General features: G+C 66.0%; 81 protein-coding genes and 1 pseudogene (2 of these 82 only partly in view). 32 read left to right on the forward strand and 50 right to left on the reverse strand.

Translation table 11 applies throughout. From position 1 onward, the window contains the following. The 3 genes in view from M2361_RS06725 to M2361_RS06735 are tightly spaced (each overlapping or abutting the next) and all read left to right on the forward strand, a layout consistent with a single transcriptional unit that may run on beyond the window. Positions 1-1,291: the 3' portion of an MFS transporter gene (locus M2361_RS06725; RefSeq protein ID WP_259247275.1), read on the forward strand. 23 nt of this gene lie to the left of the window's left edge; only the last 1,291 of its 1,314 coding nucleotides appear in the window; the start codon falls outside the window, past its left edge; it ends in the stop codon at positions 1,289-1,291. Next, a complete protein-coding gene (locus M2361_RS06730; protein ID WP_259247277.1) occupies positions 1,288-2,466 on the forward strand; it encodes a thiolase family protein in 1,179 nt (392 codons plus the stop codon). The genes M2361_RS06725 and M2361_RS06730 overlap by 4 nt, the downstream gene beginning before the upstream one ends. After that, the gene (locus tag M2361_RS06735) at positions 2,463-2,909 is read left to right on the forward strand and encodes a Zn-ribbon domain-containing OB-fold protein (protein WP_259247278.1); all 447 of its coding nucleotides are present in this window, start codon (positions 2,463-2,465) and stop codon (positions 2,907-2,909) included. The genes M2361_RS06730 and M2361_RS06735 overlap by 4 nt, the downstream gene beginning before the upstream one ends. Before the next feature lie 68 nt (positions 2,910-2,977). Here the strand turns inward: M2361_RS06735 and M2361_RS06740 are convergent, their stop codons facing one another. Further along, a complete protein-coding gene (locus M2361_RS06740; protein WP_259247279.1) occupies positions 2,978-3,799 on the reverse strand; it encodes a TlpA disulfide reductase family protein in 822 nt (273 codons plus the stop codon). Continuing rightward, positions 3,796-3,948 (reverse strand): hypothetical protein, encoded by a 153-nt coding sequence (locus M2361_RS06745; RefSeq protein WP_230696079.1) that lies wholly within the window; start codon positions 3,946-3,948, stop codon positions 3,796-3,798. Before M2361_RS06745 ends, M2361_RS06740 begins: the two co-directional genes overlap by 4 nt. 101 nt (positions 3,949-4,049) lie before the next feature. On the opposite strand from M2361_RS06745, the gene M2361_RS06750 reads away from it, so the two are divergent. The 4 genes from M2361_RS06750 to M2361_RS06765 all read left to right on the forward strand — a co-directional run bounded on the left by M2361_RS06750 (position 4,050) and on the right by M2361_RS06765 (position 7,994). Then, on the forward strand, positions 4,050-4,844 hold the full coding sequence (locus M2361_RS06750; RefSeq protein WP_230696078.1) for an amino acid ABC transporter substrate-binding protein: 795 nt from the start codon (positions 4,050-4,052) through the stop codon (positions 4,842-4,844). A 21-nt stretch (positions 4,845-4,865) separates the two neighbouring features. Further along, on the forward strand, positions 4,866-5,519 hold the full coding sequence (locus M2361_RS06755) for an amino acid ABC transporter permease (RefSeq protein ID WP_006219374.1): 654 nt from the start codon (positions 4,866-4,868) through the stop codon (positions 5,517-5,519). A gap of 40 nt (positions 5,520-5,559) precedes the next feature. Then, the gene (locus tag M2361_RS06760; protein ID WP_259249252.1) at positions 5,560-6,312 is read left to right on the forward strand and encodes an amino acid ABC transporter ATP-binding protein; all 753 of its coding nucleotides are present in this window, start codon (positions 5,560-5,562) and stop codon (positions 6,310-6,312) included. Between the two features lie 122 nt (positions 6,313-6,434). Beyond that, entirely contained in the window at positions 6,435-7,994 is a 1,560-nt protein-coding gene (locus M2361_RS06765; RefSeq protein ID WP_259247296.1) for a glycosyltransferase family 39 protein, read from the forward strand. A 150-nt stretch (positions 7,995-8,144) separates the two neighbouring features. Here the strand turns inward: M2361_RS06765 and M2361_RS06770 are convergent, their stop codons facing one another. Then, on the reverse strand, positions 8,145-10,373 hold the full coding sequence (locus M2361_RS06770; protein WP_259247299.1) for an NADP-dependent isocitrate dehydrogenase: 2,229 nt from the start codon (positions 10,371-10,373) through the stop codon (positions 8,145-8,147). Positions 10,374-10,917: 544 nt separating this feature from the next. Here M2361_RS06770 and ilvA point away from each other — a divergent pair. Further along, the gene (ilvA, locus tag M2361_RS06775) at positions 10,918-12,483 is read left to right on the forward strand and encodes a threonine ammonia-lyase, biosynthetic (protein ID WP_259247301.1); all 1,566 of its coding nucleotides are present in this window, start codon (positions 10,918-10,920) and stop codon (positions 12,481-12,483) included. 86 nt (positions 12,484-12,569) lie between these two features. Here the strand turns inward: ilvA and M2361_RS06780 are convergent, their stop codons facing one another. After that, on the reverse strand, positions 12,570-13,484 hold the full coding sequence (locus tag M2361_RS06780; RefSeq protein WP_259247303.1) for a hypothetical protein: 915 nt from the start codon (positions 13,482-13,484) through the stop codon (positions 12,570-12,572). A gap of 209 nt (positions 13,485-13,693) precedes the next feature. On the opposite strand from M2361_RS06780, the gene M2361_RS06785 reads away from it, so the two are divergent. Together M2361_RS06785 and M2361_RS06790 are read left to right on the forward strand one after the other, a co-directional pair. Then, positions 13,694-14,869 carry a DUF1624 domain-containing protein gene (locus M2361_RS06785; RefSeq protein ID WP_259247306.1) on the forward strand — a complete coding sequence of 392 codons (1,176 nt, stop codon included), beginning with the start codon at positions 13,694-13,696 and terminating at the stop codon, positions 14,867-14,869. 8 nt (positions 14,870-14,877) lie between these two features. Further along, positions 14,878-15,966: a porin gene (locus M2361_RS06790; RefSeq protein WP_259247308.1), complete on the forward strand. Its 1,089-nt coding sequence runs from the start codon at positions 14,878-14,880 to the stop codon at positions 15,964-15,966. 7 nt (positions 15,967-15,973) lie between these two features. On the opposite strand, the gene M2361_RS06795 is transcribed toward M2361_RS06790, so the two are convergent. From M2361_RS06795 to kdgD, 8 genes are all read right to left on the reverse strand, one after another. Next, entirely contained in the window at positions 15,974-16,231 is a 258-nt protein-coding gene (locus tag M2361_RS06795; RefSeq protein ID WP_259247310.1) for a PAAR domain-containing protein, read from the reverse strand. Positions 16,232-16,443: 212 nt separating this feature from the next. Beyond that, the gene (locus M2361_RS06800; protein WP_050444906.1) at positions 16,444-17,184 is read right to left on the reverse strand and encodes an amino acid ABC transporter ATP-binding protein; all 741 of its coding nucleotides are present in this window, start codon (positions 17,182-17,184) and stop codon (positions 16,444-16,446) included. Positions 17,185-17,225: 41 nt separating this feature from the next. Further along, positions 17,226-18,329 carry an amino acid ABC transporter permease gene (locus M2361_RS06805; RefSeq protein ID WP_259247315.1) on the reverse strand — a complete coding sequence of 368 codons (1,104 nt, stop codon included), beginning with the start codon at positions 18,327-18,329 and terminating at the stop codon, positions 17,226-17,228. Position 18,330: 1 nt separating this feature from the next. Further along, positions 18,331-19,521 (reverse strand): amino acid ABC transporter permease, encoded by a 1,191-nt coding sequence (locus tag M2361_RS06810; RefSeq protein ID WP_259247316.1) that lies wholly within the window; start codon positions 19,519-19,521, stop codon positions 18,331-18,333. 3 nt (positions 19,522-19,524) lie between these two features. Continuing rightward, positions 19,525-20,733, reverse strand: a complete 1,209-nt coding sequence (locus M2361_RS06815; RefSeq protein ID WP_100855629.1) for an aminotransferase class I/II-fold pyridoxal phosphate-dependent enzyme — start codon at positions 20,731-20,733, stop codon at positions 19,525-19,527. Positions 20,734-20,839: 106 nt separating this feature from the next. After that, entirely contained in the window at positions 20,840-21,856 is a 1,017-nt protein-coding gene (locus M2361_RS06820; protein ID WP_259247321.1) for an amino acid ABC transporter substrate-binding protein, read from the reverse strand. Between the two features lie 442 nt (positions 21,857-22,298). Beyond that, positions 22,299-23,027 carry a FadR/GntR family transcriptional regulator gene (locus tag M2361_RS06825; RefSeq protein ID WP_259247323.1) on the reverse strand — a complete coding sequence of 243 codons (729 nt, stop codon included), beginning with the start codon at positions 23,025-23,027 and terminating at the stop codon, positions 22,299-22,301. A 312-nt stretch (positions 23,028-23,339) separates the two neighbouring features. Further along, a complete protein-coding gene (kdgD, locus tag M2361_RS06830) occupies positions 23,340-24,254 on the reverse strand; it encodes a 5-dehydro-4-deoxyglucarate dehydratase (RefSeq protein WP_100855632.1) in 915 nt (304 codons plus the stop codon). A gap of 288 nt (positions 24,255-24,542) precedes the next feature. Between kdgD and M2361_RS06835 the strand changes: the two genes are divergently transcribed. The 5 genes from M2361_RS06835 to M2361_RS06855 all read left to right on the forward strand — a co-directional run bounded on the left by M2361_RS06835 (position 24,543) and on the right by M2361_RS06855 (position 31,824). Then, a complete protein-coding gene (locus tag M2361_RS06835; protein WP_259247325.1) occupies positions 24,543-25,529 on the forward strand; it encodes a tripartite tricarboxylate transporter substrate binding protein in 987 nt (328 codons plus the stop codon). 189 nt (positions 25,530-25,718) lie between these two features. Beyond that, positions 25,719-29,174 carry a response regulator gene (locus M2361_RS06840; RefSeq protein WP_259249253.1) on the forward strand — a complete coding sequence of 1,152 codons (3,456 nt, stop codon included), beginning with the start codon at positions 25,719-25,721 and terminating at the stop codon, positions 29,172-29,174. A 36-nt stretch (positions 29,175-29,210) separates the two neighbouring features. Continuing rightward, positions 29,211-30,050, forward strand: a complete 840-nt coding sequence (locus M2361_RS06845; protein ID WP_100855635.1) for a protein-glutamate O-methyltransferase CheR — start codon at positions 29,211-29,213, stop codon at positions 30,048-30,050. Continuing rightward, positions 30,047-30,676, forward strand: coding sequence for a chemotaxis protein CheB (locus tag M2361_RS06850; RefSeq protein ID WP_259247327.1), 630 nt, complete (start codon positions 30,047-30,049; stop codon positions 30,674-30,676). Before M2361_RS06845 ends, M2361_RS06850 begins: the two co-directional genes overlap by 4 nt. 20 nt (positions 30,677-30,696) lie before the next feature. Beyond that, positions 30,697-31,824, forward strand: coding sequence for a hybrid sensor histidine kinase/response regulator (locus M2361_RS06855; RefSeq protein ID WP_259247329.1), 1,128 nt, complete (start codon positions 30,697-30,699; stop codon positions 31,822-31,824). Between the two features lie 6 nt (positions 31,825-31,830). Here M2361_RS06855 and M2361_RS06860 read toward each other — a convergent pair whose 3' ends face one another. The 4 genes from M2361_RS06860 to M2361_RS06875 form a co-directional block, all read right to left on the reverse strand. After that, positions 31,831-34,233 (reverse strand): TonB-dependent receptor, encoded by a 2,403-nt coding sequence (locus tag M2361_RS06860; RefSeq protein WP_259247331.1) that lies wholly within the window; start codon positions 34,231-34,233, stop codon positions 31,831-31,833. A 146-nt stretch (positions 34,234-34,379) separates the two neighbouring features. Beyond that, positions 34,380-35,372, reverse strand: a complete 993-nt coding sequence (locus tag M2361_RS06865) for a FecR family protein (protein ID WP_259247333.1) — start codon at positions 35,370-35,372, stop codon at positions 34,380-34,382. Then, positions 35,369-35,947: a sigma-70 family RNA polymerase sigma factor gene (locus tag M2361_RS06870; RefSeq protein ID WP_259249254.1), complete on the reverse strand. Its 579-nt coding sequence runs from the start codon at positions 35,945-35,947 to the stop codon at positions 35,369-35,371. Before M2361_RS06870 ends, M2361_RS06865 begins: the two co-directional genes overlap by 4 nt. A 166-nt stretch (positions 35,948-36,113) precedes the next feature. Next, positions 36,114-37,697: an aldehyde dehydrogenase (NADP(+)) gene (locus tag M2361_RS06875; RefSeq protein WP_259247342.1), complete on the reverse strand. Its 1,584-nt coding sequence runs from the start codon at positions 37,695-37,697 to the stop codon at positions 36,114-36,116. Between the two features lie 260 nt (positions 37,698-37,957). Here M2361_RS06875 and garD point away from each other — a divergent pair, with 260 nt between their 5' ends. The 6 genes from garD to M2361_RS06905 all read left to right on the forward strand — a co-directional run bounded on the left by garD (position 37,958) and on the right by M2361_RS06905 (position 44,717). Then, positions 37,958-39,532: a galactarate dehydratase gene (gene garD / locus M2361_RS06880; protein ID WP_259247348.1), complete on the forward strand. Its 1,575-nt coding sequence runs from the start codon at positions 37,958-37,960 to the stop codon at positions 39,530-39,532. 117 nt (positions 39,533-39,649) lie between these two features. Continuing rightward, positions 39,650-40,699 (forward strand): SMP-30/gluconolactonase/LRE family protein, encoded by a 1,050-nt coding sequence (locus M2361_RS06885; protein ID WP_259247349.1) that lies wholly within the window; start codon positions 39,650-39,652, stop codon positions 40,697-40,699. A 77-nt stretch (positions 40,700-40,776) separates the two neighbouring features. After that, positions 40,777-41,781, forward strand: coding sequence for a tripartite tricarboxylate transporter substrate binding protein (locus M2361_RS06890; RefSeq protein WP_259247350.1), 1,005 nt, complete (start codon positions 40,777-40,779; stop codon positions 41,779-41,781). Positions 41,782-41,860: 79 nt separating this feature from the next. After that, positions 41,861-42,277 (forward strand): hypothetical protein, encoded by a 417-nt coding sequence (locus M2361_RS06895; RefSeq protein WP_259247352.1) that lies wholly within the window; start codon positions 41,861-41,863, stop codon positions 42,275-42,277. Positions 42,278-42,493: 216 nt separating this feature from the next. Further along, entirely contained in the window at positions 42,494-43,402 is a 909-nt protein-coding gene (locus M2361_RS06900) for a helix-turn-helix domain-containing protein (protein ID WP_259247354.1), read from the forward strand. Between the two features lie 184 nt (positions 43,403-43,586). After that, a complete protein-coding gene (locus tag M2361_RS06905) occupies positions 43,587-44,717 on the forward strand; it encodes a cyclic nucleotide-binding domain-containing protein (RefSeq protein WP_259247355.1) in 1,131 nt (376 codons plus the stop codon). 44 nt (positions 44,718-44,761) lie between these two features. On the opposite strand, the gene M2361_RS06910 is transcribed toward M2361_RS06905, so the two are convergent. The 5 genes from M2361_RS06910 to M2361_RS06930 are packed head-to-tail and all read right to left on the reverse strand — an operon-like array spanning position 44,762 to position 49,658. Beyond that, on the reverse strand, positions 44,762-46,393 hold the full coding sequence (locus M2361_RS06910) for an MFS transporter (protein ID WP_259247357.1): 1,632 nt from the start codon (positions 46,391-46,393) through the stop codon (positions 44,762-44,764). Further along, positions 46,380-46,820 carry a DoxX family protein gene (locus M2361_RS06915; RefSeq protein WP_259247359.1) on the reverse strand — a complete coding sequence of 147 codons (441 nt, stop codon included), beginning with the start codon at positions 46,818-46,820 and terminating at the stop codon, positions 46,380-46,382. The genes M2361_RS06910 and M2361_RS06915 overlap by 14 nt, the downstream gene beginning before the upstream one ends. Continuing rightward, positions 46,817-48,706: an amidohydrolase gene (locus tag M2361_RS06920; protein WP_259247361.1), complete on the reverse strand. Its 1,890-nt coding sequence runs from the start codon at positions 48,704-48,706 to the stop codon at positions 46,817-46,819. The genes M2361_RS06915 and M2361_RS06920 overlap by 4 nt, the downstream gene beginning before the upstream one ends. Then, entirely contained in the window at positions 48,699-48,992 is a 294-nt protein-coding gene (locus M2361_RS06925) for a XapX domain-containing protein (protein ID WP_100855648.1), read from the reverse strand. Before M2361_RS06925 ends, M2361_RS06920 begins: the two co-directional genes overlap by 8 nt. Positions 48,993-49,004: 12 nt before the next feature. Continuing rightward, positions 49,005-49,658, reverse strand: a complete 654-nt coding sequence (locus M2361_RS06930) for a hydrolase (RefSeq protein ID WP_100855649.1) — start codon at positions 49,656-49,658, stop codon at positions 49,005-49,007. Between the two features lie 351 nt (positions 49,659-50,009). Between M2361_RS06930 and M2361_RS06935 the strand changes: the two genes are divergently transcribed. From M2361_RS06935 to M2361_RS06960, 6 genes are all read left to right on the forward strand, one after another. Next, positions 50,010-50,807, forward strand: a complete 798-nt coding sequence (locus M2361_RS06935; protein WP_259247368.1) for a transglutaminase family protein — start codon at positions 50,010-50,012, stop codon at positions 50,805-50,807. Positions 50,808-50,900: 93 nt separating this feature from the next. Next, complete coding sequence (locus tag M2361_RS06940; RefSeq protein WP_259247369.1) at positions 50,901-54,251, forward strand: DUF2126 domain-containing protein; 3,351 nt, start codon at positions 50,901-50,903, stop codon at positions 54,249-54,251. A gap of 60 nt (positions 54,252-54,311) precedes the next feature. Then, a complete protein-coding gene (locus tag M2361_RS06945) occupies positions 54,312-57,134 on the forward strand; it encodes a circularly permuted type 2 ATP-grasp protein (protein WP_259247370.1) in 2,823 nt (940 codons plus the stop codon). Positions 57,135-57,152: 18 nt separating this feature from the next. After that, entirely contained in the window at positions 57,153-58,109 is a 957-nt protein-coding gene (locus M2361_RS06950) for a transglutaminase family protein (protein ID WP_259247371.1), read from the forward strand. Further along, positions 58,106-59,242, forward strand: a complete 1,137-nt coding sequence (locus M2361_RS06955; RefSeq protein ID WP_259247372.1) for a putative zinc-binding metallopeptidase — start codon at positions 58,106-58,108, stop codon at positions 59,240-59,242. The genes M2361_RS06950 and M2361_RS06955 overlap by 4 nt, the downstream gene beginning before the upstream one ends. Positions 59,243-59,277: 35 nt before the next feature. Next, positions 59,278-60,444: a Fic family protein gene (locus M2361_RS06960; RefSeq protein ID WP_259247373.1), complete on the forward strand. Its 1,167-nt coding sequence runs from the start codon at positions 59,278-59,280 to the stop codon at positions 60,442-60,444. Positions 60,445-60,487: 43 nt separating this feature from the next. On the opposite strand, the gene M2361_RS06965 is transcribed toward M2361_RS06960, so the two are convergent. From M2361_RS06965 to M2361_RS07035, 15 genes are all read right to left on the reverse strand, one after another. Beyond that, positions 60,488-61,987, reverse strand: coding sequence for an aldehyde dehydrogenase (locus M2361_RS06965; RefSeq protein ID WP_259247374.1), 1,500 nt, complete (start codon positions 61,985-61,987; stop codon positions 60,488-60,490). Next, the gene (locus M2361_RS06970; RefSeq protein WP_259247375.1) at positions 61,984-63,234 is read right to left on the reverse strand and encodes a Zn-dependent hydrolase; all 1,251 of its coding nucleotides are present in this window, start codon (positions 63,232-63,234) and stop codon (positions 61,984-61,986) included. Before M2361_RS06970 ends, M2361_RS06965 begins: the two co-directional genes overlap by 4 nt. Positions 63,235-63,248: 14 nt before the next feature. Continuing rightward, entirely contained in the window at positions 63,249-64,994 is a 1,746-nt protein-coding gene (locus M2361_RS06975; protein WP_259247376.1) for a thiamine pyrophosphate-binding protein, read from the reverse strand. Next, positions 64,991-65,920 carry a CoA ester lyase gene (locus M2361_RS06980; RefSeq protein WP_259247377.1) on the reverse strand — a complete coding sequence of 310 codons (930 nt, stop codon included), beginning with the start codon at positions 65,918-65,920 and terminating at the stop codon, positions 64,991-64,993. Before M2361_RS06980 ends, M2361_RS06975 begins: the two co-directional genes overlap by 4 nt. Beyond that, positions 65,917-67,200: a TRAP transporter large permease gene (locus tag M2361_RS06985; protein WP_100855661.1), complete on the reverse strand. Its 1,284-nt coding sequence runs from the start codon at positions 67,198-67,200 to the stop codon at positions 65,917-65,919. Before M2361_RS06985 ends, M2361_RS06980 begins: the two co-directional genes overlap by 4 nt. A gap of 4 nt (positions 67,201-67,204) precedes the next feature. After that, a complete protein-coding gene (locus M2361_RS06990) occupies positions 67,205-67,684 on the reverse strand; it encodes a TRAP transporter small permease (protein WP_259247378.1) in 480 nt (159 codons plus the stop codon). Then, positions 67,684-68,625: a DctP family TRAP transporter solute-binding subunit gene (locus M2361_RS06995; protein WP_404976350.1), complete on the reverse strand. Its 942-nt coding sequence runs from the start codon at positions 68,623-68,625 to the stop codon at positions 67,684-67,686. Before M2361_RS06995 ends, M2361_RS06990 begins: the two co-directional genes overlap by 1 nt. Before the next feature lie 122 nt (positions 68,626-68,747). Beyond that, the gene (locus M2361_RS07000) at positions 68,748-69,878 is read right to left on the reverse strand and encodes a YncE family protein (RefSeq protein ID WP_259247379.1); all 1,131 of its coding nucleotides are present in this window, start codon (positions 69,876-69,878) and stop codon (positions 68,748-68,750) included. Continuing rightward, entirely contained in the window at positions 69,875-70,744 is an 870-nt protein-coding gene (locus M2361_RS07005; RefSeq protein WP_259247380.1) for an ATP-binding cassette domain-containing protein, read from the reverse strand. The genes M2361_RS07000 and M2361_RS07005 overlap by 4 nt, the downstream gene beginning before the upstream one ends. Continuing rightward, complete coding sequence (locus tag M2361_RS07010; RefSeq protein WP_259247381.1) at positions 70,741-71,751, reverse strand: ABC transporter ATP-binding protein; 1,011 nt, start codon at positions 71,749-71,751, stop codon at positions 70,741-70,743. The genes M2361_RS07005 and M2361_RS07010 overlap by 4 nt, the downstream gene beginning before the upstream one ends. Before the next feature lie 4 nt (positions 71,752-71,755). Next, on the reverse strand, positions 71,756-72,625 hold the full coding sequence (locus M2361_RS07015; protein WP_050444868.1) for an ABC transporter permease: 870 nt from the start codon (positions 72,623-72,625) through the stop codon (positions 71,756-71,758). Then, the gene (locus tag M2361_RS07020) at positions 72,622-73,539 is read right to left on the reverse strand and encodes an ABC transporter permease (RefSeq protein ID WP_100855667.1); all 918 of its coding nucleotides are present in this window, start codon (positions 73,537-73,539) and stop codon (positions 72,622-72,624) included. Before M2361_RS07020 ends, M2361_RS07015 begins: the two co-directional genes overlap by 4 nt. Before the next feature lie 146 nt (positions 73,540-73,685). After that, positions 73,686-75,191, reverse strand: a complete 1,506-nt coding sequence (locus tag M2361_RS07025; RefSeq protein ID WP_259247382.1) for an ABC transporter substrate-binding protein — start codon at positions 75,189-75,191, stop codon at positions 73,686-73,688. Between the two features lie 211 nt (positions 75,192-75,402). Then, positions 75,403-76,137, reverse strand: coding sequence for a FadR/GntR family transcriptional regulator (locus M2361_RS07030; RefSeq protein ID WP_127184528.1), 735 nt, complete (start codon positions 76,135-76,137; stop codon positions 75,403-75,405). Positions 76,138-76,397: 260 nt separating this feature from the next. Then, positions 76,398-85,259 carry a GH36-type glycosyl hydrolase domain-containing protein gene (locus M2361_RS07035; protein WP_259247383.1) on the reverse strand — a complete coding sequence of 2,954 codons (8,862 nt, stop codon included), beginning with the start codon at positions 85,257-85,259 and terminating at the stop codon, positions 76,398-76,400. A 205-nt stretch (positions 85,260-85,464) separates the two neighbouring features. Between M2361_RS07035 and pgi the strand changes: the two genes are divergently transcribed. From pgi to M2361_RS07050, 3 genes are all read left to right on the forward strand, one after another. Continuing rightward, complete coding sequence (gene pgi / locus M2361_RS07040; RefSeq protein WP_259247384.1) at positions 85,465-87,183, forward strand: glucose-6-phosphate isomerase; 1,719 nt, start codon at positions 85,465-85,467, stop codon at positions 87,181-87,183. A 141-nt stretch (positions 87,184-87,324) separates the two neighbouring features. Continuing rightward, positions 87,325-88,053 (forward strand): Crp/Fnr family transcriptional regulator, encoded by a 729-nt coding sequence (locus M2361_RS07045; protein WP_259247385.1) that lies wholly within the window; start codon positions 87,325-87,327, stop codon positions 88,051-88,053. Positions 88,054-88,073: 20 nt separating this feature from the next. Next, the gene (locus M2361_RS07050; protein ID WP_259247386.1) at positions 88,074-88,787 is read left to right on the forward strand and encodes a Crp/Fnr family transcriptional regulator; all 714 of its coding nucleotides are present in this window, start codon (positions 88,074-88,076) and stop codon (positions 88,785-88,787) included. 92 nt (positions 88,788-88,879) lie between these two features. Here M2361_RS07050 and M2361_RS07055 read toward each other — a convergent pair whose 3' ends face one another. From M2361_RS07055 to M2361_RS07075, 5 genes and pseudogenes are all read right to left on the reverse strand, one after another. Then, complete coding sequence (locus tag M2361_RS07055; protein ID WP_259247387.1) at positions 88,880-90,118, reverse strand: T6SS immunity protein Tli4 family protein; 1,239 nt, start codon at positions 90,116-90,118, stop codon at positions 88,880-88,882. Continuing rightward, positions 90,115-91,932 carry a lipase/acyltransferase domain-containing protein gene (locus M2361_RS07060; RefSeq protein ID WP_259247388.1) on the reverse strand — a complete coding sequence of 606 codons (1,818 nt, stop codon included), beginning with the start codon at positions 91,930-91,932 and terminating at the stop codon, positions 90,115-90,117. The genes M2361_RS07055 and M2361_RS07060 overlap by 4 nt, the downstream gene beginning before the upstream one ends. Next, the gene (locus M2361_RS29050; protein WP_404976351.1) at positions 91,929-92,759 is read right to left on the reverse strand and encodes a DUF2345 domain-containing protein; all 831 of its coding nucleotides are present in this window, start codon (positions 92,757-92,759) and stop codon (positions 91,929-91,931) included. Before M2361_RS29050 ends, M2361_RS07060 begins: the two co-directional genes overlap by 4 nt. Continuing rightward, positions 92,748-94,470: pseudogene (locus tag M2361_RS29055) on the reverse strand (type VI secretion system Vgr family protein); the annotation flags it as partial. The gene M2361_RS29050 and the pseudogene M2361_RS29055, both read right to left, overlap by 12 nt. Positions 94,471-94,594: 124 nt before the next feature. Next, positions 94,595-95,563: an alpha/beta hydrolase gene (locus M2361_RS07075; protein ID WP_259247391.1), complete on the reverse strand. Its 969-nt coding sequence runs from the start codon at positions 95,561-95,563 to the stop codon at positions 94,595-94,597. Between the two features lie 216 nt (positions 95,564-95,779). Between M2361_RS07075 and M2361_RS07080 the strand changes: the two genes are divergently transcribed. Continuing rightward, on the forward strand, positions 95,780-96,361 hold the full coding sequence (locus tag M2361_RS07080) for a DUF4202 domain-containing protein (protein WP_259247392.1): 582 nt from the start codon (positions 95,780-95,782) through the stop codon (positions 96,359-96,361). 151 nt (positions 96,362-96,512) lie between these two features. Here the strand turns inward: M2361_RS07080 and M2361_RS07085 are convergent, their stop codons facing one another. Genes M2361_RS07085 through M2361_RS07095 form a run of 3 tightly spaced genes read right to left on the reverse strand, consistent with a single transcriptional unit; the run spans position 96,513 to position 100,170 of the window. Next, the gene (locus M2361_RS07085; RefSeq protein WP_259247393.1) at positions 96,513-97,436 is read right to left on the reverse strand and encodes a ProQ/FinO family protein; all 924 of its coding nucleotides are present in this window, start codon (positions 97,434-97,436) and stop codon (positions 96,513-96,515) included. A gap of 49 nt (positions 97,437-97,485) precedes the next feature. Then, positions 97,486-98,988 (reverse strand): hypothetical protein, encoded by a 1,503-nt coding sequence (locus tag M2361_RS07090; protein ID WP_259247394.1) that lies wholly within the window; start codon positions 98,986-98,988, stop codon positions 97,486-97,488. Positions 98,989-99,027: 39 nt separating this feature from the next. Next, on the reverse strand, positions 99,028-100,170 hold the full coding sequence (locus M2361_RS07095; protein ID WP_259247395.1) for a metallophosphoesterase: 1,143 nt from the start codon (positions 100,168-100,170) through the stop codon (positions 99,028-99,030). A gap of 272 nt (positions 100,171-100,442) precedes the next feature. Here M2361_RS07095 and fhuE point away from each other — a divergent pair, with 272 nt between their 5' ends. Further along, the gene (fhuE, locus tag M2361_RS07100) at positions 100,443-102,650 is read left to right on the forward strand and encodes a ferric-rhodotorulic acid/ferric-coprogen receptor FhuE (RefSeq protein WP_259247396.1); all 2,208 of its coding nucleotides are present in this window, start codon (positions 100,443-100,445) and stop codon (positions 102,648-102,650) included. A 12-nt stretch (positions 102,651-102,662) separates the two neighbouring features. Here fhuE and treY read toward each other — a convergent pair whose 3' ends face one another. The 6 genes in view from treY to treS are tightly spaced (at most 4 nt apart) and all read right to left on the reverse strand, a layout consistent with a single transcriptional unit that may run on beyond the window. After that, positions 102,663-105,416 (reverse strand): malto-oligosyltrehalose synthase, encoded by a 2,754-nt coding sequence (gene treY, locus M2361_RS07105; RefSeq protein ID WP_259247397.1) that lies wholly within the window; start codon positions 105,414-105,416, stop codon positions 102,663-102,665. Further along, on the reverse strand, positions 105,413-107,575 hold the full coding sequence (gene malQ, locus M2361_RS07110; protein WP_259247398.1) for a 4-alpha-glucanotransferase: 2,163 nt from the start codon (positions 107,573-107,575) through the stop codon (positions 105,413-105,415). The genes treY and malQ overlap by 4 nt, the downstream gene beginning before the upstream one ends. After that, positions 107,572-109,371 (reverse strand): malto-oligosyltrehalose trehalohydrolase, encoded by a 1,800-nt coding sequence (gene treZ, locus M2361_RS07115; RefSeq protein ID WP_259247399.1) that lies wholly within the window; start codon positions 109,369-109,371, stop codon positions 107,572-107,574. The genes malQ and treZ overlap by 4 nt, the downstream gene beginning before the upstream one ends. Further along, positions 109,368-111,479 carry a glycogen debranching protein GlgX gene (gene glgX / locus M2361_RS07120; RefSeq protein ID WP_259247400.1) on the reverse strand — a complete coding sequence of 704 codons (2,112 nt, stop codon included), beginning with the start codon at positions 111,477-111,479 and terminating at the stop codon, positions 109,368-109,370. The genes treZ and glgX overlap by 4 nt, the downstream gene beginning before the upstream one ends. Before the next feature lie 4 nt (positions 111,480-111,483). Further along, positions 111,484-113,691 (reverse strand): 1,4-alpha-glucan branching protein GlgB, encoded by a 2,208-nt coding sequence (gene glgB / locus M2361_RS07125; RefSeq protein WP_259247401.1) that lies wholly within the window; start codon positions 113,689-113,691, stop codon positions 111,484-111,486. After that, on the reverse strand, positions 113,688-115,343 hold the final stretch of the coding sequence (gene treS, locus M2361_RS07130) for a maltose alpha-D-glucosyltransferase (protein WP_259247402.1). 1,755 nt of this gene lie beyond the right edge of the window; the window shows 1,656 of its 3,411 coding nt (coding positions 1,756-3,411); its start codon lies off the right edge, out of view — the gene reads right to left on this strand; its stop codon occupies positions 113,688-113,690. Before treS ends, glgB begins: the two co-directional genes overlap by 4 nt.

Consider the following 115,343-nt stretch of genomic DNA (forward strand, 5'->3'; position numbering starts at 1 on the left):
GGCGTTGTCCGCCGAAGACGAAGCAAAGAGAAAGCGCACCCGGCGCGTGGTGACGGCCTCGGTCGCGGGCAATGCCATGGAGTGGTACGACTTTTTCATCTATGGCACGGCGGCCGCGCTGGTATTTGGCGACCTGTTTTTTCCCAAGGGCACGGACCCGCTGCTGGGCACCATGGGCGCGTTCGCGGGGTTTGCGGTGGGCTTTCTGGCGCGGCCGCTGGGCGGCGTGATCTTCGGCCACATCGGCGACCGCTACGGCCGCAAGCTGGCGCTGGAGTGGACACTGGGCCTGATGGGCGCGGCCACCTTTCTGATCGGCCTGCTGCCCACGTACGAGCAGATCGGCTTCTGGGCGCCGGTGGCGATGGTGGTGCTGCGCATCTTGCAGGGCGCGGCGGCGGGCGGTGAATGGGGCGGCGGCGTGCTGCTGATCAGCGAGGCGGTCGGCGGCAAGCGGCGCGGCTACTTTTCTTCGTTCAGCCAACTGGGCGTGGCGGGCGGCTTCGTGCTGTCGTCCGGCGTATTCATGCTGGCGCAGCAATTGCCGCAGGACGCCTTCATGAGCTGGGGCTGGCGCCTGCCGTTCTTGTTCAGCGTGCTGATCTTTGGCGTGGGGCTGTACATCCGCAAGCACATCCCGGAAAGCGAAGAATTCGTGCAGGCCAAGAAGACGGCCAAACGCGGCATGCCGGCGGTGGAAGTGTTTCGCCGCTACCCGCGCCAGGTGTTGACCGCGATGGGCTTGCGCGTGGCCGAGAACGGCGGTTCGTACATCTTCCTGGCCTTTGCGCTGGCCTACGGCAAGTTCCTGGGCATCCCCAACGACGTGATGCTGGGCGGCGTCCTGCTGTCCATGTTCATCGAGCTGGGCACGCTGGTGTGGTTTGGCCATTTGTCTGACCGCATCGGGCGGCGCGCGGTGTACCTGATTGGTTCGGTGGGCCTGATGCTGGTGGCGTTCCCGTTCTTCTGGATGGTGCAGACCAAAGAACCGCTCTGGATTTTCCTGGCCTTCTTCCTGGGCAACACGGTGTGCCACGCCGCCATGATCGGCACCCAGCCCGCGTACTTTGCCGAACTGTTTCCGGCTGAAGTCCGCTACACCGGCCTGGCGCTGGGCCACGAGCTGGCGTCCGTATTCGCGGGCGGCCTGTCGCCCTTGATCGCCATGGCGCTGCTGCGCAAGTATGAATCGGCCACGCCGGTGGCCTGGTTCCTGGTGGGCATGGCGGCCATTACGGTGGTGACCTTGTTGCTGACCCGCAACCCGCCCAGGCAGGACACGGAATGAGCCAGGCCCAGTCTGTCGGCCTCCGACCCGAACCCGGCCCCGGACCCGGCATCGTCGCGGTGGGCGAAACCCCCGCGCTGCGCCATCCCGAGCCCACCTGCACGACGGCGGGCTTGATGGCGCAGGCCGTCGGGCAGGCGCTGCGGCAGGCCGGCATTGCGCCCGCGCAGGTGGATGGGCTGGGCGTGGCGTCGTTCACGCTGCGTCCCGACCGCGCCATTGACCTGGCCTGGCGGTTGGGCTTGCGGCTGAACTGGTGCATGCAGGACGCGCTGGGCGGCGCCAGCGCCATCAACCTGTTGCGCCAGGCCTGGCTGGCGCTGCAAGCGGGGCAGGCGCAGACCATAGTGTTGGTGTCGGGCGACCATTTCACGGGCGCCGACTTTGCCGGGCTGGTGCGCGGCTACAACCGCAGCGCGCAGGAATATCTAAGTCCGCTGGGCAGTGCAGGGCCCAATCCGCTGTTTGCCATGTTGACCCAGCATCAGATGGCGCAGACGGGGTTGCGGCGTGAAGACTACGGCGCCTTGTGCGTGGCGCAGCGTGGCTGGGCGGTCGATAACCCCAACGCGGCCTATCGCGAGCCGCTGAGCTTGGCGCAATACCTGGAAGCGCCGATGGTGGCGCCGCCGCTGGGCCGGCTGGACTGCGTGCCTGTGGTCAGCGGGGCCAGCGCGCTGGTGCTGCAAGCGCGGCCGACGGGCGTGCATGTGCGGCTGCTGGCCAGCGGCGCACGCTACAACCACGACCAGCAGGAAGGTGACGGCTTGCAGACCGGCATTGCTGAATTCGCGGACGGCATGTGGCGCCAGGCGGCCGTGGGGCCGGAAGACATGGATTTGGTCAGCGTGTACGACGACTATCCGGCGATGGCGCTGGCGCAGTTGTGCGATCTTGGCTTTGCCGGCACGGACGACCTGCCGGACTTCATCGCCCGCCGCATCGCCACGCGCGAGCTGCCCGTGAATACGGCGGGCGGCCAATTGTCGGCGGGCCAGGCGGGTGCGGCGGGGGGCATGCATGGGCTGGTCGAGGTGGCGCGGCAATTGTTGGGCCAGGCGGGCGCGCGCCAATTGCCAGGCCTGCGCCACGGCGTCGTCACCGGCTACGGCATGGTGCAACTGCGCTACGGCATGTGCGCCAACGCGGCCGTGCTGCGTCGGGAGGAATCATGAGTCTGCATGTGGATGAGCACGGGGGGGATCAATGCCGCGTGGATGAATGCCGCGCCTGCGGCCATCGCGTCTATCCCGCCCGCCTGTGGTGCCCGGCTTGCGGACACGATGAGGCGCGGCCGGTTGCCGTGGACGAAGGCGAACTGCTGGCCTGGACGGTGATGCCGGACAAGGGCAGGGCGGCGCAGCCGGATTCCGGATCTGACTCCCCTGATCCCCCTGGCTCGCTTGATTCCGCTAATCCCCCCGGCCCCTCTGACCCCGGGCCGGTCATCATCGCGACGGTACGCGCACTGCCCGATGGGCCGTTGCTGGTGGTGCGGCTGCCAGCGCCGCCCGCGCATATCGGCCAGCGCTTGCGTCTGTTCGAGCGCCAGGTGTCGGGGCGCGCGCTGCCGTGGGCGGAGCCGCTGCCGGACCAGACCCGTCAAGCCGAGCCATGAAGCCTGCGCGTTGACGCCGAACCCTAAAGCCTGACCTTCGACGCCGAACCCGGCACCGCCCGGCCGCTTCACTGCGCCGCGCGGATCGATTCCAGCCGTTGCGCCAACGACGCGGTGGACAATTCGCCCACGCGCAGGTCCACCAAGCGGCCCTGGGCGTCCAGGAACAAGGTGGCGGGCAGGCCGCGATTGCTGAATTTGCGCGATGCCTCGCCCGCCGGGTCGATCAGTACGTTCCGCAAGCCGGGCGCGTGCTCGTCCAGGAATTTCGTCACGTCGCGCGGCGCTTCCGCCTGGTTCAGGAAGACGAAGTTGACGTCCGGATTGGCGGCCTGCGCGGCGGCAAACGCCGGCATTTCGCGGCGGCACGGCGGGCACCAGCTTGCCCACAGGTTGATGACGGTGGGCTTGCCCTGAAAGGCGGATAGCGCGGCGGGCGCGCCGTCCACGTTCTGTACCGCCAAGGCAGCCAGTTCAGGCTGCGGCTGCGGCGTGGACGCCAGCCAGCGTCCGCCGCCCAGCCACGCGGCGCTGGCCAGTGCCAAGGCGCCCAGCAAGGCCACGCGCGGCGCACGGTGCCGAATCACGACGGCAATCGCATAGACCCAGGCAGCGGCCAGCCCGGCCAGCCCGATCCAGCCGCCGTCGCGCAGGTCCAGCATCTTGATCGGGTCGGGCAGGTAGTGGTCGCGGTATTGCCAGACAAAGGCGACGCGCGCGGCCAGCAAGCCGATGACCAGCGCCCGCCACAACACCGTGCTCAGGCGGGCCGCGTCTTCGCGCTGGCGATTCAACAGGCGCGCCGCCAACACGCCGACCAGGGCGGCGGCGATCAAAATCGCCAATTCAGTGGGAAATACCAGCGGGCCGATACGAATGGCGGGGCTCATTTCCCACCCTCGGCCATGGCGGTGCGTGCTTGCGCCCGCTTGGTGTGGGCTTTCACGCCGTCCTTGATGTTGAATTCCATGTTTGCTTCCCGGATGAAGCAGGCAAGCCTAGCATGGCGCGCAGCCAGGGCCAGGGCGCTTTCCAGCACGGTCTTGCAGTAACGCTAAAATGGCGGCTCGCGGCTGGCTATCCAGCCCTTTTTGCATTGTTTTCCTGCATTCCATTCTTCTGCCTCGCGCACCCATCACCATGAAAAAACTGACTGCTGTTTTCCTCGTGTCCGCGACCACGTTGCTGACCGCCTGCGGCCCCAGCGACGACGCCAAGCCGACCGCCGGCGCCCAGGCGCCGGCCGCCGCCAGGAAGGTGGTGGTGGGCCTGGATGACAACTTCCCGCCCATGGGCTTTCGCGACGCCAGCAACCAGATCGTCGGTTTCGACATCGACATGGCCAAGGAAGCCAGCAAGCGCCTGGGCATGGAAGTGGAATTCAAGCCTATCGACTGGAGCGCCAAGGAAGCCGAACTCAACGGCAAGCGCGTCGACGTCCTCTGGAACGGCCTGACCATCACCGAAGAGCGCAAGAAGAACATCAGCTTCACCGCGCCCTACATGGCCAACCACCAGATCATCATCGTGGGCACCGCCTCGCCCGTGAAGGTCAAGAACGACCTGGCCGGCAAGACCGTCGGCGCCCAGGACGGCAGCAGCGCCACCGACGCCATCGCCCGTGACCCCGTGGCCGCCCAGATCAAGGAAGTGAAGAAGTTCGGCGACAACGTCACCGCGCTGATGGACCTGGCCGCCGGCCGCCTGGACGCGATCGTGGTGGACGAAGTGGTGGGCCGCTACCTGATCAGCAAGCGCGCGGGCGAATACCGCGTGCTGGAAGAGAACTTCGGCACCGAAGACTACGGCGTGGGCGTGCGCAAGGACGACACCGAATTGCTGGGCCAATTGGACAAGACGCTGGATTCCATGAAGCAGGACGGTACCGCCGGGCGCATCGCCACCCAGTGGTTCGGCGCCAACATCATCAAGTAAGCGGCGCGCGAACTTTCTTCAATGGACTACGTACTCTCTCTGTTGGGGCCGATGGCGGAAGGCGCGAAAGTGACCTTGACGCTATTCTTCATCACGCTGGCCCTGGCAGTGCCCCTGGGCCTGGTGCTGGCGCTGGCGCGCATTTCCAAGTGGCCGCTGCTCAGCAACCTGGTCAATGGCTATATCTGGCTGATGCGCGGCACGCCGCTCATGCTGCAGATGTTGTTCATCTACTTCGCGCTGCCGTTCGTGCCGGTGGTGGGCGTGCGGCTGCCGGACTTTCCGGCGGCCGTGGTGGCCTTCGCGCTGAACTACGCGGCGTATTTCGCCGAGATCTTCCGCGCGGGCATCCAGTCGGTGGACCGTGGCCAGTACGAAGGCAGCAAGGTGCTGGGCATGACCTATCTGCAAACGCTGCGCCGCATCGTCCTGCCGCAGATGGTGCAACGGGTGCTGCCGCCGATGAGCAACGAAACCATCACGCTGGTCAAGGACACCTCGCTGATCTACGTGCTGGCGCTGAACGACATCCTGCGCACCGCGCGCGGCATCGTGCAGCGTGATTTCACCACCACGCCGTTCCTGGTGGCCGCGGCCTTTTATCTGCTCATGACGCTTGTCCTGACGTGGTTCTTCCAGCACATGGAAAAGCGCTATGCCAAATATGACCAATAATCCGCCGGCAGCCGCCGCCGCGCCGACGGGCCGGCCCGTCATGATCCAGGCCAGCGCCATCAGCAAGTCGTTTGGCGCGAACCGCGTGCTGGACAAGGTGTCGCTGACGCTCGAACAGGGCGAAGTGGTGGCGGTGATTGGCCCGTCCGGCTCGGGCAAGAGCACGTTCCTGCGTTGCCTGAACCACCTTGAGACCATCGATGAAGGCAGTATCGAAGTCGAAGGTGACATGATGGCGCGCGCCGGTGACGACGGCCGCAGCCACTACGCCAGCGATGGCGACGTGCGCCGCATTTGCCGCAAGATGGGCATGGTGTTTCAGTCGTTCAACCTGTTCCCGCACATGACGGTGCTGCAGAACATCATTGAAGCGCCGATCACCGTCAAGGGCATGTCCAAGGCGCAGATCATTCCCAAGGCGGAAGAGCTGCTGCGCAAGGTTGGCCTGCTGAACAAGCGCGACAACTATCCCACGCGCCTGTCGGGCGGCCAGAAGCAGCGCGTGGCGATTGCCCGCGCGTTGGCGATGGAGCCCGACATCATGCTGTTCGACGAGCCCACCTCCGCGCTGGACCCCGAACTGACGGGCGAAGTGCTGCGCACCATGAAGCAGTTGGCCGACGAACGCATGACCATGCTGGTGGTCACGCACGAAATGGGCTTCGCGCGCGAAGTGGCGCATCGCGTCATCTTCATGGACGAAGGCCGCATCGTCGAGGAAGCGCCGTCGGCAGACTTCTTCCGTGCGCCGCAGCAGGCGCGCACCCGGGAATTCCTGGCGCACATGCTTTAAGGCCGCTGCGGAAATAGGGCAAAAGAGGGCCAGGCCGGCGCGCAATTTCATGAGAAATTGACGCGCCGGTTTCCATAATGGCGGGGACAACGTTGTTTTAATTCCTCTCTGCCTGACATTCCATGCTCCTTCGGTTTCCTTTTTTTGCGCGCCGGGCCTTCCCCGGCTGGCTGGTATTGCTGTGCCTGGCCGTGTGGCTGGCGGCCCTGGCCTGGGCGCGCTGGCTGACCCTGCCCGACGAAGGGCGCTACGCCGGGGTGGCTTGGGAAATGCTGCGCAGCCATTCGCCCATGGTGCCGCTGCTGGACGGCATGCCGTACTTTCACAAGCCGCCGCTGTATTACTGGCTGGCGCAGATCAGCTACGCGCTCTTTGGCGTGCACGAATTCAGCGCGCGCCTGCCTTCACTGCTGGGCGCGTGGAGCGCGGGGGCGGGGCTGTATGCGTTCGTGGCGCGCTATCGCGATGCGGCGCAGGCGCGTTGGGCGGTTGTGGTGCTGGGCCTGACGCCTTTGTTCTTTGGCGCCGCGCAATTCGCCAACATGGACATGCTGGTGGCCAGCATGATCACGCTGTGCATCCTGGCCGCCGCTGACACCGCGCTGCGCCGCGAGCAGGGCAGGCCGCATCGCGCCATGTCGATCGCAACCGGTGCATTGGCCGCGCTGGCCGTGTTGGCAAAGGGGTTGATCGGTTTGGCCTTGCCCGGTGCCATTGTGCTGGCCTGGCTGCTGCTGCGGCGCGATTGGCGTGGCATGCGGGCTTTGCTTTGGTTGCCGGCCTTGCTGGCGTTCGCTGTGGTCGCCGTGCCCTGGTTTGCGTTGATGCAGATGAAGTTTCCCGGCTTCTACCATTACTTCTTTGTCTATCAGCACTTTGAACGTTTCGCGCAAAGCGGCTTCAACAACGCGCAGCCGTTCTGGTTCTATGTGCCGATCGTGGTGGGGTTGGCCCTGCCGTGGTCAATCTGGGGCGCAGCGATTTTTACTCGCGCGTTCTGGCGCGACGCCGATCCGCAGGGGCTGCGCCGGTTGATGGCGATCTGGATCGCGGTGGTGATGGTGTTCTTTTCCATCCCGCAATCGAAGCTGATCGGTTATGTGCTGCCGGTGTTTCCGCCGCTGGCGTTCCTGATCAGTGAGCGTATCGCGCCCGCCTGGGCCGCGGGCAAGCGGCGGGGCGCAAGCATTGCCATCGTGCTGGCGGCCGTCATCTGCCTGGGCGCAATCATCGCAGCGTCATTCAACCCGCGCGGCAGCGCCGGCCCGACCATGACGGACCTGCGTGGCGACATGCGGCCGCAAGACACGCAGGTCGCGCTGCATGCCTTGCCCTTCGATCTGGGTTTCTACACGCAGGCGTCCGCGCCCGCGTGGATCGTCGACAACTGGAACGACCCCGAGGTTCCCACGCGCGACAACTGGCGCAAGGAACTGTACGACGCGGCCAAGTTCGACCCCGCCGCCGGTAAACGGGTATTGATCCAGAACGAAGACTTGACCGCGCGGCTTTGCGCGTCGGCCGACGGTACGCGCTTCTGGATCTGGGGCCGCGACGATGACGCCGGGCGCTACCCCGCGATCACTGGCGTGGCGCCGCGCCTGCCGGGCGCCACCCGCGCGGTATGGCGGCTGGATGTTGATACCGCTTTCCGTCAACGGATGTGCGGCGGTGTGCGTTAAGCGGCAGTGCTCGATTATGGGCACGGATAGGCGGCACCGATTGCCGACACCGACTGTCGACACCGCCTATCAGCAATAAAAAAAGCCGGCAGCCCTTCAAAGGCTGCCGGCTTTTTTGTGCCGGCGGCTGGCGCCGCCAAGCATTGACGCTTAGCCGATCGAGGCCAGCACCTGGTTCAGCGTGGCGCTGGGGCGCATGGCCTGGCTGGCCAGTGCTTCGTTCGGCTGGTAGTAGCCGCCGATATCCACCGGCTTGCCTTGCGCGGCCTTCAGCTCTTCAACGATCTTGGCTTCGTTTTCAGCAAACGCGCCCGCCGCGCCAGCGAACTGCGCGGCCAGGGCGCGGTCGTCGGTTTGCGCGGCCACGGCCTGGGCCCAGTACATGGCCAGGTAGAAGTGGCTGCCACGGTTGTCCAGGCCACCGACCTTGCGGTCCGGCGACTTGTTTTCGTCCAGGAACTTGGCGGTTGCCTGATCCAGCGTCTTGGCCAGGATCTGGGCGGTCGGGTTCTTGTACGTGCGGCCCAGGTGGTCCAGGGATTCGGCCAGCGCCATGAATTCGCCCAGCGAATCCCAGCGCAGGAAGCCTTCTTCCAGGAACTGCTGCACGTGCTTGGGGGCCGAGCCGCCCGCGCCCGTTTCGAACAGGCCGCCACCGGCAACCAGAGGAACGATCGACAGCATCTTGGCGCTGGTGCCCAGTTCCATGATGGGGAACAGGTCGGTCAGGTAGTCGCGCAGCACGTTGCCGGTGACCGAGATGGTGTCCAGGCCTTCGCGGATGCGCTTGACCGAGAACTTGGTCGCTTCAACCGGATCCATGATGCGCAGGTCCAGGCCGCTGGTGTCGTGGTCGTTCAGGTACTGCTTGACCTTGGCGATGATCTGGGCGTCGTGGGCGCGCTTTTCGTCCAGCCAGAAGACGGCGGGCGTCTTGCTGGCGCGGGCGCGATTGACGGCCAGCTTGACCCAATCCTGGATGGCGGCGTCCTTGGTCTGGCACATGCGCCAGAGGTCGCCCGCTTCCACGGCTTGTTCCAGCAGGACCTTGCCCGACGCGTCGGTAACGCGCACGGTGCCCGATGCCGGGACGACGAAGGTCTTGTTGTGCGAACCGTATTCTTCGGCGGCTTGCGCCATCAGGCCGACGTTGGGCACGCTGCCCATCGTGACCGGATTGAAGGCGCCGTTCTTCTTGCAGTCGTCGATGACGGCCTGGTAGACGCCGGCGTAGCTGCGGTCAGGAATGACGGCCTTGGTGTCTTGCAGTTGGCCTTCGGCGTTCCACATCTTGCCCGAGTCGCGGATCATGGCGGGCATGGACGCATCGACGATGACGTCGCTGGGCACGTGCAGGTTGGTGATGCCCTTGTCGGAATTCACCATCGCCAGTTGCGGCAGGGTCTTGTAGGCGGCGTCGATGTCGGCCGTGATGGCGGCTTGCTGGTCGGCCGGCAACGATTGGATCTTGGCGTACAGGTCGCCAATGCCGTTGTTGGGGTCGAAACCGGCTTGCTTGAGCACGGCGGCGTGCTTGGCCAGCACGTCCTTGTAGAACACGGACACGACGTGGCCGAAGATGACCGGGTCGGACACCTTCATCATCGTGGCCTTCAGGTGCACCGAGAACAGCACGCCGGTGGTCTTGGCGTCGTCGATCTGGGCTTGCAGGAAGGACTTCAGCTTGGCGGTCGACAGCACGGCGGCGTCGATGATCTCGCCGGCCTTGACCGGGGTCTTTTCCTTCAGGACCGTCTTCGTGCCGTCAGCGGCGGTCAGTTCGATCTTGACGTCGCCGGCCTCGGCGATCAGCGCCGACTTCTCGGTGCCGTAGAAATCGCCATCGGACATGTGGGCCACGTGCGACTTCGAATCAGCCGACCAGGCGCCCATCTTGTGCGGGTGCTTGCGGGCGTAGTTCTTCACCGACAGCGGCGCGCGGCGGTCGGAGTTGCCTTCGCGCAGGACCGGGTTCACGGCGCTGCCCTTGACCTTGTCGTAGCGGGACTTGACGTCGCGCTCGGTGTCGTTGGCGGGGGCGTCCGGGTAGTCGGGCAGCTTGTAGCCTTGCTCTTGCAGTTCCTTGATGGCCGCCTTCAGTTGGGGCATCGAGGCGCTGATGTTCGGCAGCTTGATGATGTTGGCTTCGGGCTTGACCGCCAGCGCGCCCAGTTCAGCCAGGGCGTCGGACAGCTTCTGGCCGTCTTCCAGGTAATCGGGGAAGAGGGCGATGATGCGGCCGGCCAGGGAGATGTCGCGCGTCTCGACCGTGATGCCCGCGGGCTTGGCGAATGCCTGAACGATGGGCAGCAACGAACGGGTTGCAAGCGCCGGCGCTTCATCGGTGAGGGTATAGATAATCTTCGGAGTAAGAGACATGATCCTTGAATCTGTTCGGCGCATAGCGCTTTCGGCGCAAACCCGAACATGCTAAGCGGCGTACGCCGGTAGATGTTGTCGAGAGTGGGTTCGTATGGGCAGATGCGGGGCAGGCTCCGGATCTACTCAACTTGGCAGCGCCCGTCCTTTATTTGATGCCCGGTCGCCCGGTCATCCTGGAAGGTACGGCTGCCACGAAGGCGGTATTGTAATACCGCGACACGCTTGACGCGCAGGGAAATCACCGATAAAGCCTGCGTTATGGGCTCGATATCGCAGCAATACGGCTTCGATATGGCTTTGGGATGGGGTTTTGGCCAGCAATTCCGCAGAACTGCGGACACGCTATTTGACAAATTTCCGCGACGCGCGCAAGCTCTGCGCCATGAATTTCGTCGCCGTCCGCATTGCGCTGATTATTACCATCATTCCGAAAATGGTGGGTTAGCGCGCGACCGCAACAGTCACAGCCACCCGCCCCACGAGGCGGGTTTTTTGTGGCCGCCTCTGCCGGGCAAGTCTTCCCAAAGCAGAGAAACCCCCCATGCAAACCGCTACGACAGACACCGCATTCCAGCACGGCAACGCCTCGCCCATGGCGTACCTGCGTCAGATCCTTAGCGCCCGGATCTACGACATTGCCCGTGAAACCGAACTGGATTTGGCGCGCGGCTTGTCGGCGCGGTTGAACAACACCGTCTACCTGAAGCGCGAAGACAACCAGCCCGTGTTCTCCTTCAAGGTGCGCGGCGCCTACAACAAGATGCGCAATACGCCCCAGGCCGCGTTGGACCGGGGCGTGATCACCGCGTCGGCCGGCAACCACGCCCAAGGCGTGGCCATTTCCGCCGCCCGCCTGGGCGTGCGCGCCATCATCGTGGTGCCGCAGACCGCGCCGCAAGTGAAGGTGGACGCGGTGCGCGCCCACGGCGGCCCGACCGTCACCGTGGTGCAGGCGGGCGATTCCTACAGCGATGCCTATGCGCATGCGCAGACGCTGGCGCAGCAGCAGGACCTGACCTTCGTGCCCGCGTTTGACGACCCCTACGTCATCGCGGGCCAGGGCACCGTGGGCATGGAGATCCTGCGCCAGCATGCCGGGCCGCTGCACGCGGTGTTCGTGCCGATCGGCGGCGGCAGCCTGGCGGCCGGCGTGTCGGCCTATGTGAAAGCGGTGGACCCGTCGGTGAAGGTGATTGGCGTGCAGACCGTGGATTCCTGCGCGATGGCGCAGTCCATCAAGGCGGGCCAACGAGTCAGCCTGGCCGAAGTGGGCCTGTTTTCAGACGGCACGGCGGTCAAGCTGGTGGGCGAGGAAACCTTCCGCCTGTGCCGCGAGTATCTGGACGAGATCATCCTGGTGGACACCGACGCTGTGTGCGCGGCCATCAAGGACGTGTTCCTGGATACGCGCAGCGTGCTGGAACCGGCGGGCGCGCTGGCGGTGGCGGGTCTTAAGCAGTACGTCGAACGCGAAAACGCGCAAGGCTTGTCGATGGTGGCCATCACGTCGGGCGCCAACATGAATTTCGACCGCCTGCGTTTCGTGGCCGACCGCGCCGAAGTGGGCGAGGCGCGCGAAGCGGTGTTCGCCGTGACCGTACCCGAGGAACGCGGCAGCTTTCGCCGCTTCTGCCGCGTGATCGGTCAGCGCAGCGTGACGGAATTCAACTACCGCATTGCCGACGCGCACACCGCGCACATCTTCGTCAGCATGCAGATTGCGCGGCGCGGCGATGCCGGCGACATCATGGCGGCGCTGCAAGAGCAGGGCTTTTCGGTCAGCGACCTGACGCACAACGAGGTGTCCAAGCAGCACATCCGCTACATGGTGGGCGGGCGTTCACCGTTGGCGGGCGGCGAACGGCTGTTCCGCTTCGAATTCCCGGAACGCCCCGGCGCGCTGATGAAGTTCTTGTCCGAGATGGCGCCCAACTGGAACATCAGCCTGTTCCACTACCGCAACCAGGGCGCGGACTTCAGTTCGGCGCTGGTGGGCATCCAGGCGCCGCTGGCGGATAGCGCGGCCCTGGACGCCTTCCTGCTGCAACTGGGCTACGCGCATTTTGAGGAAACCGACAACGAGGCGTATCGCCAGTTTCTGATTTAAACGGGCCGGCGGAATCTGGCAGAACCCGGCAGATCAGGGCAGACACCGGCAGCCCCGGACATGCCCCGGCAGACCCCGCAGCGGGCTCAGCCCAGCTTGCAATTCGGCTTGGTCGGCAAGGCCACGCCGGGTTTGAGCTGCAAGGTGGCGCGGCCCGGAGTCTGCGTCAGTTGCAGTGTGGCGCCGCGCCAGGCGGGCACGTCGTCAAAGAGCACATCGCGCTTGGCCGACGACGGATACAGCGGATCAGGCCGGTTGAATTCAATGGCGGGTAAAGCCAGACACGTGTCCTTTACATCCAGCCGCGCCAGTTCCCGGCCGTCGCTCAAGCGCACCGCGCGAAACGCCAGCGGCGCGTCCACGAACTTGACCACTTCCGGCACGATCCGCATGTCGCCCTGCGCATCCTTGACGCGGGTGGCGGGTTGAACCACCACCACGTCGCGGCCGGGCGGAATGGCCAGGTAGGCCACGTCGCCATCCACGTCCAGCAGCTTGCCCGCGCCCAGGTTCTGCGCCTTGAGCGGCGCGTGGCGGATCATGACCGTTTCGGACCAGGTGGTTTCCACGCGGGTCCAACCGGGTAGCCGCGCGTCTTCAAAGCGGGTGGCTGCCGGGCGGTTGCGGTCACGCTGGTCGGATAGGGCCACGCGCTTTACACGCAGCGCGCCGCCCACCACCTGCAAGTGCGCCAGCACGGTGTCGGCGCTGCCGCTGGTGAAGTAGGCCAGCACGGCGTCGGTCTCCAGCACCTTGGCATTGGCCGCGCAGAAGAAGGCGTTGGCGTCCGGGTGCTTGCCGTCGGGGTACAGCAGCTTGCCGACGTCGCGGCCGCAAAGCTTGTTGCCCTGAAAGGTGATGGTGGTGGTGCGCGTGTTCTGGCGCTGGCCGGTGTTCCAGTCGCCGCGGCTTGACGTCGCGACGTCCACCACCAAACCATGGCTGTCGTAGAGCACGGCGGCGTTCGCCGGGGCGCTAGCGGGGCCGGAAAGCAGGCTCACACATAACGCCAGAATGCGGCTTCGGGTCATCGGCGGGTTCCGGGGGATAGATGCAGGGGTGAATATATACCGCGTGCAATGGCCTGGGGACGGCCTGACGCTCGCGCGACTGAAGAAAATTCAGTTGGGTGAAAGAATGTTATTACATTACAATTGCCGCCCAAATTCCATGTTTTCCAGGCCGCATCATTCGATGCGCCGTCCGTTTCATGCCTTCCATGCCTATCGCCGTACCCCCCCAGACCCACACCATGCGCCTGCGTTCCATCGACGCCTTGCGCGGCCTGGTCATCGTCATCATGTTGCTTGATCATGTGCGCGAAACCTTCTTTCTGCATCATCAGGTCAGTGACCCGATGGACGCGGCGGCCACCGATCCGTTCTTGTTTTTCTCGCGCCTGCTGGCGCACCTGTGCGCGCCGGTGTTCGTCTTGCTGACGGGCGTATCCGCCTGGCTATACGGCGCCAAGGCCGGCAACCGGGGCGCCACGGCCGCGTTCCTGGCCAAGCGTGGCCTGTTCCTGGTGCTGCTGGAAGTCTTGGTGGTGAACTTCGCCTGGACGTTCCAGTTCCCGCCGTCGGTCGTCTACCTGCAAGTGATCTGGGTGATCGGCCTGAGCATGCTGGCCCTGGCCGCGCTGCTGTGGTTGCCGCGCGCGGCCTTGGTGGCGGTGGGCGTGGTGCTGGTGGCGGGCCACAACGCGCTGGACGGCGTGCACTTCGCGGCGGGGGAGTTCATGCATGTGCCGTGGGCCGTGCTGCATGACCGGGGTTGGATCAATGTGGGCGAGGCCTTGCGCCTGCGCACCTCGTATCCCTTGCTGCCCTGGATCGGCGTGATCGCGCTGGGCTACGCGGTGGGCCCGTGGTTCCAGGCCAAGGTGCCGGCGGCGGCAAGGCAGCGTTGGCTGTTCACGGCCGGTATCGCGGCCTTGATCGGCTTCGTGGTGCTGCGGGCGGTCAATGGCTATGGCCAAGCCCAGCAATGGGCCGTGCAGGCCGACCTGCTGCATACCATGATGAGCTTCGTGAACATCACCAAGTACCCGCCGTCCTTGATGTTCCTGCTGCTGACGCTGGGCTTGGGCCTGTGCCTGCTCGTGCTGATTGAGCGCGCGCAGTCGGCGGCATGGGTGGGCGTGCTGTGCGTGTTTGGCGCTGCGCCAATGTTCTTCTACCTGCTGCATCTGTACGTGCTGAAAGCCTTGTATCTGGCGGGCGAGGGTGTCTGGGGCTTGAACCAGGGCAAGTTCTTTGGCGTGGACAGCATGGCCGGCGTGTGGCTGATTTCGGTGCTGCTGGCGGTGGCGCTGTATTGGCCGGTGCGTTGGTTTGGTCGCTTGAAGGCGGCGCGCCGCGATATCGCCTGGCTCAAGTACCTGTGAACGCGGCGATGCGTATACGTGATGTGGCCGTCGGCGCCGCGACCTTGTTGGCGCCTTGCGTGGCTGACGCACAGCAAAGTCCCGTCACCCTATATGGCGTGGTCGACCTGAGCCTGGCGGGCTTTTCGACGCAGGACCGCGGCACGGCCTTGAACATGCAGTCGGGCGTGCAGTCGGGCTCGCGCTGGGGCTTGCGCGGCAGCGAGCCCCTGGGCAATGGCATGCGCGCCAACTTTCAACTGGAAAGCGGCGTCGTGGCCAACAACGGCAAGTCGGCCCAAGGCGGCCGCCTGTTCGGGCGCGCAGCCTGGGTGGGCGTGTCGGGGGATTGGGGCGATCTTCGACTGGGCCGCCAGACCTCGGTGTCGTCGGCAACGTTGGCGGACTATGACGCCTTTCTGGCGTCGTACCTGATCATGGGCGCGCAGACGGCGCTGCTGCCCTACAACGCCAACCGCGCCGACAACACCGTGGCACTGTGGAGCCCGTCGGCGGGCGGTTGGCGCGCGGGCGCGGACATCAGCCTGGACTACGACGGCGGCGGCGGCTTCAAGACCTCGTCGACCAACAAGCTCTACAGCGCGGCGCTGGTTTATGAACAGCCCAGCTACGCCGTCACCGCCACGGTCGAAGGCGCGCGCTGGGCCGACGGCACGGTGCAGTCCGCCGCCATGGCGCAGGCCGGCGGCACGCGCCAACCGGTTGCGTACACGATGGCGGGCCGCGCCACCCTGGGCGCCTTCACGCTGTACGCGGCCGGATCCATCATGCGCAATGGTTCGACGATTCCCGCTGTGCAATCGCCTGGGCAGCGCGTGTACTTTCCCGACAGCACCGTGCATGGCGTGATGGCGGGCGCCACCTGGCGCACGGGCGCCAGCACCGTCATGGCATCCTGGCAAGGCAGCTTGCCGGGCGGTGGCGCACTGGCCCGCGATGGCGCCACGCACACGCAGCAGATCTACTCGGTGGGGTATGTGCATGACCTGTCCAAGCGCACCAACCTGTACGCGGTGCTTGGCTACATGAGCGGCGCGTGGTCGGACCCGTCGTGGCATGAAACGCAGTACACGGTGGGCATGCGGCATCGGTTTTAAGGCCAGGCTAGGCCGACAACCAGTTACCATCGCCCTCGATCAGCGTGCCGCCATGGCTGGTGGTATCTCCCTGCCGCGCCACCGCCTGTCCTTCAATATTGGCTACCGCCGAACCACTGACGATGACCGCCCCGCAACTGATGCGATCGCCAACCCGGGCAATGGGACGGCCATTGATGGCTGCGGTGGACGCGCCGCTGACGATGGTGCCGGGGCCATGGATGGGGCAGTCATGCGCGTGGCCGACGAGGGCGATGGGAATCATGGGGTCTCCTTGGGGTGGGGGCAGATTGGTCTTCACGGCTAGCGGTGTGAAGGGGGACTGCCAGGAAGGCGTAAAGCCCACCATGTTCCGCGCCTTGCCTGCCTGTTTCTATAGGACGGTTACGAAATCGCTCAGAAAAAATGCCGTCCTTCAGGACGGCATTTCACGTTTATCCAGCACCGACGCCATTCACGCCGATGAAGCCGCGCGGCTTAATGCAGGATCTGGCTCAGGAACAGCTTGGTCCGTTCGTTTTGCGGGTTGTCGAAGAATGCGTCGGGGTCGTTCTGTTCGATGATCTCTCCGCGGTCCATGAAGATCACGCGATTGGCGACTTTGCGCGCGAAGCCCATTTCGTGGGTCACGCAGATCATCGTCATGCCGCTTTCCTGGGCCAGCGTCACCATCACGTCCAGCACTTCCTTGACCATTTCCGGGTCCAGCGCGGACGTGGGCTCGTCAAACAGCATGACCTTCGGGTTCATGCACAAAGACCGCGCAATCGCCACGCGCTGCTGCTGGCCGCCCGACAACTGGCCGGGAAATTTCCTGGCCTGATCGGGAATGCGTACGCGTTCCAGGTACTTCATCGCCGTGGCTTCGGCTTGCGCGCGAGGCTGTTTCAGTACCCACATGGGTCCCAGCGTCAGGTTTTCCAGCACGGTCAGGTGCGGGAACAGGTTGAAGTGCTGGAACACCATGCCGACTTCGCGGCGGATGGTCTCGATGTGCTTGAGGTCGTTGGTGAGCTCGGTGCCGTCGACGATGATCTGCCCTTGCTGGTGTTCTTCCAGCCGATTGATGCAGCGGATCATCGTGGACTTGCCCGAGCCGGACGGGCCGCACACCACGATGCGCTCGCCGGGCGCCACGTCCAGGTTGATGTTGCGCAGCACGTGGAACTGGCCGTACCACTTGTTCACGCCGTGCAATCGAATAATGGAATCCGACATGCTGGGTCTCCGTAAGGTTTACCGGGTGGGTCGCGGCGCAATCAGCGCGCGTGCCCGGTGGCCAGGCGCTTTTCTAGCGCCTGGCTGTATTTGGACATCGAATAGCAAAAGACGAAGTAGATCAGCGAGATGAAGAGATAGGCCTCCACCCCGAAGCCCCGCCATGCCGCGTCGGACAAGGCTGCCTTGGCGGCCAGTGTCAAATCGAAAATGCCGATGATGACGACCAGCGACGTATCCTTGAACAGGCTGATGAAAATGCCGACCAAGGGCGGTATCACGATCTTCAGCGCTTGCGGCAGGATGATCTTGCGCATCTGTTGCCAGTAATTCAGGCCCAGCGAATCCGCGCCTTCATACTGGCCTTTCGGAATCGCCTGCAAGCCGCCGCGCACCGTTTCCGCGATATAGGCCGCCGCGAACATGATGATGGCGATCTGCGCACGCAGCAGCTTGTCGATGGTGAATCCTTCGGGCAGGAACAAGGGCAGCATCACCGACGACATGAACAACAGGCTGATCAGCGGCACGCCACGGATCAGCTCGATGTACACGACGCACAGTGCCTTGATGGCGGGCATTTTCGAACGCCGGCCCAGCGCCAGCATCACGCCGATGGGGAAGGCGAAGGCAATGCCGAACGTGGCCAATATCAGAGTCAGCGGCAGGCCGCCCCAGCGCGAGTTCTCGACGTACGTCAGCCCGAACACGCCGCCCCACATCAGCAGCGCAACCGCCGTCAGGCCCACGACCCAGATGACGGCCAGCTTGCCGTTCCAGAAGCGTCGCATGCCGCTGCACGCGATGACGCCGACCAGGAGCAGCGTCGCGATCAGTGGCCGCCATTGTTCATCGAAAGGATAGGTGCCGAACAGGATCAGCCGGTGCTTTTCAACGATGAACGCCCAGCACGCGCCGCCGATTGAAGCACGGCATTCCATGGCATTGGTCGCGGTGAAGTTGGCCTTCAGGAAAGCCCATTCCACCAGCGCCGGCAACGACATCAACAGAAACCACGCCAGCAGCACCGTGATCAGAATATTCAGCGGCGACGAGAACAGGCGGGACCGTACCCATGCCCACGCGCCCACCTGGGTGCTGGGCGGGGGCAGGGCTTCGGTGAAGGAGTGCGTAGTGCTGCTCATCTCAACGCTCCACCAGCGCGATGCGCTTGTTGTACCAATTCATGAATATTGAAATCGACAGGCTGACCGTCAGGTATGCGCCCATGATGATGAGGATGCCCTCGATGGCCTGGCCCGTCTGATTCAGCGTGGTGTTCACCACCGAGACGATGTCCGGATAGCCGATGGCGACCGCCAGCGAACTGTTCTTCAGCAGGTTCAGGTACTGGCTGGTCATGGGCGGGATGATGACGCGCAAGGCTTGCGGCAGCACAACCAGGCGCAGCACTTTCGCGCGCGGCAGGCCCAGCGAACCGGCGGCTTCCCACTGGCCGTTGTTGACCGCCTGGATGCCCGAGCGCACCACTTCGGCGATGAACGCCGAGGTGTAGACGGTCAGGCCCAGGAACAGTGCGACAAACTCCGGCGACAGCGTCAGCCCGCCGACAAAGTTGAAGCCTTTCAAGGCCGGCATGTCCAGCGTCAGCGATGCGCCGCCGGCCAGCCAGCCCACGAACGGCAAGCCGATCAACAGGCCGATAGCCGCGCGGCCCAGCGGAAACACGCGGCCCGTGGCTTCCTGGCGCTTCGTGCCCCAGTGGCCAAGGAACAGGATGGCGACGATGGCCAGCGCCAGTCCGCCCAGCACCCAGTCCAGCGACGCGCCTTCCAGCCCGGGCACTTTCAGGCCTCGGTTGGAAATGAACACGCCCGGCATGGGGTTGTGCGCCTGGCGCGGGCCGGGCATGTTTTCGGTGATCAGCGCATACCAGAAGAACAGTTGCAACAAGAGCGGCACGTTGCGCATCACCTCGACGTAGACCGAGGTGATTTTCTTCACGAGCCAGTTCTTCGACAAGCGGCCCACGCCGATGAAGACGCCCAGGATGGTCGCCGCGACCAAGGCCAGCAGGCCCACGCGCAGCGTGTTCAGCACGCCCACGAAAATGGCGCGGCCATAGGTGTCGGCGGGGCCGTAGGCGATCACGGATTCGCCAATGGCAAAGCCCGCCTCGCGGTTCAGAAAGCCGAAGCCCGTGGCGATGTTGCGCATCGACAGGTTGTGCAGCGTGTTGTGCACCAGGAACCAGACACCCGCCCCGACCAGCGTCAGGGCCAGCACCTGGTAGACCAGCGCGCGCGTGGCCGGGTCGTTCCAGGACACCCGGTGCGCAGGCCGCGGTACCGGGGATTGCGCGGTGTTCTTGGCCACGACTTAGCCCGCCATCAAGACTTTGACGGCCGCTTCCAGGCGGTCCATGCCTTGTTCGATGACCTCGGTGGACGTCGCGAACGAGAAACGCACGTAGGGCGACAAGCCGTACGAACCGCCGTCAATCACCGCCACGCCGGCTTCGCGCAGGAAGAACAGGCTGACGTCCAGGTCGGTTTTCAGTTCCCCGGCCGGGCCGGTGCGGCCGATCAGGCCCTGCACATTGGCATACACATAGAAGGCGCCGTCGGGCATCGCGCATGAAATGCCGGGAATGGCGTTCAGGCGGCGCACGATCAGGTCGCGGCGGGCTTGGAAGATGTCGACCATCTGGGTGACGCTGGATTGGTCGCCTTCCAGGGCGGCTTGCGCGGCCACTTGCGAGATCGCGCTGGGGCAGGACGTGCTTTGCGACATGACGGTGCTCATCGCCTTGATCAGGTCGGCCGGCCCCGCGCCATAGCCGACGCGCCAGCCCGTCATGGCGTACGACTTGGACATGCCGTTGACGATCAGCGTGCGTTCGATCAAGCGCGGCTCCACCTGCACGGGCGAGGCATGTGCCTGGCCGTTGTAGCAAAAGGGCGCATAGATTTCATCGCTAAGAATCCAGACCTGCGGATGACGGAGCAACACGTCGGTCAGGGCGTGCAGTTCCGCGGCGCTGTACACGGCGCCGCTGGGATTGCTGGGGGAATTCAGGATCAACCAGCGCGTGCGCGGGGTGATGGCGGCTTCCAGCGTGGCGGCGTCCAGCTTGAAACCTTGCGATTCCGGGCCGGTCACGACCACGGGCTTGCCTTCGTTCAACAGCACCATGTCCGGGTACGAGACCCAGTAAGGCGCGCAGACGATGACTTCATCGCCGGGTTCCAGGCTGGCCGTCAGCGCGGCGCCGATGATCTGCTTGGCGCCCGCGCCCACGGTGATCTGGTCCATGCCGTAGGTCACGCCCAAGCTCAGTTCCAGGCTGTTGGCGATGGCGCGGCGCAGGCCGACGGTGCCGTTCGGGCTGGTGTAGCGGATGTCGCCGCTGGCGATGGCGTCCTGGCCGGCGCGCGCGATGTGGGCGGGCGTGGGCATGTCGGGCTCGCCGAGCGTGAAGTCGGCGATCTCGCGGCCCTGGCGGCGCAATTCGTCGACGACGATCTTGGCGGCCATGCTGGGCGAGGGTTTGATCTGTTTCAGGCGGGCGTTGACGATACTGTTCATGGTTGCAACGTAAAAGAGGCAAACGGGGCCGTGCGGTGGCCGGGCTTGCGGGTAAAGAGAAAAGCGGCTTCGCGTGGAAGGCGAAGCCGCGCACGGGTGCGGGCGCTTAGCGCACCGGCCAGCCGTACATCAGGCCGCCCTGGGTCCACTGCTTGTTCAGGCCGCGTTCCAGCTTCAGCGGGCTGTCCTTGCCCATGGCGCGGTCATAGCTTTCGCCGTAGTTGCCCACCTGCTTGATGATGTTGTAGGCCCACTTGTCGTCCAGCCCCAGGTTCTTGCCCATGCCCGGCGTCACGCCCAGGATGCGTTGCACGTTGGGGTTCGTGCTCTTCAACATGTCATCCACGTTCTTGGACGTGATGCCGTATTCCTCGGCCTCAAGCATGGCGTTCAGCGACCAGCGCACCACGTTGAACCATTGCTCGTCGCCTTGGCGGACCATCGGGCCCAAGGGTTCCTTGGACAGGTTCTCCGTCAGGATTTCCCAGTCTTCCGGCTTGGCCAGGCGGGTGCGCATGTTGGCGGCGGTGTTGGACTTGTCGTTGGTGTAGGCGTCGCAACGCCCCGCTTCCAGCAGGCGGAAGTTTTCGTCGTAGTTCTCGACCAGCACCGGCTTGAACGTCAGGCCGCGGCTGCGGAAGTAGTCGGCCAGGTTCAGTTCGGTGGTGGTGCCGGGCTGCACGCAGATCGTCGCGCCGTCCAGTTCCTTGACGCTTTTCACGTTCATGGATTTCTTGACTATCAGGCCTTGCGCGTCATAGAAGTTCACGCCCACGCCGATCAGGCCCAACGTGGTGTCGCGGGTCAGCGTCTGCGTGGTGTTGCGCGACAGCATGTCGATTTCGCCGGACTGCAAGGCGGTGAACTTGGCTTGCGCGGTCAACACATTGCCCTTGACCTTCGAGGCGTCGCCGAACATGGCGGCGGCCACGGCGCGGCACATATCCACGTCCAGGCCCGTCCATTCGCCCTTGCTGTCCAACACCGAGAAGCCGGGGATGCCGGCAAAGCCGCACTGCAAGAAACCCTTTTTCTTGACGGCATCGAACGTCACGCCGGCTTGCGCGCCAGAGGCGGCGCACAGCAAAGTCGCCGCAACGGCGGTGGTCAGAAACTTACGCATGGAGAATGCTCCTGGGGAGGGGGTCGAAAACGCTTGGGATAAGCGGGGGAAAGCGGAAACCGTCCGTACAGGCGCAGCCGATCGCCGGCCGGGGCCGGGCGGTGGCGCGCGAGAGCGGAGAGGAAAGGGAAGCGGGCCCGGAACGGGCGCGGAGTGACCGGACTACGCGGTCAGGGGGTAGGCCGATGGATACGCGTCGTGTAGCGCTGGAACGTCGTGCGTAGGGAAAGGATCGGACTCATCGGCGGTACTTGTACAACGTGGGTCATAACGAGGGTCATGCTTGGCGGGGCGGGCAGGGCCGGCAAACCGGCGTCGTTCCCGAGCGCTAAGTCATAGGACGTATGATGGCAGTGGTCATACAAGCTAGCAAGTAAGGGGATTCCCGTAATTGCCGTGCCGGCGGTGACATTACCGGCACGGTTTCACCTGGCAAAACGGCTTATTGCGCGGGGCCTTGCGACAGCAGTTTGCGGTAGCGCGCGATGCTGTCGCCCAGATGGCGAGCCATGGCGGCGCGCGCGGCACCGGGGTCGCGGCGCATGATGGCGGTCAGGATGGCTTCGTGCTCGCGCACGTTGCGGGTTTCGTAGGTTTCCAATTCTTCGGGCGTCTTGCCGCCGTGCTTGATGTTCAAGTCCAGCATGACGTCGCGCACGGCGGCGCGCAGCAGCGCCGGAAAGTGCGGGTTGTTGGACGCTTTGGCAATGGACAGGTGGAATTCGTAGTCGGCCTTGACGGCGGCTTCCATGTCGCGCGTGGCGCGGTTGAAGGCGTCGAACGCTTCGACGATGCCGCTTAGGTCGGACGCGCTGCGGCGCTCGGCCGCCAGCCCACAGGCTTCGACTTCAAGCCCCGCGCGCAGCTCCATGATGTGCAGCGCCCAGCGCGGATCGGTGGCCGGCTCGATCACGAAGTCGATGGGCTTTTCGCGGTCTTCGGTAACGAACACGCCGATGCCGGGCTTGCTGACTAGCCGGCCGCTCAGGCGCATCGACGCGACCGCTTCGCGGATGACCGTGCGGCTGACGTTGAATTCGTCGCACAGCGCGTGTTCCGACGGCAGCTTGTCGCCGGCGCGATAGGTGCGGGCATCCAGGCGCTTGTTCAGTTCCTGGATGACCACGTCTGTCAGGCGCGAACGCTGGCGGGGCCGGGCGGGAGTTTCCATCGTCTCTCTTATAGGGGGTAGGGCAGTTGTTGCGGGCCATGAGCCCGCGTCCGGAGCCGCAAGTGTACGCTTTCGGACACTGCGGCCGGGCGTTCAACGGGGCGATAAAGCGCGGTTCCGGCGGTGATGCCGCGCTGGCGCGCCCGTCTAGACAGCATCCAAAAACAGCATCCTGTATGACAACATACAGGCGAGGCAAACGGCAATGCGGGTTTGCGCCCAATGAGTAAGCAAAAAACGGCAAGCAAAAAAAACGCCCTCGAATCCGAGGGCGTTCTTGTCAGCCAGTGGCTGGCTTTTTTACCTGGGTGTTTACTGGGGCCCGAGCTTCTTGATCAGCGCGTTGAGCATTTCCAGCTCTTCGCCGGTCAGGTCGGTCAGCGGCGCGCGCACGGGGCCGGCGTCATGTCCGACGAGCTTGGCGCCAGCCTTGACGATGCTGACGGCGTAGCCGGCCTTGCGGTTGCGGATTTCCAGGTAGGGCAGGAAGAAATCATCCAGCAAGCGGTTGGTGGTGTCGGAGTCACCGGCGGCGATGGCGCGGTAGAACTCCATGGCGGTCTTGGGCACGAAGTTGAAGACGGCCGAGGAATACACCGGCACGCCCAGCGCGCGGTAGGCGGCGGCATAGACTTCGGCGGTGGGCAGGCCACCCAGGTACGAGAAGCGGTCGCCCATTTTGCGGCGGATGCGGACCATGGCTTCGATGTCGCCAATGCCGTCCTTGAAGCCGACCAGGTTGGGGCAGCGTTCGGCCAATTGGGCCAGGCTGTCGGCCGACAGGCGCGACTGCGCACGGTTGTAGACGATGACACCGATCTTGACCGACTTGCAGACCTGTTCAACGTAGGCGGCGATGCCGTCCTGCGACGCTTCGGTCAAGTAGTGGGGCAGCAGCAGGATGCCCTTGGCGCCCTGGCGCTCGGCTTCTTGTGCGTAGGCGATGGCGGTGCGGGTGGGGCCGCCCGCGCCGGCCAGGATGGGCACTTTGCCGGCGCAGGTTTGCACGGCGGTGCGGACGACGTCTGAATATTCCTGGGGCGCCAAGGAAAAGAACTCGCCCGTACCGCCGGCGGCGAACAGCGCGGTGGCGCCATACGGGGCCAGCCATTCCAGGCGTGCGGCGTAGGTCTTGGGGTTGAAGTCGCCGTTCTGGTCAAAGTCAGTCACGGGGAAGGAGAGCAAGCCTTCCGATACGATTTCCTTGAGTTCCTGGGGAGTCGTCATGCCGTCATCCAATAAAAAGTAAGTAAGAAAAAGCGAGCTGGGCGACGGTCAGGCCGTCTGCCGGGAAGAGATGTCGGTCATCGTACAACATGAATTTGCGTCAGGCAATAGGTCTTGTGCGCTTGCGCATTGTCGGTGGTGAATCGCAACATCAAACGCATGGAAAATCCGGAATTTCCCTAGATTGAAAAGCGAATATTCCTCGCAGTATTCTCCGTTTCCGATAAGTTGTACGACAACGTACAAGAAAAGATGACCTGTCCCTCAGGTCCCATCAGGAGACAAACTTTGAAGGCATTTCCCTTGTTCCGCCGTACCTTGGCCGCGCTGGCCCTGACTACCACCTTGGGCGCCGCCGCCCACGCCGCGGACGACTGGCCGGCCGCCAAGCCGATCACCCTGGTGGTGCCGTTCGCGGCGGGTGGCACGTCCGACATCCTGGGCCGGATGATCGCGCAGGAACTGGGCGCCAGCCTGAGCCAGACCGTGCTGGTGGAAAACAAGGGTGGGGCGGGCGGCGTGCTGGGCGCCGACGCGGTGGCGCGCGCCAAGCCGGACGGCTACACGCTGCTGCTGGGCACCATTGCCACGCACGCGATCAACCCGGCGCTGTTGCCCGGCATCAACTACAACGCCGCCCGCGACTTTGCGCCGGTGATCTTGCTGGGCAGCATCTCGAACGTGCTGCTGGTGGGCGCGAACCAGCCCTACAAGACGGTGCAAGACGTGGTGGCGGCGGCCAAGGCCAACCCCGACACCATCGCTTTTGGGTCGGCGGGCCAGGGCACGTCCCAGCATCTGTCGGGCGAAGTGTTCAAGCAATTGACCGGCGCGCATCTCACGCACGTGCCGTACCGGGGCAGCGCACCGGCCATCCAGGACCTGATCGGCGGCCAGATCCCAAGCTCTTTTGAAACCGCGCTGGTGGCCTTGCCTTATGTGAAGAGCGGGAAGGTGCGCGCGCTGGCCGTCACGTCGGCCAAGCGCACCGAGGTCATGCCCGACGTGCCGACGATGCAGGAAGCGGGCGTGGCCGGTTTTGACGTCAGCAGTTGGCAGGCCATCTACGCGCCGGCCAATACGCCGCCGGCGGTGGTGGACCGCCTGAACAAGGCGATCGCAGCCATCATCGCCAAACCCGAAGTGAACACGAAGATGAAGGGCCTGGGCCTGGCGTATACGCCGAACACGCCCGCCGAGTTCACCGCGTTCCAAACCGGCGAACAGGCGAAGTGGGCGAAGATCATCGCCGACGGCAAGTTGCGGCCCCAGTAAAGGGATGGGCCAAACCCGGGGACCCAAACCCTGGGGGCCACACCGGAAGACCAAGCGGCGGGCGACGTCTTGGGTCGGTCGGGCGGCGAGGCGGGGCGGCGGGAAAAATTCCGGTAGGATTTCACCTTTAGCGAATTCCCACCCGGAATTCCCGCCGTGAATTCCCACCCCCAGCCCCCACCCGCCACCATGCCGAAATCGTCGTCGCAGCCCGCCAACCGCTCTGCCTTTCCCCGGACTCTGTTGGTCGGATTCTTGACGGCGGCGCTTGCCACGCTGGTGATTGCTTTCGTCAACGTGCGCTCGGCCGACGGCCGGTCCGACGCGGTCATGGCGATGGACCGCAACACCGAGACCTTGCGCCAGCTCAGCCTGTTCAATTCAGCGCTCAAGGATGCCGAGATCGGCCAGCGTGGTTTTCTGCTGACGGGCGACGTCTCATATCTGGAACCGTACCTGCGTTCGCTGCCCTTGATTCAGCAGCGGCTGGCGGTGATCCGAACCGCCACTGACCACGACTCGGCGCAACGCCGCATCGTCAACGACATCGAAGGCATCACCCGGCAGAAGCTGGTTGAGCTACAGAGCACCATCGACATGCGCAAGGCGGGCGACGCGGAAGGCGCGCTGGCCGTGGTCCGCACCGACACCGGCAAAGAGGCGATGGACCGCCTGCGCGAATTGGTGGGTGATCTGTATACGCGGCAGATGGAAGAACTGGCGGCCGGCAAGAACGCCTGGTCCGACGCCACGATCACGTCGGCCTATTACTCGTGGGGCGGTTCGCTGCTGTTGCTGGCGCTGATCGGCATTTCGGCCGGCATGACCGTGCGCGAATATCAAGCCAAGGCGCGCCAGTCCTGGGTCTCGACCGGTTTGTCGGGCCTCAGCACGCGTTTGCAGGGCGACCAGCGCCTGGACGACATCGGCAAGCACACGCTGGATTACCTGGCCGAATACCTGAACGCCGACGTGGGCGCGGGTTATGTGGTGGAGCGCGGCACGGGGGAATTGGAGTTGTTCGGCGGCTTTGCCTTGCCGCCGGAACGGCTGGCGCGCAAGTTCCTGCCCGCTGAAGGGCTGACGGGCCAGGCAGTCACGTCGCGCCGCCTGCTGCATGTGCGCAACGTCCCGGCCGGGCACCTGGAAGTGGCGTCCGCCGTGGGGCGTTCCAATCCGGCTGAACTGATGTTGGCGCCCGCCATTCACAACAACCGCGTCTATGCCGTGATTGAACTGGGCTTCAACCACCCGGTGGGCGACATGGAGCGCAGCCTGCTGGAAGGGGCGTCGGAAATGCTGGCGTCGGCGATCCGCGCGGGCCAGGACCGTACGCGCCTGGAGGCGCTGCTGGAAGAAACCCAGCGCCAGGCCGAAGAACTACAGACGCAGCAGGAAGAACTGCGCGTCAGCAATGAAGAGCTTGAGCAGCAAAGCCGCATCCTGCAGGAATCGCAGGCGCGCATGGAGCTGCAACAGACCGAGCTTGAGCAGACCAATACCAACCTGGAAGCGCAGGCCGAACAGTTGCTGCGGGTGCAGGACGCGTTGACCGACAAGGCGCGCCAACTGACGCAGGCCAGCCAATTCAAGAGCGAGTTCCTGGCCAACATGAGCCACGAACTGCGCACGCCCCTGAATTCCACGCTGATCCTGGCCAAGCTGCTGTCGGACAACAAGCCGGGCAACCTCAGCACCGAGCAGGTCAAGTACGCGCAGACCATTTACGCGGCCGGCAGCGACCTGCTGACGCTGATCAACGACATCCTGGATCTGGCCAAGATCGAAGCCGGGCAGGCCACCATGGACGTCGAACAGGTGCCTATTGCGCCGACCTTGCAGCGCCTGCTGGAACCGTTGCGGCCGATGGCGCTTGAAAAAGGGCTGGCGCTGGAACTGGACATCGAGCAAGCGGTGCCCGCCACCATGCATACCGACCCCAAGCGCCTGGGCCAGGTGCTGAAGAACCTGTTGTCCAACGCGCTGAAGTTCACCGAGCGCGGCACGGTCACGATGCGGGTGTCGCGGGTGTCCGGTCCGGGACACGAGCGGCTGGCGTTCGCGGTGCACGACACCGGCATCGGCGTTCCGGCCGAGCAGCAGGATTTGATTTTCGAGGCCTTCCGGCAGGCCGACGGCAGCACGCATCGCAAGTACGGCGGCACGGGGCTGGGGCTGTCGATTTCGCGGGATCTGGCCGAACTGCTGGGCGGCAAGCTGACGGTGACCAGCACGCCGGGGCAGGGCAGCGTCTTTACCTTGGAAGTGCCGGTGCGCCTGGAAAGCCAGCAGCCCGCCGCCGGTGCGCGCGGCGCGCCGGCGTCGTTTCGGCAGCCGGCCTTTTGGGAGGCGCCCGCGCAACGCGCGCCCGGGGCCCCAGCGCGGGCCGTGGCCGCCAGGGGGCCCGCTACCGAAGCGCCCGCTGCCGAAGCGCCCGCCAGCGACGGCCCGGAGCCGGATCGCAGCATTCTGGTCATTGAAGACGACGAGCGCTTTGCCGGCATTCTTTCCGACCTGGCGCGCGAAATGGGCTTTGGCTGCCTGCTGGCGCACACCGCGACAGACGGTCTGGACCTGGCGGTGCGCAAGCGGCCCAATGCCATCGTGCTGGATGTGAACCTGCCCGACTTTTCCGGCCTGGGCGTGCTGGACCAACTGAAGCGCAACCCGCAGACCCGGCATATTCCCGTGCACGTGGTGTCGGTGGCCGACTATGCGCAGGAAGCCATGGGCCGAGGCGCGGTGGGCTACGCGCTCAAGCCGGTCAAGCGCGAAGAACTGGTGGAAGCCTTGCGGCGCCTGGAAGCCAAGTTCACGCAGCATGTGCGTCGCGTGCTGGTGGTGGAAGACGACGACCGCCAACGCGAAAGCGTGCGCCAACTGCTGGCGCGCAATGACGTGGAAATCGTGCCCGCCGCCACGGCGGAGGCCGCACTGGAATTGCTGCGCGAGAACACCTTTGATTGCGTAGTGATGGACTTAAACCTGCCTGACATGAGTGGCTACGAGTTACTTGAGCAGATGGCCGAGCAGGACAGCGTGTCGTTCCCGCCGGTTATCGTCTACACGGGCCGGGCCTTGTCGCGCGACGAAGAGCAGCACCTGCGCCGCTTCTCGAAGTCCATCATCATCAAGGACGCGCGTTCGCCCGAGCGCTTGCTGGACGAGGTGACCTTGTTCCTGCATCAGGTGGAAGCCGAACTGCCGCCCGAGCATCGTCAGATGCTGGAACTGGCGCGCAGCCGCGATTCGGCGCTGGAAGGCCGCACGGTGCTGGTGGTGGAGGACGACGTGCGCAACGTGTTCGCGCTGTCCAGCATCCTGGAGCCCACCGGCCTGCGGGTGGAAATTGCGCGCAATGGCCGCGAGGCGCTGGATGCGCTGGAGCGCGCCGGGGCCGACGGCGTGCCCGCGATCGACCTGGTGCTGATGGACATCATGATGCCCGAGATGGACGGCTACACGGCGATGCGCCACATCCGCAACCGGCCGGAGTGGCGCCGCCTGCCCATCATTGCGCTGACCGCCAAGGCCATGAAGGACGACCAGGAAAAATGCCTGGCCGCCGGGGCCAATGACTACATCGCCAAGCCGCTGGACGTTGAACGGCTGCTGTCCCTGGTGCGCGTCTGGATGCGCAGCTAACGCTGCCGTCCGCGCCGATTTCCGCTGAACACCCCCATGCCCGCCTCCGCCAAAGCCCGTGTTGATGATATCGAGCAGCGCCTGCTGCTTGATGCGATCTATCACCATTACCACTACGACTTTCGGCAGTACGCGCAGGCCTCGCTCAAGCGGCGCCTGCAAAGCGCGCTGACGCAGTTCGGCTGCAAGACCCTGTCGCAACTGCAAGACCGCGTGCTGCACGAGCCGTCGGTATTCACCGCGCTGCTGCAATTCCTGACCGTGCAGGTCAGCGACATGTTTCGCGACCCGGCGTATTTCCTGGCCTTGCGCACGGAAGTTATTCCCATCTTGCGCACCTATCCGTCCATCAAGGTGTGGGTGGCGGGGTGCAGCGCGGGCGAAGAGGTCTATTCGCTTGCCATCCTGCTGGCCGAAGAAGGCTTGCTGGACCGCGCGCTGATCTACGCCACCGACATCAACCCGCACGCATTGCGAGCCGCCGAGCAGGGCGTGTTCGACATGGACCGGGTGGCGGCCTTCAGCAGTAACCACGCGCGGTCCGGCGGCCGCACGTCCTTGTCGGACCACTACACGGCGCGGTACGGGCGGGTGGTGTTCGACAAGCGCTTGCGCGAACACATGGTGTTTTCGGATCACAGCCTGGCCACCGACAGCGTGTTTGCCGAAGTGCACCTGATTTCGTGCCGCAACGTGCTGATCTATTTTGAGCGCGACCTGCAAAGCCGTGCGCTGGGGCTGTTTCACGACGCGCTGGTGCATCGGGGCTTTCTGGGCCTGGGCTCGCGCGAGTCGCTGCGGTTTTCGGCGCAGGCCGACAACTTCGACGACTTTGTGCTGGAAGAGCGCATTTACCGCAAGAAGGCGGGGCTATGAGCGCGAAGGCCCCCGCATCGCCCGCCGCGCCACGCACCACGCCGCCTTCAGGCCCGTGGGACGCCATCGTCATCGGCGGGTCGTCGGGCGCCATCGACGCCTTGAACGCGCTGGTGCCCGCCTTGCCCGCGCGGCTCTGCGCGGCGGTGATCGTGGTGCTGCATCTGCCGCGCGACCGCCGCAGCCTGCTGGTGGATATTTTTCGTGAACGCTGCGCCTTGCCGGTGCTGGAGGCGGAAGATCAGCTCTGGATACAGCCCGGTCATCTGTACTTCGCGCCGCCGGACTACCACTTGCTGGTGGACCAGGGGCCGAGATTGGCCTTGTCGGTGGGCGCGCCCGTGTATTTTTCGCGGCCATCGATTGACGTTTTGTTTGAATCCGCCGCCGACAGCTATGGCGACCGGTTGATGGGCATCTTGCTATCCGGCGCGAACGAGGATGGCGCGCAAGGCCTGGTGGCGATTCATGCCGCCGGGGGCCGCACCGTGGTGCAGGCGCCGTCGTCGGCCGCCATGCCCACCATGCCGAATGCGGCATTGGCGCGCCTTGCCGTGGACGATGCCCTGACGCCCGATGAGATCGCCGCCATGCTGTCCCAACTGCCAACGCAGCCCGTGCTGTAACCCAACACTGCCTTGACACCATGTTCCTGACATCCGCCAAACCACAAGAAGAACGAATCAAATGCCTGCTGGTCGACGACGTGCCCGAAAACCTGGTGGCGCTGGAAGCGCTGCTGGATAGCAGCCGGGTCCAGGTGCTGAAGGCGCAGTCCGGCCCGGAAGCGCTTGAGCTGTTACTGGAAAATGGCGACGTCGCCCTGGCCCTGCTGGATGTGCAAATGCCCGACATGAACGGCTTCGAACTGGCCGAACTGATCCGGGGCAGCGAGCGTACCCGCCATATTCCGCTGATCTTCATCACGGCCGGCTCGCGAGAGCAGAACTGGCAATTCCGTGGCTATGAGAGCGGCGCCGTGGACTTTCTATACAAGCCCATCGACCCGCACATGCTGCGCATGAAGGCCAACGTGTTCTTCGAACTGCACGAGCGCAAGCGCGCGCTGGCGCAGCAATTGGAAGAACGCACCGAAGCCCTGCGCATCAACGAGATGTTCATGGCGGTGCTAAGCCACGACCTGCGCACGCCCTTGCAGTCCATCGTCATGGGCGCGTCCCTGTTGCAGCGGCAAAACGACCCGACGCGCGTGGCGGGCCTGGCCCAGCGCATGCTGCAAAGCAGCGAGCGCATGGCGCGGTTGATCGAAGACCTGCTGGACGTGACGCGCATCCGCCAGACGGGCGGCCTGACGCTTGCGTCGGCCCAGCAAAGCATGGATACGCTGGTGCGCCGCACGGTGGATGAAGCGCAGACGGGCTTTCCCGACCGCCAGATCGAATGCGATTGCGTGGGCGACATGGCGGGCGTGTGGGACGGCGAACGCCTGTGCCAGGTGTTTGCCAACCTGATCGGCAATGCTTTGCATCACGGAGAGCGTGATGTGCCCGTACACGTGGAGGCCGATGGCGCGGCGGCGGACCGGGTGACCGTGACCGTCAGCAATGGCGGCACGATCGCCCCGGCCTTGCTGCCGCACCTGTTCAACCCGTTTCGCAGCGGCGAGCGCCGGGCCGACAGCCACAACGGGCTGGGCCTGGGGCTTTTCATTGCGCAGCAGATCGTGCTGAGCCACGGCGGGTGCATCAACGTGGAATCCCGCGACGGCATCACGCGCTTTCGCGTCGAGCTGCCGCGCGGGGTTGCGGCGTAGGGGTTATCAGAACTCCGCCGACACCGACAGCAGCACCGTCCGGGGCGCGCCGACGGTCAAACCTTCGCGCGCGGCGGACTGCCAGTAGTTCTTGTTGAACACGTTTTCCACCGTGGCGCGCACTACCATCGGCGTGCCGTTGGCGTTGAACGCATAGCGCGCGCCCAGGTCGAAGCGCGTCCACCCCGGGATCGTCTGCGTGTTGCCCACGTCCACATACTGCTGGGTGGTGCGCAGCATGCGCGCGGTCAGGGTCAGGCCTTGCAGGAAGGGCGTGTCCCATTCCGCCGCCGCGTTGAATTGAAAGCGCGGCACGGCGGGCGCGTGGTTGCCGTCGTTGGCGCCGCCTTCCGTGCGTGTCAGGCGCGCGTCGGTGTAGGCCACGCCGCCCAGCAGGCGCACACCGGGCGCGGCGTCGCCTTGCACCAACCATTCCAGGCCGCGATTGCGCTGCTGGCCGTTGGACACGTAGCGCAGCGAGGCCGGATCCAGATAGCTGCTGGGCTTTTCGATCTGGAACGCGCTGAGCGTGGTGGAGAAGTCGCCAAAATCGTACTTGCCGCCCACTTCGATCTGCTTGGCGATTTCCGGGGCGAACATCTCGCCCGCGTTGACGGCGCCCTCGGGCGCAGTGGCCCCCTGGCTCAGCCCTTCGATGTAGTTGCCGTACAGCGACAGGCGCTGCGTGGGGCGCACCGTCAAGGCGAACGCGGGCGTGACGGCGGACTTCTTGTATTCGGACGAAGTACGGCCCGTGGCGGCATCGAAGTTGGTCGATTCGATGCGCTGATGGCGGAAGCCCGCAATGATCTGGACGCGGTCATCGGCAAACGACAGCTTGTCCGCCAGCGCCACGCTGTACAGGCGCGACTCGCTGGTGCGGGGCAGGTCGCCCGGCCGCGCGATGTTTGGCTTGGGCAGGTCGGCCGGGTCGTACAGGTTTGAAAAGATGGTGCTGGAACGGATGCGCGCCGACGAATAGTCGATGTCCAGCGCGCTGGCGCTGATCGAGGGCTCGTGCTTGACCGGGCCCGTGTTGAAGCGGCCACGCAGGCCGACTTCGCCCGTCTTGCTCAGCAGCGATTCGTTCAGGCGGGCTGGCACGGCGCCGATGTCGCCATTGGTGTCCAGCATCAGCCAACTGGTTTGCAGGCTTTCAAAGTCGTGCTTGCGCGCGCCGATTGCGCCATACACCGTCCAATCCGGCGTCAGGTCGTATTCGGCGCGCAGCGCGCCCGACCATTCCTTGGTTTTCCAGTAGGTCCACGACGGGAAGAAATTGCGGCGTGCGTCCGGCGCGGAACCGATGTCCACACCCGGGGCCGGCGCGAACAACAAGCCGCTGCGTGCGTCGGTGTTGCGATTTTGATAATTGATGTCGCCCTCCACCCGGAAGCGTTCGCCTTGGTAGTCCAGGCCGAGCGCTACCGCGCCCAGGGTTTCCTTGGCGCCGTCCTGGGGCAGGTCGCCGCCGCTGCCGGCCACGTTCAGGCGCACGCCCCATTCCTGGCTGTCGCCGTAGCGGCGCGCCAGGTCGGCGTGGGCGCCGAATTGCGAGTCGCCGATGTAGCTCAGGGTGTAGCGGTTAAGCGGTTCGGCCCCGGCGCGCTTGGGCACCAGGTTGATGGCCCCGCCCACCGAGCCGTAAGGCGCCATGCCATTGAGCAGCGCGTTGGGGCCGCGCAGCACTTCCACGCGCTCGACACCGATCAGCGAACTGGCGTTGCGCGGCGACACGCCGTACAGGCCGTTGAACGACACGTCGTAGTTGAACAGCGAGAAGCCGCGGATGTTGAATTCGTCGCGCCCCGCGCCGCGTGAATAGGTGTTGCGCACCGACGGGTCGTTGACCAGTACGTCGCCGATGTTCTGCGCCTGCTGGTCTTCGATCAGCTTGGCGGTGTATTGCGTGGCGCTGAAGGGCGTGTCCATGTCGCTCATATTGCCCAGCAGCCCGACCCGGCCGCCGGTGGCCACCTGGCCGCCCGCGTAGGCGGGGGGCAGGCCGCTACCCAACGCGCTGGCTGTCACGGTGACGGGTGCCAGCGTGGCGGTGCCCGCGTCGGGGATGGCGGACAGGCGGAACTGGTTGGGCGCCTCGCGCGTGGCGCGCAGGCCGGTGCCGGCCAGGGCCTGGCTCAGGGCGTCGGCGCGGGAATAGCGTCCGCGCACGCCGCTGCTTTGGCGACCCGCCAGCAGTTGCGGCGGGGCGGCCAGCAAGATGCCGGTTTCATTGGCCAGGCGGGTCAGCACCTGGCCCACGGGGGCAGCGGGAATGTCGAACGTCAGCAGTTCGCTGGCCTGGCCGGCGCCCGCGGCCGCAGGCTGGGCATGCAGGGCCGGCGCCCAGATCGCCGACAGGGCGAGGGCCAGCGCCAGCGTGGGGGCGGGGGAAAAACGAGGGGACATGACGGAACCTGTGCGCGCTTGCGAAAAAGGAAAAGGAAGTTGGCAATGTCCTGCGTTGCAGGAGCTCTCACTTTCCTAAATCGAACCTGGATTCAAAACCCGGAACCGCCGCGCGGGTTTTTTTTGGATTTTTTTGAATTTCTTGTCTACGCACGCGGTTCAAGACTGATCCACCAGGGCAGGGTGCGCTGCAGGCGGATGGGCAGCACCGAGGCCAGCATGTTCAGCGCGCGGTCCACGTCGTTCAGCGGATAGCTGCCAAACACCGGCAAATCCCGCAGTTGCGGCGCCAGGCCCAGGTGCCCGGCATGGTAGCGGCGTAGCGCGGAGACGACTTCCGACAGGGGCGTGCCATCGGCCAGCAGCAAGCCTTGGCGCCAGCTTTCCCGCGCGGGGTCGGCCGGCATCAGGGGCTGCAAGGTGTCGCGGGTGAAGCGCGCCTGCCGGCCCGCCGAGACGACTTCGCTGGCGCCCGAGCGCAAGGCGGTCACGCGGACCGCGCCGTCATAGACGGCGACCAGCGTGTCCGCGTCGGCCTCGCTGACCGAAAAACGCGTGCCCAGGGCTTGCAGCTCGCCTTGTCCGGTGTCCACAAAAAAGGGGCGCAGCGGATCCTGGCCGGTATCCACCAGGATTTCGCCCGCCACCAGTTGCAGCCGGCGCTGGGTGCCGCTGTAGGCCACATTGAAAGCGCTGAGCGCGTTGATCCAGACGCGGGTGCCGTCGGCCAGCGTGACTTGCCGCGTTTCGCCCACGCCGGCGCGGTAGTCCGTGCCCCAGAGCGTGGCCAGCGTGGACAGCGGCGTCTGGCGCCATGCGGTCCAGCCCAAGCACGACAGGCCGAAGGCCGCGCCCAGCCCCAGCAAGACCTGGCGCCGACGGCGCGGCGCGGCGCTGATCGATTGGTGAAACGCCGACACGGCGGCATTGCGGTCGGGGCTGGTCTGCAAGGGGGTGAAGCGGCGGTCGATGCGTTCCACGTAGCTCCAGGCCTGCCGCTGCTCGGCGCCCCGGTCCAGCCATTGCCGCCATTGCTGGCGCTCGGCCGAAGATGCCTGGCCGCTACGCAGCAAGGCGTACCACTCGGCGGCTTCTTCCATGACGTCGTGCGCGGGTTCGGACGCGGCCAGGGTGCTCATCGCGTGGCGGGGGAGGGGGTGGTCGTGTCGTCGGCCAGGCGGTCGCGCAGGCCGTCGGTCGTGTCGTCGCTTAAGCCAGCGGCCAGCCTGGCTTCCAGCTTCATGCAGCACAGCATGGCGCGCGCCACGTACTTGCGCACCATGCGGGCGGATACGTTCAGCGTGTCGGCCACTTCCTGATCGGTCATTTCGCAGGCGACCGCCATGACGAAAGCGTGCGCGACCTTGGGCGGCAGTTCACGCAGCATGGTGTCGATTTCGCCCAGCGCTTCAAGCACGATGGCCTGGTCCTCGGCGGACGACACGGTGGGTTCGGGCTGCTTGGCCAGCGTGTCCAGCCAGGCTTGCTCCAGGCTGCGGCGGCGCCATAGGTCCACGCACATGCCGTTGGCCATCTTGCGCAAATAGCTGCGCGCCTGCTGCGGAGTGTCGAAGTGGCAGGGGCGGGTGAGCAGCCGCACGAAAGCATCGTGCGCCAGGTCGGCCGCGTCGGCCGCGTTGCCCAGGCGCCAGTTCACCCAGGTCAGCAACCAATGGTGATGGTTGCCGTACAGGTGTTCAAAGTCCTGGGACAAAGGGGGTGCAGCGCTCAAGATCCCGCCCGCTCGCGATAAGTGTCCGCATCCATGCACTGGCATTAATGCTAATGCGAACACTTATCAATTATTTAACGAGCGCAGATTATGGCTTGGCGCGCGCGGGCTTGGCAACCCGGGATAAGACCAGTGTGGCGCGGTGGCGTCAGGCCGGCGTCATCACCCCATCGACCATGCGCATGAGCGACAGCGGGTTGGCGCGCTTGACGCCGTCGGGCAGCAGCGCGTCGGGCAGGTCCTGATAGCAGACCGGGCGCAGGAAGCGGCGAATCGCGGTGGCGCCCACCGACGTGGACGCCGGGTTCGACGTGGCCGGGAAGGGGCCGCCGTGCACCATGGCATGGCTGACTTCCACACCGGTCGGGTAGCCGTTGGCCAGGATGCGGCCGGCCTTGCGCTCCAGCACGGGCAGCAGCGCTTGGGCTTGCGCCACGTCGGCCTCGTCCACGAACAGGGTGGCCGTCAACTGGCCTTCCAGGTGCTCGGCCACGGCCGTCATCTGGGCCACGTCGCGGCAGGCCACCACCAGCGAGGCGGGGCCGAACACTTCGGCTTCCAGTTCATGCGACGCCAGGAAGCGGTCGGCCTGCGTGCCGAACACGACCGCGCCCGCGGCGTTGGCTTCCGGCTTGGATGCTTCGCCCCGGCCCAGCGTGGCCACGCTGGCGTGCTTGGCTAGCGCGTCGGCGCCGTCCTGGTAGGCGGCAAAGATGCCGGGGGTCAGCATGGTGGCCGCGCCCTTGGCCTTGACGGCTTCGGCGGCGGCTTGACGGAAGCGGTCCAGCGCCGGGCCTTCCACGCCGATGACCAGGCCGGGGTTGGTGCAGAACTGGCCCACGCCCATGGCCAGCGAATCCACAAACCCACGGGCGATGGCTTCAGCGCGCGCGTCCAGGGCGGCCGGCATCAGGAACACCGGGTTGATGCTGGACATTTCGGCGTAGACGGGAATCGGCACCGGGCGGGCATTGGCGGCGGCAACCAGCGCCAGGCCACCCCGGCGCGAGCCCGTGAAGCCGACGGCGGCAATGGCCGGATCCGACACCAGGGCGGTGCCGATTTCGCTGCCCGCGCCAAACAGCAACGAGAACGTGCCTTCGGGCAAACCGTGCTTGGCGACGGCGGCCTGGATCACCCGGCCCACCATTTCAGAGGCGCCCGGGTGCGCGTTGTGCGCCTTGACGATGACGGGGCAACCGGCGGCCAGCGCCGACGCGGTGTCGCCGCCCGCCACCGAGAAGGCCAGCGGGAAGTTGCTGGCGCCGAACACCGCGACGGGGCCCAACGGCACGTTGGCCAGGCGCAGGTCGGCGCGCGGCAGCGGTTGGCGTTCCGGTTGCGCTGGGTCGATGGTGGCGTCCAGGAAGTAGCCGTCGCGCACCACGCGGGCGAACAGGCGCAACTGGCCCACGGTGCGGCCACGTTCGCCTTGCAGGCGCGCGACGGGCAGGCCGGTTTCCAGGTGCGTGCGTTCAATCAGCGCGTCACCCAGCGCCAGGATGCCCTCGGCGATGCTTTCCAGGAACTGCGCGCGGGTTTCCAGCGGCGCGGCGCGATAGGGGTCAAAGGCGGCGCGGGCCAGCTCGGCGGCGCGCGCGACGTCGTCGGCCGAGCCTGCGGGGAAGGCGGGCTCCAGGCGTTCGCCGGTGGCGGGGTTGATGGCGTGTTGCGCCGCGCCCGAGCCCAGGACGGCGCTTTTGCCGATCAGCATTTGGCCGGTCAGGGTCATGATGAATTCTCCGAAAAAAAGACAGCCCCTTGTCTGGGGCGTAGGTGCACGGTAGATGCCGCGTTGAATGTAAGTCATCGTACAACACGAAACACCTCGATTTCAAGGTGATTGCTCTATGGATGTACTTGTAGACAAGGGGAAACCCCAAATTTATTCATCCCCTATTTCGCGGATATTCTCATGGTTGTACGATAACGTATCGGATGCGCGGATTCGCGTGCATCGCTGCGTATCTCCCCAAGGCAAAAGGATTTTTCATGCAGGTTGCGGCAGACCAAACGCCGGTGCTTATCAAGATTCACCCGCAAGACAATGTGGCGATCGTGGCCAATGAAGGGGGGCTGCCCGCCGGCACGGTGTTGCCCGATGGCCTGCAATTGGTGGACGCCGTGCCGCAAGGGCACAAGGTGGCCTTGCAAGACCTGGCCGAAGGCGACCCGGTGGTGCGCTACAACGTGGTGGTCGGCTTTGCCGCCAAAACGCTGCCGCGCGGAAGCTGGATCAACGAGCGCGTCACCACCATGCCCACCGCACGCACCTTGGAAGACCTGCCCGTGGGCACGCGCATCACGCCGCTGCCGCCGCTGGAAGGCTACACGTTCGAGGGTTACCGCAACGCCGACGGCACTGTGGGCACGCGCAATATCCTGGCCATCAGCACCACGGTGCAATGCGTGCAGGGCGTGGTCGAACACGCCGTGGCGCGCATCCGCCAGGAACTGTTGCCGCGCTATCCCAACGTGGACGACGTGGTCGGCATCGAACACACCTACGGCTGCGGCGTGGCCATTGATGCCCCCGGCGCGGCGATTCCCATCCGCACCTTGCACAACATCGCCCGCAACCCGAACTTTGGCGGCACGTCCATGGTGGTCAGCCTGGGTTGCGAAAAGCTGCAACCGGAACGGCTGCTGGCGCCGGGCGCCATACCAATCCGCGCGGGCGAGGGCATGGGCGCAGACGGCGAAGGGGTGGACACCATCGTGCTGCAAGACGAAGAAAACGTGGGCTTTCAGTCGATGATCGACCTGATCATGCGCACGGCCGAACGCCATCTGCAAAAGCTGAATGCGCGCCGCCGCGAAACCTGCCCGGTGTCCGACCTGACGGTAGGGGTGCAATGCGGCGGCAGCGACGCCTTTTCCGGCGTGACGGCCAACCCCGCCGTGGGCTTCGCCACCGACCTGCTGGTGCGTGCCGGCGGCACCGTGATGTTCTCCGAGAATACCGAAGTGCGCGACGGCATCGATCAGTTGACGGCGCGCGCCGCCACGCCGGAAGTGGCCGACGCGTTGATCCGCGAGATGGCCTGGTACGACGATTACCTGCAACGCGGCATGGCCGACCGCAGCGCCAACACCAGCCCGGGCAACAAGAAGGGCGGCTTGTCGAACATTGTGGAAAAGGCGATGGGGTCGATCGTGAAGTCGGGCTCGTCGCCCATTCATGGCGTGCTGTCGCCCGGTAACCGCCTCACGCAAAAGGGCTTGATCTTTGCCGCCACGCCCGCCAGTGATTTCATCTGCGGCACGTTGCAACTGGCGGCCGGCATGAACCTGCATATCTTCACCACCGGCCGGGGCACGCCCTACGGTCTGGCGCAGGTGCCGGTCATCAAGGTGGCCACGCGCGACAGCCTGGCGCGCCGCTGGCATGACCTGATGGACGTGAACGCAGGCCGCATCGCCACCGGCCAGGCATCTATTGAAGACGTGGGTTGGGAGCTGTTTCGCCTGATGCTGGACGTGGCCAGCGGCCGCCAGCAGACCTGTGCGGAAAAGCTCAAGCTGCACAACGCCCTGGCGCTGTTCAACCCCGGGCCCGTGACCTGAGCGCCCGAGGACGCCGCCCACGAAGGGCCGGAGGGCGTCGCCTACCAAGGGCCGCCGCTAGCCGCACATCCGCTTGACCGCATTGCCATCGCATTACACCGACAAGAGGAGACACCGATGGAGCTTGCCCCCTTGGCCCAGCCCGGCCGCCGCCGACTGCTGGGCGCCGCATTGGCGCTAGGACCGGCCACGCTTGCACAGGCGCAGTCGTTCAGCTTTACGCCGCAGCAGCGCTACCCGGATTCGTCCGTGCGCATCCTGGATCCGGAGTTTTCCAAGTACCGCATCTACAGCAGCACCGTCGAACAACTGGCCACGGGTTTCCGTTGGCTGGAAGGGCCGGTATGGGTGGGTGACGGCCGCTATCTGCTGGTGTCCGACATTCCCAACGACCGCATCCTGCGCTGGGACGAAACCACCGGTGAAATCAGCGAGTTTCGCAAGCCCGCCAACTTCAGCAACGGCCTGGCCCGCGACCGGCAGGGCCGGCTGCTGACCTGCGAGCATCTGACGCGGCGCGTCACGCGCACCGAATATGACGGCTCCATCACGGTGCTGGCCGACCGCTACGACGGCAAGCGCTTCAATTCGCCCAACGACATCATCTGCCAGCGCAACGGCGCCATCTGGTTCACCGATCCGCCATTCGGCATCGGCGGGCATTGGGAAGGCGACAAGGCCAAGCCGGAACTGCCGCACGGCGTCTACCGCATCGACCCGTCGGACGGCCGCGTGACGCAGGCGCTGGGTGACTTGGCCGGGGCCAACGGCCTGTGCTTTTCGCCGGACGAAAAGATTCTTTATGTGGTCGAGTCGCGCCATCAGCCCAACCGCGTGGTGTGGGCCTATGACGTGGGCGCGGACGGCGCGCTATCGGGCAAGCGCCTGCATATCGACGCGCAAGGCCCCGGCGCCATCGACGGCATCAAGTGCGATGAAGACGGCAACCTGTGGTGCGGCTGGGGCAGCAACGGCTCGGCCGGCGCCAAGCCCGAAGAGCTGGACGGTGTGATGGTGTTCAACCCGGCGGGCAAGCCCATCGGCCATATCCGTCTGCCCGAACGCTGCGCCAACCTGTGCTTTGGCGGGGCCAAGCGCAACCGCCTGTTCATGGCCAGCAGCCATTCGCTATACGCGCTGTACGTGGAAACGCGCGGCGCCGTGTGACGTTTGCAAGCGGCAAGGCGTGGCAGGGCGCCGCGCCGGTTTTATCTCAAAACAACATCAACCCGTGTGGAGACAGCATGAACGTAAGCAAGAGACATTTCCTGGGCGGCGCCGCGGCGCTATGCCTGTCGCCCTTGGTGCCCGCCTGGGCGCAGCAAGCAGGGGCGGCCGCAAGCGGCGGCGCGGTGAACTGGCCGACGCGGCCCGTGCGCATCGTTGTGCCGTATCCGCCCGGGGGCTCGTCGGACATCATCGCGCGCATCCTGGCCCCGCGCCTGTCCGACGTGCTCAAGCAGACCGTGGTGGTCGAGAACAAGCCCGGCGCCAACGGCAACCTGGGCGCGGGGCTGGTCGTGCAGCAGGCGGCCGAGGGCCATACCGTGCTGCTGTGCGACGTGGGCGCCCTGGCGATCAGTCCGTCCGTTTACACCAAGCTGTCGTTCGATCCGTCCAAGGACTTGCGCGCCGTCGGCATGCTGGCCTATTCGCCGCACGTGCTGGCGGTGCACCCGGACGTGCCGGCCAAGACCTTGCAGGATCTGGTGGCGCTGTCGAAAAAGGAACGGCTGAATTTTGCCGTGACGGCAATCGGCAGCGCGCCGCACCTGGCGGCGGTGGCGGTGCAGCAGGCCACGGGCGCGCAATGGGAATACGTGCCGTACAAGGGCGGCTCGCAAGCGGTGACGGACACGATCGGCGGGCAGACCCAGATCATCATGAACGGGCTGCTGGCGACCTTGCCGCACATCAAGTCCGGCAAGCTGCGCGCGGTGGCGATTTCGAAGGGCGAGCGCATGAAGCTGGTGCCGGATATTCCGACCATTTCGGAACAAGGCGTGAAGGGCTTTGAGTCGGGCACGTGGCAGGGCGTGATGGCGCCGGCGACCATGACCGACCCGGTGGCCCAACGCCTGGCGATGCTGATGGCGCAGATCGTCACCCAGCCGGACGTGACGGCGCAATTGAACGAGCAGGGCGCCGAAATCGTGACGCGCAACCCGGCCGAACTGGCGCAGTTCTTCGCCAGCGAACGCGCGCGCTGGGCCAAGGTGGTGGAAAGCACCAACATCAAGCTGGACTGACGGGGCCAGGGCGCGCGTGTTGCGAGGCATGGACGATGGGCGCACACTCGTGCCTGGTTCGTCTTGCCTTGGAGCCGCGATGAAAGCCCTGATCCTGGCTGGCCCCCTGAGGGTGGCTGCGTCCTTTGGGCTGGCCCGATGCATTGGGCTGGTCACCCCCATCGGGCTGGCTGTTTCCGCCGCGCTGTTCGCCGGGCCCACGCTGGCGCGGGATAGCGTGCCCGGCGGCGTGCCAGAGCCGCCCGCGTCCGCGCGCACCTTGCCGGATACCTGCCTGGGGACATCATGTTCCAGGAAGGTGGACCCCGGCCGGAGTGGGCAGCCTTGCCTGGGCACGTCCTGCGGCGGCGCGCGCTACCCGGAGCCGGCATCGGACGCGAATGTAAACCGCGCCCCGCCGCCGTGGAGCGGCCCGGCGCAACCGAAGCTGCCGCCGATGCCACAGCGTGGGCAGCCCTTGGGACCGCTGACGCCGGGGCCGGCGTTACCGCGTTAGGTGCGGGAATTGCGCCAGTGAAATGTGCGTGACATGCTGGGCGGCTGCAATGCAGGTCACGGCATTGAAAAAAACCGTGACGACGCTTGTTGCAAGGCAACATCGTTTGCTATCTTCCGGCCGTACCGCTTCTATCGTGATTTTGGGGAATCCATCAACATGCCTGCCCGCCCACGCCTAGCGACAGTGCCCGCCCAGGAGTCCGAGACAGCGGTATTGTCCGCCCCACCGCCCAAGCCTGCCGCGGCGACCGACGCGCTTGGATGCGCCGCCAGCAAGCTCATCACGAACCAGCATTTCGAAGGCGGCGGGCTGACGTTCTACCGCAAAAGCACCGACAACAAACATTTCGGCCACGTCGCCACGCCGGCGTCCGACCGGGGTTATCTGGTGGGCGTGGCCATGCAGGGCGGACACCGACGCCGCATCCTGCAAGGCAACCATGCATCGACCCATGATTTCGACATCGGGTCGGTCTATATCCGCGATTTCAACGAAGACTACCGCGCCGACCTGCACGGCGGTTTCGACTTCGTGTTGATCGAGCTGTCGCGCGCTTTCATCGAACGCATCAACGACGAGAACGGCGGCCCGCGCGTCAGCAGTCTGCTGCCGCGCGCGGGGCAGGGCGACCCGGTGCTGGCACATATGTCTCACGTGCTGGCCAGCGTGTTGGCGCAGCCGGAGCAGCAGGGCGGCCTGTTCGTGGAACACCTGAGCCTGGCGCTTGGCGCGCACCTGCTGTCGCACTATGGCGCGGGCGCCACCAGCGGCTGGACGGACTCGGGCGGGAGCCGCGTGCTGTCGCGCAAGCTGGAAGCCCGGGCCAAGGACATGCTGCTGTCGTCCCAGCGCGCGGACACGTCCATTGCAGACATCGCCGAGGCCTGCAACCTGTCGCGCAGCTATTTCATCAAGGCGTTCCGGCAGACGGTGGGCACCACGCCGCACCGTTGGCTGCTGGAGCAGCGCGTGCAAAAAGCGCAAGACTTGCTGCGCATGCCGGGCCGGTCCATTACCGACATCGCGCTGTTGTGCGGCTTTGCCGACCAGGCGCATCTGACGCGGGTGTTCACCAGCGTGGTGGGCGCATCGCCCGGGGCCTGGCGCAAGGTCAACGCGTAGCGTGCATGGGGCGGTGTCAGCCGGGGGGGCTAAACCAGGGTTTAAGCCCGGGTTTAAGCCGCGGTGTACGATCACTGCTCTTTCAGACAAAGCAGCACCCAAGTACGCAAGACCGTCCGGCAGCCCGAAGCTAGCCTAGCGCTGTACCTTGCCGCTTTCTTCGGTTGCCCCGGAAGTGAATCCCATGAATCGCCCGCCCGTTGACGCCGCTTGCCAACCGCCTGAATTGCCGGCCTTGCATGCGCAAGCGTTTCCCATGCTGAGCCCCGACCAGATCCGCCTGGCCGCGCCCTACGGCGAGGAAGTGCGGGCGTCGGCCGGCACCGTGCTGTTGCAAAGCGGCAGCGAGGAGGCCGCGTTCTACATCGTGCTGGATGGGTACGTGGAAGTGCTGGAAAGCGAAGCCGACGGCACCCAGCACAGCCTGCTGATGCATCGCGATGGGGAATTCACCGGCAGCCTGGACCTGTTTACCGACCGCCCCAACGCGGTCACAGCACGCGCCGATTCCGACAGCCGGCTGCTGTGCCTGTCGCGCGCGGGGCTGGCTCAGTTGCTGCTTGCGGAGCCTATGTTGGCAGACATTGTGCTGCGCGCTTTCATGCTGCGCCGCATTGGCTATTTGCGTCGCCGGCCCTATGGCGGCGCCATTTCGCGTGGGGGTGCCATGGCCGATGGCAGTGCTGTCCCACGCTCGGGCGCGGCGGCGGGGCAGGCCGACCCGGTGTTGGACCTGGCCGTGATCGGCGGCGGGCCGGCGGGACTGGCGGCGGCGGCCTATGCCGCGTCTGAAGGCTTGCACACCCTGCTGGTGGGCGGCTCTTTATGCGGCGCCGAGGCGCCAGGGACGCAGGCCTTGCCCGGCTTTCCCGGCACCATCACCGGCTTGTGCGATGGCGGCCTGCTGCGCCGCGCCGAAACGCAAAGCCGTCGCTTCGGTTCGCATGTGATGCCCGTGCGCGTGGCCACGGAATTCGACAGCACTTCGTACCCGTATCGCGTGTGGCTCGATGACGGCCAGATGATCGAGGCGCGCAGCTTGATCGTGGCGACCGGGCTGGTGGAAGACGGCTCTGGCGAGGGCAACACGGCGTGGTTGGACGGCTGCCTGGACACCGATGACCTGGGCTGCATCCTGACGGGCCGGGCGGCAGCCGGGTCCATGCAGGCGCGCGCGTATGAAAGCTCGCAGCCCGGCGTGTTCGCGGTGGGCGCGGTGCGCGCCGGATCCGTCAAGCACGTGCTGGCCAGCATTGCCGAGGGCGCGGCGGCGGTGCGCGTCGTGCACCGCTTCCTGGACGCCTCGGCTCACTAGTTTGCTGCCCCACTAGTTCGCTACCCCACTAGTTCGCTACCCCACTAGTCCGGGCGGCCGTCCCGCTTGGCCTGGCGCGAATTCAGCGCCAGAAAATGATGCACCACGGGCTTGTCCGGCCCGATATGAAAGCGCTGCGCTTCGCCTTGCAGGTCGGCATCGGCTTGCGACACGCGCTGGTGCTGGCGCAAGTGCTCGGCCCAGGACTCCACCAGAAACCATTCCTGCACGCGCTCGGGCTCGCCCGTGTGTTCGGCCACGCCCCAGGCATAGGCCCCGTCACGCCGACGCTCTTGCGCCACCGCCTGGAGCGCCTGCAAGAACGCGGGGCGGTCTTCGACGCGGATGCGGTATTCGATTTGCACCATGACCGGGCCGCGATCATGTTCGACGGGCGTGTCCAGCAGCGGCTCGGGCCAGTGGTTGGACGGATCCAGATTCGCCTCGCCCTGCGGCAGGCGCAGGCGATGCAGCACCAGGCCCGCGACCAGCAGGCCAGCCGCGCCGGCCAGCAAGGTGGCGGGTACGCCGATTTCCTGCGCCAGCAAGCCCCAGCCCAGGCTGCCGGCCGCCATCGCGCCGTTGAACACCATCAGGTAGATCGCCAAGCCACGGCCACGCACCCAGTTCGGCAGAATGGCCTGGGCCACGCCGTTGAAGGTGGTCAACGCCACAATCCAGCCCATGCCCAAGAGCAGCAACAGCAACACGGCGGCCCATTGCGGCGGCGCGAAGGACAGCGCCGCCATCACCACGGCAGCGGCCACGGCGGCGGCCAGCACCAGGCCGTCGGCATTCAGGCGCTGGCGTAGCTTGGGCAGCACCACCGCGCCCAGAATTGCGCCCACGCCCACGGCGCCCAGCAACACGCCATAAAAGCCCGCGCCGCCGCCCAGCATGCGGCGCGCCACCAGCGGCAGCAGGGCCCAGACTGAACTGGCGAAGATGAAGAACACCGCCGCGCGCAACAGCACCACATGTAGCTCGCGGCTGGCGCGGGCGTAGCGCACGCCGGCACGGAAGGCGCCGAAGAACTGCTCGGACAAGCCGTCGTCCACCTTCTTGGGCCGCTTCCACCAGATCAACGCCGCGATCACGAACACATAGCTCAGCACGTCCGCGCCATAGGCGGCGGCAGCACCAAACGCAGCCAGCAGCAGCCCGCCCACGGCCGGCCCCAAGGCGCGCGCGATATTGACGCCCAGCGAATTCAGGCCCACGGCCGTTTTCAGTTCGGCCTTGGGCACGAGTTCAGGCACGATGGCCTGCCAGGTCGGCCCCATCAGCGCCGTGCCCACGCCGCCCAGAAAGGTCAGCGCGATCAGCGTTTCGACGGTCAGCGTGTTGGTCTTGGCCATCACCAGCAGCGTGAAGCTGACGCAGCCCAGCAGCACCTGGATGGCGATCAGGAAACGCCGCCGATCCAGGATGTCGGACAGCACGCCCGCCGGAATGGCCAACAGGAATACCGGCAAGGTGGCCGCCGTTTGCATCATGGCCACGGCGGCCGGGTTGCTGGACAGGTCGGTCACAAGCCAGGCACTGGCCACGTCGCGCATGAAGCTGCCGATATTGCCCAGGATGGTGGCGCCCCACAGCACGGCGAACAGCGTGTGCTTCAAGGGCGCCAGGCCGCCCACGGCGGCGGGCGGGGTGATGCGATCAGGTCCGGCCATTCAGGCGCTCCGTCAAGTCATGCCAGGCGACCAGGACGAATGCCCCGGCCAGCCCCAAGTGTTCATAGAACGCGTTCATTGCCATGAAGCGCGCGTCGGCGGGGGCTTCCCAATAGCGGTTGGCCATCAGTGCCGCCACGGCGGTAAAGAGCGCCAGCGCCAGCGCGCCCAGCCAGCGCAGGCGGCCGGACAGAATCAGCGCGCTGGCGCCGAATTCCAGCGCGATGACCGCCCCCGCCATGAGCGCGGTGGGAGGCAGGCCGAAATGCGCCATCTCGGCCTGCGCGCCCGCAAAGTCCAGCAGCTTGACCAGCCCGCCCTGGATATACGCGCCGCATAGCGCCAGCAAAGCCAACCAGCGCACCGTCTTGGAGAGCAGCGGACGTCGCGACGCAGGCGGGTGCACCACGGAAGCTTGCACGCTCATACCGCCCAGCACGCGCAGCCCAGCGCGCCCCAGAAGCCCTTCAGGTCGGACACGGGCAGCTTGCTGGCCCAGGCGCCTGCGTGCTGGTGTCCGTGCACGTTGCAGTCGTTCAGGCAGGCGCAGGCGGCGGCCGCTTCGCGCAGCGTGGTCTGCAAGGGCTTGCCTTCGCTATCGCCCCAGGCGCCATAGCCGCCGAACAAGCGCGTGGGCGACCAGTCCGGCATGGCGGGCGGCGGGGCGGCGTCATCATGGGCCGAGAATTCGCCCGCGCCCCAGACCACCTTGCCGCCCACCACCGTCAGCAGGCTGCTGGTGTCGGCAATGTCGGATTCCGGGCACGCAAAGAAGTCGCGATCAGGCACCACCAGGTCAGCCAGTTGGCCGACCGCGATGCGGCCTTTCTTGCCCTGTTCGTTCGAGAACCAGGTGACGTTTTCCGTCCACATGCGCAGGGCGGCATCGCGGTCCAGGCAATTGCGTTGCGGCGTCAGGCGCAGGCCGCCGACCGTCTTGCCGGTGATCAGCCACGACAGCGACACCCACGGGTTGTAGGACGCCACGCGCGTGGCGTCGGTGCCGGCCGACACGTTGACGCCTTTTTCCAGCATGCGCTTGACCGGCGGGGTGGCTTCGGCCGCGCCCGCGCCATAGCGTTCGACGAAGTACTCGCCCTGATACGCCATGCGGTGCTGCACGGCCACGCCGCCGCCCAGCGCGGCGATGCGGTCGATGGATTTTTCGGAAATGGTTTCGGCATGGTCGAAGAACCAGTTCAGGCCGGCCAGCGGCACGTCGCGGTTGACGCGTTCAAACACGTCCAGCGAGCGGCTGATGGTTTCGTCATAGGTGGCGTGCATGCGCCACGGCCAGCGGTTCTGCGCCAGGATGCGCACCACTTCTTCCAGTTCGCCTTCCATTTCGGGTCCCATCTCGGGACGCGGCTGGCGGAAGTCTTCGAAGTCGGCCGCCGAGAACACCAGCATTTCACCCGCGCCGTTGTGGCGGAAATAGTCGGTGCCTTGCTTGTATTGCGACGTGGCGGTCCAGTTCAGGAAGTCTTCCTTTTCCTGCTTGGGCTTTTGCGTGAACAGGTTGTAGGCCAGGCGAATCGTTAGCTGATTGGCGTCGGCCAACTGCTGGATCACCTGATAGTCCTCGGGGTAGTTCTGGAAGCCGCCGCCCGCGTCGATGGCGCCGGTGACCCCCAGGCGGTTCAGTTCGCGCATGAAGTGGCGCGTGGAATTCACCTGGTATTCGAGCGGCAGCTTGGGGCCCTTGGCCAGGGTGGCGTACAGGATCGACGCATTCGGCTTGGCCAGCAGCAGGCCCGTGGGGTTACCGGCCGAGTCACGCGCGATTTCCCCGCCGGGCGGGGCGGGCGTGGTCTTGTCGTAGCCCACGGCGCGCAAGGCGGCGGCGTTGAGCAGGGCGCGGTCGTACAGGTGCAGGATGAACACGGGCGTATCGGGCGCCACGGCGTTCAGTTCCTCGATGGTGGGCAGGCGCTTTTCGGCGAACTGGTGTTCGGTAAAGCCGCCCACCACGCGCACCCACTGCGGGGCGGGGGTGATGGCGACCTGGCGGCGCAGCATGGCCATGGCGTCGGCCAGGCTGCGCACGCCGTCCCAGCGCAATTCCATGTTGTAGTTCAGGCCGCCACGGATGATGTGCAGGTGGTTGTCGATCAAGCCGGGCAGCACGCCACGGCCGTTCAAGGCAATCACCTTGGTTTTGGTGCCGGCCAGCGGCAGGATGTCGGCGGCGGCGCCCACGCGGGTGAAGCGGCCGTCATGGATGGCCACGGCGTCGGCCATGGGATTGGCCGGGTCCAGCGTGGTGAAGCGCCCTTGGTGCAGGATCAGGTCGGGGGCTTGGGTGTCAACCATGGCGCTTGTCTCCACATGCTTCGGCGCGTGTTTCAGGGGGGGAAGTCTTGGGGCAGCTAGGCAGTTCACCGAACATATGCGGCTTGACCTGCTCGTGCAACCACGATGTGCGCGTGGCCGGCTCGGCCATCAAGCGCTTGACCAGCGGGGGAATCTGCTCCCCCGCCAGGATGCCCAGCAGGCCTACCAGGGCAATCACCGGGGGCGCGGGCGAGCGTACGTTGAACAGCGCATAGATCACGCCGACCAGCAGGCCAAGCGCCAGCGATACCAGGTAGACCTTCATGGGCGGCTCCTATCAGGCTTCGTGGGCGTTGAACATGGACTTGGCGTAGATGATGCCCAGGCCATAGGCGCCGCCGAACTGCTTGGCGATGCCGGTGGTCATCTCATAGCTGTCGGTGCGTGCCCAGTCACGCTGCATTTCCAGCAGGTACTGCAAGGCGGTGATCGGCTGGCCGCCGGCTTGCACGATGCGTTCGACAGCGCGGTTATGGGCTTCCAGCGACACGTCGCCGCAAGCGTCGGTAATGACGTAAACCTCAAAGCCCTGGTCCAGCGCCGACAGGGCCGGTCCGACGATGCACACGCTGGTCCACAGGCCGGCCAGCACAATGCGCTTCTTGCCGATGGCGTTGACCTGCTTGATGACGGCTTCGTCTTCCCAGGTGTTCATGGACGTGCGATCCAGCAGCGCCTGGCCCGGGAACGGGGCGGTGACTTCGGTGAACATCGGACCGGAAAAGCTCTTTTCGGCAACCGTGGTCAGGATGGTGGACGCGCCGAAGCCGGCAGCCGCGTGGGCTACCAGGCCGGCGTTGTTGCGCAGCGTGATGGCATCGATGGAGTGCGTGGCGAACGCCATCTGCGACTGGAAGTCGATCATGATGAGCGTGTGGTCCTTGGGGGACAGCAGCTTGGCGCCGGGCTTGGCGTAGGCGGTGATGGACATGGGGGCTCCTTGGGATGCCGTTGGCGAAAATCCGAAAAATCCGAAAAATCTGGATCACGCCCGCACTGTGCCTGTCCCCGCTATCGGTGTATTGAACGATTGTCAGCCGCTTTGAAGAATGGGATGGTGGCCGCCAGGCAAGGGGCAGGCCGGCAGGTTGACGAGCGATGGGCCACAAGAGGGCATATCCAGGCGCATCCGACGCACCGCGTTGGTGCGTCGCCGGGGGGTGAGGTCGGCTGGCGACATCGCGTCGCAATGCCGTAACCCGGCGCGGGCAAGCTGGCTGCCTGGCACGCATGTTGCTTGTGTTTTCAGATGGCGTTGCCGAATCGATGTGTGGAGACTTTCATGAAGCATCTCATCAAGCACGTGACCCGCTACCGCTATCCCGCACCGGTCAACTACAGCATCCAGACCCTGCGGCTGACGCCCCGGCGCGACGACCATCAGCATGCGCTGCGCTGGCAGATCCAGACGCCGGGCGAGATCCAGCCGCAGGTGGACGCCTACGGCAACGTGACGCATACCTTGACGCTGCACCGCACCCATAGCGAAATCGAAATCCATGCGGTGGGCCAGGTAGACATCCACCCGCTGGCGCAAGGCCACGTGGGCGACGAAGACGAACGCCTGCCGGTGTACATCTATGGCGTGCCCACCGCCTTGACGCAGTGCGACGACACCGTCCGCGAGTTTTGTCGCCGCGTGGTGCCGGGCGGCGTGCATGCGCCGCAAGACGTGCTGACCCTGGCGGGGGCGATCCGCGAACGTGTCGCCTACCAACCCGGCTTGGGCAGCGCGCCCATGACGGCGCCCGAAACGCTCGCGGCCCGGCGCGGCGGCAGCCACGACCAAACCCACCTGCTGCTGGCCTGCGTGCGCGCCTTCGGCACGCCGGGCCGCTTTGTCAGCGGGTATTGGCACGAGGCGGGCGACGACGCGGCCAGCCATGGCTGGGCCGACGTCTGGCTGGCCGGGCACGGCTGGGTCAGCGTGGACGTCAGCCATGCCACCTTCGCGTCCGACGGCCATTGCCGTCTGGCCGTGGCGCGCGACTACGAGTCGGCCTCGCCCGTGCGCTGGCTGCATGGGGTGGCGGCCACGCTGTCGATGAATGTATCGGTGCAAGTTCAGGCCAGCCATTGACGAATGGCGTACCCTGCACGAATGGCGTGACATTCCCAAGCATCGCGTGACCCCCCCAAGAATTTCGGCAGTGCAGTCGACCCGGAGAAGGCTTTGACTATCCACGTAGCGCTCAAGCACGTCACGCAATACAACTATGACCGCCTGGTCAGCCTGTCGGCGCAGGTACTGCGGCTACGGCCCGCGCCGCACAGCCGCACGCCGATCCTGTCGTACTCGCTGACGGTGGAACCCGCCGAGCACTTCCTGAACTGGCAACAGGACCCGTTCGCCAACTATCTGGCGCGCCTGAATTTCCCGGGCAAGACGCGCGAATTCAAGATCACCGTAGACCTGGTCGCCGAGATGGCGGTCTACAACCCGTTCGATTTCTTCCTGGAACCGGACGCCGAGGAATTCCCCTTCACCTATGACGAGGTGTTGGCCCGCGAGCTGGCGCCGTACCGCGTCTGCGACGAGGCCACGCCGCTGTTCGCGGAATTCCTGTCGCGGGTGGACGTGCGCGAGCAGCGCACGGTGGACTTTCTGGTGGCCTTGAACCAGCAGGTGCACAAGGAAATCAGCTACCTGATCCGCATGGAGCCCGGTGTGCAGACGCCGGAAGAAACGCTGGCGCGCTGCGCCGGGTCGTGCCGCGATTCCGGCTGGCTGCTGGTGCAGGCCTTGCGCCACCTGGGGCTGGCGGCACGCTTCGTGTCGGGTTACCTGATCCAGCTCAAGCCAGACGTGCGCGCGCTGGACGGCCCCAGCGGCGCGCAAACCGACTTCACCGATCTGCATGCCTGGTGCGAGGTCTATCTGCCCGGCGCCGGCTGGATCGGGCTGGACCCCACGTCCGGCCTGCTGGCGGGCGAAGGCCATATTCCGCTGGCGGCCACGCCCGAGCCGGGCAGCGCGGCGCCGGTGACAGGCGCGGTAGACAAGGCCGAGGTGGAATTCGCGCACACCATGTCGGTCACGCGCGTGTTTGAATCGCCGCGCGTCACCAAGCCGTACACCGACGAGCAATGGCACGACATCCTGGACCTGGGCGACAAGATCGACGACCACCTGGACCACATGGACGTACGCCTGACCATGGGCGGCGAACCCACGTTCGTGTCGGTTTCCGACCGCGACGGCGCCGAATGGAATACCGCCGCGCTCGGCCCCACCAAGCGCGGCTTTGCCTTGGAACTGCTGAACCGCCTGCGTACCCGCTACGGCGGCAACGGCTTTGTGCATGCCGGGCAGGGCAAGTGGTATCCGGGCGAGCAATTGCCGCGCTGGGCTTTGTCGATCTTCTGGCGCGCGGATGGCGAGCCCTGCTGGAATGACCCGGCGCTGTTCGCCGACGAGCGTCAGCGCAGCAGCTACACCGTGGCGGACGCGCAGCGTTTCATCACGCGCCTTGCCGAACGCCTGGAAGTGGACGCGCGCCACATCGTGCCGGGCTACGAAGACGTCTTCTACTACCTGTGGCGTGAACGCCGCTTGCCCGCCAACGTGGACCCTTTTGATTCACGGCTGGACGACGAAATGGAACGCGCGCGCCTGCGCCGCGTGTTCGAACAGAAGCTGGACAGCGTGGTCGGCTACGCCTTGCCGATCCAGGCGGGCGAGGGCGGGCCATGGGTGTCCGGCCCCTGGTTCCTGCGCGATGAGCGCATGTATCTGTTCCCCGGCGATTCGCCGATGGGCCTGCGCTTGCCGCTGGACTCGCTGCCTTGGGCGGCCGAGGGCGACGCGCCCGTGGTGGCGGATCGCGATCCGTTCGACGCGCGACGTTCATTGCCTGGGCCGGCTCAGTTGCTGGCGCAGAACCCGCGCGCCACGGCGGGGGTTGGATCTGGGCCGGGGTCGGGCGCACGACCGGGAGCGGGGGAAGGGGCAGGTCCAATCCCGGACGCCACCCGAGCGCCCGCCAAGTTTGAATCGGCCGCATGGCTGGCCCGCACCGCCATGTGCGTGGAGCCGCGCAATGGCCTGCTTTTTGTCTTCATGCCGCCGCTGCCGCGCCTGGAAGACTATCTGGCGTTGGTGGCGCAGGTGGAAGCCACTGCGCGAGACCTGAAGGTGAAGATCGTGATGGAAGGCTATCCGCCGCCGCGCGATCCGCGCCTGAAGGTATTGCAAGTCACGCCCGACCCCGGCGTCATCGAAGTCAACATCCACCCGGCCAGCAACTGGGCCGACCTGGTGGACCACACCGAATTCCTGTACGAGGCCGCGTTCGAGACGCGCCTGTCCACCGAAAAGTTCATGGCGGATGGGCGCCACACCGGCACGGGCGGCGGCAACCACTTCGTGCTGGGCGGCGCCACGCCGGCCGACAGCCCGTTCCTGCGCCGCCCCGACGTGCTGGCCAGCCTATTGGCGTACTGGGTCAACCATCCGTCCTTGTCGTACCTGTTTTCGGGCTTGTTCATCGGCCCCACCAGCCAGGCGCCGCGTATCGATGAGGCGCGCAACGACCAGGTGTATGAGCTTGAACTGGCGTTTCAGGAAATCCATCGGCGCTGCGCGGAGCAGGGCGCCCAGGTGCCGCCCTGGATGATCGACCGCGCGCTGCGCAACATCCTGGTGGACGTCACGGGCAATACGCACCGCTCGGAATTCTGCATCGACAAGCTGTATTCCCCCGACAGCGCCACCGGCCGCCTGGGCCTGCTGGAACTCCGCGCCTTTGAAATGCCGCCGCACGCGCGCATGAGCCTGGCGCAGCAACTGCTGTTGCGCGGTCTGATCGCCCATTTCTGGAAGACGCCGTACACCGCGCGCCTGACGCGCTGGGGCACCGAACTGCATGATCGTTTCCTGCTGCCGACCTTCGTCAAGATGGATTTCGAGGACGTGCTGGCTGACCTGAACGAAGCCGGCTACGCCTTTGACACCGCCTGGTTCGCCCCGCATTTCGAGTTCCGCTTTCCGCTGTTTGGCGACGTGGCCGCGCGTGGCATCCACCTGGAACTGCGCGGCGCGCTGGAACCCTGGCACGTGATGGGCGAAGAGGGCTCGTCCGCCGGTACGGTGCGCTACGTGGATTCGTCGCTGGAGCGGGTGGAAATCCGGGTATCGGGGTTGAACGACAACCGCTATGTTGTGACGGTCAATGGCCGAGCGCTGCCCTTGCAGCCGACGGGGCGCGTGGGCGAATACGTGGCGGGCGTGCGCTACAAGGCATGGGCGCCGCCTTCCGCGCTGCATCCCACCATTCCGGTGCACGTACCGCTGACGGTGGATATTGTGGACACCTGGAACCAACGTTCCCTGGGAGGTTGCCGATACCATGTGGCGCATCCGGGCGGGCTGAACCCGGAAACGTTCCCCATCAACGCCTACGAGGCCGAGAGCCGGCGCCTGGCCCGCTTTGAAAAAATAGGGCACACGCCGGGGCGCATGGACGTGGCGCCGGCCCAGGTCAGCCGCGAATTTCCGTTCTCGTTGGATTTAAGGCACGATTGACCCCTTCTGGATGTTTAACCCCGGCGTACCGTTCGCCCCCACCGGTCGCCCCTATCCGCCATGCCGCAATTTCTTTTTCAGACCGATCCGTCGCAGGATGTCGCATCCCTGGCGGTTCATGCGGCGCTGCCCGCACGGCCGGGCCACTATGACGAACTGCGCGCCCCGGCAGAGCCGTCGGGCGCCGTTGCGTCGGGCGCCGTTGCGTCGGGCGCCGCTGCGTCGGGCGCCACCCGCCTGCGCGAACCCTGGCCCCGTTTCTTCGAGCTATTAGGCACCAGCGGCTTTGCCGACCTGGACCGGCGCGTGGACGTGGTGGCCCGGCAGATCCGTGAAAACGGCATCACCTACAACATCTACGCCGACGCCAACGGCTCGGCGCGGCCCTGGTCGCTGGACCTGCTGCCCTTTGTCATCCACGACGCCGACTGGTCCGCCATCGAACAAGGGCTGTGCCAGCGCGCCACCTTGCTGAACCGCGTGCTGGGCGACGTCTATGGGCCGCAAACCCTGCTGGCCGACAAGCTGATTCCGCCCGCGCTGGTGTTCGGCCATCCCGGTTACCTGCGCCCCTTGCGCGGCTATCAGCCGCCGGGCGGCACCTATCTGCACATTGCCGCCTTTGACCTGGCACGCGCCAGCGACGGCGGCTGGTGGGTGGTGTCGCAACGCACGCAGGCACCGTCCGGGCTGGGCTACCTGCTGGAAAACCGCCTGACCATTTCCGGCATGTTCCCCGAGGCCTTTAAGGAACTGCGCGTGCAGCACTTGGCGACCAGCTATCGCCGGCTGATGGACATGCTGTACAAGCTCAGCCCGGGCGGGGCGTCGTCGCAAGCCTTGCCGCACACGCCACCGCGCATCGTGCTGCTGACGCCCGGCCCCTACAACGAAACCTATTTCGAACAGACCTATCTGGCGCGCTACCTGGGGATCACGCTGGTGGAAGGCGGCGACCTGGTCGTGCGCGACCAGATGCTGTACCTGAAAACACTGCACGGCCTGGAGCGCGTGCATGCCGTGCTGCGCCGGCTGGATGACGATTTCTGTGACCCGCTTGAGCTGCGCTCGGACTCCACGCTGGGGGTGCCGGGCCTGCTGCAAGTCATGCGCGCGGGCAATGTGCTGGTGGCGAATTCGCTGGGCACGAGCTTTCTGGAATCGCCCGCCATCAATGGTTTTTTGCCCGCCATCAGCCGCCACCTGTTTGGCGCCGATCTGCTGCTGCCGTCGCTGCCGTCGTGGTGGTGCGGCGAGGCCGCCGCGCGCGAAGAGGTGTTGGCGAACCTGCCGGGTACGGTGGTCAAGTCCACCTATCCCAGCAATATGCGGGGCGGCTTCGAACCCGTCATCGGCGGGGCCGTGCCGCCGTCCGAACATGCCGCGCTGCAAGCCCGCATTGCCGACAATCCCGACGCCTACACCATCCAGCAGTACCTGCCGCTGTCGCAAGCACCCAGTTGGTCCGCCGGCCATATCGTGCCGCGCGCGGCCATGCTGCGCGTGTTCGTCATCGCGGACGGCGAGGGCGGTTGGAGCGTGCTGCCTGGCGGGCTGACGCGTATCGCCAGCCGCGAACAGCAGATCGTGTCCATGCAGCGCGGTGGCAGCAGCATGGACACCTGGGTCACCACCCGAGGCGCGGTGGATACGTTTTCGATGCTGCCCGTGCAATTGCAGCCCGAAGACATCGTGGCGGCGAGCCGCCCCGTGTCCAGCCGCGCCGCTGAAAACCTGTTCTGGATGGGCCGCTACACCGAACGCGCCGAGAACGACGTGCGCCTGGCCACGGTGGCGCTCACGTGGTTGAACAGCGACGAAGACAACGCCGGCGAACTCTTTGCCGCGGTCGATGCCTTATGCCAGCGCAGCGGCCTGATGCCGGCCGCGCCGACCTTGTCGGTACGCATGTTTGAAGCCACGCTGGTGGCCGAGCTGGCGGGCGGCCCCGCGCAAGGCGGCGTGGCGCGCAACCTGGGCGCGCTGGCGTTCGCCGCCGGCCAGATCCGCGACCGCCTGTCGCCCGAGCACTGGCGGCTGGTCGTCACGGCGCACGAAGGCTTCATGCGCATGGCGTCTGGTGGCAAGGGGGGCGAACCCGGGGTGCCGGAATCTTTGTCGCGATCTTTGCCGGAGTCTTTGCCGGGGTCTCTGTCGGGGTCACCGTCGCGGTCTCAGCCGGACCCGCTGCCGATGTCCGCGCCGGACGTGCTGCGCGGCTTGAAGAGCCTGGCCATGCAGCTTTCGGCCATCACCGGCTCGCAAACCGACCGCATGACGCGCGACGACGGCTGGCGCCTCTTGACGATCGGCCGGCAGATTGAACGCCTGTCCGCCATGGCCGGCCTGCTGGGTGCCTTGTTCCGCCGTAACGCGGTGCTGGGCGACAGTGGTTTCAACATGCTGCTGGACCTGTTCGATAGCAAGATCACCTACCGCGCCTATTACCCGGGTCGCCAGGAAGTACCGGCGCTGCTGAACCTGCTGGTGCAAGAGCCGGCAAACCCACGATCGCTGGCCTGTGTGCTGAACGTGCTGCGCAAAGAGGTGGCGCGCCTGCCCGACACCGTGGCCGGCCCGGCCGCGGACCTGGTCCGCTTGTTGCCGGAAAACGGGGTGGGTGCGTCACTGGCTGAGCTGTGCCGACAGACGCAAGGCCAGAGCCAGGGCATGGGCCAGAGCCAGAGCCTGGGCCAAACCCAGACCCAAACCCAAACCCAAACCCAAACCCAAACCCAAACCCAGACCCAAACCCAAGGCCAATACGCCGACGTGCTGGCGCTGTCCGCGCAACTCGAGGACGCCGCCAGTGCGCTGTCCAACGCCATCAGCCTGCGCTATTTCAGCCACGCAGCCGGTCATGACCAAACGCTTTCCGCGTAATTTACCGGCCCCGCACCCATGAATTTCCCGACTTCCGATCTTGCTGCGCCCGCCGCCGAGGGGGTGACCCTGGGCGTGGACCACGAAACCGCCTACCGCTACGCCGCGCCCGTGGAACTGGCGCACCACCTGGGCTATTTGCGGCCCTTGCATGACGCCTGCCAGGTGGTCGACGCCTACACGCTAAGCGTCACGCCCACACCGCCGTCCATTACCGAGACCGTAGATGGCTTTGGCAACACGCGCTGCCTCTTCGCGCTGTATGCCCCGCATGACGCGCTGACCGTGCGCGCCACCAGCCGCGTGACGGTGTACCCGCGCTTTGGCGCGCTTGACCCCTCGGCCGGCTTGCCGTGGGAAGACGCGGCACGGCGCTTGCGGTATGACCCCGCCTTGCCCTACGCGCCGGAAGTGGAATTCAGCTTTCCTTCCACCTACGTGCCCTTGCATTCCGAGCTTCGGGCATACGCCTTGCTGTCGTTCACCCCGGGGCGGCCCGTGGCCGAGGCCGCCTTGCACCTGATGCACCGGATCCATGCGGATTTCAGTTACCAGCCGGCGCATACGCAGGTGTCCACGCCCATTCTTGATGTGTTTCACGAACGGGTCGGGGTGTGCCAGGATTTTGCGCATCTGATGATCGGCTGCCTGCGCGCCATCGGCTTGCCGGCGCGCTACGTCAGCGGGTATCTGATGTCGCAACCGCCACCCGGCCAGCCGCGCCTGATCGGGGCCGACGCCTCGCATGCGTGGGTGTCGATGCATTGCGCGGGGGTGGACGTCAATGGCGGCTGGATTGACCTGGATCCCACCAACGACGTGGTGCCCGGCACGGCGCATGTGGTGCTGGCTTACGGCCGCGATTACGCCGACGTGACGCCCCTGCGGGGGGTGATTCGAGGCGGCGGCCATGAATTGGATGTGCGCGTGACCGTCGCGCCCATAGACGAGTTTCCGACTGGACTGGATGCATGACCTATTTCTTCGACGCGATCCACCGCCAACTGCGCGCCCCGAAACGCCAGCGCGTGCGGCATGCGCGCGCGAAGGCCTATCAATGCGTTTGCGGCCAGCCCATTTTTTTCAGCAACACGGAATGCCTAAACTGCCATCGCCAACTGGGGTTTGACCCCAAGCGCGGGCACGTGGTGGCGCTGGACGTGGAACCCGCCAGCGGCGTCCTGCGCGAATCGGGCAAGGTACGTGGCAGGACATACAAACGTTGCGCCAATTTCTCCATGCCGGCCTTGTGCAACTGGCTGCTGCCCGCCCAATCGGCCGACACGCTGTGCCTGTCCTGTAACCTGAATCACACCATTCCCGACCTGTCGGTGCCGGAAAACGGCCCGCTATGGTGCAAGGTGGAGGCGGCAAAGCGCCAGATGATCGCGCAGGTGCTGATGCTGGGCCTGCCCCTGCGGCGCTCGGAAACGCCCGATGACGGTGGCCTGGCGTTCGACCTGCTGGCGCCCGAGGCCGACGGCGCGCCCTTGTTGACGGGACACGCGCACGGGCTGATCACCATCAACATCAAGGAAGCCGACGACGCCTACCGCGTGAAAGTGCGCGAAGACATGCGCGAGCCGTACCGCACGCTACTCGGCCATTTCCGCCACGAGATCGGCCATTATTACTGGGACCAGCGCATTGCCGGCGGCCCCTGGCTGGAACCGTTTCGCCAGGTGTTCGGCGACGAACAGGCCGACTACGCCCAGGCGCTGCAACGCAACTACGAACAAGGCCCCCCGGCCGACTGGGCGCTGCACTACATCAGCACCTACGCGTCCTGCCACCCCTGGGAAGACTGGGCCGAAACCTGGGCCCACTACCTGCACATGATGGACACGCTGGACACCGCCATCAGCTTCGGCATCACGCGCACGGCGGTCGAGCAGTCCTACGACCCCTTTACCAAGGACGCGCTGTACGACCCGGACGACCCGGAAGGACAGGCGTTCCTGGACCTGGTCAACGCCTGGGTCGCCTTGACCGGCGTGCTGAACGAACTGGCCCGCAGCATGGGGCAACGGGATTTTTATCCTTTCGTGCTGCCGGCGCAGGTGATCGGGAAGTTGCAGTTCGTGCACCGGGTGGTGAAGGGGGCTTAGTGGAGTCGGCACGGCCGGCAAAACAATCAAAAGATATGTACGACTCGCCGCATCAGTTCTTGCCGCTACAGCCCGCCGACGCTGTATCCACGCGGCTGCTCGAACGGGCCTGCAGCATCGTCGCTCAATCGCTTGAACTCGGGGCACAGGCGCATCCCGCCACGCGCGACGCCTTGCGCGACCTGCTGTGCAGCATGAATTCCTACTACAGCAACCGGATCGAAGGCCAAAGTGCCACGCCCCGCAACATCGAAGCCGCCCTGCATCAGGAATATTCAGACCGGCCCGAGGTGGCGCAATTGCAGCGCATTGCCGTGGCGCATATCCAGGCCGAAAAGGCCATGTCTCGTCTGGCCGATACCCAAGGCGCGCTGGGCGCTGACTTTGCGACCGCCGCGCATGGCGCCTTGTACAGCCATCTGGACGCCCGCGACCGAACCACCCAAGACGGCTACGTGGTGCAGCCGAGCGCGTTGCGCACCATCGATGTCACGGTAGGCCGCCATCATCCTCCCGCGTGGCAATCATTGCCGCGCTTCATGGAGGCCTACACCCAGCACTATGACCGCCCCAGGCCCGCCGACGCGCAGTTGATCGCCATTGCCTGCGCGCACCATCGCATGGCGTGGATGCATCCGTTTGCCGATGGCAATGGCCGCGCGTCGCGCTTACAGACCCATGCCGCGATGCTGCCGATCACGCAGGGGCTTTGGTCGGTCAATCGTGGCCTGGCGCGCGGCGTGAACGACTACTACGGCTATCTGGCGTGCGCGGACGCGCCGCGCCAAGGCGACCTGGATGGCCGGGGCAACCTGAGCGAGAAGGGCTTGGTCCAGTGGGTTGAGTATTTTCTGGGCGTTTGTGAAGACCAGGTGGCCTACATGACGCGCATGCTGGCCCTGGATTCGATGAAGGCAAAAATCCACGCCGCCGTGCAGGTGGAAACCGCGCACGGCCGCTTGCGGGCAGAGGCGGCCTTACCCATCTACTTTTTGTTTGCCGCGGGCCCCGTCAGCCGAGGCGAATTCATTCAGATGACGGGACTGGGCGAACGCACCGGGCGATCGTTGTTGGCGGCGGCATTGAAAAGTGGATTGGTGGCATCCGATACCCCGCGCGGCCCCGTGCGCTTTGCCTTCCCCCTGGATGCATTGCCCATCTTGCTGCCCGCCTTGTACGGCGGGGCGGATGATGCGCTGTGAAGCAAGGGCTGCACGGCACACACGCCGGGCCCCCGCCCAAGTCTCACACGGTCAGACTGATCCAGGTCGTCTTCAAGTCCGAGTATTTCTCCAACGCGTGCAATGACTTGTCGCGACCGGAGCCCGATTGCTTCACTCCGCCAAACGGCACCGTGATGTCGCCATCCGCATAGCAATTCACCCACACCAGCCCCGCGCGCAGGCGGCGTGACAGCCGGTGCGCGCGTGACAGGTTTGCCGTCCACAGGCCCGCGCCCAGGCCGTACACCGAATCGTTAGCCAACTGGATGGCTTCGTCTTCGGTGCTGAAGCGCTGGGCGGCCAGTACCGGTCCGAAGATTTCTTCGCGTACCAGGGCGGAATCCTGGTGGGCGCAATCGAAGATGGTGGGTTCGATGTAGTAGCCGCCCGACGCGCTGCGGGCTTGCTTGCCGCCGATGCGCAAGGTGGCGCCTTCGGATTGGCCGGCGGCGATGCGGGCCAGCACGCCTTGCATCTGGCGTTCGTCCACCATGGCGCCCATGGCGGTGGCGGGGTCCAGCGGGTCGCCGGGTTGCAGCGTGGCGGCGTAGGCGGCCACTTTTTCCATGAAGGCATCGTAGATGCCGTCCTGCACGTACAGGCGCGAGCCCGCGATGCAGACTTCGCCCTGGTTCGAAAAGATGGCCAGCGCGGCGGCTTGCGCGGCGCGGTCCAGGTCGGGGCAGTCGTCAAACACGATGTGGGGCGACTTGCCGCCACATTCCAGCCACACGCGCTTCAGGTTGGATTCGCCGGAATAGGTCATGAAGCGTTTGCCGGTGGCGGTCGAGCCCGTGAAGGCCACGCAGTCCACATCCGGGTGACGGCCCAGCGCCTGGCCCGCTACCGCGCCCAAGCCGGGCACCACGCTGAAGACGCCCGCGGGGATGCCCGCTTCTTCGGCCAACGCCGCCAGCCGGATGGCCGACAGCGACGCCTGTTCCGCCGGCTTCAAGATGACGCTGTTGCCCGCGGCCAGGGCGGGCGCCACTTTCCAAGCCGCCATCATCAGCGGGTAGTTCCACGGCACCACCGCCGCCACCACGCCCAGCGCTTCGCGGGTGATGGTGGCCAGCGCGTCGGGGCCGGTGGGTGCGATCTCGTCGTAGATCTTGTCGATGGCTTCGGCGTACCAGGCGTAGCAGCGGGCCGTTTCCGGTACGTCGAATGCCAGCGAGTCGCGGATGGGCTTGCCCATGTCCAGCGTTTCCAGCAGGGCGAGTTCTTCGGTGTGCTGGTCGATCAGGGCAGCCAGGCGCAGCAGGCGTTCCTTGCGTTGGCGCGGCGCCAGTTGGCTCCATACGCCGGCTTCGAAGGCGCGGCGGGCGGCGGCCACGGCGCGGTCCACATCGGCCTGGCCGCAGGCGGCCACGTCGGCCAGCTTGCGGCCGTCGATGGGGCTGGATGCCGCGAACGTGGCGCCGTCGGCGGCGTTGCAGTAGGCGCCGTCGATATAGGCCTGGCCATTGAAGTTCAGTGCGGCGGCGCGGGCCTGCCAGTAGGCGTGATCGTGTTGGCTCATGCTGGGTCTCCGGTGTGGTTGGCGCGGGCGACCATGGCGTCCAGCAGCACGTTGCAGCCGGCTTCCAGGTCAGCGGGTTTGGCGTCTTCGATTTCGTTGTGGCTTACGCCGTCCTTGCAGGGCACGAAGATCATGGCGGTGGGCGTGACGCTGGCCATGTAGACGGCGTCGTGGCCGGCGCCGGTGACGATGTCCATGGCTGCCAGGCCGCGCCGCGTGGCGCCGTCGCGCACCTTGGCGACCAGGTCCGGGTCGAACGGGGTGGGCGGGAAATACTGCACCTGCTTCACGTCCACGGTCACGCCGTGGCGTTCGGCGACGTCGGTGCAGGCGGCCAGCCAGCGCGCGTCCATCTGCGTCAGCGTGGCCTCGTCTTCATGGCGCAGGTCCACCGTGAAACGGACCTGGCCGGGAATCACGTTGCGCGAACCGGGGTGCGCGTGGATTTCGCCGACCGTGCCGCGTCCGTGCGGCTGGTTGTCGTTGGCGATGCCGATCACCGCCTGCAACAGGAAGGTGGCGGCGTAGAGCGCGTCGCGGCGGATGGGCATGGGCGTGGGGCCGGCATGCATTTCCATGCCGGTGATGACCACGTCGTACCAGCGCACGCCCAGCGAACCCGTCACCACGCCAACCACTTTTTCTTCATGTTCAAGAATCGGGCCTTGCTCGATGTGCGCCTCGAAGTACGCACCTACCGGCCGACCGCCGACCGCATCCGGGCCGGCGTAGCCGATGGCGGCCAGCTCGTCGGCCACCGACTTACCGTCGTGGTCGCGCGCGTTCAGCGCGACTTCCAGCGGGAACTTGCCGGCGAATACGCCCGAGCCCATCATCACCGGCAGAAAGCGCGAGCCTTCTTCATTGGTCCAGATGGCCACTTCCAGCGGCGCCTCGGTTTCGACGCCATGGTCGTTCAGGCTGCGCATGACTTCCAGCCCGGCCAACACGCCGTAGCAGCCGTCGAACTTACCGCCGGTGGGCTGGGTGTCGATGTGGCTGCCGGTCATGACGGGCGGCAGGTCGTTGTTGCGGCCGGCGCGGCGCGCAAAGATATTGCCCACCTGGTCCACACGCAGCGTCATGCCGGCGTCGCGCATCCAGCCGGTGACCAGATCGCGGCCCTGGCCGTCCAGCGCGGTCAGCGCCAGCCGGCAGTTGCCGCCCTTGGGCGTGGCGCCGATCTGCGCCAGGTCCATCAGCGACTGCCACAGCCGCTGTCCGTTGATTGAAATGGTGCTTGTCATGGATTCAGGTCCTGTCAGACGCTGGCGCTGTTATTGCCAGTGTTGTTGGTGCCGATACCGCGGGCAAGGCGCGCCTGCGCGGCTTCGCGGATGCCCATCAGCGTTTCGCCCGGCGCGATGCCGTTGGCGTCGTAGCGGATTTCCAGCAGCGCGGGCAGATTGTTTTGGCGCGCAAACGCCAGCGCGCGTTCAAACGCCGGGCCGAAGTCGGCGGTGTTCTCCACGGCTTCGCCATGGCCGCCGTAACCACGGATGATCTGCGTGAAGTCGGGGTTTTCAAAGCCCAACGCAATGGTGCGCGCGGGAAATTCGCGTTCCTGATGCGCGCGGATGGTGCCCCAGATGCCGTTGTTGAACACCAGCACCACCACGCCCAGCTTGTACTGCAAGGCCACGCCCAGTTCCTGCATGTTCATCTGGAAGCAGCCGTCGCCCGCATAGCAGACCACGTCGCGCTGGCGGTCTTCGAGCTTGGCGGAAATGGCGGCGGGCAGGCCGTAACCCATCGACCCCACCGTGGGGGTCAGGCTGGTGCCCGGCCCGGCATAGCGGCGGTAGCGGTGCGGATACAGCGCGTAGTTGCCCGCGCCCACGGTCACGCAGGCGTCGGCGGGCAGATGCGCGTCCACATAGGCGGCGGCTGCGTCCAGGCTCATCGCGCCGGGCGAGGGCAGCGGCGTCAGGCTCTCCGTCAGTTGCTGATGCGCGATGCGCACGGCGTCGCCGCGCGGCGTGGCATGGCCGGGCGCCAGGTCCGCCACGCTGGCGGCAAAGCTGGCCACGTCGGCCACGATGGCCTGCGTGGGCGAAAACACGCGGCCCAGTTCGGCGGCGTCGGGGTAGACGTGTATCAGCTTCTGGCGCGGCAGCGGGCTTTCAATGACGGTATAGCCTTCGGTGGTGGCTTCGCCCAGGCGCGTGCCCACGGCCAGCACCAGGTCGGCGTCCTTCAAGCGCTGGCGCAGCTCGGGCGTCATGGCCCAGCCCACGTGGCCCGCGGCGTTGGGGTGGCGCTGGTCAAAACACTCCAGGCGGCGCCACGCGGTGCCCACGGGCAGCTCGAAGCGTTCGGCAAAGCCGGCGATCTGCTCGATGGCGGTCTGGTGCCAGCCGTTGCCGCCAAGCAGCAGGAATGGGCGTTCGGCGGCGTTCAGCAAGTCGACCATGCGCGTCAGGTCGGCCGCGCCCGGGTGGCTGTGCACGCGCGGGTAGCGCGGCAGGTCCGCCACGCGGGCGGTGCCCCACAGCGTGTCTTCGGGTAAGGCCAGCACTACCGGGCCAGGCCGGCCGCTGGTGGCTACCGCGAAGGCGCGCGAGATGAATTCGGGGATGCGGTCGGTGCGGTCGATCTGCGCCACCCACTTGGCCATTTGGCCGAACATGCGGCGGTAGTCGATTTCCTGGAAGGCTTCGCGTTCCATGAAGTCGTTGCCGACCTGGCCCACGAACAGGATCATCGGCGTGGAGTCCTGGTAGGCGGTGTGCACGCCGATGCTGGCGTTGGTGGCGCCCGGGCCGCGCGTCACAAAGCAGATGCCGGGTTCGCCCGTCAGCTTGCCATAGGCCTCGGCCATGTAGGCCGCGCCGCTTTCCTGGCGGCACACAATGGGTTCGATGGCGTCGGTGTGTTCGTTCAGCGCATCGATGCAGGGCAGGTAGCTTTCACCGGGAATCATGAACACGCGGCGCGCGCCATGGATGCGCAACTGCTGCATCAGGATCTGGCCGCCGTTGCGTTCGGGAAGTGCGGATGACGTCATGCAAGGTCTCCTGGTTGTGGGACGGCCTGCGCGCGGCGCTCGGCGGCCCATCGTTCGAATTGGTCGTGGCGCGCCAACAGGCGGCGCGCGGTGTTGTAGGTGGGCGGGTCGATGCGTTCGGCGTCATGCTGGCCGGCGCGCTGGGCCTCGAAGCGGGCCACGCGGTTGCGCGCGGTGTCCACCTCGGACGCGCTGGGCGTGAACACCTGGTGGATCAGCGGCACTTGCTCGGCCACCGTCGCGCATTTGGATTTCAGGCCCAGGCGGCGCGCCCAGCGCAAGTCTGTTTCTAGCGCGGGCAGGTCGCGGTAGTTGAACGGGCAGTCGATCGGCACGCAGCCAGCGGCGGTGCAGTCCACCAGGAAGCGGGCGCGCACGGCGTGCAGTTCGATGCCGTCTTTGCCGCGTTCGGCGCCCAGGCTGGCCGTCAGGTCCTCGGCGGCCAGCAGGCAGGCGGACACGCGTGGGCTGGCGGTCAGGATGTCATAGGCGCGCACCAGCCCCAGCGCGGATTCCAGCGTGGGCACGATTTCCGTGCTGCCGGCCGGCAGGCCCAGTTCGGACTCCAGCGCGCCGATGGCCTGGTCCAGCGCGATGATCTGCGCGGCGCTTTCGGCGTGCGGCAGGAACACCGCGTCCGGCGCGCCGGGCATCACGCCGCGCAGGTCGGCCAGGCCGTCGTCTTCCAGCTTGTTGATGCGCACGGCGGCCACCACACCCTGGGCGCGGCAGGTGGCGAACAGCGCGGCGATGCGCGGCCGGGCGGCGGGCCGCTCGACGGGCGCGGTGAACTCTTCCAGGTCGGCCACCAGCGCGTCCGTGCCGCTGGCCAGGCCCGCGGCCTGCGCGGCCGCGTCCATGCCGGGAACAAACATCCAGCTGCGGCGCAGCGCGGCGGGGCGGCGGAAATAAGCGGTCGTTGTCATTGCACGTGCCTCGGCAGGAACAGCACCAGTTCAGGAACAAAGGTCAGCAGCAACATCACGGCGGTCATGGCCAGCATCATCCAGGACAGCGGGCGCAGGGTCTGCATCATGTTGATGCCGCCAATCTTGCAGGCGGCCATCAGGTCCACCCCGACCGGCGGCGTGTTGGCGCCGATGGCCATGTTGATGGACAGCAGGATGCCGAAATGCACCGGGTCGATGTTGTAGTGTGCCAGCACCGGCATCACCACGGGGGCCACGATGATGATGACGGGAATGGCCTCCATGAAGGTGCCCAGCAGCAGCAACACCACGGTCAGCACCAGCAGGACGGCGGTCTTGCTGTCGGTCCATTCCACCAGCAGCGTGGACAGCGCCTGGGGCACCTGTTCGGCCACCAGCACCCAGGCGAACAGGCCCGACGCGCCAATCAGCAGCAAGATGGATGCGCTGCTTTCACCGGTGGACTTCAGGTTGCTCCACAGCGACTTCAGGCTTAGCGTGCGATACCAGAAAAAGCCGATCAGCAAGGCGTAGACGATGGCGCTGGAGGCGGCTTCGGTGGCGGTGAAGATGCCGAAGCGAATGCCGCCGATGATCAGCACGGGCACCATCAGCGCGGGCAGCGCATCGATGGTGGCGGCGCGCAGTTCGCCCCAGGAAAACGGCTGGCCGCCCGCCCAGTTGTGCTTGCGCGACTGCCAGATGGCCACGCCGATCAAGGAGAAGCCCAGCAGGATGCCGGGGATGATGCCGGCCACGAACAGCTTGCCCACCGACGTATCGGTAATGGTGCCGTAGACGATCAGCACGATGCTGGGCGGAATGATGGTGGACGTGGCGCCCGCGCTGCCCACCAGCGCGCAGGAAAAGCCCTTGTCGTAACCGCTGCGCGCCATGGCGGGCAACAGCAGGCTGCCGATGGCGACCACGTCGGCCACGCCCGAGCCGGACAGCGCGCCGAACATCAGGCAGGCCAGCACGGCCACGACCGCCAGGCCGCCCTTGATATCGCCCACGATGGCGGCGCACAAACGCACGATGCGCTGCGTCAGGCCGGCGCCGTTCATCAGTTGCGCGGCCAGGATGAACAGCGGAATGGCCAGCAGCGTGAAGCTGTCCAGCCCCACCACGTACTGCTGCGCGGCCACCATCATGGGCGCGGCGTCGTACACGGCCAGGTAGGCCAGGCACGACAGCACCAGGCCGAATGCAATGGGCATGTCGATCAGCACCGTGATCGTGAACACGCCCATCAGGAAGAGAGCACCCGAAGACATCTTGTTATTCCTTTGCCATGGCGGGGGTGGGCGCAAGCAGTTGCGCCAGATGAACCACGATGGTGATCGCGCATGCAAACGGCAATGCCAGGTACACCGTGCCGGCGGACACATCCAGCGCGGGCAGGATCTGGTCGCCCGTCAGTTCGGCCAACTGCCAGCCCGCGTAGCCCAGTGCCGCCAGGCCCACGATGATCAGCACCTGGTTGACGCGTTCAACCACGTTCAGCACGCGCGTGCTGCGCACCATGAAGGGCAGCAGGCCGGCCATGAGATGAGAGCGGTCATGGCTGCACGCCACGCCGCCGATGAAGGCGGACCACACCAGAACCAGGCGCGGCAATTCCTCGGCCCAATGCGGGGTGGTGTGCGTGACAAAGCGCGAGAACACCACGTAAGAGATCAGGATCGCCAGCAAGGCCACCGCCAGGGCGGCAAAGGCCTTGCTGATGCCCGACAGAATGGCGGACAGTCGGTTGAGCATTACTTGGCCTCGCGGTACTTCTGCACCAGCGCCATCAGCTCAGGACCGTAGGTGACCGAGTAGGTCTTCCACACGGGTTGCACGGCGGCGGCAAAGGCGGCCTTGTCGACCTCGTTGACCTGCATGCCTTTCTCTTTCAGTTGCGCCACGAATTGCTGATCGCCGTCGGTGATCATCTTGCGCTGGGCGTCGCGCCACTTGTCGGCGGCGGCCTGCACCACCTTCTTGTCGTCGGCCGAGATGCGGTTCCAGACGGGCTTGGAGATGATCAGGCTGGCCGGACCCCATACGTGGCCCGTCAGCGACAGATACTTCTGCACTTCAAAGAATGACGAGGTGTAGATGATGGACAGCGGGTTCTCTTGCGCGTCAAACACCTTTTGCTGCAAGGCCGAGTACAGCTCGCCAAAGGCCAGCGGGGCCGGGTTGGCGCCCAGGGCGGTGAAGGTGTCCAGGCGCATCTTGTCGGGCGTGACGCGGGTTTTCAGGCCGGCCAGGTCGGCGGGCTTGGCGATGGGGCCGCGGTTGTTGGTCACGTGGCGGAAACCGTTTTCCCACCAGGAAATGATGGTCAGATTTTTCTTGTCGGCCAGCTTGGCCAGTGCGGCGCCCAGCTCGCCGTCAAAGGCCTTGTAGGCCTGCTGCGACGACGACCACGTATAGGGCAGTTCCACCACGCCGAACTTCGGTTCAATCGGCTGCAACGAGCCCGAGCCGATGATGGCCGCGCCCTGGCTGCCGATCTGCAAGCCTTCCAGCATGGTCTTTTCGTTGCCCAACTGGCCACTGGGGAACAGCACGAAGTTGACGCGGCCGTCGGTCTTTTCCTTGACCTCGGCGGCGAAGCCTTCGGCGGCCTTGTTCCAGCTATGGCTGGGGGCCAGCACGTGGCCCAGCTTGATGTCCATGGCATGGGCCGACAGCGGCGCAAAGCCGGCCATGGCGACAAGCGCGCCGCCGATCAGGGCGCGAAACGTTTGGGGAGCGTGGGTCATGGGGTAACTCCAGATGCGAAATGAAAAGTGGGGTGGTGGGTTCAACACGTGGCGGGGTGCGGCCCCGCTCAGTAGGATTGCCCCCGCATGGATGCGGGGTGGCCGGGCAGGGGGATACCCATGCCGGTATCGGTCAGGCCGTTGTCTCCCACGGCCAGCACCTGCAACGTTGCATCAAGAAAATTGCCGACGTACAGATAGCGGCTGTCGGGGCTGAAGGCGATGCCCTCGGGTAGCGCGCCCACCTCGATGGCGCCCGCGCGCGTGACGCGCAAGCCCTCGATGCGCAGCAGCACGATCTGGCCGCGCGGGTGGTGAAACCATTCCGACGAGGGGTTGTTCGAGCCTTGCACGATGGCCACGGCGGCGTGGCGGCCATCGGGGCTGATGGCGATGCCCTCGGGGCCGTCTTCCACCATCAGGCGGTCGATCACGCGGGGCGGCGCGCTTTTAAGATCCACCACGCTGATGGAATCCGCATGGCCGTCCGAGGCCGTCGGGCTGCCCATGTCCACCACCAAGGCCAGCGCGCCGTCGGGCGACACCACCAGGTTGAAGGGCACGAGCCCCGTGGTCAGGTCTTCGGACGGGTCATGCGTGACGCGCGGCACGGGGCCGGTGTCGTCGATGTGCAGCACTCCCAGCCGGTGGGTGGCGGTCTTGACGGCGAAGGCGCGGCGGCCATCGGCCGAGAACGACACGGCGACAACGGGCGTGCCCAGGTCGATTTCAGCGACGACAGCCACGCGGTTATCGCGGATCGTCAGCACCGATACCGACCGACCCGCCTTGTTCGCCACCAGCGCCATCGTGCCGGCGCGGTTGATCGACAGGCCCGACGGTTGCAGGCCGACTTGCAGCGTTTGCACGATGGCCGGCGGCGTGGCGCCAAGGTCCACCACGTAAAGATCGCGGCCCGGCGTGGGCTGCCAGCCCTGGCCATCGGCGCGCTCGGGCCAGGCCATGGAATCGGCGATTAGCGCCAGCCGCTGGTCCGGCGTCACCGCCAGGTTGACGGGTGGGCCGAACAAGGAATTGGGCAGGGGCAGCGTCGCCACGAGCACCGGCGCGGCCGGGTTGGCGGCGGCGTCGAAAATACTGAGCGTGTCGCGGCCGGGCGCCAGGAAGCGGATCTGGCCGTCGTCCCAGGTGACTTTTTCGTCGTTGCCGACCAGCAGGTAGTGCGGCGCGGTGCTCATGCGGCCAGCTCCTGCGCGTCGGGCACGGCAAGCGTCGCGCCGATCAGTTGCCGGGTGTAGGGATGCTGGGGGGAAAAGTAAACCTGATCGGCCGTGCCGCGTTCGACAATGCGGCCGCCTTGCAGCACCACGATGTCGTCGGCAATGTGCTGCACCACCGCCAGGTTATGGCTGATGAACAGATAGCCCAGGCCACGGTCGCGCTGCAATTGCATCAGCAGGTTCAGAATTTGCGCCTGCACCGATACGTCCAGCGCGGACGTGGGTTCGTCGCAGATCAGCAGTTGCGGTTCCAGCATCAGGGCCCGCGCAATCGCCACGCGCTGGCGTTGGCCGCCGGACAGTTCGCGCGGATACCGCGCCGCAAAGGCGGGCACCAGACCCACGGCGTCCATCATGCGGCGCACCGATGCCGCCTGCGACGCCGCATTGCCGATGCCGTGCACGTGCAGCGGCGCGGTCAGGATTTCATTGATGGTGCGGCGCGGGTTCAGCGACGAATACGGATCCTGGAACACCATCTGGATGCGGCGGGCGCGGGCGCGCGCCGGCATCGCGGCCAGCGGCTGGCCGTCCAGCAGCGCCCGGCCCTGGGTGGGCGCCAACAGGCCCAGCATGAGCTTGGCGATGGTGGACTTGCCGCTGCCGGATTCCCCCACCAGGCCGATGGTCTGGCCGGCGGGTACGTGCAGATCGATGTCATGCAGGATGCGCGGCGCGGGGCGGCGCGAGAACAGGCTGGCGCGGCCGTATTGGAAGGACAGCGCGTTCAGGCGGATGCTGGCGGGCGAGGGCGCGGGGTGCGCGGCCGCAACCGCCTTGGAATTCTTGCTGGGATGCATGTTGGCGTTCAGCTTGTCGTTCATGCCGAGACTCCCGCAGTCTTCGTCGCCAGCAACGCGCCAGGCTTCACGCACAGGCAACGGTGGCTGCCTTGCATGCGCGACACCAGCGGCTGGGCGCAACGGGCTTCGGCCACCGGGCAACGTTCACGAAAGGCGCAGCCCCGTATGGCCACATCCAGCGACGGCACGGCGCCCGCAATGGTGGGCAGGTCGGTGCGCGGCGCGGTGCGGCCGGGTTGGGGAATGCAGTTCAGCAACATGGCGGTGTAGGGGTGGCTGGGGCGGGTCAGCACCTCTTGTACGGTGCCGCCTTCCACGATGTCGCCGGCGTACATGACGATGACGTGGTCGGCAATGCGCGCCACCAGGCCCATGTCGTGCGAGATAAACACCATGCCCAAACCGAACTCGGCCTGGATGTCGCGCAAGAGGTCCAGCAGTTCAGCCTGCACGGTGACGTCCAGCGCGGTGGTGGGTTCGTCGGCAATCAGCAGTTCGGGGCCGCACATCAGCGCCATGGCGATCATCACGCGCTGGCGCAATCCGCCCGACAGCTCGAATGGATACTGGCGCATGCGTTCTTCGGGGTTGGTGATGCCCACGCGGCGCAGCAGGTATTCGGCGCGCTCGGCGGCTTCGCGACGGCTGACGCGCTTGTGGCGGCGCATCACGTCGATCAGCTGCGTGCCAATCTGAAACACCGGGTTCAAGGACGTCATCGGGTCCTGGAAGATCATGGCGATGCGTGCGCCACGCAATTCCGCCAACTGGCGCGCGTTCAGCGTGGACAAGTCCTGCCCGGCGAACTCCAGCCGCGTCATGCGTCGGCGCGCGGCGGCGGGCAGCAGGTCCAGCAACGCCAGCGCCGTCAGCGACTTGCCGCAGCCCGATTCGCCCACGATGCACAGCGTCTTGCCGCGTTCCAGGGTGAAGTCCACCGCGCGCACCACGTGCTTGGTGTGCGTGGCGGTATGGATGTCGATGTGCAGGTTTTCAACCCGCAGCAGGGGGTGGGAAGTGGCGGTCATGGCGTCAACCTTTCTTCATCTGGATGGCGCGCAGCGTTTCGCCCGCCCGGTTCACACACAGCACCAGCACGAACAGCACGATGCTGGGGATGACCACCAGCGAGGGCTGGAACAGCATGTTTTCCTTGCCCTCGGCGATCATCAGGCCCAGCGACGGCATCGGCGCGGGCACGCCCAGCCCCAGGAACGACAGCGAGGCTTCCAGCGTAATGGCCATGGCCGCGTCCACCGTGCCGATGATGAGCAGGTTGCCCACCAGGTTCGGCAGGATGTCGCGCCAGATGATTTGCAGATGCGTGCAGCCTTGCAAGCGCGAGGCCGTGACGAATTCCGCGTTGCGCAGCCCGGCGGCCATGGTGCGCGCGACGAGCGCGTAGCGTTCCCATAGCAGCAGGCCCAGCACCAGCACCACCACCGTCAGCGACGCGCCCACCACCGACACCACGGCCAGCGCCACCAGGATGATGGGCAAGGCCAGGCGCGCGGTGATCAGGAAGGACACGGCGCGGTCCACGCCGCCGCCGAAGTAGCCGGCGACGACACCCAGCGTGGTGCCGATCAAGCCGCCCATCAGCGCGACGGACAAGCCGATCAACGCCGACACGCGCACACCGTACAGCGCGCGCGCCAGCACGTCGCGACCCAACTGGTCGGTGCCCAGGATGTGGTTCCAGTCACCGCCTTCGGCCCACACCGGCTCTTGCAGCCGGGCAAGCAGGTCTTGTGTATACGGGTCGTGCGGAATCAGCCAGGGGCCGATCAGGCCGGCCAGCACCAGCAGGGCCAGCACGACAAGGCCCACACGTTGGCCGGCGCGCGCCAGGCGGTCGCCGCGTGGCGCGACGGGCAGGGGGGAGGGAATAGCGGTATTCATGAGGCGGCTCGCACGCGGGGGTCCAGCCAACCGTTGATCAGGTCGGCGACCAGAGTCAGGACGATGTAGATCAGCGCAAAGATCAGGATCAGCGCCTGCATCGTGGGAAAGTCGCCGCGCAGGATCGACGTCCAGGCCAGCAGGCCCGCGCCGTTGATGGCGAAGACGGTTTCAATGACGACGGAGCCCGCCAGCAGGGTGCCCATCTGCGCGGCCGCCAGCGACACCAGCGGGCGCAGCGCATTGCGAAGCGCGTACTTCAGCACCACGCTGGGGCCGCCCAGGCCCATGGCGCGGGCGGTGCGGATGTAGTCGGTGGCCAGCACGGTTTCCATTTCGGATTTCATCAGGCGCAGCATGGCGGGCATGGCGAAAAGCCCCAGCGCCACCACCGGCATCACGTAGTGCTTCCAGGTGTCAAAGCCCGAGGCAGGCAACCACTGGTTGCGCACGCTGAACACGATGATCAATAGGAACGCCAGGCAGAACGGCGGCATGGCTTGCGCGCAGGCCGACAGCAGCATGGTGGCGCGGTCCGCCAGCGAACCCTTGCGCATGCCGGCCAGCACGCCCAGGGGAATGGCAAGCAGCAGCGCAAACGCCATGGCGGCCAGGCCCAGCTTGGCGGTGGCGGGAAAGTGCTGGCTCAGCAGTTCGGCCACGGGGCGGCTGAAGTACAGGCTGTCGCCGAAGTCCCCGCGCACCACGCCGGTCAGCCAACGGCCGTATTGCAGCAGGATGGGGTCGTCAAAACCGTGTTGTACCGACAGCCGGGCGGCATCCGCCGCGCTGCCTTCGCCGGCCAGACGGGCGGCCGGGTTGCCGGACGCAAACACCAGCGAAAAGCTGATCAGCGACACGAACACCACCAGCAGGGCGGCGACCAGCACACGGCGAAACAGGAATGCAATCATGGGTCAACCTTTATGGTCTTGCGTCGGCGCGCATCGATGTACATCGGCGCACGCCGTTCCGGTCGGGCGCGACTTAGCGCTTACACGCGCCCGGACCGGAATGGCACAACGGTTGGAACAAGGCCTGGGCGCAAGGGCCGCAAGCTTTACTTCCAGGTGGCCTTGTAGAAGCGCGGGAACTCGTCGCCGTCCACCGAGAAGTTCAGGTCTTTGGCCTGCACGGCGTTCAGCGAGTGGTTCCACAACGGCACCCAGTACGCCTGGTCGGCCACGATCTTCAGCGCGGCCGCGTAGTTCTTGGCGCGCAGGTCGCGGTCAACGGACGTGTCGGCCGCTTCCAGAAGCTTGATGACTTCCGGGTTGCGCGCCTGGTCGTCCGGGCCGCCCCGGAAGAAGTTGCTGGTGGACAGCGCCGCGTCGGCAATGCCGTAGGAACCCCAGTTGGACGCCAGCATGGCGGTCTTGCCTTCGCGCCAGTTGGTCATGGCAGTGCCGTACTGCTGTTCAACCAGGTTCACCTTGATGCCGGCCTGCGCCATCTGGGCGGCGGCGGCGTCCAGGATGCTGCGCGGCGGCGCCGAGATCACCAGGTCCAACGTGATGCCGTTGGGGTAGCCGGCTTGCGCCAGCAGTTGCTTGGCGCGGGCGGGGTCGAACTTGTAGGACTGCACGTCGGTCGTGCAACCGAACTGCGCGGGGTTGCACGCGGCGTTGATCACCTTGGACGCACCGCCGACGAGTGCTTTGCGGATGGCTTCGCGGTCAATCGCGTGGTTGATGGCCTGGCGCACTTCCTGCTTGGCCAGCGGCGACTTGCCGTCGTCAAAGCGCGGGTTCAGCGAGATATAGCTGATGCGCATGATGCTGCTGCTTTTCACGGTGACCGACGGCGTTTTCTCCATGCGCTTCGCCACGTCGGGCGGCACGCGCCAGATCCAGTCCAGGCCGCCGGACAGCAACTCGGCGTATTGCGTGTTGGCGTCGGGCAGCACGCGCACCACCAGCTTTTGCACGGCGGGTTTCGGGCCGAAATAATCGTCAAAGCGCTCGTACACATAGCGGCTGCCGGGCTGGCTGTCGGTCAGGCGATACGGGCCCGTGCCGATCGGCTTGGCGCCCATGTCCGACTGATTGGCCTCGTAATACTTGCGCGGATAGATCGGCAGGTTTTCCGACAGCATTTCCAGCGCCAGCGGGTAGGGCGTCTTCATCTTGATGCGCACGGTGTCGTCACCGACTTTCTCCGCCTTGGCAATCCAGGCCACCTGGTTCTGGAAGCGCGCCTTGAAGGCGTCCGACGACACCAGGTTCAGCGTGTAGAGCACGTCGTCGATGGTCAAGAGCGAACCATCGTGGAACTTCACGTCGCGGCGGATGGGCAGTTCGATGGTGGTGTCGTCCACGAACTTGTAGCCCGTGGCGATGGCCGGGCCGAATTCGCCCGTGTCCTGGTTCTTTTGCAGCAAGCCCGAGAAGACCATGCGCGCCAGCGCCAGGCCGGGGCGGTCCGATTCCTTGTAGGCGTCCAGCGTGGCGGGCGCTGCGTCGAAGGCGATGTTGAGGGAATTGTCGGCCTTGTTGGCCTGGGCGGCATGAGCGCCCAGCGCCAGTAGCGCCGCGCTCACGAACTTCACGGTACGGGTTAGCTGCATGTTTTCACCTTGATATGTTTTATGTGTGTGGCCTACGGGGTGCTGCGGTGCTGCGATCTTGCTGTGCTGCGACGGTTGCGCTTTTTGCGTTCCGACAGGCAAGCCGCTCCCCTTGCCGCGGGCAGCGCATATTGCGCCGGCGGTGCATGCACGGTCGGTCAGGGAAGGGGCCTGATGCGTCTCAGGCCTGGCGGATTAGCAGTTCATCAAATCATCGGATCCCAACGTTGCCGAAGTCTTCCCGCAGACGCGCCAGGATGCCGACCAGATGGTCGTGCATGGCGTGGCGCGCGCGGATGGGATCGCGGTCGACAATGGCCGCGAGGATGCGTTCGTGTTCTTTCTGGGCTTCGATCCACACCTTGGTGGTCACGAAGTGTTCTTCCAGGCGATGGAACACCGGGCTCAAAGTGCTTAGGTGCCAGATGTGCGAAATGGCGGCGGCCAGGGCGGCGTTGCCGCAAGCGGCGCCGATGGCGCTGTGGAAGGCGCGGTCATGGACGCTGGGCGATTCGGTCAGCGACATGCCGTCGTGCGCGGCGCGGATGGCGGCAATCTGCGCGGGCGAGGCCTTTTGCGCAGCCAGCGCGGCGCATTCCGGCTCGATCAGCAAGCGCGTTTCCAAGAGGTCGAAGGGGCCGATGTCGGTGGCTTCGACGCTGTCGGCAGCGGCGGCGGCCGGCGCCGCGTCTTGGTACTGGCCGTCTTCACGCGGCTGGCACACAAACACGCCCGTGCCCACACGCACATCCACGTAGCCTTCGATTTCCAGGGCGATCAAGGCTTCCCGTACCGACGCCCGGCTCACTTGCAATTGCTCGGCCAGCTCGCGCTCGGCGGGCAGGCGGCCCCCCGCGGGAAAGTCACCGGCCTTGATGCGCGCGGCGATCTGGTCGGCAATCATGCGGTAAAGGCGGGTTGAGGCTACGGCCTGTAGGGAAGTCATCTTGGGGTGGCGTGGAGTGTTCGGGACGGTGAGCGTAATAGGTTTGGGGCGGTGATGTCTTGCGTGGGCGATACCGGGATGCGATGTTGTTGAGGTGCCTGATGGTCCAGTGGTCAGGCCACTGGACGAAATGTACCGGACCGGACCCGGCTTGGGAACCGGGGTGGTCCGGTTTTTTGGTGGTTTCAGGGAAAACCACTAGCGGCTGGCGGGTGGGGCGAAAGCTGCCGGGCGGTGGTCAGGCCGTGGCCGCCCGGGCGCTAAGCCGTGGCCAAGATCGCCGGCAATTCGAGCGTGACGGCGCGATCGCGGCCATCGTCTTGCAGAGGGATGATGCCGTCGTGCTGCACCACACCGTCCACAAATACCCGGCCCCGGTCACCCACATCGCCGCCATCGTCCAGATCGCCCGGGATTCCCCCGCGCACGGCAGTCACCGTATAGGTCGTGCCGCCGTGCCGATAACGCAACGTGAACCCGCTCCAGTCGGCGGGCAGACAGGGCTGGAAGCTGAGCGTGTTGCCGCGCAGCCGCATGCCTAGCACCGATTCCAGGATCAGCCGGTACATCAGGCCGGAAGACCCGGTGTACCAGGTCCAGCCGCCCCGGCCTTGCTGCCCCGGCGTGGTGTAGATGTCGGCCGCCATCACATAGGGTTCGACCTTGTAGGTAGCAACGCCAGCGGCTGTGTCGGCATGGTGGATGGGGTTCAGCATGTGCAGCAGGGCGCCGACGCGCGCCTGGTCTTGCAAGGCGCAGAACGCCATGGCGGTCCAGACGGCGGCGTGGGTGTATTGGCCGCCGTTTTCGCGCACGCCGGGAACGTAGCCGCGGATGTAGCCGGGGTTCATCGGCGCGGTGTCGAACGCGGGCGTCAGCAGGCGAATCAGCCCCAGCTTGGGGTCGATCAGCCGTTCGGCCACCGATTGCATGGCTAACTGCGCGCGGTCCGCGCTGGCGACCCCGGACAGCACCGACCAGCTTTGGGAAATGGAATCGATCTGGCATTCCAGGTTTTGCGCGGATCCCAAGGGCGAACCGTCGTCGAAGTAGGCGCGGCGATACCAGCGCCCGTCCCAACCGGCTTGCTCCAGGTCCAGGCCCAACTGCCGGGCGGCCGACTCGCAGACCATGGCAAAGGGCAGGTCATCGCGCGTGCGGGCCAGGCGGGCGAAACGGTTCAGGGTGTCGTGCAGGAAGAAGCCCAGCCACACGCTGACACCCCGGCCGTGTTCGCCGACCTTGTCCATGCCGTCGTTCCAATCGCAAGACCCAATCAGCGGCAAGCCATGCGCGCCGATCTTGCTCAAGGCGTGCGAGAGGGCGCGCGCGCAGTGCTCGTAAAGGCTGGCGGATTCACGCGATGGCGTGGGGTGGTCGTAGTTGGACGATTCGCTGGGGTTGAGGGCGCGGCCTTCAATAAAGCCCACGTCTTCGTTCAGCACGTCCGCGTCGCCCGTGACCGCGACATAGTGGGTGACGGCGAACGGCAGCCACAGGTAGTCGTCGGAACACTGCGTGCGTACGCCACGGTTGGTGGGCGGATGCCACCAGTGCTGCACGTCCGCCTGCACGAACTGCTGCGCGGCGCTGCGCAGCAAGTGTTCGCGGGTCAGGTCGGGGCGCGCGATGGCCAGCGCCATCGTGTCCTGCAACTGATCCCTAAAGCCATACGCGCCGCTGGACTGGTAATGGCCGCTGCGCGCCCACACCCGGCACGCCAGCGTCTGATAAAGCAACCAGCCATTGGCCAGAGTGTTCAAGGCGGCGTCCGGCGTGTCGATGCGCACCACGCTCAGCGTGTCGCGCCAAGCCTGTCGGACGGCCACGAGTTCATTGGCGGCCTCGCCGGGTTCCCGGTAGCGGCGCGCCAGGTTACGGGCCTGCGCTTCGCCCTGCGCGGCGTCGCCCAGCAGGAACAGCACTTGTTGCTCTTGCCCGTCTTCCAGCGTGATGGGGACCTGGATGGCGGCGCAGGGGTCCAGGCCAGCGCCCGCGCGTCCTGACAAGCGGCTGCGGCGCAGCGCTTGCGGATGCCGCAGGGTGCCGTTGCGGCCGATAAATTCCCGACGGTCGGCCGTGGCCGTCCGGGTGGCGCTGCTGGTGTCGAAGAACGCCACGTGGCCGGAGAAATCGGCGTTGAAGCTGTTGCGGGCGAATACCGCCCCGGTCTGCGGGTCGATTTCGGTGGTGACATGCATGGAGGATTTGCTGCGCAGATCGCCCAGCACCCATTCCACGTAGCCGGTGGCGGACAGGCGACGGCGGCGGCCGGATCGGTTGCGCACGGTCAACGTGTAGAACTTGATGGCGGCGTCGCGGGCCACATGCACGCACAACTGGGATTCGATGCCGTCTTCCACGTGCTCGAACACGGTGTAGCCAAAGCCGTGGCGCGTCACGTAGGCTGATATTCCGCCCGACGGGTATGGCGCGGCCGACCAGTAATGGCCGCTGATTTCGTCGCGCAGATAGAAGGCTTCGCCGCAAGTGTCGGACACGCTGTCGTTGCGCCACGGGGTCAGCCGGAACTCGTGCGCGTTGCCGCTCCAGCTGTAGGCCTGGCCGCTTTCGGACACCACGGTGCCGAAGTGGGGGTTGGCGATGACGTTGACCCAGGGCGCGGGGGTGCGCTGGTCTGGCGTGGTGGTGATGACATATTCTTCGCTGTCCGGCGTAAAGCCGCCCAGCCCGTTGCCGTGCAGCAGCCCGGCGGGGGCCGAGGCGGCGGGGGTATCGGCGGTGGGCGGCAAGGGCCCCGTCGAGATCACCAGCGGCGGCACGCGGCTTTCCGGCAAGGCCAGGCGGTTCACCTGATTCGACAGGGTGCCCAGCGCATCGCTGAGCGACACCCGCGCCACGGCCTGCAACAGCGTGCGATCTTCTTCCGAAATCTGATCACCCGAGCGCACGAAAATGCCGCCCGGCCGGTCGATGATGTGCGATTCCACGCCCGCCGATATCAGGCCCATCAGGCGGTCTTGCAGTGCCTGGCGATAGCTGCCCGTGTCTTCGTTCCAGATCACCAGGTCCACCGCCACGCCCTTTTGCCGCCAGTAGGCATGCGCCTGGACCAGTTGGCGCACCAGCTCGAAATTGGCCGGGTCCTTGATGCGCAGCAGCACAATGGGCAGATCGCCCGAGATGGCGTAGCCCCACAGGCCCGACTGCCCACGGCGATTTTTCAGCAGGATGGCGGCCTCGGCGCGCAAGAGCGGGTTTTGATACAGGATGGAATTGGCCAGGCGCGCGTAGAGCTGCGCGTCGGCATCGGTGGCGTTGAGCTGGCGCACGATGACCTGGGCGTGGGTCCACGCCAGTTCCAGCGCGCGGTCGGCCAGATGGCGGTCCTGGTATTTGCTGATCAGGTGCATGCAGGCTTCGCGGCTGTCGCCCACGCCTTGCACCAGGTCCACGACCACGGTCTGCTCGGGTTCCAGCGTGATGGTGCAGCGGATGGCCGATACCGGGTCCAGCACCGAGCACTGGGATCCAGACAAAGGGCCATCAGTGGCCATGGCGTGCGGGTCCGCCGTGCCCCGGCCCCGGCCCAGGAACACCGCGCGGTCGGTTTCAAACGAGGCGTCATAAGCGGCATCGTCCGGGTCACCGCCATGGATGGCCAGTAGTTGGAACATCCAGGGCGGGTTGTCGTCCGGGCTGCGGCCGCGCCGGGTGCACAGAATGGCGCGCTGGTCGGGCAGGATCTCAGTCTGCACGAAGAGATTGCTGAAGGCAGGATGCAGTTCGTCAGCGATGGCCGGCGCGATGACCACTTCGGCATAGCAGGTGAATTCCAGCGTGCGCCGTTCGCGGCCCCGGTTTGTCAGGCGGCAGCGGCGCAATTCGATATCGTCTTCCGGCGACACCACGATTTCCGTATACGTGTCGATCTGATGATCGCTGCGGCGGAACTCGGCTCGGCCTTCCGAAAAAATCACCTCGTAGCGGTCGGGACGCTTGAGCGTGGGCTGGAACGTGGTGGACCAGCGCTTGCCGCTATCCACATCGCGCACGTAGCTGAACGTGCCCCAGTTGTCGCAGGTGCTGTCTTCGCGCCAGCGGGTGACGGCCAGGTCCTTCCAGCGGCTGGAACCCGCGCCGCTGTTGGTGACCATGACGTGATAGCGCCCATTGGACAGCAGTTGCACTTCGGGAATGGGGGTGTCGGCCGTGTCCAGCACGCGCACGGACACTTCGGTCTGGCCCGGCGGGGTGCTGCGGATGACGGATAGCTCCGTGGCCTTGGCATAGGCCGCGGCGGCGCGGGGTACGCGTTCTTGCAGCAGCAGCATCGTCGCCTGAAACGACGGATCCGCCTCGAAGCGCGCCTGCATCGTGCCGCCCAGCAACACGTTGGCGATCGACAGCAGGCCCATGCCCTGGTGATGCGCCATGTACGACTGGACGATGGCGCCGTTCTTGCCCGGCGGCTGGCGGCGCGGCGTGTAGTCGATAGCTTCATAGAGGCCGTAGCGGCCCATCAGCTTGTCCTTGGCCAGCCGCTGCAAATTGCGGCAGGCTGCGTCAGGCATCACCATCAGCGCCAACATCGACGCATACGGCGCCACGACCACGTCATCGGCCAGCCCGCGCTTCAGGCCCAGGCCCGGCACGCCAAACGCGCGGTACTGGTAGTTCATGCCCCCGTCGAACAGGTGGTAGGCGCTTTCGGACATGCCCCAGGGGATGCCGAGCTTGTCGCCGTAGTCGATCTGCGCACGCACGGCGGACAGGCAGGTCTGGTCCAGCAAGGTGTGGGGGTAGGACGGCATGACGAGCCTGGGCATCAGGTACTCGAACATCGAGCCGCTCCAGGACAAGAGCACCGGGCCGCCCGGCGAATGGCTCAGTTGGCGGCCGAGCGCGAACCAGGTTTCTTGCGGCAACTGGCCCTGCGCAATTGCCACGAAGCTGCACAGCCGGGCCTCGGACGCCAGCAGGTCGTACAGGCCGTCGTCGCGTCGGCGTTCCGACAGGTTGTAGCCAATGGCCAGCAGGCGGCTGCCCTTGTCGTACAGGAATCCGTATTCGGCCACCGCCATGTCGGCCAGTGTGTCGGCCAGATGCTCCAGGCGCGCGCAGCGTTCGGCGGCGCGTTCACCCGCCGCCATGACGGCTTGTTCGGTGGCCGACAACCACGCGCGTTCGTCATCGGGCGTGTCGGCTTCGGTGTGACGCGCGCGAATGGCCAGCAGCAGCGTCGCGCTTTGGGTGGCGACTTGCTGCAAGGTGGGTATGGACAGCAGCGGCGGAAAGCGGCCCCAGGAGACGTCGGCGGGCACGTCCGGCCATGGGGCCAGTTGCGTGAGTTCGTCGCGCGCGGCTTCGCACTGGCGCAGCATGGCCTGGCAATGCCACAGCGCTTCGGCGTGCGTGGGGCCGGCGTAGCCTTGCAGCAAGCCATAGGCCAGTTCGCGCACCCGTTCCAGGCCTTGCCGGGCTTGGGCCAAGGTCAGGGCGGGGCGCGCGGCCTGTCCGGAAGGCGCGGGCTGCAAGGACTTCAGCACTTGCGCCACCAGGTCCAGTTGCGCCAGCCCCGGCGCCGTGACGTGTTCGCGCAGCACCGCCAGCGCGTCGGACAGGCCTTCGAAGGTACGCGGATGCAGAATCGGCGCGTGCGCCAGTTCCAGCAAGCCGGGCCGCAAGGTCAGCAGATGGCCCGCCAGGTTGCCGCTGTCCACCGTCGAGATGTACAGCGGGTGCAGGGGCTTGAGCGTCAGCGTGTCGTACCAGTTGTAGAAGTGGCCCAGGTAGCGTTCCAACTGCCCCATGGTGGCCAGCGTGGCCTGCGTGCGCTCAAGCAATCGGCCGGCTTGCAGATAGCCAAAATCGTAGGCGGTCAGGTTGGCCAGCAGCGCCAGCCCCAGGTTGGTGGGCGATGTGCGGTGCGCGGTGGTGGGCGCGGGCAGGTCCTGGACGTTGTCGGGAATCAGCCAGTTGTCCTCGGCGCCGCCATGGCCATCAAAGAAGGCCCAGGTCTTGCGCGCCAGCAGACGCAGGAACTGTTCCTGCGCGGGCGCGAGGCCAATCTTGGCCGTGGCCGGGGTCCGACTCATGCGCCAGGCGATCAGCGGCATCAGCGCCCACAGCGCCAACACGGGTAACGCGGCCGGCAAGGCGGCCGGGTTCCAGCGCATGACGCAGGCGCCAATGGCCAGGGCCAGCAGCGGCGAGCCCCACACGGACAGCAGCAGCGGCCCCGAGCGCGTGGCGCCTTCGCGGTTGGTCAGGCTGGAAGGTTTCCATTCCAGCAGCCGCCGGCGCGACACCGTCAGCCGGTACAGCGTGCGCAAAATGGCGTCCAGGTTGTAGAGCGTTTCGTGCGCCAGGCAGGCCAGCGCGAAGGCCGCCCGCGCAAACTGGCGTGACGCCGCCGGAACCCAGCCGACCAGATGCTGCGCCAGCACCACGTCCTCTTGCTTTCTGACCACGCCCATGGCGGACGCGAACAAGGCCGGCACGAACAGCACCAGCAGGCTGGCGGCGGTCCATAGCCAGGGGTAGGGCAACTGCGTCCAGCCCAGCGTCATCAGCAGCACCAGGCACGGGGCCACGAGGCTGCGGCGCAGGTTGTCCAGGATCTTGCAGCGTGCCAGCCACGGCAGCGGACGGCTGGCCGGCGCGCCCGGCGTGCCGGGAGGGCGGCCGATCAGCCAGCCCAGTAGCTGCCAATCTCCACGTATCCAGCGATGGCGGCGGCTGACGTCCGCCGTGTAGCGTGGCGGGTGGCCTTCAAACAATTGCACATCGCTAAGCAGGCCGGAACGCGCATAGCAGCCTTCCAGCAGGTCATGGCTAAGCACCCGGTTGTCGGGAAAACAGTCCTTCAGCGCGGCTTCGAACGCGTCCACGTCGTAGATGCCCTTGCCGATGAACGAGCCCTCTTTGAAGATGTCCTGGTACACGTCGGACACGGTATTCGTGTAGGGGTCGATGCCCGGATCACCGCCTTGCAGGCGGGCATAGGCCGATCGAGTCAGGTCGGCAAGATTCACCGCCACCCGGGGTTGCAGAATGCCGTAGCCGCGCGTCACCCGTTGGCGGGCCGGGTCGAACTGCGCCTGGTTCAGCGGATGCGCCATGGCGCCGACCAGCTTGCAGGCGCTTTCGCGAGGCAACTCGGTATCGGTGTCCAGCGTGATCACGTACTTCACGCCGTCCAGCGCGTCAAGCTGGCCGACCACGCAGGAAAACGCGCCCGTGCCCTGGCTGCGTAGCAGCGCGTTCAGGTCGGCAAGCTTGCCGCGCTTGCGCTCTTGCCCCATCCAGACGCGCTCGCGGGCATTCCAGCGCCGCGGACGATGCAAAAGAAAGAACGGGCTGCGGCCCAGCCGCCGATACTTGTGGTTGAGCGCCTGGATATGAGATTTGGCGCGTTCCAGCAGCAGCGCGTCGGTGGGCAGGTGTTCGGCGTTGGCGTCGGCAAAATCCGTCAGCAGGCAAAAGCTGAGGTTGTCGCCGGGGTTGGCCAAAAAGCGGATTTCCAGCGCTTCGCTAAGCTGTTCGCCGTCGTCGGGCGTGATCAGCATCGACGGCACCGCGACCAAGGTGCGCGCGTGGTTGGGAATGCGTCGGGCGTAGTCCATGCGCGGCAGGCGCTGGGGACTCACCAGCCAGGTCAGCGCCCAATTGATGATGGCCACCGCCAGATGGCTGGTGGCCACCACCGACAGCATGGCCAGCGCCGCCAAGGCCCACAGCGGGGCGCCGGACGCATGCGCAATCCACACCAGCATCGCGCTGGCGGCCGCCGTCAGCACGACGATGGCGGCGGCATAGCCCGCCAGGGCGACGGCGGGGGAAAGGCGCGCCAACTGCTCGGGCAGGCTTTGCCTGACGTCTGCGCGCGCCACCAGTTCAGACTGGCCTTTATCGATCAGGTAATAGCCCACGTGCCGGCGGCGGGGGTCGGCGTCGGGCGATGCATGGGGCTTGGCATCTGCATTCGTGTCGGTGCTGGCATCGGCATTGGCGGCGGATGTGGCCATGCTGGCCGCCGTCGCAAGCTCAATTGCCAGCGCGGCCACTTCGATCTCGGACAGTGGTGATTTATGCGCCAGGCGTTCTATCCGGTGGCGATAGCGGTCACGCGTCGGAAAGTCCATGTCCGCATAGACCTCGGCCGGGTCCTGGCGCAGGGTCTGCTCAACCAGGCTCACGGCTTCCACGAACTCATTCCAGTTCGTCGTCGACAGTGCTCGCAGGCTGCCGATGCTGTTGCTGATGGACACCTGGTCGGCCGCCTGCTGCTGGCTTTCGGCAACGACCATCTGTTCGATAGTCAGGTTGGATTGCGCCAGGCGCTGCTCGAACCACGTGAGGGGCAGCGCCAGCGCCGGCCCATGCCCTTGAAGCCGCCGCGCCAGTTCGGCCACGAACGCGCCGTCAATGGGGGGATTCGAGCGCGCCATGTTGGCAATGACCAGGATGAGGCTGGTGGGGTCCTCTTCGGCGGACTTGCGCATGGCGTCGGCCCAGGTGTCGGCCAGCCCACGGTTCATGTTGGCGTAGGCCAGGCGGATGGCCACGCGGCGCAGGTTCTCGATCAGCGCCAGCCGCATCATGATGGGTATGGCCCACAGCTCGCCCAGTTGCAGTGGCGCAATCGACTGATAGGCCGTCACGAAGGCGGCAATGCCCACGGAATCAATGCGCGCGTCGCTGTGCGAGATCATCTCCAGCGCGATGTCGTACACGCGGGGCAGGCCCTGCGACGGGCCGCTGGCCAGCTTGGGCAGGCTGCGGCTGTAGCCCTTGGGCAGATGGCGCTTGGCCAGGCGGATCTGCTCTTCGATCAGGTAGAAGTTGTCCAGCAACCATTCGTCGGCGGGGGTGAACTGGCGGTTCTGCTGCATGGATTCGATCAGCAGCGCGCAGGCTTCGCCCAGCAGGGTCTGGTTTTCATTCAGGCGCGGCAGCAGCTTGTCCTGCGTGCTGAGTGCGCCCAGCACGTGCGTTTGGGCCAGCGCCCGGCCGTGCGATTCCATCTGCACGGCGTTGAACAATTCCGCGCGCAGCGGCGGTTCGCTCTTGGCGGCGCTAAGCGTGGGCTTGCTGCGGGCGAACAGGTCGATCCACTCCGGGGCAGCCTCCAGCGAGGGCCAATCTATGGGTTTCATCGGTGCTTGGCCATGGGTGATCCGTCTGGGCAAAGGCATCGCCCGGGTGGGCGGCCTCCCTGCCATAGGGTGACCAAGCGCGCGCCCCGGCTCTGTGCGTTACCGCACGGACGGCGGCGGGCGCTTGTGCCATAACCCCACCCAAGCCGCCACGTTGCGCGGCGCAATGCCGACGGCCGATGGTTCGGCAACAAGGGGCTTTGCCATGGATAGACAAGCATCGGCCCACGGGGAAGCGCTGCCGGCCACGCCGGCATGGCGGGCGCTGGACGCGCACCTGGCGTCATTGGCGCCCCAGCGCCTGCGCGAACTGTTCCTGGAGGACCCTGCGCGGGGCGAACGGCTGACGCTGGAAGCGGCCGGTTGGTATCTGGACTACTCCAAGAACCGCATCACCCCCCAGACGGTTGACTTGCTGCTGGCACTGGCCGGGCAATGCGGCGTGCCGGCTCGTATCGACGCCATGTTCCAGGGCGACGCCATCAACGTCAGCGAAGGCCGCGCGGCCATGCACGTGGCGTTACGCTGGCCGGCGGGGGCCAGTGTGCACGTCGATGGCCAGGACGTGGCGCCCTTGGTGCATGGGGCGTTGCAGCACATGGCGAGTCTGGCCGACTCCCTGCGCATGGGTACCTGCCTGGGCGGCACGGGCAGGCCCATCCGGAATATCGTCAACCTGGGCATAGGCGGGTCGGCCATTGGCGTGGAAATGGCAGGCGCCGCGCTTGAGCATGACGCGCACAAGGCGCTGCGCATTCGCTTCGTGTCCAACGTGGATGGGGCGGATTTTGAGCAGGCGACGCACGACCTGGACCCCCGCGAAACGCTGTTTGTGGTGTGCTCAAAGTCTTGGAACACGTCAGAAACTCGGCACAACGCGGCCTCGGCGCGCGCCTGGTGTCTGGCAGCCATGCAGGACGACGCCCCGGTTGCCGCGCATTTCGTGGGGGTTACCGGCCATCGCGATGCCGCGATCCAATCGGGCATCCTGCCCGACCGCGTGTTTGATATCTGGGACTGGGTCAACGGGCGCTATTCGCTGTGCTCGGCCATGGGGTTCACGCTGATGGTGGCGATCGGGCCGGTCGCGTTCGGCCAGATGCTTGCCGGCTGCCACGACATGGATACACATTTCCAGACCGCGCCGCTGGCGCGCAACCTGCCCGTCATGCATGGCTTGATCAGCATCTGGAACAACAACTTCCTGGGGGCAAGATCCGTTGCGATTCTGCCTTATGACCATCACCTGCGGCAGTTTCCGGCCTATGTGCAGCAGTTGATGATGGAGAGCAACGGCAAGTCCGTCACGCAAGACGGCGACCCGGTGTCCGGGCATACCAGCGCCGTCTACTGGGGGACGTGCGGCACCAACGGGCAGCACTCGTTTCATCAGTTGCTGCATCAGGGCAGCCAGGCGGTGCCTTGTGATTTCATCGGATTTCTTGCGTCGCTTGGCGGCTCGCGCAAGCAGCACGAAGAATTGCTGGCGAATATGTACGCGCAGGCCGAGGCGCTGGCGTTCGGCCAGCCGGGGACGGAAGTGGGGGCCGAAGCGAGGGCAGAGGGCGGGGTAGCGAACGGGTCGGAGGACAGGACAGCGGCGGCAACGGAAGGGCCAGAACACGGGGCGGGGCCGGCGATGGCGCATCGGCACGTAGCCGGGAATCGTCCCAGCAACACGCTGCTGGCCAAGCGCCTGACCCCGCGCGCCTTGGGGGCGCTGGTGGCGCTGTATGAGCACAGCGCCTACACCCAAGGGGTCATCTGGAATATCGATTCATTCGACCAATGGGGGGTGGAGCTGGGCAAGAGGCTTGCCTTGCGCATCACCCACGAGCTGGAGGCCGGCACCACCGGCGCACAAAACCACGACAGTTCCACCCGGACACTGATGCAGAAAACCCTGGACGCCCGTCATGGGTAGGGCGCGCTGCACGGACCCGGCGGCAAGACCGCCTGACGCAGAGGGTGTACGACCCGTGGTGCGCTGGTCATTGTGCGCTACCCTGACAGAGCTCCGTTCGCCAGCGCACACTGCGCCGGCCGGTTACGCCAGGGAGCCACCATGCCCGAGCCCCACCTTCCCACCCAGAATCAACTGCTGGCAGCGTTGTCGCCGGCAGAGATGGACCGTTTGTTCCCACAGCTTGAGCGCGTCGCCATGCCGCTGGGCAAGGCCTTATATGAACCCGGCGGCCGCATGCGGCACGTCTGCTTTCCGGTCGATTGCATTGTGTCGCTGCTCTGCGTCATGGAAGACGGCGCATCGACAGAGATTGCGGTGGTCGGCAATGAAGGCATCGTCGGCATTTCGCTTTTCATGGGCGGAGAAACCACGCCCAGCCGCGCCATCGTGCAAAGTGCGGGCTCGGCCTATCAACTGAAAGGCCAGGCCCTGAAAGACGAGTTCGACCGGGGCGGGGCCATGCAACACCTGCTGCTGCGCTACACGCAGGCGCTCTTGACGCAAATGGCCCAGACCGCCGTCTGCAATCGGCATCACTCACTGGACCAGCAATTGTGCCGCTGGCTGCTGCTTAGCCTGGACCGGCTACGGTCCAACGAGATCATCATGACGCAGGAACTGATCGCCAATATGTTGGGCGTGCGGCGCGAAGGCGTCACCGAGGCGGCGGGGCATTTGCAGGAAGCCGGCCTGATCCGATACCGCCGTGGGCATATTGACGTGATCGACCGCCCCGGCCTGGAGGCGCGCGTGTGCGAGTGCTACACCGTGGTCCGCGATGAATATGACCGTCTGCTGAGTCAGCGCGTGCCAGCCCGGCGCCCCTGATTCAAGACCTGGAGCCGTCCGTGCCGTATGCCCACCCCGCGCTCCCCGGCGTATCCAACCGCCTGCTTGACGCCTTGCCCGACGCTGAGCGCGCACGCTTGCTGGGCCGGTTCGACGCGGTCGACCTGGCCTTCGGCCAATGCCTGTTGCAGCCTGGGGGGCGATTGGATGACGTCTACTTTCCCACGGGTGGCTACGTATCGCTGATGCTTCCGCTTCCGCGCGGCGGCGCGCTGGAAGTGGGGCTGATCGGCAACGAGGGAATGTGGGGCATCGACGCGGCGCTGGGCGCCTTGACTTCGCCGATGCGCGTGGTGGTGCAGGGCGGCGGCACGGCCTTGCGCATGACGTCGCTCCGGTTCAGGCAGGAAATGGACGCCAGCCTGGCGCTGCGCCAATTGCTGAACTGCTACATCGTGGTCAGCTTGCGGCAGTTGGCGCAAGCCGCGGCCTGCATGCATTCCCATCTGGTCGAGGGCAGGCTCGCGCGCTGCTTGCTGATGACGCAAGACCGCGCCCACGCCGACAATTTCCACCTGACCCACGAAACCCTGGCCTGCCTGCTGGGCGTAAGGCGCGTCGGCATCACGGTGGCGGCCTCGGCCTTGCAACAGCGCAAGCTGATCGCGTATCACCGAGGCCATATCGCCATCCTGGACCGCGTGGGCTTGAAAGTGGCGGCATGTGAGTGCTATGCGGCGGATCTGCGCAGCTATGCAAGTCACTTGCATTAAGCGTTATTGCTCGCGGGCCGCTACCGCCCCGTGCGCAGTGGATGGCAAATTCCAGGATCAGCAGCCTGGTAAGGCGCATCGCAAGGCGCCATTCAAACTCCAGATTCCGGCGGCGTCCAGGGCATTCCGTTTTCATCGGTGCTGAGAAAGTCGTCCAGTGCCTTCTTGTCGGCAGCGGCTTTCTCGGGGTTGCCGACCTGATCAAAGGCCGATGGCGGTGTGGGCGCGACGGCACGGTAACGCAGGCGTATTGACGCCAACATGGCATCCCAGATCTTGCCGGCTTCCCTGTCGGACAAGGCCGCGTTCACGCGGGGCGGCGCGGGTGGACGTTTCCAGGGGGGAATGGCGTGTTTGTCGGGGACGAAGCGGGGCAGGGACCAACGGACGAGGTCCAGTTTGACTTCGTCGGGAACGCTCTGCATAAGCGCGCCGCCGCCACTCATGCGCAAGTGCATGGATGGCTGGGTAAATCCCGGCGTGTCCCGGTAGTTTTCTGCCAAGAAGAGGAAGGCATGATGGTCGGTGTCCGTGTATCCGAACGCAAACTGTTCCGCCGGCATGGCGGCAAGGGTCAGCTTTCCCGCGCGCAGCCTGTTATACAAGATACGGGATAGCTGTTTCTGTGCGCGTGCCTGGATGCCGGTGGATGAGTCTGGCTGCAAGGCGGTAATGCGGGCTTCCAATTCAATGTTGGAGCCGTCTATATAAAACTCAAACATGCCGATTTCCTGATCGTGATGTTCGCGGATGATGACGGGGCCGAGCCCGAAGCCTGGTCCGGCACTCTGCGGGTCGGTGATCTTCGAGATGGTCTTGGCCAGGGCTTGAATGCGGGCTTCGACTGGCGCGATGACGTTCTCGTATGACTGAGCTTTGATCAGAACGTAGACGTCATCAACAAGAAGATGCAACTCATGGGTGTGATAGTTTTTCTGCTGGCGGTTGCGAAAAAAACGCAGCAAGGTTTGTGTTGGAGTCAGGCCTATCTGAGCGAGCAGCATAGAGTTGCCTGAATAGTGAGCGACTTGCTGGATCTGCGACGATCTGTCGTTTACTGCGCTGGTAAAGCGCTCAGGGGATACATCCATACCTAGCACTCTGACTTCGACGGTCGTGAAATCGGTATCCAATCCGTAATACAACGTGACGTCGCTGCCTGTGCTGTACCGCCAGTTCGAAGGCAAGTCGATCAAGTGTCGGCCGAATGCCCAGGTGCGGATGTCTGTGGTTGCGTTGGTCACTGGAGTGTCCTTGTGTTGTAGGAGCAGGATGCTGCCGGCGACGAGGGCAGCAAGCGCAATTGCGGCGGCAACAACGCGAGTTTTCATGATGACTTCCTCGCCTGGGCCGCTAGTTTTAGGATCCACTGCAGCGTGATTAACTGGACCTGTTCATTTCGGAATGGGCCTTCATGTCCGAACCCCTGCATTTCGAGTTGTTCTTTCACTTGGCCGCGCTTGGCCTGGTCAATTGGTGCGCGACCTGAACTGATGGGGACCGTGCCGTCTCCAATGCCGTCCTGCATTTCGCAGTGCATCTCCCAATCGCTGTATTGCAGTTTTTCCGGCGGGGAAGTGGCGTCGAGATACCGTAGCGAGGGAGACGCCACGCGGCTTTGTCCTCTTGCATAAAGCGGCGTGCGACCATCGTGCTGAATATCCGAGTTTCGGGCCTCGAGAAGGGCTTCGATCGGGATAGGTGGCTGTGTCGTGTGTGCTGGGCGCAACCCCGGGCGTATCGTCCATCGAATGGATTCGAAGCTCGCGAATTTCGTATCCGCCCCATAGAAGACATAGGTATTAGGGTGGTAATAGGTGCCGAGCACTTCGTGGAATTCTCGCGCGCTTCCAATCGCTTGTTTGTAGTCTTTCCATTCGATGGCAGTCCCGCCTTTGGGCGCCAGCCATTCTTCTCTGATCAACCCCCACCATCGGCTTCTTTCGAGATAGATCGTTTCATACGGGCATTGCGAAGGGGACGGAACTGCCGACATGGCGGGAACAGTGCGCGATTGTTCTTCGCGTAAGAGCTTCAGCCATCCCGGTGAATAGCGCCGCGTCGGCAGCAATTGCAACGCACCTGGCGACTGAGCAAAAACTGCCGTTACTTCCTGCCCGCTGCCGCCGATCACAAGCGAGGTTCCGTAGTCCTCATCTCGCATGCCGACTTTGCAACGCCTGTAGGCTACCGGGGCGCCGTTGGTTGGCATGACGCCGTGGATGATTCCGCAGATTGCTGCCTCCATGCCGGGCAGGGTCGCGCACTGTCTGGCAATAAGGCCGCCCATCGAATGGGTCACCAATATGACCTGTGCGCAGCGATCTCCATACTGGTCTAGCAGAGTTTCAATCCGTTGCCGTAGCTTCTCAGCGGACTCTGCATTAGATTCAAGCCAGTTATACCCAAACGCATGCACCGGCATATTGAACCTGGCGCCGGCCAGCAGATCGTCCGTGGTTAGCGGTTTGACGCCTCCATCGCTTCCGTTTCGATCCAGCCCGTTCAACCCCGGCATAACGACATCCACGCCCGGCTTAAGGCGCCGATACGTTGCTTTCGGATCCTCCCAATGCCTGTCGTCCAATTCAAGCGCATAGTTCTCGTGGCGAGGAACCGTTGGGGAGTTCAGGACATGCTCCAACCACCGCAGGAAGCGTTCGTAGCTCGTTTGCCCAACTTCTCCCCAACCTCGTTCCCGGTAACGGTCCCTAAGGGCGGCTTTGCGGGCGGCGGGTAGTAGTTGTCCGTTCTCTTGCACCATTCCTAGCGGAACGTCGGGGACTGCGCCTTGGTCATCGACTTCTACACGTTCGGGATGCAAGCGTCTCTGACGAAAACCCGCCTCTTTAGTGACCCACTGGGATAGCAAGTGGGTCGGCAGCCCCAGCATTCCATAGTCGAGGGTCCAAACCGGTTTGGTTTTTTTCCCGGGGAGCGGTAAAGCCGACCTTAAGTTACTCCCCATCACCCCTGGAATGAATATCACCGGCAGGATCAGATCTGGCCCGATACGTAGTTGAACTGGGTCGGTGATCTTGCAATCGGTCAAGGTCCACGTGAAGCATTGTTGACCCCGGGCGTCGTAGTGAAACGGTGCCACGCGCTCGGTCGGCGGGTCTTTCTCGGGTTTGATGTCAGTCATTTCTTATCGCCTTTCCATTCGATATAAACGCCGTCCATGCGCATGTCTTTTTGCATGGTTAGAAAACCCTCGCTGTCCGTACGGCCAGTCACTTGGGAGCCGTCGTTGCGCCATAGGGTGTATTCGGCATTGCGAGCGAGGGAGCCGTCGGCGAGCGTTGCCTGGAATCGGTCGTCAAACGGCGTTGCCTCCCAGGTGTTGAATGCCATCGATGCGCTGTTTGGCCCCACAAAGTTGTGTTGTGCCGCCTTGACCGTCAGCTTGCCCGGCATGCCCAGTTCAATATTGCCGTCGGCCATCTTGATGTACGCCCCGCCGCAAAGCAGCGTGATGTGTTTGTCGGCGGCTACCAATACGTGCTGTTTGCTGGAGGTGATTTCGGCGCTTTGGTCGGCCTGGATGCGGATGGCGTTGTGTTGCGCTTGCAGCAGCAGTTCGCCTTGGTGGGCGATGTGGCGCATGGCGCCGCTTTGCGAGAACAGGCCCAGGTCGCCACCTGCGTTGATGACGACTTTGTCGCCTGCGCTGATCTGCTGGTGCTGTTGGGCGATGCTGTCGATGTGGGCCCCTGCCGTCATCACGATGCTGGCGGGCGTGGCGGCGGCGATGCCGGCGGGCGCGCTCAGGCCCATCGCGCCGGCATTGCCTTGGCCGGTGCCCTCGGGCTGATTGTTGGCGCCGTGGCCAAGGTCGCGTACGGCTTCGGTCAATGACTGCTGGGGCTGCGCGTCGTGAGTTATGCCTTCGTGGGTGCTGGCGTAGTCACCCAGGTTACGAGCCAGTTCCAATGCGGATTCCAAGGCGGCGACGATATCGGATCGGTCCAATTGTCCGCCCTTGGCTTGCAACTGCGCCTCGGTGCTCAACAACAATCCCTTGGCCGCTCGCAACGCCCCGTGCTCGTCCGTGCGCAGTTCAAATCCCTCACCACGAGGTTCGCCACCGCCTGGACGCGGGTGCGTCAGGTAGCCCAGGTGCAACTGCGTATCGCCGTGCTCGCTCATCAAGGCCGCGCTGATCTGTGCCGACGTATCGTCCAGGCGCAGTTCATTGGCGCGATTGCCCTTGTGTTCCTTGCTTTTGATGGTGTTCAGGATGTTGTGGCGCGGCAGTTCATACGGCGGCAGGTTGGTGGCGCGGAACGTTCTCCCGATGACCAAAGGTTGGTCTGGATCGCCATTCGCGAATTGCACGATGACTTCTTGCCCGATGCGGGGTATCGCCATATGCCCCCACAGAGCCCCGGCCCAGTTTTGCGAGACGCGGATCCAGCAGGAGCTGTGTTCATCGTTGCGACCCAGCCGGTCCCAGGGAAACTGCACCTTCACACGGCCCCAGGCGTCGCAATAGATCTCTTCGTTGGGCGGGCCAACCACGGTGGCCATCTGTGGGCCGTCGAGGCGGGGTTTGGGGGCAGGCTCGGGCTTCCAGTCGACTTTGTCGGGCACGAGTTCGGCGGTGTAGTGGTAGCGCGTGCCTTGTTCGGAACCCGCCGCGTCTTCTTCTTGACTGGTGTACTGCACGCCGTGGTGGCGCATGCGCACGGGGCGCCAGCCTTGGTTCCAATCTTCGCGCGGGTGGCCGGTCAGGTCGAAGGCGACACCGGGGATCAACCGCGCGTCATCGCCTTCGACGAACGCCACGCGGGCATCGCGGCGGCGGCCCAGCAGGCGGGTTTGTGTGAAGGGCTTGCCGGCTTCGTCGCGTTTGTAGCGGCCGGGGTAGTCGTAGCGTTCGTACCGATGATCCTGGTGGTCAAGGTCGGCGGCTACCGGGGAATGTTCCTGGCTATAGCGCGGATGGGTGTAGGTGTAGTCGCGCTGGGTCTGCACGGCGGTGCGGATGCGCTCGGCGTAGGAGAAGCGATGTAGCGCGGGTTCTGTTTGATCTCCACCCGGCATGGGGTTGTAGACCACCGGCCCGCCTTCGATCTCGCCATGGATGTAGATGCGGTCGCCGTGGATCAGGCGATGTCCGTGTTCCGAGTGCGCGTAGCGATAGAAATAGCCTTCTTCGGCCGCCAGCCTGTCCAGAAACGCCAAGTTGGTGTCGCCGGCCTGCACGCAGTATTCGCGCGGCAGGTGCTCAGAGGTGGTGACTTGTTCGTAGTCGGTGATGCCTTGCCGCTTGATCACATCGGCCAGGATCTCGGGCACGGACAGGTGCTGGTAGATGCGCCAGTCGGAGCAGCGCGGCGCGGGCCAGGGAGGGTTCTACGACCAGCCGGTAGCGCGTGCGCCGAAAGCCGGTGTCGGCTTGGACGAACTCCGTGACGATGCCGTGCACATGGCGCACCGCCTGCTCCCCGCGCCAAATGGTGAAAAGCGCGGGCTGGTCCAGCAGCGTACCGAAATCAATGGCGGGGTCGATGCTGGACAGTTCGAGGCAAAGCCGATAGGTCTCGGACAGCGCTTCGTCCAGCGTGAACCCAATGACGTCAAACGCCACGCCGCTGGCGGGGGTGAAGGTGAAGCGCAAGTCGGACAGCCGAGGCACGGCGGTGCTCCTTTTGGCGGTGTGCAAGATGGAACCCAACATCTTGCACAGCGGCAAAAGGCGCCGTCTATTGGACGACTACGAAACTGCGTCTCGCTTTCCTAAGAGGCCAAACTAAGTGGTCAAGCTAAGTGGCAAAGCTAAGCGTTAAAGCTAAGCAGCACAGCTAAGCGGCCAAGTTGCGCTTCAAGGCGTGGATCAAGTCCGCGCGGGCCTCTTGCGCTTGGGGCAGCAGGCGTGTCATGCCGATGAAGCTGTGCGGCACGCCGGAATAGACGACCAGCATGGGCGCCGCGCCGGTGGCGAAGAGTTTGTTGGCCAGGTCCAGCGTGTCGTCCAGCAGCGGGTCCAGCGCGGCGGCTTGCAGGATCAGCGGTGGCAGGCCGTTCATGTCGGCATGCAGCGGGGCGACACCGGGGTCCGTCAATTGCGCGGCGTCGGCAACGTACTGCCGCCAGTACCAATCGAGCTTTTCCGTGGACAGGCCAAAGCGTCCGTCGCCATAGGCGTCGTGCGAAGCCGTGTCGCGGCGGGCGGAGAGCATGCCGTAGATGACGACGCCGGTCTTGATGAAGGCGTCGCCCTCGTCGCGCAGGCGTTGCAGCGCGGCCAGCGTCAGATTGCCGCCGGCGGATTCGCCGCCCACCGACAGGCGCGATGCATCCAGGCCCAGTGAGGGCGCCTGGTCGCGCAACCAGCGCAGCGCGCCCAGCACTTGCTCCAACGCGACGGGGTAGCGGGCTTCGGGCGACAGAGCGTAAGACAGGCCCGCCGTGACGATGCCGGCGTCGGCCGCGATCTCGCGTTTCCAGCGGTCCAGCGAATCCAGATCGCCATGCGCGAAGCCGCCGCCGTGCAGGTGCAGGTACAGGGGCAGCGGCGCGTCACCCGCGCCTTCCGGGTAGTACAGACGCAGCGTGGCGGGCACGGGTAGATGGTCCAGCCGGTGTTCCACCACGCGGCCAACGGGTGGCGCGGGCTGGCTCAACCACTGTTGGTAGGCGCGGCTTTTTTCGCGGAATTCGGCAATGGGCGTGGTCAGCACGTTGGCTGTGCCCACGCCGTGCTGTTGCGCCAATGCTTGCGCGGCCAGTACGTCGGGCGCCAGGGTAGGGGTGTGGGAAGCGTCGCTCATGGGGGTCCTGTGGGGAAGGCCAATGCGGGGAACGCGCCAGTATGACGCGGATCGCGCGGCCTTGCTGAAACCCGCTTGCGCGGCCGCGCTTGGCGCTATCATCGTTGCGTCTTCAGCCGCGCCGGCTTAATACGCTTTGCCAGGCTTGCTGTCGTCACGCTCACTGTCGTCACGCTTGCCTTGTCACCCTTTATCGCCTTCTTGGAAACGTCACATATGAACGACCGCCTGCACCAGACGCTGCTTCGGTTTGACCAGTACAACGGCACCGATCCGAACTTGTTTACCTGGCAGGGCGAGACCTGTCCGCAGGAACTGTTCCTGGCGCAGAAGCTGCATGAGTGGGTTTTGAAGCTGGCGCCCGACGCATCGTTGCCGCTGGTGCTGGCGTCGCGCTGCCAGCACATCGGGCGGTGGGAAATCAGCCGCAAGAGCTATCCCGATGGGCGCGTGGGCTATCTGACGTGGCGCAAGGCCTTGGCGCGGCATCATGCCAGCGTCGCGGAAGGGATTCTGCGCGAGACGGGCTACGAAGACGACGTGATCGACCGCGTCAAGACCATCGTGATGAAGCAGGGCATCAAGCAGGACGCCGATGTGCAGACCATGGAAAATGCCTTGTGCCTGGTGTTCCTGCAATATCAGTACGAAGCCTTCCACCCCGCGCATGGCGAGAAGATCGTGGAGATTCTGCGGAAGTCTTTGCAGAAGATGGATGCGGCGGGCCACAAGTGGGCGCTGACCTTGCCGTATAGCGCGGCCGGGACGGCGTACCTGGAGCAGGCGCTAGCGGCGTAAAGGGCGGCATACGCGGTTAACACGTGGCGGTTAACACGTGGCGGTTAACGCGCACCACGAGCAAAAACACACAAGCCCGGCCGCGACGATGACGTCGCGAGCCGGGCTTGTTGCCGTCGTGCAAGCCGAAGCTTGCGCAAAGGCGGTATGACTACGCAGGCTTGTCGGTGGACGTATCGTCGGCAGCCTTGGCGGATGCGTCGCTGGACGAAGCCGGCGTGTCGACGGATGCCGAGTCAGCGGTGAGTTCCGTTGTATCAGCGGTGAACTTCGTTGAGTCAGCAGTGAGTTCCGTTGAATCAGCGGTGAGCTTCGTCGTATCAGCGGTGAGTTCCGTGGTGTCGACCGTGGCGCCAGCCGAAGACTCAGCCGGCGCTTGCGGTGACGATTGGACCGGAGCGGTGACAGGCGCCGAGACCGGAGCAGCGACGGCGGCAGAGGCCGAAGCGGCGGTGTCGGTGCCCGCAGCCGCATCCGCGGCAGGCGCTTCGCCAGAGGCAGCGGCAGCCGCGGCTTCCTTCTTGGCCTTGTTGCGCGCGGCGGCGTTCTTGGACGCGCTGCGCGAAGCCATGCGCTTGGCATGCTTGGCTTCGTTGGCGGTGACGGCGCCCGAGGGTTCGCCGTTCAGGTCCACGCGCGGCGCGTCTTCCACCATGCACGCCCAGTAGCGGCGGCCATCACACCAGGTCTTGACTGCTTCCTTGATCTGCGCCTCGTCCAACTGCAAGGCCTGGGCGTGTTGCACCAGGTCAGCCAGCACGCCCAGCTTGAGCGGCAGCTTCGGGGCGGGATTCTTCGGGAAGGCGTTGGGAAACTGGCGTTGCAGGCGCGAGATCGCGACCACGACCGGGTCCACGGGCGATTCGCGGCGTTCGCGCTGCGGGCGCTGACCCTTGTCGCCGCTTTGCGAGCGTGCGTTCTTGTCGCCGCCTTGCGGGCGCGGGCCCTTGCCGCCACCAGGCGGGCGAGGTCCTTTGCCGCCGCCTTGCGGACGCGCGTCTTTCTTGGGGGTAGGCTCTTCAGGCGCCTGCTTGGTGATCAAGGCCCGGATCGCGGCTAACTGTTCTAGTCCCATTTGCTACACAAAAAAAAGGTTGAGGCCGAGAGCATCAGCGCTCGGGCGGCTATCCAGACAGCACGACAAGCAGTGCCAGGAATAAAAGAATGCCGAACGCGGCCAGGGCAAACGGCAGTAGTAGAACATACACGCCGCGTTCTTGCCCTTGTCCGTGGGCCAAACCCGCCGCAATCGACATCCTGACGGGAGAAAAAATGCCCATTGCCGTGCCCGAAACGTGTAACAGCGCAGCCGCTGCCGGCACGTTCAAGCCCGCGTTAAGCGCCAATGATAGCTGCGACGGCATGAACAAACTATTCGGCGCGTTGCCGCTGTTGGCCAGAATACCAAAGGCGCCCGCCAGCAAGGGTGTGATCAGCAAGGTCCATTCCCGCAGCGTGGCGAACAGGCCATCGGCATAGGCTTGCGAGATGCCCGCGCCGGCCAGCACTTCGGCCATCATCGCGAACAGGAAGACGGACATGACGGCGTGGCGGCCCGTGTGCCAGGCGACGCGCGCCTGGGTCGTCAATGCGCGTGGCTCGCGGCGCCAGGCGGCCAGCGCCAGCGCGCCCGCGATCAGCCAACTGCCGGCGTGCAAAAAGGGCTTCCACGCGGGCAGGTCGGTGAAGGGCTGGATGTCGGCCCAGGCGCCTAACGCTTGATTCAACGCGGGGACGAGCCGTGTGACGGCCAGGCAGGCAATCACCAGCATGTAGGGCAGCGCGCGTCGGGCGGCGGCCAGCGCCTGGGCGCGGCTGGGGCGGCGGTCCAGCACGAAGCGCAGCACGATCAAGGGGCCAAAGGAGGCCAGCAGCGCGGTTTCGGGGCCCAGCACGGCGGTAGCAGCGCTCAGCAGGGCCAGGCTTACCGCGATCCAGGCGGCTTCGCGCCCGTGTTCGGCGGCGTCGGCGCGCAGCCCGGCGTGGCGCGCGGTGCGCCAGAACAGCAGCATCCACACCGCCATCAGCAAGGCCACCGCCACCATGCTGTACAGCGCCAGTTGCGTGGCCGGCACGCGCGCATAGGCGGACGCCAGCAAGGTGCCGCTGCCCATCGCGCCCCACGGAATCAGGGTCTGGCTCAACAAGGCAAACACCATGATGTCGCGCGGCTTCAGGCCCAGCGGGCGGATCAGCACCACGGTGCCCAGCATGCCCACGCCAAACCCCGTGGCGGATTCGGCGAAGGGGCCGATCAGAAAACAGGCAAGGAACAGGCGCCGCCGCCGGGCCAGCGGGTCATTCAATTCGGGATGTGCGGCGGCCTGCACGGGCGCCTGGCCCTGCGAGGCCATCTGCCAGAACAGCAGGCCGCCCAGAATGTAAGGCGTGATGATCCAGCCGATCCATGCCCCACGCTCAAGCGTCACCGCCAACTGCGCTCCGCCAAAGGGCGCTCCGCCGAAGGGCGCCTCGCCGAGGGGCACCCCGCCACCGGGCGCGGCGAACAGCGCAATGGGGATGGCAGCGCACAGCCCCAGCACGGCGGCTACCGTCGTGTTGACCCGCCCACTGGCGATGGCGGCGATCACGATCAGGGCGGGCAGGGACCACAGCAGGTAGATCATCGGCGGGGCGCTAACGTTGATGCCGTTTGTTGAAGCCGCTTATTGCGGCGTGGCCTTGGCAGGCGAACGCAGCACGATCTGCGTGATCTCCGAGGGGCGACCCAGACGGATCGGAAATCCCGGCCACAGCCCGGCGCCATTGCTGACGTAGAGGTGCATGCCGTCGACGTCGTATCCGCCCGATACATAGCCTTCATTGGCCAGTTGCGTCAGCAGATGCGGCCCCAGGATCTGCCCGCCATGCGTATGGCCGGACAGTTGCAGCCCGGCCCCGGCACGGGCGTTTTGCACCGCGCCGATGGGGCGATGGCTCAATAGAATGACCGGGTCCGTCGCCGGCACGCCGTCCAGAGCGCGCGTCACATCGGGCACATCCTCGCCGTAGGCGGCCGCCATTTTGTCCGTCACGCCGGCCAGCACCAGACGCTGGCCGTCGGGCGTCAAGGTCACATGCTCGTTCAGCAGCAGGCGCAGGCCCAGGTGTTCGAAAGCGGGCAGCCAGCGTCGGTACTCCGCGTAGTACTCATGGTTGCCGGGAATCGCGTAGACGCCATGGCGGGCGCGCAGCGCTTGCAGGGGCAGCACATCGGCTGCGCGGGCGTCGGTGGTGCCGTCGACCAGGTCGCCCGTGATCACGATCAGGTCGGGCTTCAAGCCGTTCGTCTTGTCGACCACGGCCTGCATCCAGGGCGCCTCCAGCAACCGGCTGGCGTGCAGGTCGGTCAACTGCACCAGGCGAAAACCATCGAGCTCGGGCGGCAGCTTGGGCAAGGCGACTTCAATGGTCTTCACGTCCGGCACGCGCACGGCCTGCCACACGCCGATGGCGGACAGCGCCATGGCCAGCACGGCGGCGGTAGCGCCCCAGCGGCGCGCCGCCAGCAAGCGCCGGCCGCGCGCCCGTGACACGGCGTAGACCGCCACGCCGGCCACGTCGCGCACCAGCAGCAGCATGGCCAGCAAGAGCAGCCCGCCGAAGAGCCAGCCCAGCACCATGATCAGTGTGGCGGGGATCTCCGGGGAAGCCATCGAGCCGAAGAAGTGGCGCGTCACCAGATGGTGTTCGGCAATGGCAATCAGCAAGGCGGACAGCAACAGCTTGGCGGGCTTGGATAAAGACAGGGGCAGGACGAAACGCCAGATGACGTAGAGACTGATCAGTCCCGTGAAGACATGGAACACGCGGTGATTCCTACTGGAAGAGGGCGGGATGCCGTTGGAAAAAATCGGACCGGCCGGAGCCAGCGACATTATGCCGGTGCGACAGGGCGTTCTGGTGACAGATCAAGGAGGCCGTGTGCAAGTTGCAGCGGCGCGTGGGCGAGTCAAGGCGCGTCTCCGCGAATACATGTCACGAATACTCGTCGTAATTTCGCAACAACAGATAGTTATGAGAATTAGTCGCATTACACTTTCTCCCCACATCAAAAGCCCCCCAGGGAGAGGAAGCCAGCATGCAAGCAGCCAGGCCGCAACGCCGCAAACCCCGTATACCTTCTGTTGATCAGCCCGGCTTCCCTCGGCGCCGTACCGCTGTCCTGGTGCTGATGGCGCTGGCGTCCGCCAATGCAGCCGCGCAGGACAGCGCCGTGGCAACCTTGCCTACCGTCCAGGTCGTGGGCGAGGGCGACCCGACCACGACAGAAGGGACGGGGTCCTACACGCCGCGCGCCACGGCCGCCGGCACGGGCCTGCCGTTGACGCTGCGTGAAACGCCGCAATCCGTCACGGTGGTGACCCGCCAGCGCATGGAAGACGAAAACATGCTGTCCCTGGCCGACGTCATGGCCAGCACGCCGGGCATCTCCGTACAGAACTACGACAGCGAGCGCTATTCATTCAGCTCGCGCGGCTTCTCTATTACGAATTACCTGTACGACGGCGTGCCCACCGACTTCGACACGGGCTATGCGGGCGGCGAGTCGTCCCTCGACCCCATCATCTATGACCGCGTGGAAGTCGTGCGGGGCGCCACCGGCCTGCTGACCGGCTCGGGCAATCCGTCGGCGTCCATCAATCTGGTGCGCAAACACGCCACCAGCCGCGAATTCAAGGCCGACGTCAGCGTCAGCGCCGGCAATTGGGACACCTATCGCGGCACGCTGGACCTGTCCACGCCGTTGAACAAATCCGGCAGCGTGCGCGGCCGCATCGTGTCGGCCTACCAGGACAACCATTCCTACCTGGACGGCTACCAGAACAAGAAAAAGATCTTCTACGGCGTGGTGGACGCGGACCTGAGCTCGCGCACCACCTTCAGCGCCGGCTTCAACTATCAGGACAACGACCCGCAACGCAGCAGTTGGGGCGGCTTTCCGCTGTGGTACGCGGACGGCGGGCGCACGGACTGGAAGCGGTCGCTGAATACCGGCGCGGATTGGAGTTCCTGGGCCAGCACCACCTCGGGCGGCTTTGCCAGCCTGGAACACCGCTTTGACAACGACTGGCGCGTGCAGGCCGTGGCGTCCCATTCCAAGCACGAAATGGATGGCAAGCTGCTGTACCTGTACGGTTGGCCCGACCGCGAAACCGGCTTGGGCGTGAATGGTTCGCCCGCCTGGTACGTGGGCGACCGCAAGCAGAACAGCCTGGACCTGAAGGCCTCCGGCCCGTTCACGGCCTTCGGCCGCCGCCATGAAGCCGTGGTGGGCGCCAGCTTCACCCGGCAATACGCGGACTTCGACTACCGCTCGGCGCTGGACGCCGCGCCGGTAGGCAACTTTTTCAATTGGGATGGCTCGTATCCCGAACCGCAATGGAGCGACACTGCCGTCACCGCCAGCCGCTACACCACCAAGCAAAGCGGCTGGTACGGCGCGCTGCGCCTGAACCTGGCCGACCCCTTGAAACTGATCGTGGGCGGCCGCTATAGCACCTGGAAGACGGACTCGGTGGGCTTTGGCGGCGGTGACCATACCGCCTTCGACAAGGACGCCTTCATTCCCTACGCCGGCTTGCTGTACGACATCAACGAGACCTACACGGCCTACGTCAGCTACACCGGCATCTTCAACCCGCAAAGCTATCAGGACCGCAACGGCAGTTGGTTGGATCCGCTGGAAGGCAAGTCCTATGAAGCCGGTATCAAGGGCGAATTCCTCGAAGGCCGCTTGAATGCCAGCGCCGCCATTTTTCAAGTCGAACAGGACAACGTCGCTCAGACCGACCCGGGCTACTTGGTGCCGGGTTCGATCAACCAGGCATATCGGGCCGCACAAGGTACGCGCAGCCGTGGCTTTGACCTGGAGATGTCGGGCGAAGTGACGCCGGGCTGGAACGTGGCGGCCGGTTGGTCGCATTGGACGGCCCGCGACGGTGACGGTGCCCCCATCCAGACCGACCAGCCGCGCTCGCTGGTGCGCCTGTTCACCACCTACCAGTTGCCGGGCGATTGGAACCGCCTGACGGTGGGCGGCGGCGTCAACTGGCAAAGCGGTGTCTACACGATTGCCAGCGGCCCCAACGGCGACGAGCGCGTCAGCCAGGGCAGCTACGCCATCACCAACCTGATGGCGCGCTATCGCTTCAACCGCAACCTGTCGGCGCAGTTGAACGTCAACAACGTGTTTGACCGCAAGTACTACAGCCAGGTCGGCTTCTACAGCCAAGGGGCTTGGGGCGCGGGCACCAGCGGGATGTTGACGATGCGCTATCAGTACTAAGTTTGGCGGCGCTCATGCGCTTGCGCAGAGCGCCACCGGGCAGTCACGCAAGAGCGCGGTCAAGGGCATTTCGCCCGCCGCGTTCGCACTGACCTGAGCCCCGGACAGCACATTGCGCAGCGTGCCCGCATCAATATCGGCGGGCAGGACCACGCGCGTGCCCTCCCAGTAGCGGCAAGCCTGCGCGGCTTGGTCTTCCGTGTAAGCCGCCAGTGCCCGCGCGCACAGCCGGGGCGCCACCGCCACAACGCTGCGCCCCTCATGTCGGCGCACATAGGCAATTACGTGCGCCGCGCGCGGGCCGATGACAGCAAGCGGCGTGCAATCTCCCAGGCTGAACAGGTCAGGGTGGCGGGCGCGCAGCGCCAGGGTGCGGCGGATCAGTTGCTGCTTGATGGCGCCGCTGCGCCAGGCGGCGGCGTCGGTATCCATGGGTAGCTCGGCATCCGCTGCCTTCAGCAACGCCGCGCGTTCGGCGTAGTCGACGGGGCGTCGGTTGTCGGGGTCGACCAGGCTGAAGTCCCACAGGTCGGTGCCTTGGTACAGGTCGGGCACGCCGGGCAGCGTGTTGCGCAACAAGGTCTGGGTCAGGCTGTTCACCAGCCCGGCGGGGGCGATGCGCAAGGCCCACGCGCCGATGTCGCGCAGCAGCGCCTGGCCATCGCCCGGGTCTTGCAAGCCTGTGATGCAGGCACGGGCGGCGTCTTCGTAGGCGGCGTCCGGATCGGTCCAGCTTGTGTGCAGCTTGGCTTCACGCAGGGCTTTTTCTTGCCACTGCGCGATGCGTTCAAGAAATTCAGAGACGGACGCGGTGACCTCAACACTGCCGTCATCCAGGCGCTCGACCGATAGCGACAGTGGCCACGCGCCCACCAGGCTTTGCAGCAGCAGATAGCGGTCGGCGGGGCTGGGCGCCCCCGGCTTGGCCAGGCGCGGTATCCATGCGCCGACCATGCGCAGCCATTCGTCGGGCGCTTCGCTCAGCACGGCCAGCCGCGCGCGCGTGTCTTCGCCGCGTTTGTGGTCATGCGTGGCGGTGGCCAGCATGGCGTGCGGATGCGTGCGCGCACGCGCCGCGCTCAGCGCATGGAACGCTTGCAGCGGCAGCGCAAAGCGCGTGGGGCTGGAACCGACCTCGTTGCGCGACAGCAGCGGGCCACGTCGGTAGAACAAGGTGTCTTCCAGTGCCTTGGCCGCCAGCGGCGGGGTCAGTTGCTGGAAGCGGCGCAAGGCCAGGGCGCGGGCTTGCGTTACGGCGGTGTCGGCCACGTCCTGTTGCGCCGCACCGCCCAGCCATTCGTCAATCTGTTCCAGCAAGCGGGCGTCGGCGGTGGCGTCGCCCAGCGCTTCTCGCGCCTGGTCCAGCGCCACGCGGCACCAGTGCGCATCGGCCGCGCTGCGCCCCCCGTCTTCCGCATAGCTGCGGTACACCGGAAACGCCGCCAGCAAGGCCGTCAGCACGCGGTCGATGGCCGGGCTGGTCCAGTCGCGCGTGCGCAGGTCGAAGCGGGCGATGCGCGTCAGCGCGCGCACCAGCGCCTGTCGTTCAGCGGGGAAATGGCGCGCCAGCATGCGGTGGCGCGCGTCGCGCAGTTGGGCCGTGGCGTCGCGGGGGTCACCACTTAACGCTACCCAGCAGCGTTCAAGCTGGGCTTGCGCCTCGGGCGCATGCAGCAGCGCGCCCACCTGGTCCATGAAGTCGTAGCCGGTGGTGCCCTCGGTGGGCCAGCGCGCGTCCAGCGATTCGTCGTCGGCCAGGATTTTTTCAATGATCAGATAGGCGCCGCCAGGCAGGCCGGCCTGTTTGCGCTCGCTATCCGCTTGCCGCAAGGCATGGCGCAGGCGGCGCAGATACGTGCCGGGGCTGGCCAGGCCATCGATGTGGTCGATGCGCAAGCCGTCCAGCACGCCTTCGCGATACAAGCGCAACACCAGGCCATGCACGGCATCGAAGACCGCGCCGTCTTCCACGCGCACGCCAACCAGTTCGCTGATTTCAAAGAAACGGCGCCAGTTGATCTGCTCGGGCGCAGTGCGCCACCATGCCAGCCGGTAGTGCTGACGTTCCAGCAGCTCATGCAGCCGCGCGCGGCCCGCGTCGGTGCCGGGGTCGCAGGCGGCGCACAAGCGCGCGAGATCTTTGCGTGTTGGATCTCGTTTTAGATCAGGTTTTAGCTCGGGTTTTAGCTCGTCTCTGAGTTCACTGGTTGCCGACTCGCCAGTCAGCGAGCCCGGCGCCAGCGGCAGGCGCTGGCCGCCCGCGTGGATATGGCAGGTGCCCGCGTCCGCATCGTGCTCCAGGCGGATGTCGCCCGCCGCCAGGGCCTGGCCGTACAGGTCGCCCAGCACAGGCAGCAGCACCTTGCCGCGCAACGCGGGGTCGGGCGCGTCCCAGTCGATATCGAAGGTGCCGGCGTGCGCGCTGTCCTGTCCGTGTTGCAGCACATCCGCCCACCAGGGGTTCGACGCATGCGCCGCCATGTGGTTGGGCACGATGTCCGCAATCAGCCCGAGACCGCGCGCGCGGGCGGCGTCCGCCAGGCGGCGCAAGGCGGTTTCGCCGCCCAGCTCGGCGCTGACGCGCTGGTGGTCGATCACGTCATAGCCGTGGGTGGACCCTGCGCGGGCCTGGGTGATGGGCGACAGATACAGGTGGCTGACACCCAGCGCGGCGTAGTAGGGAAGCTGCGCGCGGGCGTCGTCCAGCGTGAAGCCGGCATGCAGCTGCAGGCGCGCGGTGGCGCGGGGGATAAGCGTCGGGTTCATGGCCGACCCCGCAATGCGCGCACCGGACGCAGCCGCGCCTGGCTGGTGGGCGCGCTCAGGCAGTCCGCCACGGACAGCGGCACGCGCTGGCGCCAGTTCGGGTGATGCGTGGTGGTGCCGGGCAGGTTCGGTTGGTCCAACTGCCCGGTCAAATCTTCCAGCGTGACCAGCATCAAGGGGCAAGGCGTGGCGGCGACAAAGCCCAGCAGCTCCGCGCTGGGCGTCCGGCGCGGCAGCGGCAAGGTGGACGCCGCCGGCGAGCAGGATTGCACCGCCCGCCACAGGCTGGCGCGTTCATCAAGCCGGCCGGCACGCAGCGCGGCTTCGTCCTGGTCAGGCGCCAGCAAGCGCAGGCGGGAACGCCACAGGATGTCTTGCGCGTGCCACCAGCCTTCCAGCGTGGGCAGATCGTGGGTCGTAGTCATGGCGACGGCATTGGCGGGCCACTGCGAGGGTGGCAGAAAGTCGGGCGGCGCGGTGGACGGCGCGGGCGGGGTTGCGCTGTCGGCACCCGCTTCCGGCGCGGCACCGGCGTCGCGCATGAACCACAGCACGTCCATGCCCAGCACGCCGTGCGCTTCCAACTGTTCGTCGAACCCTTCCGGCACCGTGCCCAGGTTTTCACCGACGATCAGCGCGCGGTGCAGCCAAGCTTCCAGCGCGGTCAGGCGCAGCAACTGCTGCAAGGGATAACGCAGATAGCCGCCGTCTTGCGGGCTGGCGCCGTCGGGTATCAGCCACATCCGGGCCATGCCCAGGATGTGGTCGATGCGTAATCCGCCAGCGTGCGCCAGGCAGGCGCGCAGCATCGCCAGAAAGGCCGAGTAGCCGGAGGCCTGCAAGGCGGTGGGTGACAGCGCGGTCAGGCCCCAGCCTTGGCCCAGCGGGTTGTACAGGTCGGGCGGTGCGCCCACGCTGGCGCGTGTCATCAGGTCGGCATGCCGGCTCCAGGCGTGGCTGCCATGCGGGCTGCCGCCCACGGCCAGGTCGGCCACCACGCCCACGCGCATGCCGGCATCGCGGCCCGCGTGCTGCACGCGCTTCAGGCTTTCGGCCGCCAGCCATTGGCTGAACATGTGCGCGTCCACATCGTGAGCGTGTTCGGCCGCGTAGCGTTGCGCGGCGGATGAGCGCGGGTCGCGAAATTCAGCGGGCCATTGCGTCCAGGGCACGGGGGCGCCCGCCGCCAGGCTGTGCTCGGCGTGCAGGGCTTCGAACAGGGCGTGCTCGAACAGGTCGGAACCGGCCGTGGCGCGATAGCTGTCATAGGCGCCGCGTTGCTCGGCGCTGGCGTGGGTGGTGAAGCGGTCGTGCAGGCGGCGCAGCAGTTGCTGGCGAAACGCCGCCGCCGCGGGCCAGTTGATCAAGGGTTGCGCGTCCAGCACAGGCAGTCGCGCCTGGGTCATGCCCGCCAGCGCGTCGCGCACGGCGTCCGCGCCCAGGATGCCGGCGGGGTCGGCGTACAGCGTGTTCAGGAACAAGCGGCTGGACGGGGAATAGGGGCTGCACTGCGACGGGTCCGCCGCGAACATGGCGTGCACGGGGCTGATGGCCAGGGCATCGGCGCCAGCCGAGCCGGTGGCGACCGCCAGGTCGTGCAGCGCGCCGAAATCGCCAAAGCCGTGCGTGGCCTGGGTTGGGTCGGGGGCCGGGCGCCGCAGGCTGTAGACCTGTACGGCCAGGCCCCAGGCGCGAGCGTCCTGGGCTTGCAGCAGTTCATCCAGCGACGGCGCGCGCGGCGGGCAGACGGCAAGCGTCGTCATCCCGGCCTGCGTGTGCACGGTGTAGTAGCCGGGGCCGGTCGGCGCGCGCAAGGTGGCGGCGCCGTCTTGTCCCAGTGAGGTGCGGCCGGAGAGGGCCGGCCCGAAGGGGGATTCGATGCGATAGGCGCCCGCGCAATCGGGCGGCAGCGGCACGGCCTCGCCCGGCAGCGCGATCAGCATGGCGGGAAGGTGCGCGCGCGCGGACATCTCGGCCAAGCGGTGGCGGCTGTCGCGAATGTCCGCCTCGGAATCAGCCGGTAAATCCATGGCGGCCAGCAGCGCGCGCAAGGTGTCGGGCGACACGCGGCACGGGCGCTGGCTTGCGTCGGTCCAGTGCTCGGCAATACCGGCCTCGGCGGCCAGCTCGGACAGCCCGGCGGGGGCGGCGCCGCTCATGCTGCGTCCTCCAGCAGCCAGACAGTGCTTTCCGGGCAGACGCTGCCTTGGCTCAAGGCGTCGAACGCTCCCGCGCGCGACTCAAACAGCAGCGACGAGGCCAGGGGCGGCGTGGTGGCCTGCTTGCGCGGCAAGGCCACGTGCATCGGCCCCAGGTTGACGTACGCCGTCAGTAAGGCGCCGTCGCCCAGGCGCCACCGGGCGTGCACGCTGTGGTCGCCCACGGCACGTGCGTACACGTTGCGCGCGCCTTCCAAGCGGGGCGCGATCACGCGCAGGCGCAGGTCCAGCAGCGCGCTGTACAGGTTGCCCCAGGACTGGGCTTCCGCGCTGTCGGCCTGGGGCCAGGGCGCGCTTTGCTCCCAGGTGGTTTCGGCATTCGGGTCGGGCACGGGCTCGCCATTGGCGCCCGAAAATTCCGGGAACGCGGCGAATTCACGCTGGCGGCCTTCGCGCACAGCCTGCGCCAGCGCCGGGTCCGTGTGGCTGGTGAAGTACAGGAAAGGCGCGCGGCTGCCGCTTTCCTCGCCCATGAAGATCAGCGGAATCTGCGGCGCCAGCAGTTGCATCGTGACGGCGGCGCGCAGGCGTTCGGCGTTCTCGGCAAGCTCGGTCAGCCGCTCGCCCCAGGCGCGGTTGCCGGTTTGGTCATGGTTTTGCAGGAACAGCACGAAGGCCGTGGGCGGCAGGTGGCCGCTGGGTTCGCCGCGCGTCGCGCCTTGCCGGTAAGGCGAAGGCTGGCCTTGATACAGCCATCCTTCAGCCAGGCAGCGCGCTAGCGCCTGGGCGGGCTGTTCCGCATAGTCGGCGTAGTAGCCGCGGGATTCCCCGGTCAGCAGGTGATGCAGCACATGGTGCGCATCGTCGTTCCATTGCGCGTCGTAGCCTTCCGTCAGCAGGCTGGCGCGGTTGTCGTCGTTTTCCAGCACCAGGTGCAGGTGGCGCTGCGCCGGCACCTGGCCACGGACGAAGCGCGCCAGTTCCACCAGCCAATCGGGGTCGGAAATGGCGTGCACCGCGTCCAGCCGCAAACCGTCAAAGCGGTATTCCGTCAGCCAGTACAGGGCATTTTCTTCAAAGTAGCGGCGCACGGCGGGCTGCCGGAAATCAATGGCGGCCCCCCAGGGCGTGGACACGTCGTCGCGAAAAAAGGGCGCGGCGTATTGGGACAGGTAGTTGCCGTCCGGGCCGAAGTGGTTGTAGACCACGTCCAGCATCACGCACAGGCCCAGCCCGTGCGCGGTGTCGATCAAGCGCTTGAGTTCGTCGGGCGTGCCATAGGCCGTGTCCGGCGCGTAGGGCAGAACGCCGTCGTAGCCCCAGTTACGCGGGCCGGGAAAGTCCGCGATGGGCATCAGTTCAAGCACGGTGATCCCCAGCTTGGCCAGGTCAGGCAGCCGTTCAGTCAGGCCGGCAAAGCCGCCCGCCAGACCCGGATGCGCTTCGTAGATGACGGCTTCGCGCCAGGGGCGGCCCATCCAGGAAGCATGCCGCCAGGGGTAGGTGTCCGGCCCCACGACGACGCTGGCGCCATGCACGTCGCCATCCTGCAAGCGCGAGGCGGGGTCGGGCACCAGCAGGTCCTGCCCGATGCGATAGCGGTAGCGCGTGCCGGGCGGGCAGTTCACATCCACCTGGGCGTAGCCGTCGGCATCCGGTTGCAGCGCGATGGGAACTCGCCCGTCCATCACCAGGGCAAGGTCGGCCGGGGCCGACGGCGCCCACAGGCGAAAGCGCGTGCGGCCGTCAGGCAGCGGCAGCGCGCCATGGGTATAGGGTTCGGGCAACACGGTCATGAGGCACTTCCGGGGATGCAGGTGGCGGTCAGCAGGACGAGGCTATGCGCCTCGACCGTGACCTCGGATTCAGAAACGGGGGCCGCGGGCACTTGCGTGGCGGAGTCCAGTTCACGCATCCAGGCTTGGCCGGGTTCGGGCAAGGTGAAGGTGGCCGGCTCGGCGCTGGGGTTCATCAGCAGCAAGGAAATATCGGCGCTGCCGTCTTCGCGCAGCGCCGCGCGCCGCAGGGCCATGGTGCGCAATGTTGGGTCGTCCCAGGCGGCCTGATCAATGGGCCCGCCGTGAGTGTCCAGCCAACTGATGGCGCTGACGCCCGGGCAGATCTCCTGCGCCGCGTCGCCAAAGCGCGCCGCGCGCAGGCTGGGGTGATCGCGCCGCAGCGCCACCACCCGCGCCACGAAGTGGCTGAGCGCGCGGCCCGTGTCGCTCTGCGCCTGCACCCAGTCCAGCCATGACAGCGGACCGTCCTGGCAATAGGCGTTGTTATTGCCGTCCTGGCTGTTGCCGAACTCGTCGCCCGCCAGCATCATCGGCGTGCCGTCCGACAGGAACAAGGTGGCCAGCAAGGCGCGCTGGACGCGGCCGCGCCGCTCCAGAATCGTGGCGTCTTCCGTCGGACCTTCCACGCCCCAGTTGTGGCTGTAGTTTTCCGAATGACCGTCGTTGCCATCTTCGCCGTTGGCCTCGTTGTGGCTGCCGTCGTAGCTGACCACGTCCTGGATGGTGAAGCCGTCGTGCGAGGACACGAAGTTGATGCTGGCCCAGGGGCGGCGATGGCGGCGGTCGAAGATGTCGCGCGACCCGCACAGACGCGCGGCCATGTCGCCGCGCATGCCTTCGTCGCCGCGCCAGTAGCGGCGCACGGTGTCGCGGTAGCGGTCGTTCCATTCGCCCAGGCCGGGCTGGTGGTTGCCTAGCTGGTAGCCGTCGGGGCCGATGTCCCAGGGTTCGGAAATGAGCTTCACGCCGGCCAGCACGGGGTCTTGCAGCAAGGCGTCGAAGAAGCCCGAGCCGGGGTCAAAGCCCGTGCCTTCGCGGCCGAGTGTGACGCCCAGATCGAAGCGGAAGCCGTCCACGCCATACGACTGCGTCCAGTAACGCAGGGAATCCATCACCATTTGCAGCACGCGGGGGTGCGACACGTTGACGGTGTTGCCGCAGCCGGTGTCGTTGATGTAGTAGCGTTCTTCGCCCGGCATCAGCCGGTAGTAGCTGGCGTTGTCCAGCCCGCGCCAGGACAGCGTGGGCCCCAGCTCGCTGCCTTCGCAGGTGTGGTTGTAGACCACGTCCAGAATCACTTCCAGGCCGGCCGCGTGCAAGCGCCGCACGGCCTGGCGCAAGTCGTTGGGGCCGCGTTGCAGATAAGTCGGTTCCGGCGAAAAGAACGACAACGTGTTGTAGCCCCAGTAGTTGCGCAAGCCCCGTTCCAGCAGGAAGCGGTCTTGCAGGAAGGCGTGCACGGGCAGCAGTTCCACGGCCGTGACGCCCAGCCGTTGCAGGTGTTCGATAAAGCGCGGGTCCGCCAGCGCGGCGCAGGTGCCACGCAGGGGCGGGCGCAAGTCTTCGCGCTGCATCGAGACGCCGCGCAGATGCACTTCGTAGATGGTGGTGTCCGTCCACGGGGTGTTGGGGGACTTGCTGTTGCCCCAGTTGAACGGCACGTCTTCGGTCACCACGCCCTTGGCCATGGCCGGCGCGCTGTCGCGTCGGTCCATCGACAGGTCGGCGCGCGCATGATTCAGCCGGTAGCCAAAGAGCGCATCGCTCCAGCTGACCGGCCCGGTCATCTGGCGGGCGTAGGGGTCCAGCAGCAGCTTATGCGGATTGAAGCGGTGGCCGTTGCGCGGGTCATACGGACCATGGGCGCGATAGCCGTAGATCAGTCCCGGCTGCGCATCCGGCAGGTAACCGTGCCAGATCTCATCGGTGCATTCGGGCAGGTCGAAGCGCCGCAGTTCCTTGCGGCCGCGAGCGTCAAAGATGCATAGCTCGATGCGGGTGGCGTTGGCCGAGAACACGGCGAAATTCACGCCCAGGCCATCGCTGGTGGCGCCAAGCGGATACGGCTGACCGGTGGTGAGACGGGTGAACTGAGTGGGGTCCATGGATTCAGCCTTGGTGCGTGAAGAACAGGGTGGCAAGCGGCGGCAAGGTCAGCGACAGCGACTGGGCGTGGCCGTGGGCGGCCTGGTCCGATGACTGCGCGGCGCCCTGGTTGCCTTGGCCCGAACCGCCATACCAGCCGGCGTCGGTGTTCAGGGATTCGGTCCAGCGCCCGCCCAGGGGCACGCCGACGCGGTAGCCGTGGCGGGTGACGGGGGTGAAGTTGCAGACGGCCAGCATCAAGGACGAGCGGCCCCGGCGCAGGAACGCGGCCACGCTGTGGTCGGCGTCGTCCATGACCAGCCAGGCAAAGCCGTCGGGGTCGGTGTCTTGCTCGTGCAGCGCGGGCGATTCGCGATACAGCCGGTTCAGGTCGGCCACCAGGCGCTGCACGCCCTTGTGGCCGGCGTCGTCAAGCAGGCTCCAGTTCAGCGAGGCATCGTGATTCCATTCGGCGGGCTGGGCCAGTTCGCCGCCCATGAACAGCAGCTTCTTGCCGGGGTGCGCCCACATGAAACCCAGGTAGGCGCGCAGGTTCGCCAGCTTGGTGGCGGTGTCGCCCGGCATCTTGTTCAGAAGCGAGCCCTTGCCGTGCACTACTTCGTCATGCGAGAGCGGCAGGATGAAGCGTTCGGAATAGGCGTAGGCCATGCCGAAGGTGATGTCGTGGTGATGGTATTTGCGATGGACCGGGTCTTCGTGCATGTAGCGCAGCGTGTCGTGCATCCAGCCCATGTTCCATTTGTAGTGAAAGCCCAGGCCGCCCTCGGCCACCGGCGCGGTCACGCCCGGCCAGGCGGTGGACTCTTCGGCCACCACGATGGCGTCGGGCGCCTGTTCGCGCACCGTGGTGTTCAGTTCACGCAGGAAGGCCACGGCTTCCAGGTTTTCACGCCCGCCGTGTACGTTGGGAATCCATTCGCCGGGTTGGCGGCTGTAGTCGCGGTAGAGCATGGAGGCCACCGCGTCCACGCGCAGCCCGTCAATATGGAATTCCCGCAGCCAGTGCACGGCGCTGGCGATCATGAAGGCTTTGACTTCGGTGCGGCCCAGGTTGTAGACCAGCGTGTTCCAGTCGGGGTGATAGCCTTCGCGCGGGTCGGCGTATTCGTATAGCGGCGTGCCGTCAAAGCGCGCCAGCCCGTGGGCGTCATTCGGAAAGTGGGCGGGCACCCAGTCCAGAATGACGCCGATACCGGCGGCGTGGCAGCGGTCGACGAAGCGGGCGAAGGCGGCGGGCGGACCAAAGCGCGCGGACGGCGCGAACATACCCAGGGGTTGGTACCCCCAGGAGCCGCCGAAGGGATATTCCATGATCGGCATCAGCTCCACATGCGAGAACCCCATGGCTTCTGCGTAGGCGGGCAGCTTGTCGGCGAGCTGGTCCCAGACGCAGCGCTCGGCGTCGGGCGCGAGCCATGAGCCGGCGTGCACTTCGTAGATGGAAATGGGAGCGTGGCGCGCTTGGCGCTCTGCGCGGGAACGCATCCATGCGTCGTCCGTCCAGGAATAAGGGGTGGGGTCGTCAACGACCGAAGCGGTGGCCGGCGAGGGCTGGGCGCGGCGCGCCATGGGGTCGGCCTTGAATACGATGGCGCCCGAGTTGTCGGTAATGGCGAACTTGTAGCAATCGCCCGCCATGACGCCGGGGATGAACAGTTCCCACACGCCGGCCGCATGGCGCAGGCGCATGGGGTGGCGGCGGGCATCCCAGCTATTGAAGTCGCCCACCACGGCAACGCGGCGCGCATTGGGCGCCCAGACCGCGCAGCGCAGCCCGGGCACGCCCTGCATGTCGTCCAGCCGCGCGCCCAGCACGGATAACGCGGCGCGCCAGTCGCCGCTGGCTAAGCCAGCCAGATCGGCGTCGGACAGCACCGGGCCGAAGGCGTAGGTGTCCGGCGTGAGTTGTTCGGTGTCGGGCCATTGGATGGCCAATTGGTACGAGCCCGGGTCGCCGGGGCGGGCGTCGGGGACGGCCCCGGTGTAGAGGCCTTCGCCTTGTTCATGCAGCGGCAGGCGGGCGCCGTCGGCAGTCACGACCGCGACCGCGCGCGCACCGGGCACCAACGCGCGCACCACGCCATCGTGCGGACCCAGGACCGAGAACGGGTCCGCGTGCTGGCCCGTGGCCAAGGCCTGCAAGCTGGAGGGATCAAGCTGGCCCGCAGGCGGAGAAGACGGCGACGGAGCGCCGTTGTCATGAAGATTCATCGTGAGTGTTCCTCGGCGCTGATCGCCGCATCTTGCAAGAGTTCGCGGGCCAGCTCGGTCAGCGCGCACAGCGGAATGGAGATCCATTCGGGGCGGTGAGCGGCTTCATAGCTGACTTCGTAGGCGGCCTTTTCCAGTTGCGCCAGCTTCAGCAACGTGTCTTCTTGCGCGGCGGGCAGCGCAATGGCGGTGGAGGCGGCCTCTTGATAGCCCAACAGGAAGGCCTCGACCGCGCGCGAGCCAAAGCGCGCCAGCAGCGTGTCGCGCAAGTCCTGCGGCACGCCCGGGGCGGCGGACGAATCCCCGGGGCCCGCGTTGGCGTCGGTGGGCGCGCCGCCCATCGGGTCGCTACGGGCCACCGACGCGGCGGCATAGTCGAACGAACGCAGCATGCCGGCCACGTCCTTGTACGGCGTCGTCACGCTGCGGCGGGCCTCCAGCGTCTGGATGGGCTCGCCTTCGAAGTCGATCAGGTAGGCGTCCGTCTGCGCCACCAGCACCTGGCCCAGATGGAAGTCACCGTGTACGCGGATGAGCGGCGCGCCCGTCAGCGCCTGCGCCATGCCATCCACCTGCTTGACCAGGCGGCCATGATGTTCAAACAACCATTGCGCGCAGGCGTGCGACGGCGGCTCCAGCCGGTCCTGCGCGGCGCGCAGGTCTTGTTCGGCGCGATCCAGTTGCGCGATGATGCGCGCGGCGTGCGCCTGGGCGTCTTCCGTGGTGGCGGTGTGGACGGGAAAGGCGGGGTCGTCCGTGGCTAGTGCCAGCGTGTTGTGCAGCTCGGCCAGCCGGCGGCCAATGGTGCTGGCCATGACCGTATAGCCTTCCAGGCTGGCTTCGAATTCCTCGGGGCTGTGGCCGCCCAGCAGCGCGGCGCCCAGCGTGCGTTTCAGATAGTCCAGCGTCCAGGTCCAGGCGTCGCCCTCGTTGGTGACGAAGGCGTGCAGCACGGCCAGCGTGTGGGGCACGCCGTCGGCGTCTACGCGCAGCACCTCGCCCAGCAGGGCGGGAATATTGGCGTAGCCCGCGCGCGTCAGGTGGCGCGAGATTTCCACTTCGGGCGATATGCCGGGCTGTACGTTGCGGATCAGCTTCAGGATGGCTTGCCCGCCGACGATGACCGAACTGTTGGACTGTTCCGCGCTGATCCATTGCAAGGCGGGCTCGTCGCCGAAGTCCAGGTCGGCCAGGGCGGGTTCCGGCAGGCAGCGGATGATGCCGGGCTTGTCGCCGGGTTTGCCGCCGTCGCGCCCGTCCAGCGCCTGGCTGGCGCGCAAGGCCTCGATCACGCCCTGCACGAAGCCGGGTTGCAGGAAGGCGTCGGCCAGGGTGCCGACTTCGGCGCCCCGGCGTACGCGCGCGATGGGGTATTGCACCTGGGCGGTTTCATCCCAGATCAGCACGAAGGGCGCCTGGACACGCAGGGGGTGATCGTTGACCGGCGCGTTGGCGTTGTCGGCATCAGTGCCGCTGCCGCCGTCGCCGCTGCCGTCCTCGGGCTCCACTTCGGCCCAGTAGTACTCGCCGCCATTGGCATGAAACGGCGTGGCGTAGGCCAGCCGGGCGCGTGACGGCGCCGTGGACCCCGGAAACCAGCGCTGGCGCGCCAGGTATTCGGGCAGCACTTCCTTTTCCAGCGTGCTGCGCGA

It is taken from the genome of Achromobacter sp. JUb104 (assembly GCF_024806975.1).
Classification (GTDB): domain Bacteria; phylum Pseudomonadota; class Gammaproteobacteria; order Burkholderiales; family Burkholderiaceae_B; genus Achromobacter; species Achromobacter spanius.

Excerpts from the sequence above, each read along its gene's own strand:
- M2361_RS06730 (WP_259247277.1), top strand. The coding sequence starts at position 1,288 with ATGAGCCAGGCCCAGTCTGTCGGCCTCCGACCCGAACCCGGCCCCGGA.
- M2361_RS06735 (WP_259247278.1), top strand. The coding sequence starts at position 2,463 with ATGAGTCTGCATGTGGATGAGCACGGGGGGGATCAATGCCGCGTGGAT.
- M2361_RS06740 (WP_259247279.1), bottom strand. The coding sequence starts at position 3,799 with ATGAGCCCCGCCATTCGTATCGGCCCGCTGGTATTTCCCACTGAATTG.
- M2361_RS06750 (WP_230696078.1), top strand. The coding sequence starts at position 4,050 with ATGAAAAAACTGACTGCTGTTTTCCTCGTGTCCGCGACCACGTTGCTG.
- M2361_RS06755 (WP_006219374.1), top strand. The coding sequence starts at position 4,866 with ATGGACTACGTACTCTCTCTGTTGGGGCCGATGGCGGAAGGCGCGAAA.
- M2361_RS06760 (WP_259249252.1), top strand. The coding sequence starts at position 5,560 with ATGATCCAGGCCAGCGCCATCAGCAAGTCGTTTGGCGCGAACCGCGTG.
- M2361_RS06765 (WP_259247296.1), top strand. The coding sequence starts at position 6,435 with ATGCTCCTTCGGTTTCCTTTTTTTGCGCGCCGGGCCTTCCCCGGCTGG.
- M2361_RS06770 (WP_259247299.1), bottom strand. The coding sequence starts at position 10,373 with ATGTCTCTTACTCCGAAGATTATCTATACCCTCACCGATGAAGCGCCG.
- ilvA (WP_259247301.1), top strand. The coding sequence starts at position 10,918 with ATGCAAACCGCTACGACAGACACCGCATTCCAGCACGGCAACGCCTCG.
- M2361_RS06785 (WP_259247306.1), top strand. The coding sequence starts at position 13,694 with ATGCCTTCCATGCCTATCGCCGTACCCCCCCAGACCCACACCATGCGC.
- M2361_RS06790 (WP_259247308.1), top strand. The coding sequence starts at position 14,878 with ATGCGTATACGTGATGTGGCCGTCGGCGCCGCGACCTTGTTGGCGCCT.
- M2361_RS06795 (WP_259247310.1), bottom strand. The coding sequence starts at position 16,231 with ATGATTCCCATCGCCCTCGTCGGCCACGCGCATGACTGCCCCATCCAT.
- M2361_RS06800 (WP_050444906.1), bottom strand. The coding sequence starts at position 17,184 with ATGTCGGATTCCATTATTCGATTGCACGGCGTGAACAAGTGGTACGGC.
- M2361_RS06805 (WP_259247315.1), bottom strand. The coding sequence starts at position 18,329 with ATGAGCAGCACTACGCACTCCTTCACCGAAGCCCTGCCCCCGCCCAGC.
- M2361_RS06815 (WP_100855629.1), bottom strand. The coding sequence starts at position 20,733 with ATGAACAGTATCGTCAACGCCCGCCTGAAACAGATCAAACCCTCGCCC.
- M2361_RS06820 (WP_259247321.1), bottom strand. The coding sequence starts at position 21,856 with ATGCGTAAGTTTCTGACCACCGCCGTTGCGGCGACTTTGCTGTGCGCC.
- M2361_RS06825 (WP_259247323.1), bottom strand. The coding sequence starts at position 23,027 with ATGGAAACTCCCGCCCGGCCCCGCCAGCGTTCGCGCCTGACAGACGTG.
- kdgD (WP_100855632.1), bottom strand. The coding sequence starts at position 24,254 with ATGACGACTCCCCAGGAACTCAAGGAAATCGTATCGGAAGGCTTGCTC.
- M2361_RS06840 (WP_259249253.1), top strand. The coding sequence starts at position 25,719 with ATGCCGAAATCGTCGTCGCAGCCCGCCAACCGCTCTGCCTTTCCCCGG.
- M2361_RS06845 (WP_100855635.1), top strand. The coding sequence starts at position 29,211 with ATGCCCGCCTCCGCCAAAGCCCGTGTTGATGATATCGAGCAGCGCCTG.
- M2361_RS06850 (WP_259247327.1), top strand. The coding sequence starts at position 30,047 with ATGAGCGCGAAGGCCCCCGCATCGCCCGCCGCGCCACGCACCACGCCG.
- M2361_RS06855 (WP_259247329.1), top strand. The coding sequence starts at position 30,697 with ATGTTCCTGACATCCGCCAAACCACAAGAAGAACGAATCAAATGCCTG.
- M2361_RS06860 (WP_259247331.1), bottom strand. The coding sequence starts at position 34,233 with ATGTCCCCTCGTTTTTCCCCCGCCCCCACGCTGGCGCTGGCCCTCGCC.
- M2361_RS06865 (WP_259247333.1), bottom strand. The coding sequence starts at position 35,372 with ATGAGCACCCTGGCCGCGTCCGAACCCGCGCACGACGTCATGGAAGAA.
- M2361_RS06875 (WP_259247342.1), bottom strand. The coding sequence starts at position 37,697 with ATGACCCTGACCGGCCAAATGCTGATCGGCAAAAGCGCCGTCCTGGGC.
- garD (WP_259247348.1), top strand. The coding sequence starts at position 37,958 with ATGCAGGTTGCGGCAGACCAAACGCCGGTGCTTATCAAGATTCACCCG.
- M2361_RS06885 (WP_259247349.1), top strand. The coding sequence starts at position 39,650 with ATGGAGCTTGCCCCCTTGGCCCAGCCCGGCCGCCGCCGACTGCTGGGC.
- M2361_RS06890 (WP_259247350.1), top strand. The coding sequence starts at position 40,777 with ATGAACGTAAGCAAGAGACATTTCCTGGGCGGCGCCGCGGCGCTATGC.
- M2361_RS06895 (WP_259247352.1), top strand. The coding sequence starts at position 41,861 with ATGAAAGCCCTGATCCTGGCTGGCCCCCTGAGGGTGGCTGCGTCCTTT.
- M2361_RS06905 (WP_259247355.1), top strand. The coding sequence starts at position 43,587 with ATGAATCGCCCGCCCGTTGACGCCGCTTGCCAACCGCCTGAATTGCCG.
- M2361_RS06910 (WP_259247357.1), bottom strand. The coding sequence starts at position 46,393 with ATGGCCGGACCTGATCGCATCACCCCGCCCGCCGCCGTGGGCGGCCTG.
- M2361_RS06915 (WP_259247359.1), bottom strand. The coding sequence starts at position 46,820 with ATGAGCGTGCAAGCTTCCGTGGTGCACCCGCCTGCGTCGCGACGTCCG.
- M2361_RS06920 (WP_259247361.1), bottom strand. The coding sequence starts at position 48,706 with ATGGTTGACACCCAAGCCCCCGACCTGATCCTGCACCAAGGGCGCTTC.
- M2361_RS06925 (WP_100855648.1), bottom strand. The coding sequence starts at position 48,992 with ATGAAGGTCTACCTGGTATCGCTGGCGCTTGGCCTGCTGGTCGGCGTG.
- M2361_RS06930 (WP_100855649.1), bottom strand. The coding sequence starts at position 49,658 with ATGTCCATCACCGCCTACGCCAAGCCCGGCGCCAAGCTGCTGTCCCCC.
- M2361_RS06935 (WP_259247368.1), top strand. The coding sequence starts at position 50,010 with ATGAAGCATCTCATCAAGCACGTGACCCGCTACCGCTATCCCGCACCG.
- M2361_RS06945 (WP_259247370.1), top strand. The coding sequence starts at position 54,312 with ATGCCGCAATTTCTTTTTCAGACCGATCCGTCGCAGGATGTCGCATCC.
- M2361_RS06950 (WP_259247371.1), top strand. The coding sequence starts at position 57,153 with ATGAATTTCCCGACTTCCGATCTTGCTGCGCCCGCCGCCGAGGGGGTG.
- M2361_RS06955 (WP_259247372.1), top strand. The coding sequence starts at position 58,106 with ATGACCTATTTCTTCGACGCGATCCACCGCCAACTGCGCGCCCCGAAA.
- M2361_RS06960 (WP_259247373.1), top strand. The coding sequence starts at position 59,278 with ATGTACGACTCGCCGCATCAGTTCTTGCCGCTACAGCCCGCCGACGCT.
- M2361_RS06965 (WP_259247374.1), bottom strand. The coding sequence starts at position 61,987 with ATGAGCCAACACGATCACGCCTACTGGCAGGCCCGCGCCGCCGCACTG.
- M2361_RS06970 (WP_259247375.1), bottom strand. The coding sequence starts at position 63,234 with ATGACAAGCACCATTTCAATCAACGGACAGCGGCTGTGGCAGTCGCTG.
- M2361_RS06975 (WP_259247376.1), bottom strand. The coding sequence starts at position 64,994 with ATGACGTCATCCGCACTTCCCGAACGCAACGGCGGCCAGATCCTGATG.
- M2361_RS06980 (WP_259247377.1), bottom strand. The coding sequence starts at position 65,920 with ATGACAACGACCGCTTATTTCCGCCGCCCCGCCGCGCTGCGCCGCAGC.
- M2361_RS06985 (WP_100855661.1), bottom strand. The coding sequence starts at position 67,200 with ATGTCTTCGGGTGCTCTCTTCCTGATGGGCGTGTTCACGATCACGGTG.
- M2361_RS06990 (WP_259247378.1), bottom strand. The coding sequence starts at position 67,684 with ATGCTCAACCGACTGTCCGCCATTCTGTCGGGCATCAGCAAGGCCTTT.
- M2361_RS06995 (WP_404976350.1), bottom strand. The coding sequence starts at position 68,625 with ATGGCCGGCTTTGCGCCGCTGTCGGCCCATGCCATGGACATCAAGCTG.
- M2361_RS07000 (WP_259247379.1), bottom strand. The coding sequence starts at position 69,878 with ATGAGCACCGCGCCGCACTACCTGCTGGTCGGCAACGACGAAAAAGTC.
- M2361_RS07005 (WP_259247380.1), bottom strand. The coding sequence starts at position 70,744 with ATGAACGACAAGCTGAACGCCAACATGCATCCCAGCAAGAATTCCAAG.
- M2361_RS07010 (WP_259247381.1), bottom strand. The coding sequence starts at position 71,751 with ATGACCGCCACTTCCCACCCCCTGCTGCGGGTTGAAAACCTGCACATC.
- M2361_RS07015 (WP_050444868.1), bottom strand. The coding sequence starts at position 72,625 with ATGAATACCGCTATTCCCTCCCCCCTGCCCGTCGCGCCACGCGGCGAC.
- M2361_RS07020 (WP_100855667.1), bottom strand. The coding sequence starts at position 73,539 with ATGATTGCATTCCTGTTTCGCCGTGTGCTGGTCGCCGCCCTGCTGGTG.
- M2361_RS07025 (WP_259247382.1), bottom strand. The coding sequence starts at position 75,191 with ATGCAGCTAACCCGTACCGTGAAGTTCGTGAGCGCGGCGCTACTGGCG.
- M2361_RS07030 (WP_127184528.1), bottom strand. The coding sequence starts at position 76,137 with ATGACTTCCCTACAGGCCGTAGCCTCAACCCGCCTTTACCGCATGATT.
- M2361_RS07035 (WP_259247383.1), bottom strand. The coding sequence starts at position 85,259 with ATGAAACCCATAGATTGGCCCTCGCTGGAGGCTGCCCCGGAGTGGATC.
- pgi (WP_259247384.1), top strand. The coding sequence starts at position 85,465 with ATGGATAGACAAGCATCGGCCCACGGGGAAGCGCTGCCGGCCACGCCG.
- M2361_RS07045 (WP_259247385.1), top strand. The coding sequence starts at position 87,325 with ATGCCCGAGCCCCACCTTCCCACCCAGAATCAACTGCTGGCAGCGTTG.
- M2361_RS07055 (WP_259247387.1), bottom strand. The coding sequence starts at position 90,118 with ATGAAAACTCGCGTTGTTGCCGCCGCAATTGCGCTTGCTGCCCTCGTC.
- M2361_RS07060 (WP_259247388.1), bottom strand. The coding sequence starts at position 91,932 with ATGACTGACATCAAACCCGAGAAAGACCCGCCGACCGAGCGCGTGGCA.
- M2361_RS07075 (WP_259247391.1), bottom strand. The coding sequence starts at position 95,563 with ATGAGCGACGCTTCCCACACCCCTACCCTGGCGCCCGACGTACTGGCC.
- M2361_RS07080 (WP_259247392.1), top strand. The coding sequence starts at position 95,780 with ATGAACGACCGCCTGCACCAGACGCTGCTTCGGTTTGACCAGTACAAC.
- M2361_RS07085 (WP_259247393.1), bottom strand. The coding sequence starts at position 97,436 with ATGGGACTAGAACAGTTAGCCGCGATCCGGGCCTTGATCACCAAGCAG.
- M2361_RS07090 (WP_259247394.1), bottom strand. The coding sequence starts at position 98,988 with ATGATCTACCTGCTGTGGTCCCTGCCCGCCCTGATCGTGATCGCCGCC.
- fhuE (WP_259247396.1), top strand. The coding sequence starts at position 100,443 with ATGCAAGCAGCCAGGCCGCAACGCCGCAAACCCCGTATACCTTCTGTT.
- treY (WP_259247397.1), bottom strand. The coding sequence starts at position 105,416 with ATGAACCCGACGCTTATCCCCCGCGCCACCGCGCGCCTGCAGCTGCAT.
- malQ (WP_259247398.1), bottom strand. The coding sequence starts at position 107,575 with ATGAGCGGCGCCGCCCCCGCCGGGCTGTCCGAGCTGGCCGCCGAGGCC.
- treZ (WP_259247399.1), bottom strand. The coding sequence starts at position 109,371 with ATGACCGTGTTGCCCGAACCCTATACCCATGGCGCGCTGCCGCTGCCT.
- glgX (WP_259247400.1), bottom strand. The coding sequence starts at position 111,479 with ATGGACCCCACTCAGTTCACCCGTCTCACCACCGGTCAGCCGTATCCG.
- glgB (WP_259247401.1), bottom strand. The coding sequence starts at position 113,691 with ATGAATCTTCATGACAACGGCGCTCCGTCGCCGTCTTCTCCGCCTGCG.